Genomic DNA, 115,343 nt, shown 5'->3' with positions numbered 1-115,343 from the left:
AGGAAAACCAGCAGCTGCTGGCCGGCGCGCTGCACAGCGAGATGCTGCGCATGAGCGCGCTGGTCACCAATCTGCTGGACATGGCCAGGATCCAGAGCGGCGAGGTGAAGCTGAACCTGCAATGGCAACCGTTTGAAGAGGTGGTCGGCAGTGCGCTGCGCGCCAGCGGTTCGGTATTGCTGGGGCATCAGACAGAAATCCGGGTGTCGCATGAGCTGCCGCTGATCCGCTTCGACGCGGTCTTGATTGAGCGCGTGCTGTGCAACCTGCTGGAAAACGCCGCCAAGTACACGCCGCCCGGTTCGCATATCGTGTTGGCGGCGGTGGTGAATGGGCGCTTGCTGGCGGTCACGGTATCGGATGACGGCCCCGGGCTACCCAGCGGCATGGAAGACGCCATATTCGAGAAATTCACGCGCGGCGAGCGCGAATCGGCCAAGCCCGGCGTCGGTTTGGGACTGGCGATCTGCCGTGCGATCGTGGAAGCGCACGGCGGCACCATCCACGCCCGCGGCGCCCATGGCGTCGGCGCCGAGTTCATCTTTACCATCCCGCTCGGGACACCGCCCAGCATGCCCGATCTGGAAGAGCATGAGCTCAGGATGGATGTAGCAGGCAATGGCATCGGCAATACAGGCAATACGGAGAAAACATGACGACGCAACCAACCCCGATCGCATTACTGGTCGAAGACGAACCGCAGATACGGCGCTTTGTGCGCGCTGCGCTGGAAGATGAAGGCTGGCAGATCTTTGAGGCGCAGACCATGCAGCGGGGCCTGATAGATTGCGGCACCCGCAAGCCCAACCTGGTGATTCTCGACCTCGGCTTGCCGGATGGCGACGGCGTCGATTTCATCCTGGATGTCAGGAAATGGTCGCGCGTACCCATCATCGTGCTGTCGGCGCGGGGCAATGAAGCCGACAAGATCAAGGCGCTGGATGCAGGCGCCGACGATTACCTGAGCAAGCCGTTTGGCGTCGGCGAGCTGCTGGCGCGGGTGCGCGCCACGCTGCGCCGGCAGCACCAGCCGCTGGCCGGCGACGACGGCCTGATCCGCTTTGGCGACGTCACGCTGGATTTGCAGGCGCGGCTGGTCACCAAGGCGCAGCAGCCGGTGCACCTGACGCCGACCGAGTACCGCCTGCTGACGGTGCTGGTCGCCAATGCAGGACGGGTGGTGACCAACCCGCAATTGCTGAAAGAAGTATGGGGACCGTCGCATTCCGAGAGCGGCCACTACCTGCGGATTTATATGGGACACTTGCGGCAGAAACTGGAAGACGATCCGGCCCAGCCCAAGCATTTGCTGACCGAGACCGCGGTTGGCTACCGCATCCTGCTTTCCCAATGAAATCAATGTAAACGAGCGGAGACGAACATGGCGCGACCGGAGTGTATAAAGAACTGGCAAGAGATTAAAGGCGCGGACGATTCGCACTATCCCGACAGCGCTGAGCTGATGTCCATCGGTTCGCCGTTCGGCCGCAGCTTCGGCTTGAAAAGGATAGGGATCCACCATGAGGTGCTGCCGCCCGGCCGCCGTACTTCCTGGCCGCACGCAGAGAAGACCGAGGAAGAATTCGCCTATGTGATCGAAGGCACGCCAGACGTATGGCTGGACGGTCATCTGCACCGGCTGGCGCCGGGCGACGGCGTCGGTTTCGCTACCGGCACCGGCCTCGCGCATACCTTCATCAATAACACCGAAACCGATGTGCGGCTGCTGGTGGTGGGCGAGTGCTTCCGCGCCGACAACCAGGTAATCTATCCTTTGCATCCGGCGCGCAACGCCGCGATCGGCAGCCAGTACTGGAGCGATGCACCGCAGGATCCACTCGGTCCTCATGACGGCTTGCCCGACAAATTGCGGCAGTCAAACGGTCCTTTCTGAATTGTGTATAGTGCTTCAACCACACACCATCACAGGATCAATTCATGCCAAATCGAGAACGTGTTGAAAGTTTTATAAAACTGGTTGTGCAAGGCAAATACGTGGAAGCGATCGAGGAGTTTTATACCGAAGACGCCTCCATGCAGGAAAACCAGGAGCCGCCGCGCAAGGGAATGCAGTTGCTGATGGCGGGCGAACAAAAGGCAATGTCGGCGGTCAAGGAAATCCGCACGCTGGCGGTCAAATCCTTCCTGATCGACGGCGACCGCGTCGCCATCAACTGGCTGTTCGAGATCGAACTGCCGGACGGCCGCAGTTTCCGGCAAGATGAAATCGCCTACCAGGTCTGGCGCGGCGACAAGATTGCGGAAGAACAGTTTTACTACGATCCGGGCCAGCGCAAGCCGGCCTGACCCTGCTGTCCTGCCGGTTTTCCGAAATAGGTGTAAACTACCCGCCAGACAGATGCATCACTGCGTGCATCTGTCTTTTTGTTTACCCTACGGTTATCGGCAGTGCAACGTACTCTCCTCATCCCGCTGATTGTTGCTTGTGCGCTGTTCATGGAAAACATGGACGCGACGGTGATTGCCACCTCTTTGCCGGTGCTGGCGCACGACCTCGGACAAGATCCGCTTACCCTGAAACTTGCCTTGACCTCGTATGTGGTCGGCCTTGGCGTCTTCATTCCTATCAGCGGCTGGATCGCCGACCGCTTCGGCGCGCGCACCGTGTTCCGTTCGGCGATCCTGGTATTCCTGTGCGGTTCGCTGATGTGCGCCGCCTCCAGCTCGCTGGCGGCATTTGTCGCCGCCCGTTTCTTGCAGGGCATAGGCGGCGCCATGATGGTACCGGTCGGCCGCATCGTGATTTTCCGCGCGGTGCCGCGCACTGAGCTGGTCAAGGCCATCAGCTACCTGACCATTCCATCGCAGCTGGGACCGGTGATCGGGCCGCCGCTGGGCGGCTTCATCACTACCTATTTCCACTGGCGCTGGATCTTCCTGATCAACGTGCCGATCAGCATCCTGGGTATGTACCTGGCCAGCAAATACATAGAGAATTACCGTTCCGACGATTTGCAGCCGCTCGACATGAAGGGCTTCGTGCTGTCGGCGGTCGGTAGTACGCTGCTGATGCTGGGCCTGTCGATGATCGATGGCGAACTGCTGGCGTCGGAATGGGCGTTCGCCATGTGCGTAGCGGGTGGCCTGACCTTGTATGTGTATCTGCTGCACGCGCGGCGTGAGCCGTTTCCGCTGCTGGATTTGCGACTGCTGCGGATCCCGACTTTCCGCGCCAGCGTGCTGGGCGGCTCGCTGTTCCGCATCGGCCTTGGCGCGGTGCCGTTCCTGCTGCCGCTGGCCTTGCAGGTCGGTTTCGGCATGAATGCCTTCCATGCCGGCACCATTACCTGCGCTTCGGCCTTCGGCGCGATCTTCATGAAAGCCATCGGCACCTCGGTGCTGCGCCGGTACGGCTTCCGTTCGGTGCTGATCTGGAATGCGGTGCTGGCCGGGCTGGCGCTAGCCTCGTACGGCTTGTTTACGCCGACCACGCCGTACCTGGTGATGATGGCGGTGGTCTTGCTGGGCGGTTTTTTCCCTTCCATGCAATTCACCTGTCTCAACACCATGGCTTACGCCGACCTGGATAGCGCCGACGTCAGCCGGGCTACCAGCCTGGCCAGCGTGGTGCAGCAGATTTCCCTGGGATTGGGAGTAACGATAGGCGGCCTGGCGGTGCATTTTTCCAGCCGCCTGCAAGGCCATTCGACCATTGTTGCGGGCGATTTCTGGCCAGCCTTCATCGTCATCGGACTGTTCTCGATGGCCTCGATTCCGGTGACGCGGCGTTTGCCCCTCAACGCCGGTGCGGCATTGACGGGGCATAAGCCGGCGTAGGGCGACTTCTGATTAGTTGAGATAACGCGAGTCATCTGGGGTCAGAGTCGACTTTCGCGGCGCTTTATCGCGAAACTCGACTCTGACCCCACATGACGGATTCGGAGAAAGAACGAGCGCGTTGCTGGATTTTTTCTGACGACGAGAGGTATGTACTCCGTGGTCCGCTAAGTGAGGTCAGAGTGAAGTTTCTGCAAAAAACGCGCAGAAAATTCACTCTGACCCCAGTTAGCTACGTGTGCTACGCGCGATGAAAGGCCTTGATATTTAGACTTCCGCAATACGCTTGGCGATATGTTCCAGCGCTTCTTCCACCTGGTCGACCAGGATCAGGCACAAATCGCCTGGCGACAGATGCGACAACGCAGTATCGATGGCGATGAATTCGCCGTTGATTTCCTCGATGGCAGTGGTGCGTCGGGCATTCTTCAAGCCCTCGCGCAACAGGCCCAGCACTTCGCCGTCGGCGCGGCCGCGCTGGCACTGGTCCTGGTAAAGAATCACTTCATCGAAGGCCTCGCCCAGGATTTCAGTCTGGTGGCGGATATCGATATCGCGGCGGTCGCCGGCGCCGCTGATGACTACCGAGCGGCGTTTGGCCGGCATGCTGTCGATTGCCTTCACCAGCGCCTGGATGGCGTCCGGATTGTGGCCGTAGTCGGCGATCAGGGTGGCGCCGCGATACTCGAATACATTGAAACGGCCGGGCGCTGTGGCGGCATCGTTGACAAAGCTGGCCAGGCCGGCGCGTATCACATCCCAGTCCAGATTCAAGGCCCAGGCGGCGGCGATGGCGGCCATGGCGTTCTCGACCTGGAAGCCGATGCTGCCGTTGCGGGTCAACGGGATTTCCTGCAGCAGCAGGCGGTGTTCCTGCTTGCCCTTGGCGGCGACGATGGCGTTGCCGTCCTGATACACCACTCGATGGCCCTGGGCGCGATGGGTGGTCATCAGCGGGTGATGGAAATCATGGGCGAAGAAGGTGATCGAACCCGGGCAGGCTTTGGCCATGCTGGCCACCATCGGATCGGCGGCGTTCAGGACCGCATGACCAGCAGGCGCGACGTTTTCGACGATGACGCGTTTGACCACGCTCAAGTCTTCCACCGTGCTGATGAAGCTCAGGCCGAGATGGTCGCCCATGCCGATATTGGTGACTACGGCGACGTCGCAGCGGTCGAAACCCAGGCCTTCGCGCAGGATGCCGCCGCGCGCGGTTTCAAATACCGCGGCGTCGACGTCCGGATGCATCAGTACATTACGGGCGCTGCGCGGACCGCTGCAGTCGCCGGTGTCGATGCGTTGCTTTTCGATGTAGACGCCGTCCGAATTGGTCATGCCGACGCGCAGGCCTTTGCGGCCCAGCAGGTGGGCAATCAGGCGCACGGTGGTGGTCTTGCCGTTGGTGCCAGCTACCGCGACCAGCGGAATGCGGCCATTGTCGCCGTCTTCAAACATGGTTGACATGATGGCGGCGCCGACCGCGCGGCCCTTGCCGTACGAAGGACTGATATGCATGCGCAGGCCGGGCGCGGCGTTGACTTCGACCACGCCGCCTTCCTGTTCTTCCAGCGGCTGGTGGACGTTGTTGCAGACCACGTCGACGCCGCAGATATCGAGGCCGACCATCTGCGCGGCCGCAACGGCGCGCGCCGCCAGTTCCGGATGCACATCTTCGGTGACGTCGGTGGCAGTGCCGCCGGTGCTCAGGTTGGCATTGTTGCGCAACACCACGCGCGTGCCTTGCGGCGGCACCGAGTCGGCAGCGTAATTCTGTTTCGCCAGCGTCGCCAGGGCGATCGCATCGAAGCGGATCTTGGTCAGCGAGGTGGCATGGCCTTCGCCGCGCAGCGGATCGCTGTTGACATGGTCTACCAGCTGACGGATGGTGCGCACGCCGTCGCCGATCACTTGCGGAGGATCGCGGCGGGCCGCAGCTACCAGATGGTTGCCGACCACCAGCAGACGGAAGTCATGGCCGGGCAGGTAGCGTTCGACGATCACTTCCGAGCAGATTTCGGAAGCCACGGCGAAAGCCGCCATGACCTGCTCGCGCGCGGTGATGTTGACTGCCACGCCTTTGCCCTGGTTGCCGTCGCGCGGCTTGAGCACCACCGGGCTAGCGATTTCCTGGGCCGCGGCCCAGGCTTCTTCGGCAGTGGAAACGACGCGCCCCATAGGCACCGGCACGCCGGCGGCGTTCAGCAGCTTCTTGGTCAGGTCCTTGTCTTGCGCGATCGACTCGGCGATGGCGCTGGTGTGATTGGTTTCCGCAGCCTGGATGCGGCGCTGGCGGCTGCCCCAGCCGAACTGCACCATGCTGCCGCCGGTCAGGCGGCGGAATGGAATGCCGCGTGATACCGCGGCTTGCACGATGGAGCCGGTGCTAGGGCCGAGGCGGATGTCTTCATCCAGTTCCTGCAGGCGCGCCAATGCGCTTGCTAGGTCGAAAGGCTGGTCCGCCAGCGCCGCCAGGCACAGCTCCTGCGCCAGCTGGAAAGCCAGCCGGCCGACTTCTTCTTCGCTGTATTCGACGATCACCTGATAGACGCCGGCTTCCAGCGTCGGTACGGTGCGGCTGAAGGTGACCGGACAACCGGCTTCCGACTGCAACCCAAGCGCGGCGATTTCCAGGGCATGGGCCATGGACACCACTTCGTTCTTGCCGGTCGCCTCCAGGAAACCGATTTGTGGAAAGCGTTCACGCAGCTTGGCCTCGAAACCGGCGATGCCGGCAATGGCGCGCTCGGCTTCGGTGCAGGACACAATGGCTTCAATAGCGGTATGTCGACTCCACAGATTGGGGCCGCGAAGTACTCGGATACGTGATACGTCCATCGACAGGTTTTCCTAATTTTCTGATTATTCTGATTTCTGGTTTTTGCTTAAACAAGCAAGGTGCTAAGTCATCTCGAAAGTTTCAATCCCGGCGCGCATCAAGTCGTGCGAGATGTCCAGCGCCCATGCCGCGGCAACCGCCGCCAGCACGTTTTCTATCTGGAAGCGATCCTTGCTGCGGCTAATCAGCGGCACGGTGGTGATATCCGCCAGCAGTAGTTCATTCTTGCCGGTGGCCAGCATGATCTGGTCGTTGCGGATGAACACCGCGCGCTTGTTCTTTTCGAGATGCTCGGCAATCACCGGCAGGGCAGGATCGATGCCGAAGAAAATCACTTCGCCGTCGCACAGCGACGCCATGTCGGCCACCAGCGCATCGGCGGCGTTCAGCACCGCGACGCCGGTCGGCAGCACGACGTCGACCTGGGTGCGGGTGACTTTCACCATTTCCTCGGCGTCGCCGATGTAGTACTGCGGCAGGCTGTCGTTGGCGGCGATGTTGGTGACCACGCCAACCTGGCAGCGGTCATACACCAGGCCTTCCGACAAGATAGTGTCGTGGCTGTTTTCAAAGACAGCTGCTTGCACCGCGCGGTTGATCAGCACCCGTTGCGCCGATTCCCAGTTGGCGCAATCGCCTTTTTCCACCCGGCGCTGGGCGAAATAGAGGCCGTCGCCGCAAGCCAGGCCGACATGGTTGCCGCTCAGGTGCAGCTGCCACGCGATCAGGCGCGAGACGGTGGTTTTGCCGTGGGTGCCGGAGACGCCGACGATAGGGATGCGGCCATTGTCGGCAGCGGCGAACAGATGTTCGATAATGGCTCTGCCGACCGGGCGCGGCCGGCCTTCGGCCGGCTTCAGGTGCATCAGCAGGCCGGGGCCGGCGTTGACTTCGACGATGGCGCCGCGCTGTTCTTCCAGCGGACGGGAAATATCTTCCGCCACCAGGTCGACGCCGGCGATATCCAGGCCGACCACGCGCGCCGCCAGAGAGGCGGCAGCGGCGACGCTCGGATGCACCAGGTCGGTGACGTCGATCGAAACATTGCCGTTGCGTTGTATCAGTACTTGTTTGCCGGCCGGTGGAATCGAATCGCCGCTGTAACCCTGGCGTTCCAGTTCAACCCGCACCACTGGTTCCTGGTCCAGCAGCACCAGGCTGAGCGGGCATTCTTCCAGCTCGCCGCGGCGCGGATCGGAATTGATCTGGCTTTCTATCAGTTGCAAGATGGTGGAGCTGCCGTCGGCCGTTACCGACAAGGGCTCGCCGCGAGCAGCGGCTGCCAGGCGGCCGCCAACGATCAGCAGGCGGTGTTCGTTGCCGCGGATGAAGCGCTCGACGATCACGCTGCTGCCTTCTTCCAGCGCTAGCGTGTAGGCGGTTTCGATTTCTTCGCGGGTATTGAGGTCGATGAAGACGCCGCGGCCATGATTGGCGTCGGTGGGCTTGACCACCACCGGCAGGCCGATGTCTTCCGCCGCTTCCCAGGCTTCTTCCGGGCTTTCCACGACCTGGCCTTCCGGCACCGGTACGCCGCAGGCTTGCAGCAGGGTCTTGGTCAGGTCTTTGTCGCTGGAGATGCTTTCGGCGATGGCGCTGGTCTGGTCGGTTTCTGCGGTCCAGATGCGGCGCTGGCGGATGCCGTGGCCGAGCTGCACCAGGTTACCGTCAGTCAAGCGGAAAGAGGGGATGCGGCGTTCGTCCGCGGCTTCGACGATGCAGGCGGTGCTGGGGCCCAGGCAACGCGAGTCGACCATGGTGCGCAGCGAAGCGATAGTGGCGGGGACGTCGAACGGCTTGTCTTCAATCGCGGCCATCACCATGTCGCGCGCAGCGTGCAGGGCGGCGCGGGTGACTTCTTCGTGGCGCGCCCGCACTGCTACTTTATAGACGCCGCGCACTGAAGTGCTGCGGGCCTTGCCGAAACCACCCGGCATGCCGGCCAGGTTTTGCAGTTCCAGGGTGACGTGTTCGAGGATGTGGCCAGGCCAGGTGCCGTCTTGCAGGCGCTGTACAAAACCGCCGCGTTCGCCGTAGCTGCAGCGGTGTTCAATCAGGGATGGCAGCCAGCCGGTCAGGCGCTGGTTGAAGCCGGGCAGGGTATTGGAGGGGAAATCTTCCAGTTCGCCTATGTCGATCCACGCCTCAAGGGTTGATCTATACGTCCATATATTCGGTCCGCGCAGGGACATGATACGGAGAATTTCAATGTTTTTCATGAGTCAGCAATGAGGCTATAGGCGTGTGCCAAAAAGGGCTGGCCAAATGGCCATTCGTGGATCCGGAACGATTGCGCGTGCCGGTTTCAACACCCTGCAGTAACTTGTAACGCGCTAAAGCGCGGTTTGGTTTACATCGGATTACTAAATAATAATGTCCAAAAAGATAGTGTTATTTAGTAACGAAGCGTAACGTTTCCAGAAAACCCGATAGGATATAATACTTGCGGCAGACGATGTGCGCCATTTTTGGCCTGTTCTCAATATGTTGGCAGTGCGAGCGTGCGCTAAGCGACGCCTGCAGTAGCTCCCGCAGGAGCGTGTCAAATAATTGTCATCATGTTCCAAGGCGGTTTCACACAAAATTCCATCCGGTCCGTTAGCCATTATGCGCGCGGACACACCATGCCGTTTAGATGAAAAGCAACCCAATATCCCCAATATCCCGAGCCGGTAATTATTTATCACATAATTTACCCGCTGCAATACCTGCCGCTTTACGTGCCGAAGTGATAACTCAGCTTGCCCCGGCCGAGGAAATCCTTGCGTCCCTGGCAATCGATCTCAACGCCTCGCTGCATTTTGCGCAAGGGCTGGTGCTGGTCACCAATCAGCGCGTACTGGCCAAGATGGCCGACGACAGCAGCTGGCGCGACTGGAGCTACCGCTCCGGCCTCAAGCTTGGTCATCACGATCATGCCGGCGTCGGCAGCCTGGAGTTATATGACGAGCAACAGCAGCTGGCAAGCTGGCGCTATACGCTGGGCTTGAATCTCGATGCGCTGCGCCTGATCAAGGTCTTTGAGCAGCAGCGCGACGACCGGCTGGCGGGGCGTTCGGCCCTGCGCGAAGAGCAGGCCACTTGCCCTCAATGCGGTGCGCCGCTGCCCGCGGACAGCGAGGAATGCCTGATCTGTCCCGAAAAAAGCGCGGCGCCTTCGTCGACCTGGGCCTTGTTCCGCCTGGCGCGCTTCGCCACGCCTTACAAGGGCATGCTGCTGCTGGGTTTCGTGCTGATGCTGATTTCTACCGCCGCCACTCTGGTGCCGCCTTATTTGATGGGGCCCTTGATGGACAATGTGCTGATTCCTTATCAGAACGGCAAGCCCATCAATACCGATCTGGTCAAGCTGTATCTGTCCGGACTGCTGGCTTCCGCGCTGGTGGCCTGGAGCCTGGGCTGGGCCCGCACCTATATATTGGCGCTGGTCAGCGAGCGCATCGGCGCCAATCTGCGCACCACCACCTATGAACACCTGTTGCGCCTGTCGCAGGAATATTTCGGCGGTAAGCGCACCGGCGACCTGATGGCGCGCATCGGTTCGGAAAGCGACCGCATCTGCGTTTTCCTCTCCCTGCATCTGCTGGACTTCGCCATCGACGTCCTGATGATCATCATGACCGCGGTGATCCTGTTCTCGATCAACCCGTGGCTGGCGCTGGTGACCCTGGTGCCGTTGCCGTTCATCGCCTGGATGATCCACCTGGTGCGCGACCGCCTCAAGCACGGTTTTGAAAAGATCGACCGCATCTGGGCCGAAGTCACCAATGTGCTGGCCGACACTATCCCCGGCATCCGGGTGGTCAAGGCTTTCGCCCAGGAAAAGCGCGAAGCCACGCGTTTCCGCGACGCCAACCAGCACAACCTGCTGGTCAACGACCGTGTCAACAAGATCTGGTCGCTGTTTTCGCCGACGGTGACCTTGCTGACCGAAATCGGGCTGCTGGTGGTCTGGGTATTCGGTATCTGGCAGGTCTCGAAGAATGAAATCACGGTCGGTGTGCTGGCCTCGTTCCTGGCCTATATCAGCCGTTTCTATACCCGCCTCGATTCGATGAGCCGGATTGTCTCGGTGACGCAAAAGGCGGCGGTCGGCGCCAAGCGTATTTTCGAGATTCTCGATCACGTCTCCAGTGTTCCCGAGCCGGCCAATCCGGTCCATCTGGAAAACGTCAAGGGCGCCATCGAATTGCGCGACATCGGTTTCCGCTACGGCAACCGGGCCGTGATGCGCGGCGTCAATCTGGACATCAAGCCGGGCGAGATGATCGGCCTGGTCGGGCACAGCGGTTCCGGCAAGAGCACACTGGTGAACCTGATCTGCCGCTTCTACGACGTCTCGGAAGGATCGATACGCATCGATGGCGTCGATATCCGGGCTATGCCGATCTCGGAATACCGCCGCAATATCGGCCTGGTTCTGCAGGAACCGTTCCTGTTCTTCGGCACTATCGCCGAGAACATCTGCTACGGCAAGCCCGAGGCTACGCGCGAGGAAATCGTCGCCGCCGCCCGTGCCGCCCATGCCCATGAATTCATCCTGCGCCTGCCGCAAGGCTATGACTCGCTGGTCGGCGAGCGCGGCCAGGCGCTCTCGGGCGGCGAGCGCCAGCGTATTTCGATCGCGCGCGCGCTGCTGATCGATCCGCGCATCCTGATCATGGACGAGGCCACCTCGTCGGTGGATACAACAACCGAAAAAGAAATCCAGAAAGCGCTCGATAATCTGGTGCAGGGGCGCACCACGATTGCGATCGCGCACCGCCTGTCGACCTTGCGCAAGGCCGACCGCCTGGTGGTGCTGGACCGCGGCCAGATCGTCGAAGTCGGCAGCCATGACGAACTGATGCTGCGCGAAGGCGCCTACTACCGCCTGTACCAGGCGCAGTTGCGTAATCCCGAAGGCGAAGGCGAGCCGCAACTGGTCGATGAAGACAGCGAAGAGAACGTATGACGACACATGATTTCAAATTAAGCCGCAACGCTTTCGGCCGCCTGGTGTATACCGCCGCCGATGGCGCGGTGCATGAAGGGGTGGTGCCGGTGCGGGCCTTTCCGATTGGCGCGCCGGACGACGGCTTGTCGCTGGTCAGCGCCGACGGCCACGAACTGTCCTGGATCAGCCGCTTGTCGGATTTGCCGGATGAGACCCGGGCGATGGTCGAAAAAGAACTTGCCAGCCGCGAGTTCATGCCGGAAATCAAGCGCATCCAGAGGGTGTCCAGCTATACCGCGCCTAGCATCTGGTATGTGGAAACCAATCGCGGCGATGCCTCTTTCACGCTCAAGGGCGAAGAGGATATTCGCCGTATCGTGGCGACCAGCCTGCTGATCGCCGACAGCCACGGCGTGCAGTTCCTGATCCGCGATACGCAGGCGCTGGACAAGGCCAGCCGCAAGATACTGGATCGTTTCCTGTAATTGCTATCACGTGTGGGCACTTGTGCCCACGCGGCATTCCTGACTTCCTAGAACTGCTCGTCGGCGCCCAGGTAACGCCACTGCCCCTCAGGCAGATTCCCCAGCTTCACGCCGCCGATCCGCACCCGTTTCAAGCCCAGCACCTTCAAGCCGACCATATCGCACATGCGGCGGATCTGGCGCTTCTTGCCTTCGCGCAGGGTAAAGCTCAGCTGATCCTCGTTTTGCCATTTGACGATGGCTGGCTTGAGCCGTTTGCCGTCCAGCGTCAGGCCGTGGTTGAGGCGGCGCAGCTCGGCATCGGGCAGCTTGTCGCCCTTGGTGTAGCGCACCCGCACCAGGTATTCCTTGTCGACGCTGGTCTCTTCGCCGATCAGATGCTTGGCGATGCGGCCGTCCTGGGTCAGCACCAGCAGGCCGACCGAGTCGATGTCGAGGCGGCCGGCGGGCACCAGGCTGCGCAGCTGGGTAGGATGGAACAGGGTAGGCGAGCGGTCTTCGCTCCAGCGGTTGGCTTCCTTGATCAGAGCCACCGCGGGCTGGTAGCCGTCTTCGGCCTGGCCGCTGACAAAGCCGACCGGTTTGTTGATCAGGATGGTGACGCGTTTCGATTGCTCGGCGGCGGCCTGGCGCTCCACGCTGATGCGCTGGCTCGGCAGCACCTTGCTGCCGAGTTCCGAGACGACGATACCGTCGACCCGTACCCAGCCGCGCGCGATCCACTCGTCGGCCTCGCGGCGCGAGCATAGCCCGAGTTCTGACATGCGTTTGGAAAGGCGTAGTGGTTCAGTCATGGCGTGCTAAAAAAAGAAAATTAAAAAAATATCGTCGGCTATATCAATCAGCTACATCAGCCAGGTCAGATATGCAGGGCATCCAGCAGATCGGTCTCAAGCTGGATCTGCATGCGTGCATGGTTGAGCGCGTTGCCGTCCACCAGGAAGACGTCTTCGACGCGCTCGCCGAGGGTCATGATCTTGGCGGTATGCAGGTTGATCTTGTGCTTGGCCAGCACGCTGGCGACCGAGTACAGCAGGCCGGTGCGGTCGTTGGCGGTGATCGACAGCAGATAGTATTGGCCACGGTCGTCCGGCCGCAGGTCGACGGTTGGCGTCAGCGGGAAGGTGCGCGAGAGCCGCGACAGGCGCCCGCGCGACGCTGCCGGCAAGGCGCTGTCGGTTTGCAGCAAGGCGGTCAGTTCATGCTCGATCAGGTTGATGATGTCGCGGTAGTGCTTGGCGAACAGCGGCGCGCTGATCAGGAAGGAGTCGAGCGCATAGCCGTGGCGCGTGGTCTGGATCTTGGCATCCAGGATGCTGAAATTCTTGCTGTCGAAATAGCTGCAGATGCGGATGAACAGGTCGCTGCGGTCCTTGGTGTAGACCGCCACCTGCAAGCCTTCGCCGATCGGCGCCAGGCGGCATTTGACGATAGGCGCCGGGCTGTCGATCTGGTTATAGAAGGAGCGGGTTTGCCAGGCGATATCGGAGGCGTCATGGCGCAGGAAGTAAGCGACGTCGAGCTGCTGCCACAGCGCTTCATGGGCGTCCGGTGGCAAGCCGTACAGGCGCAGGGTCTTTAGTGCTTCTTCCTGGCGGTTCTTCAGTTCGCGGTCGGCCGACGGCGTCTCGCCGCCCAGCACGCGCAGGGTCATGCGGTACAGGTCTTCCAGCAGCTTGCCTTTCCAGGCGTTCCACACCTTCGGGCTGGTGCCGCGGATGTCGGCTACCGTCAGCAGGTACAGCGCGGTCAGGTGGCGTTCATCCTTGACCGTGCCGGCAAAGTGCAGGATCACCTCCGGGTCGGACAAGTCCTGCTTTTGCGCCACTTGCGACATGGTCAGGTGATGCTCCACCAGGAACACCACCAGCGCCGTATCTTGCGGCGCCAGGCCATGGTGCTGGCAGAAATGCAAGGCGTCGGTCATGCCCAGCTTGGAATGGTCGCCGCCGCGGCCCTTGGCGATATCGTGGAACAGGGCGGCGACATATAGCAGCCAGGGACGCGGAAAATTGGCGATCAGCTGGCTGCAGAACGGGTATTCGTGGGCGTGCTCGCTCATGGTGAAGCGGCGTACATTGCGCACCACCATCAGGATGTGCTGGTCGACGGTGTAGACGTGAAACAGGTCGTGCTGCATCTGGCCAACGATGCGCCGGAAGTTCGGCAGGTAGCGGCCCAGGATGCTGGTCTGGTTCATGCCGCGTAGGGCGTGGGTAATCCCTTGCGGCGCCTGGATGATCTGGATGAACAGCGAACGGTTGACCGGATCGCGGCGGAAGGCGTTGTCGATCTTGACGCGCGCATGCCATAGCGCACGCCGGGTGCGCGCCGTCATGTCGCGCAGCTCGCTGTGCTGGGCCAGCAGCAGGAACAGTTCCAGCATGGCCGACGGCGTGGTCTTGAACAGGTCGTCGTGGGCGATGTCGATCAGGCGGTTGAGGTGGTTGAAGCGGTCGTTGATACGCTGCGGCACCATCGGCTGCGGGAACAGCTGCACTTCAATGTTTTGCAGCAGGATGGTGTTGAGCTGGGTCACAGCCTTGGCGGCCCAGTAGTAGCGCTGCATCAGGTATTCGCTGGCGCGCCGCGTTTCGGTGGTCTGGAAGCCGAGCGCTTCGGCGATCGGCGTCTGCACGTCGAACACCAGGCGGTCTTCGCGCCGGTTGGTGTAGATGTGCAGGCGGATGCGGATATCCTTGAAGGCGCGCTCTTGGCGCGACAGCTGGCGCGCTTCCGCCGCCGTGATCAGGCCGTGCTTGGCCAGCTTGGGCCAGGACTCGCCCAGCCCGGCGGCTTTGGCCACCCATAGGATCACCTGCAAGTCGCGCAGGCCGCCCGGGCTTTCCTTGCAGTTCGGCTCCAGGCTGTAGGGCGTGTCTTCATACTTGACGTGGCGCTGGCGCATTTCCAGGATTTTTTCCTGGAAAAAGGCGCAAGGGTCCATCGCCGCGTTGCAGCGTTCCTGCAACTGGTGGAACAAAGCGTGATTGCCGGTCACCAGGCGCGCTTCCAGCAAGCTGGTCTGCACCGTGATGTCGGCGGCTGATTCGCTCAGGCACTCGTCGACGGTGCGGATGCTGTGGCCGATCTCCAGGCCGATGTCCCAGAACAGCTGGACCAGCTGTTCCAGGCGCGGTTTCAGTTCGGCGTCGGGCGCAGCGCCGAGCAGGATCAGCACGTCGACGTCGGAGTGCGGGAACAGTTCGCCGCGGCCGTAGCCGCCGACCGCCACCAGCGCTGCCGATGCCGGCAAGCCGAGCATTTTCCAGGCCTGGGTGAGGGCCAGGTCGACGCTGCGCCGCAGCGCCGTCAGCAGTTCGCCGGGTTTGCCCTCTGCCAGGAAGGCAGAGATGATGACTTGCCGCTCGGTTCTAAGCTGTTGTTTCAGGGTCGCGGCAAGTGTGGTCATGTACGGCGTTCGGTGCTTTGAATATAGATATGATCAGGCGGCAGCGGCCTGCTGGACGAATGCCGGCGGCGGCGGCGTGCCCGCCGAGACGGTCAGCACTTCGTAGCCGGTTTCGGTCACCAGCACGGTATGTTCCCATTGCGCGGAGAGGCTGCGATCCTTGGTCTTGATGGTCCAGCCGTCGCCCATTTCGCGGATGTCGCGGCGGCCGGCGTTGATCATCGGCTCGACCGTGAAGATCATGCCGGCTTCCAGCCGTTCCAGCGTGCCAGGGCGGCCATAATGCAAGACTTGCGGTTCTTCGTGGAATACCTTGCCGATGCCATGGCCGCAGAATTCGCGCACCACGCTGTAGCCGGCTTTCTCGGCGTGCTGCTGGATGACGTGGCCGATATCGCCCAGATGCGCGCCGGGTTTGATCTTGGCGATCCCCAGCCACATGCACTCATAGGTGATGTCGCCCAGGCGCTTGGCCATGATCGACGGCTCGCCGACATAGAACATGCGGCTGGTGTCGCCGTGGTAGCCGTGCTTGATGATGGTGATGTCGAGATTCACCACATCGCCGTTCTTCAAGACCTTGTCGCCTGGAATGCCGTGGCAGATGACATCGTTGACCGAGGTGCAGATGGCTTTCGGATACGGGGTATAGCCGGGCGGGCAGTAGTTGAGGGGGGCCGGGATCGAATCTTGCACGTTTGTCATGAACTCGTGGCACAAGCGGTCCAGCTCGCCGGTGGTCACGCCGGCTTTGACGAAGGGCGTGATGTAGTCGAGCACCTCGGAGGCCAGCTTGCCGGCGATGCGCATGCCGGCGATATCCTCGGCGGTTTTGATGGAAATAGTGGTCATAGGTATGGAATAATTCTGAGAAATAAGGGCAAATCCGCGTTTAAGTGCACAATAGCGCACAAAACAGCCGTAAAAACAGGCGAAAACGGCCGGGATTCATTCAGGTAACGATTATAGACGAGCATCACAAGATGCGCTGAAAGATATGCCTGCCGGGACTTGAAGAAGTCCTGGGTTTTAGGTTACAATCTTGGGTTAGCTCGAATTGCTATTGGGCTATACCGTAGTTCTTAGTCTTAATTGTAGGTAGGTTTTTTTAAATACGAAACGCGAATCCGCTCGAAAAGGGTGCTGTTTCCGCCGCTAGGCAAAACAGTGACTGAGCAGATTCCAGACCCAACCCTGGAGAAAATTATGTCCGTAACAATGCGTGAAATGCTGGAAGCCGGTGTCCACTTCGGTCACCAAACCCGTTTCTGGAACCCAAAGATGGCGCCGTTCATCTTCGGTCACCGCAACAAGATTCACATCGTCAACCTGGAAAAGACCCTGGGCATGTACCAAGAGGCGATGAAGTACATCCGCCAATTGTCGTCCAACCGCGGCAACATCCTGTTTGTCGGCACCAAGCGCCAAGCGCGCGAAATCGTTGCTGCTGAAGCAGCACGTTCGGGTTCGCCTTTCGTCGACCAACGCTGGTTGGGCGGCATGCTGACCAACTTCAAGACCATCAAGACATCGATCAAGCGCCTGAAAGAAATGGAAGCTTCGATTGAAGACGGTTCGGTTGAGAAACTGAGCAAAAAAGAAGGCCTGATGTTCCAACGCGAGCTGATCAAGCTGCAAAAAGCTATCGGCGGCATCAAGGACATGGGCGGCATTCCTGACGCAATTTTCGTGATCGACGTCGGCTACCACAAGGGCGCCATCACCGAAGCCGCTAAACTGGGTATCCCGGTTATCGGCGTGGTTGACACCAACCATTCGCCAGACGGCGTGACTTACGTCATCCCTGGCAACGACGACTCGTCCAAGGCAATCGCTTTGTACGCTCGCGGTGTTGCCGATGCCATCCTGGAAGGCCGCGCCAATGCAGTGAACGACGTAGTTGAAGCCATCAAGGGCGCAGCTGGCGACGAATTCGTTGAAGTTAACGACCAGGCTTAAGCCCTGCATCTGAGGTTTTACACTTCAGAATAAAAAAGGGGGCGTGGTTGCCCCTTTTTTTGTATCACTTGCTGGTGTTACATTTGCGTTACATCAGAGTTACACCGAAACTACCTGAATATATTTTGAATGACGGCGCACCGGTTGTTGGCCGCACTGCATGGCAGTAGCGGATCGCCGGTACAGCGTCAACTGAGCTAGGAGAATAGTATGGCGGCAATTACAGCAGCACTGGTAGGCGAACTGCGCGCAAAGACTGATGCGCCAATGATGGAATGCAAAAAGGCGTTGACCGAAGCTGGCGGCGACATGGACAAGGCAGAAGAAATCCTGCGCGTCAAACTGGGCGGCAAGGCTTCCAAGGCTGCTTCCCGCGTGACAGCGGAAGGCGTTGTGGCAGCATACATCGCCGGCGGCGTCGGCGCCCTGGTCGAAGTCAACTGCGAAACCGACTTCGTGACCAAGAACGACGACTTCCTGGCCCTGGCGAATGCCTGCGCTAAGCTGGTTGCAGAAAAAAATCCGGCCGACGTGGCTGCCTTGTCGGCCCTGCCTCTCGACGGCAGCACCGTTGAAGAGACACGCGCTGCCCTGATCGGCCGTATCGGCGAAAACATGTCGATACGCCGTTTCACCCGTTTCGACACTGCCGCCAAGCTGGTTTCCTACCTGCACGGCACACGCATCGGCGTGATGGTTGAATTCGACGGCGCTGACGAACAAGTCGGTAAAGACGTAGCCATGCACATTGCTGCGATGAAGCCGGTTTCGCTGTCGTCCGAGCAAGTGCCGGCCGATCTGATCGAAAAAGAGCGTTCGGTGGCAACCCTGAAGGCAGCCGAATCCGGCAAGCCTGCAGATATCGCCGCCAAGATGATCGAAGGCTCGGTGCAGAAATTCCTGAAGGAAGTTTCCCTGCTGAACCAGACTTTCGTCAAAAACGACAAGCAAACTGTTGAACAAATGCTGAAGGCTACCAACACCAGCATTAAAGCGTTCACCATGTTTGTGGTCGGTGAAGGCATCGAGAAGAAACAAGATGACTTCGCTGCAGAAGTTGCAGCGACAGTTGCTGCGGCCAAGCAGGCGTAAGCAAGAATACGGGCCGAAAGGCCCGTTTTTTTGGCTCTGCGGAATTTTCTTCCCAAGCCACGGACTAAGGAATGCCTTGCCGGATCGCTGCTCTCTGAAGAGGGCTGGGAAATGGCAGGAACCGGCTCCGATTATCCAAAAAAGAGCCTGATAGTAGATTTTGCTGCAGTTTGGCCTGACAATGGCGCTGCAGTGCTTCAGCTAGGCGTGAATAAAACACAATATCAATCGGAAAGCCACAAGGGGCCCAGACCATGACAAAACCAGCTTACAAGCGTGTTCTCCTGAAACTCTCCGGTGAAGCCCTGATGGGCGATGACGCCTACGGCATCAATCGTGCAACGATTGAGCGCATGGTGGCCGACGTCGCCGAAGTCGCCAAGCTTGGCGTCGAACTGGCGATCGTGATCGGCGGCGGCAATATTTTCCGCGGCGTCGCGCCTGGCGCCCAGGGCATGGACCGCGCTACCGCAGACTACATGGGCATGCTGGCGACGGTGATGAATTCCCTGGCGCTGGCGGACGCCATGCGCCAGATCGGCCTCACCGCACGCGTCATGTCGGCCATCAGCATCGAACAGGTAGTAGAACCATACGTGCGCCCTAAGGCGTTGCAATATCTGGAAGAAGACAAGGTTGTCATTTTTGCAGCAGGCACTGGCAATCCTTTTTTCACCACCGACACCGCAGCGGCGTTGCGCGGTTCGGAAATCGGCGCCGAAATCGTGCTGAAGGCGACCAAGGTCGACGGCGTCTACAGCGCGGATCCAAACAAGGATCCGACCGCAACCCGTTATTCGCACATCACGTTTGACGAAGCGATCACCAAGCATCTGCAAGTCATGGACGCCACCGCCTTTGCGCTGTGCCGCGACCAGAAGCTGCCGATCAAGGTGTTTTCCATCATCAAGCCGGGCGCGCTGAAGCGCGTCATCCTGGGCGAAGATGAAGGCACCTTGGTACACGTATAAAATATTTAGCCGATTTGTAAGAATTGCGCACATCTGTTGCGCAATTCCCTTACGTGGATAAGATTTAGCCAACTTAATACAATTTGTTTTAGTAGAGGAGAGCAGCATGAGCATTGCTGACGTGAAAAAGAATACCGATCAAAGAATGCAAAAGTCGCTGGAGACTTTGCGAGCCGACCTGGCCAAGGTACGTACCGGCCGCGCCCACACCGGCATTCTCGATCACATCATGGTCGATTACTACGGTAGCCCCGCCAATTTGAGCCAGGTCGCCAACGTGACCCTGATCGATGCGCGCACCATCGGTGTGCAGCCGTTTGAAAAGAAAATGATTGCGGTGGTAGAGAAAGCCATCCGCGAATCGGACCTGGGCCTGAATCCATCGACCCAGGGTGAACTGGTGCGGGTGCCGACGCCGGCGCTGACGGAAGAGCGCCGCAAGGAGATGGTCAAGCTGGTCAAGGGCGAAGCGGAAGATGCTAAAATTGCAATCCGCAATATCCGCCGCGACGCCAACGAAGGCTTAAAGAAGCTGGTCAAGGACAAGGAGTGTTCGGAAGACGACGAGCGCCGCGCGCAGGATGAAATCCAGAAGCTGACTGACAAATTCGTTGCCGAAATTGACAAGCAAGTGGTCGATAAAGAAAAAGAGATCCTGACGGTTTAACTCTAGCGCGGTGTTTCGCCCATAATGACACTTAATAAACGGCGTCTTTTCGTGCCATGCGTCGTTGCAAATCCTGGCGATAGTCCACTATCGCTCCGGTTTGCGTCTAGCCTGGCGCGAAAACACACCATTTCTTAAGCGCCATTATGGGCGAAACACCGCACTAGGTCCGACAGCACTATCTGCGCAGGGTGGGCATCTCATGTCCACCCTGCGCATTCTTTCTTACTGATTATTTATGGCCCATTCAAGTTCCACGCAAACGCTGCCTGCCAGCCCGACAGTGCCAAAGCACGTAGCCATCATCATGGACGGCAACGGCCGCTGGGCCACCAGCCGCTTTCTGCCGCGCGTCGCCGGCCACGGCAAAGGCGTCGAAGCAGTGCGCGCCGCGGTAGAAGCCTGTGCCGCGCGTGGCGTTGAATACCTGACGCTGTTTGCTTTCAGTTCCGAGAACTGGCGTCGGCCGGCCGATGAAGTATCGCTGCTGATGCGTCTGTTCATGGTGGCGCTGGAACGTGAAGTCGGCAAGATGCACGCCAACGGCATACGCCTGAAAGTGGTGGGCGACCTCAGCCGTTTCGACGACAAGCTGCAGCAGATGATCGATAACGCCGAGCGCAAGACCGCCGGCAATACCACCATGACGGTCACCATCTGCGCCAACTATGGCGGCCGCTGGGATGTCATGCAGGCGGTGCAAAAGATGTTGGCTGCCCGCGCCGCCAGCGGTGCGCCGGTGCTCGCGGGGGCGGATGCGTTTTCCGAGGACGAGCTGGCGCAGCACCTGGCGATGGCCTATGCGCCCGAGCCGGACCTGTTCATCCGCACCGGCGGCGAGCAGCGCATTTCCAATTTCCTGTTGTGGCAACTGGCCTACAGCGAACTCTACTTTACCGATACCTACTGGCCGGATTTCGGCGCCGACGAGCTGGACAAGGCGATTGCCTCTTACCAGCAGCGCGAGCGGCGCTTCGGGCGCACCAGCGCGCAACTGGTTGAACAGGCTTCCTGATGCTAAGAACACGTGTCATCACGGCGTTACTGTTATTGGCGCTACTGCTGCCAATCTTGTATTTCAATTATTACCCTGCATTTGCCGTCGTCTCGACGCTGTTTTTCGGCGCCGCGATCTGGGAGAGCGCCCGCATTTTCGGCGCCTCGGCTAAAGCCGCGCTGGCATGGGGGCTGGCTGCCCTGATCCTGTTCGGCGCTGTGCTGTATGCCGGCAGCGGCCCTAATATACGTCTGCTGTTCACGCTGTGCGTGGCAATCTGGTGCTTCCGTTTCGTGCCGTCCCTGGCGTTTGGCTTGCCGGCATTGCCTAGCCTGGGCAACCGGCTGATTGCGGCGACTTACGCCATCGCCATATTTGGCTGTTTCCTCGCAATTGTCGTATTGTTCCATCATTCGCCCATGTATTTGCTGTCGGTGCTGGTGATCGTCTGGGCTGCCGATATCGGCGCTTATTTTTCCGGCAAGGCTTTCGGCCGCCATAAGCTGGCGCCGTCGATTTCCCCCGGCAAGTCCTGGGAAGGCGCCGTCGGCGGCTGGATCCTGGTGCTGCTGATGGCGGTGGGCTTCAGTTTCACGCCGGCGCTGGCCGATACTTTCCCGATGCGCCTGCTGGCGACCTGGGGCTGGGCAGGATTGCTGGCAGCCATGACTGTACTGGTGGCCGCCAGTGTCGCCGGCGATTTGTTCGAGTCCATGCTCAAGCGCCGCGCCGGCATCAAGGACAGCAGCAACCTGCTGCCGGGCCATGGCGGCGTGCTGGACCGGGTCGATGCCCTGATCCCGGTGTTGCCGCTGGCGGCTTTGTTGAGTTTCTGGTTCTAGGTCGGGTATGCAAAATATTACTATTCTCGGCTCCACCGGTTCGATCGGCATGTCGACGCTGGATGTGCTGGCGCGCCATCCGGAGCGCTATTCAGTGTATGCACTGACGGCCCACAGCAGGGTGGAACAGCTGGCGCAGCAATGCCTGCAGTTCAAGCCCCAGGTGGCGGTGGTCGGCAGCGCCGCTGCGGCACAGCAGCTGAGCCGCCTGCTGCAGGCGCAGGCCCCCCAGATCGAAGTACTGCACGGCGCCGCGGCTTTATGCCAGGTTGCCAGCGCCCCGGCTTGCGATGCCGTGATGGCTGCAATTGTCGGCGCCGCCGGCCTGGAGCCGACCCTGGCTGCCGCCAAGGCTGGCAAGAAGGTCCTGCTGGCGAACAAGGAAGCCCTGGTCATGTCGGGCCAGCTGTTCATCGACACCGTCAAGCAGAGCGGGGCAGTGCTGCTGCCTATCGACAGCGAGCACAATGCGATTTTCCAGTGCCTGCCGCATAACTATCAGCGTTCGCCGGCGGCGCTCGGGGTCGAAAAGATCCTGCTGACGGCATCCGGCGGTCCGTTCCTGACGCGGCCGCTGGATACCATGGAGACGGTGACGCCGGCAGAAGCGATTGCCCATCCCAAATGGGTCATGGGCCGCAAGATCTCGGTCGATTCCGCCACCATGATGAACAAGGGCCTGGAAGTGATCGAGGCGCACTGGCTGTTCGGCGCCGCCGCCAGCCAGATCGAAGTGGTGATCCATCCGCAAAGCGTGATCCATTCCATGGTGTCGTATATCGACGGTTCGGTGCTGGCGCAGCTCGGCAACCCCGACATGCGCACGCCGATCGCCCATGCGCTGGCCTATCCCGAGCGCATCGCCTCCGGCGTCAGCCCGCTCGACCTGACGGTGATCGGGCAATTGCAGTTCAGCCGGCCTGACCTGCAGCGTTTTCCCTGCCTGAAACTCGCGTATGATGCATTGTTGGCCGGCGGTTCGGCCGCAACCATATTGAACGCCGCGAATGAAGTCGCGGTCCAAGCTTTTCTGGATGAGAAAATCGGATTCGGCATGATCGCTCAATTAATCGCTCGCACCATGGACAGCTTGCCGCTATGCGCGGTGACCGATATAGATATGTTGCTTGAGCAAGACCGCCTGGCGCGCCAGACCGTCAATGCCCTGATATCCTGACCATACCTATCGCACACTTATATACGGCAATGGCCTTTCTGCAAACTATCCTCGCATTTGTTGTCGCTCTTGGTTCGCTGGTGATCATCCACGAGCTTGGCCACTATTGGGTCGCGCGTTTGTGCGGCGTCAAAGTGCTGCGCTTTTCGGTTGGCATGGGCAAGATTGTCTGGTCGCGCCGTTTCGGCCCCGACCAGACCGAGTGGGCGCTTTCCATCCTGCCATTGGGCGGCTACGTCAAGATGCTGGATGCCCGTGAGCAAGATGTGTCGGGCATTTCACCGCAAGACATGAAGCGGGAGTTCACCAGCCAGTCGGTCTGGCGGCGCATCGCGATTGTCGCCGCCGGCCCTCTGGCGAATTTCATTCTTGCCATTTTATTATTTGCCGGCCTGTACAGCTATGGCGAAATGGAGCCGACGCCAAAGGTGCGGACGGTAGCGGAGCAAACCGCGGCCTACCAGGCCGGCTTGCGCGGCGATGAACTGATTACCGCCGTGAACGGCGAGCCGGTCCAGACCTGGAATGAATTGCGCTGGAAAGTGATGCAGGCGGTGGTCGACAAGGCGCCGGTCAAGCTTGACGTACGGCGCTCAAATCCAGGCGCCTCGGGCGGCAGTCTGCTGGACACGGTCAGCCTGTCGACCGCCGGCCTGGTGACCAAGGACCTGGAAGGCGATTACCTCGGCAAGCTGGGCATCAAGCTGGCGGTCGGTAAGCCGATCCTGAACAAAGTTGATCCCGGCGGACCTGCCATGAAAGCTGGTTTGCGGGAAGGTGACCAGATCACGGCAATCAATGGCGTGCCAATGGTTGATAGCGTGGATTTTATTGCCAAGGTGAGTGCCTCGCCGGGCAAGACTTTGACGTTGACAGGTTTGCGAAATGGCAATATTTTTACCCTGGATGTGACGCCGGAGGCGCAGCCGTCCAAAGACGGGACTATAGGCAGGATCAAGGTCGAATTATCGTCCACGATGCCGGAGATGGTGCTGTCCAGCAGCCCGCCGCTGCAAGCACTTGCCAAAGGAGCAAAACGGACCTGGGACAGCAGTATCCTGACCCTCAAAATGCTGGGTAAAATGATTGTCGGCGAGGTTTCCTGGAAGAATATTACCGGCCCGATCACGATTGCCGACTATGCCGGCCAGACCGCACGGATCGGCGCATTCAGCTATTTGAGCTTTATTGCCTTTATCAGCATCAGCCTTGGCGTCATGAATTTGCTCCCCATTCCGGTTCTAGATGGTGGTCTTTTGCTGTATTATTCGCTGGAAGTTTTGACCGGACGCCCCATTCCTGAACGGGTTGGTGCAATTGCACAGCGCGCAGGCATCGGCATTTTGATGACGTTGATGATGGTCGCCATGTTTAACGACATCGTTCGGCTCCTATTTTAAACTCCTTTAAGTTCGGCTCTCTTGTCTGACAATCGTGGCGGACAAGGACATTGATAAAAAACGATCGCTAATGAAATTACATTCCGAGCACTTCCCTTTGTCGATTCTTCCCCGTCGTTTGATTGCTGCCGCTGCCTTTGCCCTGTGTTCGGGCCAGGTCATGGCGGTGCAGCCATTTGTGGTCAAGGATATCCGCATTGAAGGTATCCAGCGCACGGAGGCCGGTACTGTATTCAGCTACTTGCCGGTACGCGTCGGCGAGCAGTTCACCGACGAAAAAGGGACCGCGGCGATCAAGGCCCTGTATGCGACCGGCTTCTTCAAGGATGTGCGGATCGAATCCGAGGGCGACGTGCTGGTGGTGATGGTGGAGGAGCGGCCGTCGATTGCCGCCGTCGACTTCTCCGGTATCAAGGAATTCGATAAAGACCAGCTGACCAAAGCGCTGAAGGAAATCGGCGTCGGCGAATCGCGTATTTTCGACAAGGCCCAGGTCGACCGCGCTGAACAGGAACTGAAGAAACAGTACCTGTCGCGTGGCCTGTACGGCATGAAAGTGACGACCACCGTCACGCCTATCGAACGCAACCGCGTCAATGTCACGTTTGCCGTCGACGAAGGCGAAGTATCGCGCATCAAGGAAATCCGCTTCGTCGGCAACAAGGCATTCTCCGACGGCGACCTGCGCGACCAGATCAAGCTGCGCTCGCCGGGCTGGTTCACCTGGTATACCAAGGCCGACCAGTACGCCAAGGAAAAGCTGTCAGGCGATATCGAAACCCTGCGTTCCTATTACCTGAACCGCGGCTATATCGAGATGCAGGTTGAATCGACCCAGGTGTCGATCACGCCGGACAAGAAGGATATCTACATCACCATCAATATCAACGAAGGTGAAAAGTACAAGGTTTCCGACATCAAGATGGAAGGCGAGATGTTCGGCCGCGAAGACGAACTCAAGTCATTGCTGGAATTGAAAAAAGGCGATGTCTTCAACGGTGAAAAGCTCAACAGCAGCACCAAGAAGATGTCCGAGCGCCTGGGTAACTTCGGTTACGCTTTCGCCAACGTCAACGCCAATCCGGACCTGAACCGCGAAACCAAGGAAGTAGCGTTTACCATCCTGGTCGATCCGGGCAAGCGCGTCTACGTGCGCCACGTCAACGTCACCGGCAATACCAAGACGCGCGACGAAGTGGTGCGCCGCGAATTCCGCCAGTTCGAAGACTCGTGGTACGACGGTTCCAAGATCAAGCTGTCGCGCGACCGCGTCGACCGCCTCGGCTATTTCAAGGATGTCGGCATCGAAACGCCGGAAGTGCCGAACACCTCCGACCAGGTCGATATCAATATGGCGGTCACCGAGAAGCCTACCGGTAACATCCAGGTCGGCGCCGGTTTCTCGCAGACCGACAAGCTGAGCCTGTCCGGTTCGATCCAGCAGCAGAATGCTTTCGGCAGCGGCAACACCATCGGCCTCGATGTGAACACCAGCAGCTATTCGCGGGTGATCGCGCTGTCCCAGACTAATCCTTACTTTACCGATGACGGCATCAGCCGCACCTACAACGTGTATCTGCGTACCGTGCGGCCGTCGCCATACACCACCGGTGACTACCGTGTCCGCACCATCGGCAGCGATATCAAGTTCGGCGTGCCGTTCTCGGAACTGGATACGGTGTTCTTCGGCGTCGGTATTGAAAACACCAACGTCAAGGCCGATAATTCCAGCCCGTTGCTGTACCAGCAGTATGTCCATGATTTCGGCAACGGCGTCCTGGTGCCTAGCGGCCAGACCTTGCCTAACGGCCAGAGCTATGACGTTTTGCAAAATCCTGCCGCCGCCACCACCAACAGCTTCCCGCTGACGGCTGCCTGGCAGCGCGACAGCCGCGACAGTGCACTGGTGCCGACCAAGGGACGCTACCAGCGCGCCACGCTTGAAGTGTCGGCGGTCGGTACCCTGCGCTATTACCGCGCCAGCTATCAGCATCAGTACTTCCAGCCATTCTGGGGCAATGCGGCAACGCTGGCCTTGAACGGTGAAATCGATTACGGCCGCGGCATCGGCGGCAAGCCGTATCCGGTGTTCAAGAACTACTATGCCGGCGGTATCGGCACCGTGCGCGGTTTTGAAGGTTCGACACTGGGCGTCGGCACCAACGTCGACCAGTACGGCGATTCGATGGGTGGCGCCTCGCGCGTGTTCGGCAACATGGAATTGCAATTCCCGTTCCCGGGTTCCGGCAGCGACCGCACCCTGCGCTGGTTTACCTTCCTCGACAGCGGCCAGGTCTATGCGGACAGGAAGCCGATGCAGTTGAGCGAGTTGCGGTATTCTACCGGTCTCGGTTTGAGCTGGGTTTCGCCTATCGGTCCATTGAAGATCAGCTACGGCAAGCCGCTGAATGCCAAGCCGACCGACAAGACGCAATCCTTCCAGTTTCAGTTGGGTACGGGCTTCTAAATCCGCCGGGGTCTGCGCCGTGCAGATTCTGGCAAGAATGGCATAATGCACAAGTTGCATCATTTGAATTGCGGAGAATAGTGTTGAAATCTCTAATTAAATCATTTACATCCTTACCATCGGCTGCTGTCCTGGCTGTGTGCGCCTTGTCGGCGGCCGCGCCAGTGCATGCGGATGAAGGCTCGAAAATCGCCTTCGTCAGTAGCGAGCGCATTTTGCGCGAGGCCAACCCGGCCAAGGTGGCGCAAACCAAGATCGAAAGCGAGTTTTCCAAGCGCGACAAGGAATTGCAGGACCAGGCAGCTACCTTGAAAGCCAAGGCGGACAAGCTGGACAAGGATTCAGCCGTGATTTCGGATTCCGAGCGCAACAAGCGCCAGCGCGAACTGAGCGATCTGGACAAGGATTTCCAGCGCAAGCAGCGTGAATTCCGCGAAGACTTGAACCAGCGCCGCAACGAAGAGCTGGCAATCGTCCTGGAGCGTTCGACCAAGGCGATCAAGCAGATCGCCGAAGCAGAAAAGTACGATATGGTGTTTCAGGAAGGCGGCGTGTATGTGAGCCCGCGTATTGATATCACCGATAAAGTGCTGAAGATCCTCAATAAATAAGTACATTCTGTTAAGGCCAATCAGTATGAGCATTCGGCTAAAAGAATTGGTCGAAAGCTTAGGTGGCCAATTGACCGGTGATGCGGATACCCAGGTATCCGGCATCGCTCCCCTGAGCGATGCCACCGCATCACAGATCACCTTCCTCTCGAATCCAAAATTCCGCCCCCAGGTGTCGCAAACGCAAGCGGCTGCTGTCATCCTGTCTGCCGCGGATGATGCGGCGGTCGGCGCCGACTATCATGGCGCGCGCATTGTCGCCGCCAATCCCTATGCGTACTTTGCCCGGGCGGCGCAGTTTTTTGCTGCCAGAAATGCAATTCCGGTGATTCCCGGAATTGATCCGGCCGCCAGCGTCGATCCTGCCGCCCAGGTCGCGGCCAGTGCCTGCATCGGCCCCAATGTGGTCATCGGCAGCGGCGCGGTCATCGGCGAGAATGTCCGCATCGATGCCGGTTGCGTGATTGGCGCGGGCGTCAGGATAGGCGCGGCTAGTTATCTTTATCCCAATGTTACCGTCTATCACGCCTGTGAGATCGGCCAGCGCGCCATCATTCATTCCGGCGTGGTGATCGGCGCCGACGGTTTCGGTTTTGCCAACGATGGCGGAGCCTGGGTCAAGATCCCGCAAACCGGGCGCGTGCTGATCGGCGACGACGTCGAAATCGGCGCGAATACCACGATTGACCGCGGCGCCCTGGCCGATACCGTGATTGAAGAGGGCGTCAAGCTGGACAACCAGATCCAGATCGCCCATAACTGCCATATCGGCGCCCATACCGCGATTGCGGCGTGCGCGGGGATCGCCGGCAGCGCCCGGATCGGCAAATACTGCTCTATAGGCGGCGCCGCCATGATCCATGGCCACATCACCATTGCCGATCACGTGCATGTGTCGGCCGGAACGCTGGCTTTGCGCTCGATTTCCGAACCGGGGCAATATACCGGGTTTTATCCGATTGCCAAGCATGGCGACTGGGAAAAATCTGCCGCCCTGGTACGCAATCTGAATACAATGCGTGAGAAAATCCGGTCTCTGGAAAAATCCATTAAACAGTTATCACAACAGCTTACCCAAGAAGATAATGAATAGTCCAAACCAAACGCTAGATATCAATCAGATCAAAACCTACCTGCCGCACCGTTATCCGCTGTTGCTGGTTGATCGCGTATTGAATTGGGAAAGCGGCAAGTCGATCACTGCGATCAAGAATGTCACGATCAATGAAGAATTCTTCAACGGACATTTTCCTAACAAGCCGGTGATGCCAGGCGTATTGACGATTGAAGCGCTGGCGCAGACCGCCGCGCTGTTGTCATTTTTGACTGAAGGCCGCAAGCCGGATGAAAATACCGTGGTGTATTTCCTCGGCATCGACAAGGCGCGTTTCCGCCGCCCGGTCGAGCCAGGCGACCAGATCAAGCTGCAAGTCGAGATCGTGCGCGTAGTGCGCGGCATCTGGAAATACAAGGCCATCGCCAGCGTCGACGGCGAACTGGCGGTAGAAGCCGAATTCATGTGCACCATGCGCACCGCGGTCAGCCCTGGCGCAGCGTCCACTCCTGCGGCGACCGTCGCCGACGCCAGCCCATCAGCGTGATCCGATGACGCGCATTCATCCTACCGCCGTCATCGATCCCAAGGCGAGTCTTGATAGTTCAGTAGAAGTCGGCGCTTACACAGTCATCGGACCGGACGTCGTGATCGGCGCCGGCAGCAAGATCGGCCCGCACGCTGTGATCGAAGGCCACACCACCATCGGCCGCGATAATTCGATTTTCCAGTTCGGCTCGATCGGCGCCGTGCCGCAGGATAAGAAATACGCCGGCGAACCGACCCGCCTGGAGATCGGCGACCGCAACACTATCCGCGAGTTCGTGACCCTGAACCTGGGCACCGTGCAGGACGGTGGCGTCACCCGTATCGGCAACGACAACTGGGTCATGGCCTATGTGCACGTGGCGCATGATTGCCGGATCGGCAGCAACACCACGATCGCCAACAATGCCACCTTGGCCGGCCATGTGCATATCGGCGACTGGGTGCTGCTCGGCGGTTTCACTACCGTGCATCAGTTCTGCCGCATCGGCGCGCATGCGATGACTGCATTTACCGCGGCGGTCAGCCAGGACATTCCGCCCTTCGTGACCGCGGCCGGCAACCGCGCCGAACCTGCCGGCATCAACAGCGAAGGCTTGCGTCGCCGCGGTTTCAGCAGCGAGCAGATCATGGCCATCAAGCGCGCCTACCGCACCATCTATCGCGCCGGCCTGCCGCTCGAAGAAGCCATGGCTGCGCTGGCGCTGGAAGAGGCCAAGACGCCGGACTCTGCTGCCTACCTGAAGCAGATGCGTGAATTCATCGCATCCTCGACGCGCGGCATCATCCGCTGACATGGCGGACAGCAACGCCAATGTAACCATCGCCATGGTCGCCGGCGAAACTTCCGGCGACCTGCTGGCCGCGCGCCTGCTGTCGGGGTTGCGGCCGCATTTGCCTGATGCGCGCATGCATGGCATCGGCGGCGCCAGGATGGCCGAATACGGTTTTGTCAGCGACTGGCCGATGGAAAAGCTGTCGGTCAACGGCCTGTTCGAAGTACTTGCTCACTATCGCGAGCTGAAGGGCATCCAGAACACGCTGCGCGACCGGCTGCTGGCGGAAAAGCCGAATGTCTTCATCGGCGTCGATGCGCCGGATTTTAATTTCGGCCTGGAAGCGCAGCTGCGCCAGGGCGGTATTCCCACAGTGCATTTTATCGGACCATCGATCTGGGCATGGCGCGGCGGCCGCATCAAGAAGATCGCGAAGGCGGCGTCGCACATGCTGGTCATCTTTCCGTTTGAAGCAGAGATTTATCGCAAGGCCGGCATCTCCGTCACCTATGTCGGCCATCCGCTGGCGCAGGTGATCCCGATGGAACCGGATGTGGCGGCGGCGCGCAGCGCGCTCGGCCTGCCGGCTGCAGGCCGCGTTGTGGCGATCATGCCGGGCAGCCGCATGGGCGAATTGAAGCACAACACCATTGCTTTTGTGGAAGCCGCCAGGATACTGGCGCAGCGCGATCCTGGCATGCGCTTCATCGCGCCCATGGCGGGCGAGAAGCAGCGCAAGTTCTTTAGCGAGCTGCTCAGCCAGGCCGGTTTGCAGGACCTGCCGCTGCAGATCCTGGATGGCCAGTCGCACACCGCCATGGCCGCCGCCGACGGCGTGCTGGTAGCTTCGGGCACGGCTTCGCTGGAAGTCGCCCTGTACAAGAAGCCGATGGTGATCGCCTACAAGATGATGCGCGCCAGCTGGGAAATCATGCGCCACATGAGCTACCAGCCGTGGATAGGCTTGCCGAACATCCTGGCGCGCGAATTCCTGGTGCCGGAGCTGCTGCAGCACAACGCCACGCCGCAGGCGCTGGCCGATGCGCTCTGGCAGCAGCTGGAAGATCCGGCCCGCCAGGCGATGCTGAGACAGCGCTTTACCGACATGCATCACTCTTTGTTGCGCGATACCGCCAGCGAGAGTGCGCAAGCGGTGCTGCAAGTCATCGAACAGCATCAGCGTTCATCTTGATCCATGCCGGTCTGACAGACCGCTCACTTTTGTACTGAATGCCGTGACCCTATCCGATCCCAATCTCTCTCTCTTCACCTACGACGGCGAAATCATTTGCGGCGTCGATGAAGCAGGCCGCGGCCCCTTGGCAGGCCCGGTGTTTGCTGCCGCCGTCATCCTTGATCCGGCAAAACCGGTCAACGGCCTGCGCGATTCCAAGAAGCTGACTGCCGAACGTCGCGAAGCCCTAGCCGAGCAAATCAAGACCAACGCACTGGCTTGGGCCATCGCCGAATGCTCGGAAGAGGAAATCGATAAGCTCAATATTTTGCAAGCGACCATGCTGGCGATGCGCCGCGCGGTAGAGGGATTGGCGATGCTGCCGACACTGGCGCTGATCGACGGCAACCGCTGTCCGCAGCTCAGTATCCGCTCCGAGGCCATCATCAAGGGCGACGACAAGGTGCAAGCGATTTCGGCTGCATCGATTCTCGCCAAGACCGCGCGCGACGCTGCGCTGCAAGTACTGCATGAACGATATCCGCACTACGCTTTCGACCAGCACAAAGGGTATCCGACCGCGCTGCACATGGAGCGGCTGCGCCTGCACGGCGTCTCGCCGGTGCATCGCAAATCCTATGCGCCGGTGCGGGCCTTGCTGGCGATCATTCCCGGCGGAGCAGCCTAATGAAAAGCATCACTTCATCCGCCAATCCTTTGTACAAGGAACTGAAGCTGCTGGCGACCAGCGCCCAGGCGCGGCGCAAGGCCGGCCGCACTTTGCTGGACGGGATCCACCTGAGCGAAGCGTACCTCCAGCACGGGGGCAAGCCGGTCTTATGCGTCGCCAGCGAAACCGCGCTGACGCATGCCGAAGCCGCCGCGCTGATCCGCCAGTGCCAGGCCGACGCGGTGCAATGCGTGGTGCTGCCGGATGGGCAGTACCAGGCGTTGAGCCAGGTCGAGCACGGCGTCGGTTTGCTGCTCGTGATCGAAACGCCGAAAACGACGCCGCCGGCAGCCTTGACCCAATCCGCCGTACTGCTCGACAACCTGCAGGATCCCGGCAATCTCGGCTCCATCCTGCGCAGCGCCGCCGCCGCCGGCATCAGGCAGATCTATTGTTCGGAAGGCAGCGCATCGGCTTGGTCGCCTAAAGTCTTGCGCGCCGGGATGGGCGCCCATTTCATCCTGGATGTTTTTGAAAACGTCGACCTGGCGGCGCTGATGTCAAGCGCGCAGGTTCCGGTGTTTGCCACCAGCTCCTATGCTAGCCAAAGCATCTATCAAGCTGATCTTAGCGTACCGCTGGCATGGTTGTTCGGCCACGAGGGCCAAGGCGTTGCAGAAGACCTACTGCAGCTGGCCGGTCAGCAGGTCGTGATTCCGCATCGCGGCCAGATGGAATCTCTGAACGTTGCCGCTGCGGCAGCAGTATGTTTTTTTGAGCAGTTGCGCCAAATCAGCAATTGATGTTCCCTTAAACCCCGAGAAATCACTCGTAGGGTGGGCACTCCGTGCCCACGCGGACGGGGCGGGGCGCGCAGCCCGGGGCGCGTAGCCGGGGCGCGTATCCGGGGCACGCAGCCTGGGGCGTGAATGCCTGGGACACGCATATCAGGGATATCGATGCCTGCGGCACTGCGTGGGCACGGAGTGCCCACCCTACGATTTTAATAAAATTCTCAATAGACCAGCTGTCTTCCCCATTTTCTTTCGCCAGTTTTTAGGACATTTCTGTCCTGTGGGCTTTCGCGCCAGGTTTATCACGTAGCGCGTGATGCACTGCATTCTGTGGCTGGCCTTACTCCTATCGACCATTTCCTGACTTGGTTTCGTTGCTAAATGTTCGCACGTCGTTTTCTCAAGTTACATTCCAATTCGATTATTAAATGCGTCGGTTTGTCGGATTCTTGATTGTGTCAATGTGAATAAATGTTATGAATTTTTGTTACAAAATTGACTATATTTTTTGTAATTATTTTTCCTTCGGCGCGACTATATTGCGAACGTGGCAATCGCATGATTTTATGGTTGCAAAAGAAAACGGCCGGACAATTTCGCAATGCAAGCCTGCATTCGAAGACTCTGCATCGTCTATTTGCCATTGCATGGTTTGCCTTGCGTCAACACAAGTTCCTTTGGATAAATTTGATAGGCGAAGAGATATTATGGATTCCAATAAAAGAAATTTAGGCGCGTCGGGCTTGTCCGGTGAATTTGCCAATGCAGCTTCTCTGGCTGAGGCCGTAGCGCCCGGCGCCCAGGCTATGCTGCGCGCTGCAGTCGATAGCCGTCTTGCGCAAGACGCTGAAGCCTCGCCGCGGGCCGCAGCAGCCCCTTCGATTAACAGCGCTTCTGATCGGGCCGGCGGCCAGACCGGCAACGTCGGCAGCGGCGCCACGATCGACGATGCCCGTCCTACCCTGAGCGGCCACGCTCAACCCAGTACCATTGATAACAGCTCCTTTGTCAATATCTATGATAACGGCAAATTATTGGGTTCCGCCTTCGTCCGCCAGGATGGCGGCTGGACGTTCAACCTGCCAGCCACCGACCCGCTCGATACCGGCGAACACGTATTCACGGTGGTCGACGCCTCAGGTGCGATATCCGAGCCATTCGTACTGAACATAGAAATTCCCGAATCATCCAAGCCAGTCATCGATGCGGTGCTCGACAATATCGGCGTGACGGGTGAAATTTTCAGCGGCGGCACGACGGACGATGCCAGGCCAATACTGCGCGGCCATGGTGAAGCCGGCACGCAGGTTTTTCTTTACGATAACGGCGTTGCAGTCGGCGATGCAATAATCGAACCGGACGGCAGTTGGAGCCTTGGACCTTACAAATCGCTTGCACCTGGCGAGCACGTGCTGACGGTGGTCAAGGACCGCATTGCCTCCGATCCGTTCGTACTGACGGTGGGCGACACCGAGCCAGTCGTCAAGCCCGCAATCGATGGTGCGTTTGACGATTTCGGCAAGACAGGCGAAATTGCCAACGGCGGCATCACTGACGATGCCACACCGACGCTGCGTGGCCACGGCGAGCCGTTTTCGCAATACACCGTATACGACAACAATGTGCGTGTCGGTTATGCGTACAGCAATCAGGACGGTAGCTGGTCGTATACTGTGGGCAAAGAGCTGACGCAAGGCGAGCATGTGTTTACAGCAACCGGTACTAGCCCGGCCGGCGTTATCCTGTCTTCCGAGCCATTCACGCTGACCGTGGGCGCTCCGGATTCGCCCAAGCCGGTGATCGATTCGGCGTTTGACGATTTCGGCAAGACTGGCGATATCGCCAACGGCGGCACGACGGACGATGCGACCCCGATTTTGCGTGGCCACGGTGAGCCGCTGTCGCAGTACACCGTGTACGACAACAATGTGCGTGTCGGTTATGCGTTCAGCGGTCCTGACGGCAACTGGTCGTTCACCGTGAGCAACAAGCTGGCGCTGGGCGAACACAGCTTCACTGTGTCTGGCGCTGGCGTCACTTCCGAGCCATTCACACTGACCGTGGGCGCGCCGGATTCGCCCAAGCCGGTGATCGACTCGGCGTTTGACGATTTCGGCAAGACTGGCGATATCGCCAACGGCGGCACGACGGACGATGCGACCCCGATTTTGCGTGGCCACGGTGAGCCGTTTTCGCAATACGCTGTATACGACAACAATGTGCGTGTCGGTTATGCATACAGCAATCAGGATGGTAGCTGGTCGTATGCAGTGAGCAAAGAACTGTCGCAAGGCGAGCACAGCTTCACCGTGTCTGGCGCTGGCGTCACTTCCGAGCCATTCACACTGACCGTGGGCGCGCCGGATTCGCCCAAGCCGGTGATCGATTCGGCGCTTGACGATTTCGGCAAGACTGGCGATATCGCCAACGGCGGTACGACGGATGATGCGACACCAACGCTGCGCGGCCAGGGTGAACCACTGTCGCAGTACACCGTGTACGACAACAATGTGCGCGTCGGATATGCGTTCAGCGGCCCTGACGGCAACTGGTCGTTCACCGTGAGCAACAAGCTGGCGCTGGGCGAGCACAGTTTCACCGTGGCTGGCGCTGGCGTCACTTCCGAGCCATTCACGCTGACCGTGGGCGCACCGGATTCGCCCAAGCCGGTGATCGCTGCGGCGTTTGATGATTTTGGCAAATATGGCGATATCGTCAATGGCGGCACGACGGATGATGCGACCCCGACTCTGCGCGGCCAAGGCGAGCCGCTGTTGCAGTACACCGTGTATGACAACAATGTGCGTGTCGGTTATGCGTTCAGCGGTCCTGACGGCAACTGGTCGTTCACCGTGAGCAACAAGCTGGCGCTGGGCGAGCACAGTTTCACCGTGTCTGGTGCCGGCGTCACTTCCGAGCCGTTCACGCTGACGGTGGATGCGACTGCACCAGAAGTACCGGTTGTGCCAGAAGTACCGGTTGTACCAGAATTGCCGGTTGTACCAGAGGTACCGGAACCGGTGATCGATCCGACCTTGCCGCCAACGACCATCCGTCAGGTCATCGATAATTTCGGTTCCCAAGTGGGCAATGTCCGGCCCGGTTCAAGTACCGATGACGCCACGCCGAAGCTTACCGGTCAGGCTGCGGCCAATACCTTGGTGACGATCTATGACGGCGCCGACAATCCTATCGGTTCGGTCCAGGCCAACGGGTTTGGCCAATGGACATTCACGGTTCCTGCAGAGCAGTCGCTGAACGATGGCCGCCATATCTTCACTGCGGTGGCCGCCAACGGCCAAGTTAGTGCCGGCTATGAAATCAACATCGACACCTCGGCAGTGGCGACGACTCCGCGGATCTATGCTATCCACGACGATGTCGGTCCTGAGCAGGGCGATCTGTACGCCCCCGGCAAGCCAGGCAGCGGCTTGTTGACTACTGACGACACCCGTCCGAAGCTGTATGGTGAAGCTGGCGCCAACCGGTTGGTGACGATCTATGATGGTGTCAACAATCCGATCGGTTCGGCACGGGCTGACGGCGCTGGCCGCTGGACTTTCACGCCTGAAGAGGCGTTGAGCAATGGCACTCACAATCTCACCGCGGTGGCCGACGGCCGCACCAGCGCTGATTTCCCGATCACCATTAGCGGCGCCGTTGCGCCGGCCAAGTTGGTGATCGAGTCTGCCCATGACGATGCGTCGCCGGCGTTTCATGGTCAAGGCGGTGTGCCGGGTACGCAGATTTTACTGTATGAGAACGGTATTCGCATTGGTGCTGGCTGGGTTGATGCTGACGGTAGCTGGACGCTCAGAGACTTTAGTCCGCTCTCATCGGGCGAGCACACGCTGACGGTGGTCAATGCCGGCGTGACGTCCGAGCCATTCACGCTAACTGTGGGCGCGCCTGACTCGACGAAGCTGGTGATCGATTCGGCATTCGACAACTTCGGCGCGACTGGTGTGATCGGCAATGGCGGCACGACGGATGACGTTGCTCCAAGGATCAGCGGTCATGGTCAGCCGGGCGGGCAGGTCAGCCTGTTTGACGGCAATGTGTTCCTGGGGCAGGCCACAATAAGGCAGGATGGCAGCTGGAGCTTGTATCCGAACATCGTGCTGACGCAGGGTGAGCACGTACTGACGGTGGTCGATGCTGGCAATGCGAGATCGGAGCCATTCGTGCTGAATGTGGTTGCTGCGGATTCGGCCAAGCCGGTGATCGATTCGGTAATCGATAACGTCGGAACAGTGGAAGAACTCGCCAATGGCGCCACTACCGATGATGCGCGGCCATCATTCCATGGTCATGGCGAACCCAATAGCTATATATACTTGCTCGACCATGGCCAACGCGTGGGAGAGGCTCAAGTGGCTGAGGATGGCAGCTGGGTTCTGAATGTCGAGAAACGGCTGGCTCCAGGTGAGCATGAATTCATGGTGGCTAGTGATGGCGTCATGTCCGAGCCGTTCACACTGACGGTGGAGAATGCGCCGGAGGCGCCAAGGCCGGTGATCGATTCGGCGACGGACGATGTCGGCGTAACTGGCGTGATCTCCAATGGCGGCACTACCGATGATTACACTCCGGTATTTCACGGTCATGCCGAAGCGGATACTCCGGTTATCTATTTCTACGACAAGACCACCTACATCGGCAGCAGTACCGTGCAAGCGGATGGCAGCTGGACATTCGAGCTGATCGACGCAAACCAGAGCACTACGCTGCTCCCTGGGGATCATTCGATTACGGCAACCACCGATGGCGTCACGTTCTCCGAGCCGTTTGTGCTGCATGTTGTGGAGCCTGCGTCTGCAGAAGGGCAGGCTGAAGCCGTAGATGCCATTATTCCTGAATCGTCCAAACCGGTGATCGAATTGGCGATGGACGATATGGGGGCGGTAACGGGCCCGGTATTCAATGGCGGTAGCACGGACGACGTCCGGCCGGAATTCAGTGGCCGTGGCGAGGCAAATGCTATAGTGATCCTGTATGACAATGGCAGGATCGTGGGCCGAGGTTCGGTGACGCCGGATGGCAGCTGGACGGTTCGTACCGACGGTCCGGTTGGGTACGGCGAGCATGTGTACACGGCGCGTATAGGCGGGTTGGATTCGGAACCGTTCACCTTGAACGTCGTTGCGTCCGAAGCAGTGGACAAGCCGGGAATTGATCCGGCGATCGATTCGGCCAACGACGATGTCAGCCACAGCGAACTGGCCAACGGCAACGCCACAGGTGATGCGACGCCAACCTTGCGTGGCCATGGCGAGCCGAATAGCGTTGTTTTTGTCTACGACAACGGTCTCAGGATCGGTAATGCTTGGGCGGGTGCCGATGGCAGCTGGAGCTACGATTCCAGCAAGCTGGCGAAGGGCGAGCATGCCTTCACGGTGGATGCCGGCGATGGCGCGATGTCTGCTCCGTTCACCTTGAGCGTGACTGTTGAGCCGGTGATAGGGAAGCCGGTGATTGATTCGGTATATGACACCTATGCGCCTGGCGGCTCGGTGGAGCTCGTCAGCGGTGACGTCATGGGATACAACTTGCTGATCCTGCGTGGCCATGGCGAGCCTAACACGCCGGTGTTGATTTACGATAACGGTGTGTATGTCGGTTACGCGGATACGGGTACTGATGGCAAGTGGACCTATGGGACTGACCCGCTGAGCCTCGGTGAACACGCATTCACGACGGAAATTACCACTCCCGAGGGTGCGGTCTTGACCTCGGATCCGTTTGTGGCGTATTACGGTGTCTCTGCCCCTGTTGCAGCTTCCATGCAAGTCGAGGCCATGGAAGTGACGGGCAATGAGGACATTGCCCTGAGCGCGCTGAATGCTACATCGGTGCAGTCGGTTGATAAGCCGGTCGCTAGTAGTGCCGGTTCGCAGCAAGGTGAGTTGGGTGTGGCTTGGGAGGTCAAGAGTGATGGCGGTGTCTTGCACCTGGACTCGCTTGCCGAAACGTCTGCAGTGCATGCCAGCGATGTGCCGAACAATGGTTTATCGTCGTTGTCGATAGATGCCTTGCTGCAGCCGGTTGGCGAGTTCTTTGCCGAGGCGTCTGATATCTCTCCGGCCGGTGATGTCAATTATCCGGTCGATCTGACGACGTTTGCCAGCGAGCAGGGTGTATCGCAATCCATCGAGGTCATCGAAGGTTCTATCGTTGTGTTCCCGCTCATACAGCAGCCTGAACTGCTGGAATTACACGCGGCATAAGCTGTCATGATTGAAGGATACGGCCGCTTGCTTTTGCAATGAAAGCAGCGGCTGGGTTCTGGCGCACAGCTGGCCGGACTGCCATCGGCCTTCTTGTCTGTCTATTGATATTTTCTTAAATTACGACAAATCATCCGTAGGGTGGGCACTCCGTGCCCACGCGGACACGCAACCCGGGACGTAAATGTCCGCAGCGCTGCGTGGGCACGGAGTGCCCACCCTACGACATCGATTTTTAAGATGATGGCTTGTCCTGTTTTATGAAATTCTGAATAGTTTATTTTCTCTTTAAATGCTGTTCAGTTGAGACTGAACAGCATTTTTTTATTTGCGGCCGTTGGCGGGTATTTGTGCCGGCACGGAATCGTAGTTATTGCGATAAAACAAGTCGCGCTTGTCGCACCTCGGCCTGTAACGATTACTGGCAATTCGCACTGCCAACCGATCGTTATCCGCTCTCAAGATAATTGCAATAAAAGCAATGGTGCATTAATATCATAGGCATTCATCTTCCCACAATCTCTTGCGCATTCGCCGTAGCCGATATTGTGGCTGCTTACTCCCTATGAATGGAGCGATCCTATGAATTTCACTAAAAAAAAATCATTTGCGCGGACTCAAGTAAATGAGTTCGGCGCCACTACCGCCCTGGTTGAGGCGGCAAAGTCCGATGTCCAAGCGTCGGTGACTGAAATACATCTGGTGGCTGACAGCGTGGATATCGCATCAATCCGTTCAGCAGCGGGGCTGGCGATAGACGGCGCCCATGCCCAACCCGAATTGACCATAGTTCCGCTAAGCCCGGGCCTTGCCATTGATAAGGGCGCACCATTGCAGGCGAATTCCCCTGGCAGCGGTTTCGACAGCGGCAAATTGCTGAGTTCCGTTTATGTTGACCAGTCTGGCGGCTGGGGGCTGCAGCTAGCTCCGGATAACGTACCTGATGCGAGTGAGCAGGCAGTATCCGGCGCCGACGAGAAAGTGCTGGAGGCAGAGGTTCTCGAGCTGGAGAAGCCGGTGATCAAGGCCGCCATGAATGATGCCGGTGCAGCGGGAGAGATTGATGACGGCGGCACGACTGCGGATGCCACGCCGACGTTCTCCGGCTATGGCGAGCCGTTCGCCCGGCTGACAATCTACGACAACGGACTGCCGATTGGCGATACTGCGATTGGATCGGACGGCATATGGTCGTTTACTGTTCGTGAACGACTGGATCCGGGTGAGCATCAGTTCATAGTGGATGTGGCAGGGGTCATGTCCGATCCGTTCATGCTGACAGTAAGCGCTCCGGAAGCGGACAGGCCGGCAATCGACGCCGTGCCGGATGATGCGGGGGCGGTGGCTGAGCTTATAAGCGGTGATACGGCCAGCGATTCCTGTCCCGCGCTCAGCGGCTTGGTGCTGGCTGACCTGCTGCAGCCGGCGACTGCGGAGTTGTTGGCTGGCGGCCAGGCCGGAATTTTGCCCGGGGGCGGCAGCGCACAGGTTCTCGATCTGTCGAATAAGATATTCGACAGCGGCTTGCCTGCGGACGTGCAGTCGCCTGCCGCCGCCCATGCCGCGTTGCCGGTGCAAATGATGACACCGGCGGAATTGTGGCAATCGGAGGCGGCTACGTAAGCAGTCATGCGGCGTCTTGCCCGGCTGACTATTCCATCACGACGCAGCCGGGATTTTCCGTCACTCCGTTTGCCTGCCCTTGGCTGTTGCCGGCGCTTTGCCTTAGCCTTGCATTCGCCTAGAACGTCCGTATGTCCGGCTTGATATCCTGCAGAATCGTCGCTGCGATTTCCTCAATCGACTTGGTGGTCGACGACATCCAGCGTATCCCTTCGCGCCGCATGATCTTTTCCGCCTCATTCACTTCGTAACGGCAGTTCGCCAGCGCCGCATATTTGCTGCCCGGACGGCGCTCGTTGCGGATTTCCGACAAGCGGTCGGCGGCGATGGTCAGGCCGAAAATCTTTTGCTTGAACGGCAACAGGCCGCTGGGCAGTCTGTCGCGCTCGAAATCTTCTGGGATCAAAGGATAGTTGGCGGCCTTGACGCCGAATTGCATGGCCAGGTAAAGGCTGGTCGGGGTTTTACCGGAACGCGAGACGCCGACCAGGATGACATCGGCATCGGCCAGGTTCTTGTGCGACTGGCCGTCGTCATGCGCTAACGAGAAGTTGATGGCTTCGATGCGGTTTTTGTATTCGTCGGTATTGGCGGTGTTGTGGCTGCGGCCTATGGTGTGGGTGGACTTGACGCCCAGCTCTTTTTCCAGCGGCTCGACAAAAGTCTGGATCAAGTCCATGTGCATGGCCTTGGCTTGCTGGATCACTTTTGACAGGTCGGCCTTCACCAACGTCGAAAAAACGATAGGCAGTTTGCCATCCAGGGTAAACGCTTCGTTGATCCTGCGGGTCGCCTCGTAAGCCTTGTCCAGGGTATCGATGAAGGGCAGGCGCACCTGCTTGAAGCGCAGCTCGAACTGGGTCAGCACCGAATGGCCGAAAGTCTCGGCGGTGATGCCGGTGCCATCGGAGACAAAGAACACGGTGCGGTTGGCGGGGACCAGCGGGGTAGGAGCGGCATCAAGCATGATATTGTCAAAAAAAGAATAAATAAAACTGATGAGAAAACCAAGGCTAGCCCAGCGGCCAGGCCGGCGCGGAAACTTTTAACCGAGCCTGGGCTCTAGCTTACTGTGAAGCACCTGCCGCCTTGTACGCCTTTAGACGTTAAATTGGCATAAAATGGCAGCCAACTGAATATTTAAAGCTGTCCGACGAAGAATAACAAAAAGCCAAGGATGGCGAAGGCAATTGTGAAGATTTCTTATCTTCTACATAACACAATAAAATCAATAGCTTAACTTAAAATCCGTTCCGCAAATGAGTAAACTTTGCGCAGCTACAACCCAATGCTGGCGCGGCCCTCACTTTTTTTGCGGAACCGATTTATTTGGTCGGATCGATCAATTTCCCGCGCCGATGCCTGACATATCGGGCCGTCATTGTAGCGGTTGAATGCCCTAGTTGATCTTGCGCAGCTGCAATTCCGCTCGCTTCTTCTTTGTCCGTCCCAGCCTTGGCGCGCAAGTCTCGGAACTGGAATGCTGCAATTTGATCGGCGATTTCTGGATTGGCGGCGATTGCAGCCTCGCGCGCTGTCTGGAACGCGCTACGAAGCGTCGATGACGGCAACCCTTGCCCTGCTGCGTCTTGGACGAGATGTCCGCCTGTAGGGCTTCTATCGTTGATCCGTTGAATGACCTTGGCGAGTTCCCCATTGACCTTTATACGTAGTCGCTTACCGCGCTTGTTTTGCTGGATATTGAGTTCATCGTCGACGATGTGAGAATGCAGGAATTTCAAAACGTCCGCAGGTCGCTGACCGGTTAAATATGCAAGATCCATGGCATCTCGCAGTGGATTATCGCCTGCGTTCCAGACAGCGGAAAAGACTGCATTGTCGATGTACACGTCGCGTCCCTTTTCCTTATTACCTTTGATCCCTGCGCACGGGTTCGGATTACTTGTAAGTCCTTTTTCCCTGGCAAAGTTAAAAATGTGGCTGAACAGAGCCTTCTCTCGATTTGCTGAAACGGGGCTGCCTTTGCGCAAGTCCATATACATGCGGATGTTCTTTGGCTCAATCGTATTGATCGGTGCCGGCGGAGTATCGAAATACACGTATAGGCGCTTTAATTCAGAGAGGTTGATTCGTTGCGTCGCAGGTGCTTTAGTTGGCAGTACCTCCCTGATATATCGCTCCGCAACGTATCGGAACGTGATTAGATCAGGCTGTGCAGCTTTGCTGACAGTCAGCTCAGCCCATTTTTGTACTGCCAGCGCATAGTCAGCCCCCAACGGAATTTCCTTACGAGGTTTCGCGCCGCTGTCTAGATAGAAATATGTTTTGACTCCGCGGTGTCTGGCACGCATTCCGGAGGGTAAATTTTTGTTTCTCGTTGGAGTGCGCCCCATATCAAAATGCCTTCACTATGCTGGAGGTCCATGATGTGCGCTGTGGCTTAGATTCCTTTCGCCCATCAATGGCTGATCGAGCAACTACAGCGTGGCCAGTTGCATTGACGAAAAATGGCAATCCCATTTTTCGTAGCGTATCGATTTGCTGCCCTTTCATTTTTCGGCCCGTCAGCTTGATTACTTCGTCATCGTCCAGAAAAGTGCTCATCATTTAGTTTTATCCGTATATCTTTGAGATTTCACTATCTTCACCTGCCTTGCTCCGCTTGACTTTGCATGGCCGCATCGATGGCATGGCGCAGCGATATTCCCTCTGCAATCAGCACATAATTTCTATCGTAGAAGCTAGTCCTTATTGGAGTACCTCGCGGACCATGCTGCCATTGATGCGCGTGGATATGCTCCTGCGCATCAAGCCAATCTATGCGTAGGGTGTCATCGCTACCTAGTCCAGTTGCCGGATAATTTCCGTGTTGCACGACGGCTCGTCCGAATTCAGTAAATTCATAGTGTTGCGCATGTGTTTTGCGGATGAGGCCTATGCATGCCAAGCGTTCCACCATTGAGTCGGCAACATCGTAGCCCTCACCATCTTCAAAACAATCCTTCATGCGGCGCAGCGCTGTGAATTCGTCAGGCAAAATAGTAATCATCGTATTTTTACTTTCCCCACTTGGGATTTCTGTCACGTTCGTCCTTGAGGGGCAGGTCATTCGGACGCAATGCCGGCCAGTGTCTTGATTTCCTTGGTGGACATACCGGTGAACTCGTGCAGTTTCACCAGTAGCATGAAACCGAGTGGTTGGACGCCATTACGAATTTTGCTAATGGTGGGTGGGGTGATCTCAATGGCGCGGCACAGAGCGGCATCGTTCTTCAAATTGTGCTTTTGCAGCACGACATCCAGCATATAAGCGACTGTATATTTCTGCGATTGGGTTTCCATGGCGTTCCTTTTTATTTGGGATGATTGCGAGAATGGGATAGAGCGTTATGCTTCTTGCTTTAACAGGGTGCGAGTACCGTCGCTGTGCATGGGGCTGACGATGGCGTCAAATTCCATTTGCTCAAGAAGGCGCGCGGCACGGTTATAGCCGATGCGGAGGACGCGTTGGACCAGAGAGATAGAAGGGCGCCGCTGTTCGCGCACAATGGCAACAGCTTGGGCATACAGTGGGTCCACGCCCTCGCCGAAGCGTATGAATTCGGTTCCAGAGTGACTAATCGTCGCTGTTGCGCCATGCGCACGGAGGTGACTCTCGAACTTAGCGACGGCGGCAAGCACCTGGCCGTCAATGTTTGGTGCGGGGCTGAATTCATCGGGTGTTTCACCGCCGAGCGCAAACACCAGATCACTTAGCATCTTGTTGAGCTCGCCGGTCATCAGCATCATGTCGGAATCGAAACGTTCGTCGTCGTTCTTGCTGCTGGTGTCGTTGCTTTCCTTCAGCACGTCCAGCGGTGTGATGCGCTTGATTGCCAGCGATTCGGTCAGCACGAACGAGATATGGTCAGCCCAGGTCATCGCCAGTCGAGTGCATTGTTTACCGGCAGCGATGTGGCGGCCTGTGTCATCTGCCTCCAGGGTGTGACGGATATAACGGACGGTGGCTTTCCCTTCGCCTGCGGCGCGCAGTTCGGTGTCCTGGTCGACGGTGAAGCCGTGCGGTGCTTCGTCCGAGGCCAGCCAGTTGGTCATCGAGGTCAGCGGTGAGTGGGCCGTGCGCAGGCCGGAAATCTGTAGCTTGTCGACCGAAGCCAGCAACAGCTTCAAGATTTCTTCCGCTTTAGTTGAGCTGGCGGCATCAATCACTAACCAGCCGTTGACCGGATCGATCCAGACCCAGGTATTTCGCTGGATGCTGAAAGCGCGCGGCAGCAGCTCATCGGTGATCTGTTCCTTGATGTCTTTCAGCTGCTTGCGACCCGGCGCATAGCCTTGCTGTTCTTCGATCTCGGCGGCGCGCGCCTCGGTGACCTGGTTGACGACGGTGGCCGGCAGCAGCTTTTTTTCGGTGCCGAGCAAGATCAACATCTGGCGGTTCACGCTGTGCACCAGCATGCCATTGTCGCGTGGCGACAGCCAGCCCTGGCTTTGCAATTCCAGGCTGCTGCACTTGGCGAAGGCCTGCGGCGCCAGGAAGGCTTCCAGCTGTCCGGCCGAAACGGCCCACGGTGCGGGAATTCGGTATATCTGAAGGTTCTTAAACCACATACTGTTAATGTCCGTTTTGAGGTGAGGATATTTGTCGGTTATTGCATCTTCAGCAGGCCGCGATGATTCGCCTGGTGCGTCCGCCATGCTTCAATCGTTGCCTGCGCCGCAACCAGCTTCCAGCGGTGAACTTCATCCAGTTCAATCGCGGCGCGCATGGCTTCTAGGTGGGCGATATATTCAGGGCTGGCGTAGGCGTCGCGCTCCTGCGCTGCCAGCGCCTTTTCTTGGCTAGCGGCCATACAATTGGCCTTGACCGTCTTCCGAAACTCTTCCATATAGATGCGGTTTGCTCGGGAGATCGCAGCTTCGCCGGCTTGGAAGCGCAAAAAATTCAGAGCTTGTTGAGCTGCCTCATCACTGAAGTGGTCTATCCGTGTGTCTGTCATAATGTTTTCCTGTGATCTGTGGGGTTACTTGCGACGTGAGTTAAGGCGCTCTTCCTGAAATACGCGCACACCTTCAATCTTGCAGTTGGCCTGCAGCGATTTCGCCTGTTGCTTGATCGGCACGAGGTTGGGGGTCAAGAAATTGACGTACTGCGGGTTGGCCGCAACAAATTTGATTAAGTCGATGAGACTTGTTACCTCGGCAGTCCATGGCGCGGACGTTGAAATGCCGGCGACTTTGGGTGTCGCGCTGGCGACGGTCGGCGCAGTCATGACTTGAGCGATGGATTGCGTAACGGACACGCGCGCGGCAGCGGCCTCTCGCTCGGCTTCTGCTGCGGCCTTCGTCTGATTGGCTGCCAGCACTTCGGCGTTGGCGCGCTCTTCAGCATCGCGATCGCCGGAGGCCGCAGCATCCTGAGCCGCTTGTTCTGCTTTGGCCACAGCTTGTGCCGCAGCAGCAGCTTCCCGAGCTTGACGGTCCACTTCTGCTTGTTGTTCGCGCGCCTGCTGCTCAAGTTTCAAACGTTCTTGACGAGCTTGTTCGTCAGCTAATTTTTGTGCTTCTTGTGCCTTCCGTTTTTCTTCCTTGCTAAAGGTAAGAATGGCATTTTTGAGCAATGCGATGGCGTCCTCGCATTTTTTGACTGGCGCCCGAAACAGTTCCATAACATTATTTTTGGCCTGATCCATCGGGCGGGTTATCGCAAACCGTGTAGTGTTCAATTGATCAAGCTTCTCCTGAAGCGCTTGCATCTCTTCTACAGCGATCATGTACATCACTGGCGAGTTGATGGTGATTGCGTGAGCGACAGCGTGAACGCTGTCGGCAACCTTGTTTAATTCGGCCGCCGAAGGCAGAGGTGGAATGGCGGCTACAGCCACGTTGTCTCGATCAAGCAATTCCATTTTTCAATCTCCAATTTCGTAAAGTAAGCAATGACAAAAATGCGGGAAAATCCAGCGGATCCTTATAGGGCACCATGCGATAAGTTCCATCGGGCCGCAACCCAAGTGCATAGCGGTCAAGAATTTGCGGGCCGTGAAGGCTGTGAAGAGCCTGATATGCGGAAAGCTGCATCCCGATCACCGGGCCGAGCGTCGCCATTTTTTTAATATCCAGAACGGCCATCCGACCTCGCACTGGTCCGGTTCTGTCCGAAGTTCCTGAGAAACCGTGTATGGGGTGATACAACTGGCTCTCTATCGTTGCTGGCTCAAAGCCGCAGTCGTCCTTGAAGCGGATCCAGGCAGTGAGATACGGTTTCAGCTCATCCGATAAGGAATCAGTATCTAGGTCGTCTTTGTCATACAGTTCTGTCATGCGGTGAACGGCAGTGCCGAGCTTCTGCGCGCGCTGCAAGACTTCCGGATTGAGCATTGAGAAGTTCATCATCGGGCTCAGTATTTGCGTCACACTGGGAACGACATTGCCGTTCCAGCGATATTCGTGCTTGCTGGTATCGAATGTCAGCATGATCAAACCGCCGGATTCTTGGTCCAGGCAATCACAGCGTCAAAGTTGGCGCGCGTGATTTCGTTTAGCTTGATGCCGAATTTTTTCAATACGTCAGCTGAGCCAAGCGCGGCCGCTTCCATCTTTGCGCTCAGATACTCAAATTCCGCCGTGGTTAGAGGCGTTGTATCCGCTTCACCAAGTATCGACTCATATTTCGGCGAGGCTGTCGCCGTCGTCCCGCCAGTGTTTTCTGCTGCCTGAAGTTGCTGCTCAGCGGCGGCTTTTTCTGTTTTCGACTGCGGTTGGGCTACTTGGGCTGTACGCTCGATGTTCTGCGGTTGTTCGTTAGCTGATTCGTCGTCTTCGGGATCGTTGATGACCACCACTTCGCCGTCGAAGGTAAAGTTTTTCCCGCTGTCGACTGCGTTGGCGACATCCATGGCACGCATGACCTCGATGGACTTTGGCATGTACTTCAGCACCTGCAGCAGCACCACTTTGCGGGCGTACATTTCCATGTTGCTACCATCGTCTTTTATTGCGTAATGTTTCGGACCAACCTTGTTGTATTTGTTCAAGTGGCGAACGACGCGATTCATCGACCAGACTTCGATAACCGGATACTGGCTGCCGTTGACTCGACCAATCGCATAGACGTGCGTGATCTGCTTCCAATGATCGGCGTCGCTCTCGGGCTGATGTTTTACAAATGGATTGTCACCGAGCGCCCAGTCAAATTTATCGCCTTCATAGACAGCACCGGTCCAGACAGTTGCGCGGCCAGCCCGTGAAACCAAGTCGACAAGTCCCTGCCAGCCGGGTATGAACTGGGCCTTATATCCAGTTTTTTTCCAATACGGAACCAGATAGCCTTGACCACCGACGCCGATCTCAAGGCCCAGCTGTGCGGCGATGACAACAGATGCATAGATGCTGTGCATGTCGCATTTTTGTAGATCTGAACTTTGGCTGAAGGCCGTCAGGGCCAAGCGGATCATGCGGTCGGCACTAATATGCTTTGGCAGGGCAAGGGAAAGCTGCCCCTTGTACTTATCCATGAAGTCGTTCAGTGTTTTTGCTGGACTTACTGCTAATTGATTGCTCATGTATTTCTCGACTTAATTAAAATTCGTGATTTCTGATTTGCATGTACGCTGAAACGCTAATTTGCTATTGCTGTCGTCGGGCCAGCCCTGTGCCAGGCATAGATCTCGCAGCGTGGGAGCGGCATAGCTGTCATCGTCGTTACAGATTGCGTAGGCGGAAAAGACAAGTAGAAAGAAGCAGCTAGCGAGTAGCCAGGCGGCTAATGTGGCGCGCGTCATTGCTGCACCATCACAGTTACGCCAAGTGCGCCGGCGTCGTAGGCCGCGTCCATCAGCGCATTGCGGTCACCGATACCGGAGTAGGTCTCTGTGCCGCCGTCCAGTGTTTTGATTGTGATTTGGTAGCTCATGCCGGCTCCTTGTGCGCATCGCGCATGTGATCTGGCAATCCTGTCGGCTTGACCTTGCGTCCGCATACAGCGCATTTGGCTTTCGGCTTTGGCGGTTGATAGGCTGCTGCTTTGGCCTTCTTTTCGTCGATTCTGCAACCGCGACAGCTGCATGGATAACCAGGCGCGTCTTCGTTAAGAAACACGCCGCAGCCTTGGCAAAGCGTCCCATCCAACATCATGTCTGCTACGTCACCCATCACAATTTCCCTTGATTAAGTTGTACCGATCTCGATCAGAATCCGCCGTCGAGTCATTGGCTAAAACTTCTCGGATGCAACAATATTAAAGTTTAACTTGTATTAAATCAAGTTAAACTTGTAATTAAATTTGAGCTTATTACAGAGTTTCAAAAAAATGAAGGCTATGGCGGAGGGGGAAACTTGTAACGTTGATAGGCCGCTTTACAATCGCAAATGCCGCAAGTGTTTCCAACGGGCGATGCGATGACACAATTTAGGCGACGAACTACACCAAGGATGACTATGGGCGTGAGAGCTCAATAGCGCCTCTGCGGCAGGCTAATGCTTCTAAATTGAGGAGGGAGATGCCCCAGCCGGAGGTGGGGGCTTATTGAAAACTACAACTGCGGATTGTGGATTTGATTTTGTTTGGATGTCGGGAATTAGAAGTCGGTGCTACACCAAACCTTAAGAATGCGGGCGAAAACTTCGAAGTCCATATCAGGCTTGATCGTCCATTCTTTGTAGGCTTTGTTTTCCGATATTGCGACAATTCCTTCGCCAGGAATTCGCTGGAGTCGCTTGATAAAACCTTCGTCGCCAACTCTAAAAAAATAGACAGAGTCGAATTCGACCGATTTAACCCCTCTATCTACAAGGAGCGGGTCGCCTGGATTAAACATGCCACGCATCGAGTCACCAAAGCCAGTGACGATTGCTAAGTTATCAATTCCTGTATGGTGCTTTACATTTTTTTGAATCCACTCAGGGCTTACGTGCCAGCTCTGAATTACCCCTGGTTGGTCGCGCAATATGACGCCATGGCCCATTGCTCCACCTGTGTTGTATTGCCGAATTTCTATTTCCTCCGATTTTTCTTTGTAGTCGCGAATCGAGATCACGACAGGTTCTCGCATATCTGCAGGTATGTCTCCCCCATACACTAGAGCAGATTCGGTAATGCCGAAATATTGAGCAATTAACTCCAATCGCCCTTTTCGCGGCATTAGACCTTTCGTGATCCATTGTTGGACTGCTTGAGGCGAGACCCCGCAATGCGCAGCCAGCGCGGTCATATTGCCGCTGTCTTTTGCGTCCAACAATTGTTTGAGCCGATATTTGAATTCCATAGTTTGGGAGTGTACAAGCGTACCTTGTAAATAGCATCTAAAGAAATACTTGTAACAATACAAGTTAAACTTTAAAATAATGCTATGAAAACTTCAATTGAGAAAGCTTGCCACATCGCTGGCGGACAAACATCGCTGGCACGAACTCTTGGTGTAAGTCCCCAAGCGGTACAGCAGTGGGTTACACGCGGAAGACCGCCATCAGGGCGCTGTATTCCAATCGAGAATGCCGTCGCTACGGAAGTAACTCGCTTTGATCTTCGGCCAGACGTATTCGGCAATTCTCTTTAGGGGGATTTGCTTTTTTAACGCGCATATCCCTCCCCATATAACCAAGCTTTTCTGCGTCAATTTTAAGTTTGGCAAACAACATTTGCCGGCCGTCTGAAATTTTATTTTATTTCCCATAGTTGAACTGTAACTTCAATTGAACCAAACAAAAACCACCGAAAAAAGGAAAACGTTGTGAGTAGAAGGCAATCTTATTTAAAAATGATCAAAGCATTTCCCGGCGGTTGGGATGCGATGGCAGCTGCCATGGGTATCACTCGTAACGCGTTGGAGAACCGTACCTATGAGCGCCAGGGGCAAACAATGAGCGTCGACAAGGCGATGCAGATGCAAGTTTTTTCAGACACTGCGCTTTTTGCACAATGCATCGCCATAGAAAGTGGTGGCGTGTTTGTCATGCTGCCGGCGCCACATGAAATCGACAACGAAGCGCTGCTGAGCAAGTTCAACAAGCTGTATGCCCACATAGGTTTGTTGTCGCGCCGCTTCAACGAGGCGACGGAAGATGGCGAGATTGATAAGCGTGAGCGAGCTGACTTGGCTGCGATAGGCGATGAGATCAGCCGCCATACCCAGGAGCTGCTGGCGCTGACATTTCGCATTTACTGCCGTAGTGACGATGAGAAGGTGGAAGCGTGAGCGAACCCATTATTTCCATCGCCGGCATCATCCAGCACGCGCATGCGGCGGCAGAGCAGGGCAATGCTGTGACCGCTTGTCGGTATCCGGTCCATTCTGAGGCAGCTGAACGCTGGCATGCTGCTTATCACGCGCGCCGGAAAGAACTACTTGAAATGGCCGCCGCATGATTCCTGTGTCTGTAGGAGATCCACGGCACGCGGCTGATCGCTATGCCGAACGCACGGCGAAGATAGTTGTTTTCAATCATGCCCAGCGAGTCTGCAAAGGGGCATGCCGCAAGCGAAAGAGTGTCGGGCAGTTCGCGCGCGGGGACAATTTGTGCAGGACATGCAGGTTGCGTACATGAAGCGAAGCCCCATGAAGCGTTCGACGAAGCCAATGCGCCGGACGGCAATGTCTCATGGCCTGACCGGCGTTCTGTCCTCCTCATCCTTCCATCGATCAAAGAAGCCGAAGTGCATCAAGACCCGTCATAAGCCGTTGACCAAGATACGCGCCTCCGCGCGCGACCAGGAATGCACGCTGCGATTTCCTGGCGTTTGTAACTACCGCACCGACACGACTGTGCTTTGTCACTCCAATCTACTGGAGGACGGTAAGGGCTACGGCATCAAGGCGCCAGATGAGAAGGGCGCCTACGGATGCTGCCGCTGTCATGACGTCCTAGATGGTCGCGCACGGCGTCCGGAGGGCTTCTCCTATGACTCGATGATTTCCCTATTTAAAGAAGCGGTGGCCTTGACGCACGCTGAGTTGCGGCGTCTAGGCTTGTTGATGGATGACTAATGAGTATTAATTTAATGTCTCTTGCATGGAAGACTGATTTGCCGTCTGGTCGGAAAATGGTGTTGCTTGCGCTGTGCGACAACGCGAACGACCAGGGTGAATGCTATCCATCTGTCGGCGCAATTGCGCAGAAGTGCAGCATGGGTGAGCGTACGGTACAGCAGCACATCACTGATATGGAAGCGGCCGGCATTGTGAGGCGTGGCCTGCGTAACGGGCGCAGCACCGTGTATAAAATAGACCCCCGCAGTTTTAGCACCCCCGCAGAATTCGCACCCCCGCAGATTCGGCACCCCGCGATATCTGCACCCACCCCCGCAGAATCTGCACCCGTACCCCCGCAGATTTTGCACCCCACCCCCGCAGATCTCGCACCCAGAACCATCAAGGAACCATCAATAGAACCATCAAGTAAACGTCAGAGGGCACGCGGTTCCCGCTTGCTCGAAGACTGGACGCTTACGAAGTCGTGGGGAGACTGGGCTCTGGAGATGCACCCGACCTGGACGCCTGAGCATGTCCGTTTGGTAGCCGACAAGTTTCGAGATCACTGGATTTCGCAACCGGGGCAGCGCGGATGCAAAACCGATTGGCTGGCGACTTGGCGCAATTGGTGCCGCAACGAGAAGCCTCTGGTTGCCAGTAGGGGCGGCGGGCAGGGCGCATGGTGGGCAACGGATGCTTCCATTGTCGCCAAAGGGGCTGAGGTTGGCTTGATGCCCATTGCCGGCGAGTCGATGCCGACGTTCAAGGGGCGGGTACAGGCTGCCATCGATAACGGCGGGCAAGCGCCACCCCCGCCACGAAGCAGGATAACCAGGTCTGACCGCGCCGAGGAGGTGCGGGGCAAGAAGCCAGAGGGGTTGAATTTGAAAGCGTTGATTAAATCGAAAGGAATGTTGGATGACTTGCCTTGAGCGCGTGGAAGTGAAATTGGGGGTGTCGAGCCCTCCGGCGGCTGTAATTAATTTCGTCGTGGATGGTCAACCAGTGGCGAAAGGCCGCCCGCGCTTTGCTCGCGTAGGGAAGGGCGTCAAGGCATACACACCGGTCAAGACTGCGACTTACGAGCAGCAGGTGAGCTGGGCGGCGAAGGCGGCGATGCGTGGCAGCAGTCCGCTGGCTGGCCCCGTTGAGCTGTACGTCATCCTGTACATGCAGATTCCCGCCAGCTATTCCAAGACGAAGCGCGCCAACGCGATTTCTGGCGACTTGCGGCCAACGGGCAAGCCTGACCTGGACAACGTGGTCAAGGGCATCAAGGATGCATGCAGCAACATCGTTTGGGGTGATGACTCGCAGGTGGTGCGGATAGTCGCCAGTAAACATTATGCCGCACGGGCGTCTGCCACTGTTATCGCCGCTCCTGTGGAAGGGAATCCGTAATGGCTGGCACTAAGCGACCCCGCAAGGCATACAAGCTGAGAGGAGCATTCGTTCCGATGATGCGATGCACCCGCAACGACCTGGCGCTGGAGCTGCGGCTGGCAATCGAGTTGCTGATTGCCGAACCCAGTCCCGATGCGTACAACCAGCTATCGAAGATGCTCCACGCAATGGGTAACTCCGGCGCCAGCGGCGAGTCGCTGGCAAGAGCTAACGACACTATGCTGGCAATCTGTGACCGCTTCGATAGGGTAGGCAAGGTTGGTGTGTCGGCGGATGAAGCTGCATCGCTTCGTCGTGCCGCCGGCGGATTGGACGAAATGCTCAGTCACATTCCTATCAACGTATTTAGCGCTGCAGTCGCCGTAGTGAGTGCGCAGTGCCTGGAGCTGGGCGTATGAACAATTTGGAAAAGCGGAGGGCATGATGGGATACGTTAATGACATTGCGGCGTTTTCGGCGTCGGCGGACCGGCGCTCTGGTGGAGAGCACCATGATAGAGGCGAAGAGATTTGCCGCCGCTTGATTCTGGCGAGAAAGCTCAACCACCTCGATCAGCGCGAGGCGGCAAAGACTTTAGGGTATAGCAATTCATCGCAGCTATCCAAGATTGAAGCCGGCCACGCTAGCGTATCGAGAGAGTTCATCGTGCGTGCTGCCGTCGCCTACGGCGTGAGCGCCGATTATCTCCTGGGACTGTCGAATGAGCCCGAGCGGGATCCGCGTACCGCTGAGCAGGTGGCAGTGTTGCGGTCGGTACAAGGGACGGTAGAGCAGAACGTTGCGGCAATGGTCACTGTCTTGCTGAAGAACGCGGGAGAGGTGGCGCCATTGCGTTCGCACCTGGAGAGCTTGACCCAGCGAATCAGCCAGCTACAGGAAGCGTACGACAAGGTGTGCCGCAAGAACGAGGCATTCCAGAATGATGTCCTGGCTGGTTCGATCCTGGAGAGTGCGGTGGACGCCGCCGGCGACGCCTCGTGTAAGGCAAAACAGTTTGTGGAGCGTCGGTCGATGATTGCCGATTTCCGCACGAAAGCGGCAACAGACGATGGCAGCTATCCATTATTTGCGAAAGAAAGTGATGTATCTGAGGGGCGGGTGGACAGATGATTGCAAGCAGATGTTCATGGCGCGATTGGGAAGCCCGTAGCGTTCGTCAATTTTCCGGAAAAAAGCAACGCTTTGCACGCGTGTGGCCACAACGCCGTTCAGAACACCCGTCCCAATTGCAGATACATATTCCAGACGCCGCGCGGGGCAACAGCTGCACCAAAATACAGCGGACCGAGGAAACTATTTCCCCCGAAAAACAAACTTGCGTTTTTTTTGTAAGGACCGCGGCCAAACTCTGTCCGTGTGTACCAGACATCACCAATCTCAAGGCTGCTGCCCAGTACCACATTGCGTAAGCCAGGCAAATTCAACCCCGGCATGTCCCGCAGATAACTGGCACGACCATACAACAAGTAACTCCCGTTAAATTGGTCCGTGCTGTAAGCCGACAGGTGCTGGAAACCTCCCAAGGTAAACCCGAGGCCACCATTGCCCACGGCATCACCCGCATTCGCATAGGTGCCGGCGGCCTCCACCGCCAGGTTGAGTGTATGGGGGCCCTTGCTGATCGCCCACAGTGCCTTGCCTTGCACATCGTTGTAACGATTTCCGGTAGCGCCAAACGCGATGTTATTGACGGCAGAAAGGTAATAGCCTTTGCGCGGAAACAAAGGATCGTCGAGCTGATCGATGGTTAATTGCGAGCGAATGATGGGTTGGTTTTGTCGAGTTCTCTCAAACTGAAAAATTGTGCCGTCCGGGTTGATAACGATCGGTGTCGAGTAGGACGGCGCAATCGTCTGCCACTGATAATTGGCACCGACGCGCAACTCCCCGATCCGCCACAGTGGGATGCCGATGTCTATACCGACCTTGGTCGTGTCACTCTGAATGCCTGTGATTGGAAGGGTTTTTGAGCTGGCATCGTCGCCACCGCCATAAAAATCAGCATGACGGCGCTGGTATTCGGCATAGGGCGCCGCATACAGACCGACGGTATTCCATAACGGCTGCCGCAATTCGGTACGCAGGCTGGTTTGTGCGCTGCCCAGCGCGATGTCGTTGCGCCACTCCAAACCGCCTGCGGTCAACCATGGCAAACGGTGCCCCAACTGCAAATTGAAATTTCCGCGACCATTGAATGTATTCGATACGCCCAGGCCGAACAACAGAAAATTCGGGCCCCAGGATTTTTCATCGGCATCCACCTTCAGCACATTGTGCCCGTTCTCCGTCATCAGCTCCTGCGTCACGCTCTTGAAATCACCGTTGGTCGCCAGCCGCGCCACATCCTTGTTCAATGCTACTGGGTTGTAGAAATCGCCTTCCTTGACGTCCAACGCGCGGCGCACCACCGCAGCCGGCACCTGGCCGTTGCTGTTGATCTGGATCTCATCGATATGGGCATCCTGCGCAAGCATAGGGCCGCCGCTGCGCGCCGCAAGATATTCTTTCCATTGCTGCTGCGGCAGCACCAGCGCCGCCAATTTGGAGCGCTGGCGCTCGGTCGCCTCGTAACCGGCCTTGACACCGTCCTTGCCGCGCGAAAAATCGGCAAAGCCCAGATCGCCCATGTCCGGCTCGATCAATATATCCTCCTTCATGAGCGAATCGAGCTGCCTCTTAACGTTCTGCTGAATCAGGATGGTCACCATCTGTTGCGCCACCGCAGTCGGTGAATCGAGGGTGGACGGATCCTGCAGATCGGTGGCAATATTGACCGCGATAATGATATCTGCACCCATGCTGCGCGCCAGCGATACCGGCAGGTTCTGCACCAGGCCGCCGTCCACCAGTGTGCGGCCATTCAGCTTGAGTGGCGCGAATAGTCCAGGCACAGCCATGCTGGCGCGAATTGCGCGCGGCAATGAGCCTTGACTCAATATGACTTCCGCACCGCTGCCGAGATCGGTTGCCACCGCGCGGAAAGGCGTCGGCAGCTTATCGAAGGAGATGCTCGCCGGCAGTTGCGGAGTCCAGTTCTGTAGCAACGCCAGCAGGTTATTCCCTTGCACCAGGCCCTTTGGCAGTTTCAGCTTGCCGTCGCCGTAACCAGCGGACAAGCCGATAGGATATTGATAATCATCTTCGCGCTGGGACTGGGGCAATTCTGCCCGATCATTGCGGTCGAAGGCGATATCGCTCAGATTGGTCTCCGTCAGAATACGGTCCAGCTCATCGACCGACAGCCCGCTCGCATACAGCCCACCGACAACTGCCCCCATGCTGGTGGCCGCGACATAATCGATGGGGATATGCATTTTCTCGAGCGCTTGCAACACTCCCAAATGCGCATAACCGCGAGCCCCGCCGCCCGACAATACCAGGCCGATACGGGGGCGGACCGGTATACTTGTCCTTGTATTGCTGACTTCGATTGTGGCATTGGGTGTTGCCGGCACGGCATGTACTTGCGCCAGCCCCAGCAATGCATACATGCTTGCACCGAGAAATAACCTGAGTGGGACGTGAGGAAACATCGACTTATTCAATTTATTCTGCCCTTTTTATGCGCGGAAGAATGCTAGAGGATATTGACATTCGCTTGAGCTTTAACGGCAGCATCGACGCAGCGATCACGATGAACGAATCGAAGCGTGAGAGCGGATTGTTATTCTGTGGGGGTGGGGAAAAGTATAGCGATGTGAGCAGTGTGGAGAACACTGATCGTGTCGCCGCGTGGCAGTAAATTACGGCAAAAAAGGCCGAGGTCGCACTGCTTCTGCAGAAGATGTGTAGGCAAGGAAAATGAACGGGAGGCGCTCTCCATTCCGGCTCACTTAATGATCACAAAAGGCATATTGTGTTGAAAAGCAGGACCCGGATCCCTTACAGTCGAAGTCATTATGTCGCATCTTTGCTCGGGGCTTAACGGAGGATAAAATTTTCCGGTGAGCAATCCAATGCCGATGCTTGTCGCATAGGTGGTCAAGCCGCTTGGGGCCGGGGGACAGGCCTTACTTCCCTCGGGCGGCTTCGTGTTTTTCCTTGCTATATTCGAGCTTGCCACGTCTGGTGATATGTTGTTACTGCCATCTTTTACTACGTTACTTTTCAACGATTCGCTGTAATCACGCGATACCGCTTTAATTGCGGCATCTATATCTGTATCGTTACTGACAGCCGTTGCTGGCGCGACGACAAATGCACATATAACAATTAGCGGGACATGCAGGCGGAATGAATGCTTCATCAGATCTTTCGTGGCAAATTACGAACTACAGAGCAACGGTTAATAGCTACCGAGTGATAGTGCAAATAGCGTTATTTAGTCAGGTGCAAAAGTAAAAAAACATTCAGCGATCAAGGTCACACAAAAGGGTCGGCATATCACTGTCCGGCTCGGCCTCTACTTGGTTTCAGTGTGACCGATCAAGCATCGATTAATGATTCTCTGCTGCGATATTTAATTCTTCGGTGGACGTGAATCGAATATCGACGACTCTAGTCGGTCGACATCCTGCAGCCACTTGATGTAACGCTCTTTGGCGAGTTGAGCATATCTGCGGACTGTTGTGGGGACGGATCTTGCCCTCCACGATACTGATTATTGTAATTATTCCTAGGGAAGCACTGATCAATTCATAATTTCTGCCGCGCGGTCGAATTTTTGGCGACGATTTTTGTCGTCACGGGAATTGCGGCCGAAAGCTGCTCGAAAATTGCATTTTGGGGCGAAATTGCCCCTGTATTTCACGCCTTTCGGCGTTCAGGACGCACTTCGGGTTTCAGTGATCGTAAATCGCCTGCCGGCCAGCACCAAATTTGCAAAGCCGAACAACGTGAACAACTGGGCGGTGTTCTTCGCCAAGCCACGGTAACGGGTCTTCTGATGACGGAACAGGTTCTTGATGACATGAAATGGATGCTCGACTTTGGCGCGTACGCTCGCCTTGAGATGCTCAAGTTTTTCAGTCATGCGACCCAGCTTGTTCTTCGGCAGGGCTTTGCGTTTGGCGCGCTTCATCGCCACGTGCCACGTCACGGCTTTGCCAATATTCTCAATGCGCTTTTCCACACCCTGATAGCCCGCATCGCCGAACGCCGCCACTTCATCGCCGTGCAGCAGCGCGTGCGCCTGCGTGACATCGGAGACATTGCCAGCAGTGCCCACAACGGTATGGACCAAGCCGGAAGCAGCGTCCACGCCGATATGCGCCTTCATGCCGAAATGCCAGTCATTACCCTTCTTCGATTGGTGCATTTCCGGATCGCGCTCACCGTCCTTATTCTTGGTCGATGGTGGTGCAGCGATCAAGGTTGCATCGACGATGGTCCCTTCGCGCATCATCAAGCCCTTGGCAGCGAGGTGCGCATTGATCGCCTCGAAAATCTTTTGTGTCAGGCCTTTCGCCTCAAGCAGGTGACGGAACTTGAGCAGCGTCGTCGCATCCGGCGCCGACTCGCGGCTCAAGTCAATGCCGACAAAAGCCCGAATGGCCTGGCTGTCGTAGATCGCATCTTCAATACCTTCGTCAGACAGGCCAAAGCACTGCTGGGCTACGTACATTCGCAACATACGCGCCAATCCAATCGGCGGACGCCCGGCGCCGGCGACCTTCGGGTAGTGTGGCTCGATCAGCTTATGCAGCTTGCCCCACGGCGTCGCCACATCAATCGCCGCAAGGAAGCGGTCACGCCGCGTCAGTTTCTTTTTGGCAGCGTACTCAAGGTCAGAAAAACTCTTTTGCATGATCGATTCCAGCGCCGGTGAAAGTGCCAATATTGTCTCAGGTATGAGCATGCTCGGAAACGGTCGCGATGGAATAAATCAGTGCTTCCCTAGCAGTGTTCGACTCTTCATGCGTTCCGCATTTAAAACGCTCCCTCGCCAATGAGAGTGATTTCCCAGCACCCTTATTCAGCGCGTTGTCCTCGTTGATATTCGGGATTTTTTTTTCAGTGTCTGTTAAGAGAATTCTCTTTCGCTCCGCAGGGAGCAAGCGATTGAAATACTGTGTTGCAGAAGATTGATTTTCTTCATCTTTATTGTGTGAGATCGTTTGAGCGTGCAGCGTGGCATTCCCCAAACTCCCCGCTACAACAAGCCATGAAGCGATGTGAGAAAACCGATATAAGTAGTTTTTCATAACAGTCCGAAAAAAAGAATGTCAACAATACATGATAAATTGTTATTTTATATGACTAGTCTGAATATTTGATGAAGGGTATCTTGCCGATGATGCGTTCGGTGCGGGGAACGGTGGAATAGAACGTCGCCGCGATGGTCACTGTCTTGCTGAAGAGTGCGGGAGAGGCGGCGCCATTGCGTTCGCACCTGGAGAGCTTGGCCTTCCGCATTGCACAGTTGCAGGAAGCATATGACAAGGTATGCCGCAAGAACGAGGCATTCCAGAACGATGTTCTGGCCGGCTCCATCCTGGAGAGTGCGGTAGATGCCGCCGGCGACGCCGCGTGCAAGGCAAAGCAGTTTGTAGAGCGCCGATTAATGATTGCCGATTTCCGCGCGAAAGCGGCAACGGACGAAGGCAGCTATCCATTATTTACGTAGATGTTGTAGTACCTACTTAATCTGATATCAAATGTCAGGTCACTCATTAAACGACCGATTTCCTGAATTGACCTTAGGCGTACGCAAACGGTATAAAAGGGCTGCGGGTTCGATTCCCGCCGCCTCCACCATTACAAACCAGCCCAGACCCCGTCAGACCGCGTAAACACTAGGGAAGCACTGATTTATTCCATCGCGACCGTTTCCGAGCATGCTCATACCTGAGACAATATTGGCACTTTCACCGGCGCTGGAATCGATCATGCAAAAGAGTTTTTCTGACCTTGAGTACGCTGCCAAAAAGAAACTGACGCGGCGTGACCGCTTCCTTGCGGCGATTGATGTGGCGACGCCGTGGGGCAAGCTGCATAAGCTGATCGAGCCACACTACCCGAAGGTCGCCGGCGCCGGGCGTCCGCCGATTGGATTGGCGCGTATGTTGCGAATGTACGTAGCCCAGCAGTGCTTTGGCCTGTCTGACGAAGGTATTGAAGATGCGATCTACGACAGCCAGGCCATTCGGGCTTTTGTCGGCATTGACTTGAGCCGCGAGTCGGCGCCGGATGCGACGACGCTGCTCAAGTTCCGTCACCTGCTTGAGGCGAAAGGCCTGACACAAAAGATTTTCGAGGCGATCAATGCGCACCTCGCTGCCAAGGGCTTGATGATGCGCGAAGGGACCATCGTCGATGCAACCTTGATCGCTGCACCACCATCGACCAAGAATAAGGACGGTGAGCGCGATCCGGAAATGCACCAATCGAAGAAGGGTAATGACTGGCATTTCGGCATGAAGGCGCATATCGGCGTGGACGCTGCTTCCGGCTTGGTCCATACCGTTGTGGGCACTGCTGGCAATGTCTCCGATGTCACGCAGGCGCACGCGCTGCTGCACGGCGATGAAGTGGCGGCGTTCGGCGATGCGGGCTATCAGGGTGTGGAAAAGCGCATTGAGAATATTGGCAAAGCCGTGACGTGGCACGTGGCGATGAAGCGCGCCAAACGCAAAGCCCTGCCGAAGAACAAGCTGGGTCGCATGACTGAAAAACTTGAGCATCTCAAGGCGAGCGTACGCGCCAAAGTCGAGCATCCATTTCATGTCATCAAGAACCTGTTCCGTCATCAGAAGACCCGTTACCGTGGCTTGGCGAAGAACACCGCCCAGTTGTTCACGTTGTTCGGCTTTGCAAATTTGGTGCTGGCCGGCAGGCGATTTACGATCACTGAAACCCGAAGTGCGTCCTGAACGCCGAAAGGCGTGAAATACAGGGGCAATTTCGCCCCAAAATGCAATTTTCGAGCAGCTTTCGGCCGCAATTCCCGTGACGACAAAAATCGTCGCCAAAAATTCGACCGCGCGGCAGAAATTATGAATTGATCAGTGCTTCCCTAGAGGTTATAAAATCTAGTCGGTCTGGCGAGGGTTGGAAAGGTCTCCATTTTCGCCCAAATTTCGCCGACGTTTTGCATGGGCGATGCCAAAGATTTGAATGTTAAATATTGTTATAAAAATAATTGTTTCAATCTAGATAAATTTGGAATATTATTCACTCAAATATGGATGATATATGGATGATTCTAGTGTAAAAATAAATCACGTCAAGAAATAATAAGTTCAAAAATGTATTCCAATTTTTTGGTATCAATTGAAATATGAGAGGCTGTATTTCTCTACGGATTAATACGGTTATTGCATTTGTAGTTTATCAACTGTGACCTAGTATAAATTTAGCATGGAACAAATATAGTAAGCATAAAGTAAGTAAATTCAACGATGCTATAGAAATAAAAAAATCCAAGCACACTTGCATAAAACATCAGAAGCGCTATTCACCGGAGGAGACATGTCATGATGCCATTATTTAATAGAATCAGATGCTATCTAGCAGTCATATTATTTTTTACACTACAACCTGTATTTGCAGTTACATCTCCATATCGGTCAACTGATGCACCGATACTAATTGTATTTGGACAGTCTAATGCACAGGGATTTAATGATCCTCTGCCAGCATCAGATCCAAGGATTGGGAAAGATTTTTCAAATGTTTATGGATTAAACATCGCTAATAATAGAAAGCTCAATCTCAAAGATGTTACCTGGAGCAAATATAATTTAAATGGATTCAATCTCGGTGATGGCGGAGGTAACAATACCTATAATCTCGCTGGAGAATTTGCTACGCTATGGGATAATAATACCGCAACTTTAAATCTTCCACCGTTGTATATTGTATATATTTCAGTAAGTGGAAATGGGATAATGCAATCAGACGCCGGGTATGATAAGTGGTGGCCTGGCAGATCTGCAACTGATATTGATAGTGCCTATCCATTAGCCAAAAATATATTAAATTTGGTAGTGAGTAATTTGAAAAGTAAAAAATTAAATCCAACGATAATTGGCGTACATTTCAATCAATGGGAAGCCGAGGATTCGCTGAAATCTATGAGTGATCAAAATGCGGTAGTAGCTAATTATACCAATCTTCTTAATGGATTTAGAACTTCATTAGGGATGCCCAATGCACCTGTGTATTTTTACAGGCCACGCTCCACTGTATATACAAGATATAGCAACGTTCCAGTGAGCTATTTCAATGATCTTGTAAATGGATTCAATCAAATAGTTGCATCTACAACCAATGTAGCCCTGATTGATGCCGCAAATTCTAATGATGTTAATACGGGAAGAAGTTTATATAACGAATGTGGCGACGATTTTGGTATATTTAACACTGATATGGTGCATTACTTGGGATCTGTTCATAACTGGTTTGCAAGAAACCAATGGGACATAGTATTTAAGGATACAAAAAGCCAACCCATAGACAGTACAAAATCAAGCTGCGGTGTATCATTTTTAAAACAAGCAAATAAAGTAAATTTCAACTCAGATGGTAAGTCAGATCTCTTGTTAAAAAATACTACACTAGGATCCACGTCTTACGCAGTATGGCTGATGAATGGATTAAGCACCACAAGCCAACCTCCGTCCGTGATTAACACCAATTCTTCTGACTGGCAGATCAAGCTCAAGGGCGACTTTGACGGCGATGGAATAGCAGATATATTGTGGTATAACGCGAAGACTGACCAATATGTTATTTGGTTTATGAATGGGCAGAATTATAAAAGATCAGCTGTTTTAGCGCCTCATGCTGCAGGTTGGACTGTGGTAGGTTCGGGGGATTTCGACGGTGATGGTAAAGCTGATTTACTTTGGCACTCTCCATCAACGAATTATTATGTTATTTGGTTTATGGACGGGACGGGTAATTATACATCTAATTCTGGACCTATAGATAGCCCAAGCGCAGGTTTTGTATTTGAAGCTCTTGGTGACTTTGACGGTGATGGAAAAACTGACATTATTTGGAAAAATCCTACGTCAAATGTATTTTCCATGTGGTTAATGAATGGAAAACTAAAAACAGAAACCGCTATGAATCAGCCTACCCCTCAGTTGTCATGGTCTATAAAAGCTATAGGTGATTTTAACGGAGATTCAAAATCAGATATTCTTTGGTATAACGCATCCAATCCATCGAATGCTCAGTACGTCATATGGAATATGAATGCTGGAAAGTATATGAGCAGCAGCGGCATGATGACAGCGCCTGCCGCTGGATGGAGTATATATGGGGTTGGTGATTATGATGGTGACGGAAAATCGGATATTTTATGGGTTGACGGTACCGGAAAGAATTATGTAATGTGGTTTATGAATGGACTTACATATAAAACTTCTGGTCCGCTTACACCCGAACCACCAGCTAATTGGCAAATTACTCCCTAATCTATAACTTCTATGAGTATTTTCCAGATTGCTCTAATGCAGATATTTTTTCGGAAGATTCAATACACCGCATACAGTGTTAGGCAAGGGGAATTTTGCCAATATGTTGTATCAGTAATTTTTACATAATTAAATTTGCATAAGAGCACTGGATTTTTCGGTGGTCATCAGGAGTTGAGATGTGCCAGTCATTTTGAAACATCAGGCTAGAAGTGATCGGGAATGAGATCCGCCATCGTTTTTTGATTTTTTTCATTGCTCCAGCGGTCGAGATGCTGGATTGGTGATCTATAGGCATGCGTTGAATGCTACCGTTTGCGATTATAAAAGACTTCGATTTATTCGAAGCAGGCATCTTTGATTGTAATGGTGGGGCCGTGGGAATCGAATCCGCGCCTGGTATTAACCGATGTTCACTCCAAAAATGCATTATTTTGCGTCAAATCGTTGCAGTCGATTTTCCCGCGAACCCTGCGCGGCCTGTGGGCTTGGCGTTTTTACGAACTACATTAAAAGCAGTGCATTTAACGGGGGCAGCCCTGGGGGGGCTGCGATTGAAAGGCCGCGATCGACGGTCTTTTTCATGCCAAGGTAACAATGCCGGGACGTAAAAAAGCCGCGTAAAGCGGCCTGAGACGTCGCAGGCACTGCCGTAACAACATGGCAGCGGGGCAGGGTGTGCCGTCGTCCGGCGCGCCTGAGCGCCTCCTGTTCCTTCTGATAGTCGTCGCGCAAAGCGGCGGGATCATCAGCTGCTATGCCTGGTGCGCCCGGTGACACGTTTGGCTGGTTTGAATTGGACAGGTTTGATTGACATGCCGGCAGCGTAGAGGGCGATGTCTGTAAAAGCCCCTGTCAGGAAGTCGGAAGCTACATCAGAAAATGGAAAACCTGCAAAGAGAGGCGGTTTTTTATGCATTCTAATAGTGGTCCGCCTAACTCTTATTACGCTTCCCAATGTCTCATTCTCAAATTGCGCCAGTTAAGTCATCGATTGAACGTTTGCCTGTCGTCATGGCAAGAACAGGAAGAAGTCGTCCTTCTATTTATCTCGATATGAAGAAGGGAGCATTTCCGCAATGCTTTAAAGTTGGCGTCCGGGCTGTTGGCTGGTTATCTAGCGACATTGATGCGTGGATAGAAAGCCGTGTTCAGGCTGGCCAAACCGGCCGTGCGGGCGTAGAAAAAGCGAATGACAAAGGTAATTAAGTCCAGGCCTCCGGCAGGCAAGGCAACGAAGAAAGCGGGAAAGGATCCGGTGAAAAGTGCGGCACCCGACGTTGCTGGTCAGCTTCCGGCGGCTGAGAGTGCTGAGCAGGCTCGGCTCCGTCGTGCGCAGGAGATTGTGAACGGCTTTGATCTGCCTCCCAGGACAAAGCAGTTCGTCGTCGAGTACACCAAGGACATGAATGGCACGCAGGCTGCGATCCGGGCTGGTTATTCGGCAAAGACGGCTAATGAGCAAGCCGCACAGCACTTAGCAAAACTTAGTATCAAACAGGCTATCGACGCGGTGATGAACGATCGTATCGAGCAGGGCATCTTCGACGGCGATATGGTAATTTCCCGGTGGGTGGAGATCTCGCAAGCGAATCCGAACAGCCTAACGCAGTATCGTCGCGTGAATTGCCGTTATTGCTGGGGTGAAGGGCATCGCTATCAGTTCACACCGGCAGAAATGGAGGATGCCAAGCAGGCGCTCGCTGATGCCAACACCAAGCGCGCGCTGGACGAGCTCCCTGAGCTGGTATGGGGCGATAAGGGCGGCCTGGGCTTCGTTGGCAACCGAGATCCGCACCCGGAGTGCCCGGAATGCTGGGGCGAGGGTGTCGGGCGACCATTCTTTACTGATACCCGCAAGCTTGGCCGTGAGAGCCTGCCGCTCTATGCCGGTGTGAAGCAGACCAAGGACGGCCTGGAGATTCAGATGCATAACCAGACCGATGCCCTGGATAAGCTGGCCCGCCACTTCGGCCTATATAAAGACAAGCTGGCCGACGCAGTAGAGAAGAGCTATACCCGGGAAGCGCTGGAAGAGAGATTCGCCGGCGCCATGCAGCGCGCCCAGGAGCGTCAGCGCCAGGTAGATGCGGAGCGTGGATTAGGCGAGAATGGCTAAGAAGCGCCTGCTGGACGATCCGCAGTATCCAGAATTCGTAGAGCGGTATCAGTTTGACCCGTTGCGCTTCGCTGTGGAGGTATGCGGCGTATCGCCCAGCGCGGACCAGATTGACCTATACCAAGCGATGGAGCCCATGGACGCCAAGGTCAGCGTGGTTTCCGGCACGTCCACCGGCAAGACCAATTCGTTTGGCCGTATCGCGCTCTGGCACCTGCTGTGCTATCCCTATGCGGTCTACGACGGCAAGCTTGAGATCGGCTCCAATACCTACATCGGCGCGCCGAACCTGCAGCAGGTGGCCGATGGCGTCTGGAAGGAAATGCAGGACTCGAAGATTGCGATGGCGAACGGGCCGCATGCCTGGCTATGCGACTATTTCGTGATCACCAAGACCCGCGTGTATGTGACGGGCTTCGAGGAACAATGGTTTGTGGGCCGTGTCGCGCTCGCTAAGGGCCAGTCGGTTGGTATCGCCGGTAAGCACCGCTGGGCGCAGCTGATCATTGTCGATGAAGCCGCCGGCGTGAGCGACGACCACTTCGATGTGATCGATGGTACGCAGACGCAGCCTTGCAACCGGACGCTGATTGCCTCCCAGGGCGTTCGCAGCAGTGGCCGGCACCACGCCTCCCATCACAAGCTGTCGGGGCGCAATGGGGGCTCATGGCATGCGTTGCGCTTCAATTCCGAGCGCTCGCCATTTGCCACCACCAAATGGCTCAAGGAGCGGGAGAAGGAGAGCGGCGGCCGGGATTCGGTCGAATACCAAATCCGCGTGCTGGGCCTGTTCCCTGAGCAGTCAGAGCGCTTCCTGCTAGGTCGCAGCCAGGTAGAGAAGCTAGTTGGCGCCGAGCGCACGATCAGCGCTGGTGAACCCTACGGCAACCTGTTCGTCATCGACGTCGCCGCCGGCGTCTTCCGCGACAAGACTGTCGGCACCTACGCCCGGGTGATCGGTAATGGCGACCGCATTGATGCGGATCCGCGCCGCGTAGACATCATGGACGTGCCGATTTTCTCGAACGCTCTAGACTGGCAGCACATCGCCGGCGAGGTCTTCCACTACACGCAGCGCCTGTCCAACTGCACCATCCTGGTCGACGTCGGCGGGCAGGGGATCCAGTTCGCCAAGATGCTCGAAAACCTCGGTTGCCCCAATGTGGTCAAGATCAACTGGGGTAATCCATGCTTCAAGAAGAAAAACAAGGATCGCTTCTTCAACCTCCGCGCGCAGTGTTCAGTGCTGGCCGCCGAGGCCGTGAAGGACGCCCGCATCACGTTCTCTAATCAGCATGTCCAAGACCTGCTCGACCAGGCGTCAAAAATCCCATATTTTTTCGACGAAAAGGCCAGGTATCACATCGAGCCGAAGGACAAGATGAAGGAAGAGGGCATTCCGTCACCGGACCTATGGGACACCGTGTGTATGGCCTTCCTGGAGAGCGCGCATTACATAGTATCTGCCGATTATGATTCTCGCTATTGTGGCCTGGATGCGGCGCGACGGGCAGCCGAGGATGCCTTTGCTAGGGCTTAAGGTGCAATTTTCTCGGTACAACTAAGTTATTGATGAAGGTCGCGAAACCTCGCTCGCTTCCTCTGCAGGTGCAACATGCGCTTTCGAAGTTACAAACAGACTGAGCGTTGTTATCCCACCACCTCGATCAGTGAATTGTTTAGCTGAAAAGAAAACAATTGCAAAATCCATCCCTTTTTTTTGACATGACAATCATTAACATTCCGTTTTTGGCTAGAGTCGGGCTGCCATAGAGCGCATAAAAATGGGACAAGAAGGTTTCCCGGATTTCTGGCATTTCCGTCTAATGAATATGTGTAGTCCATGCGACAGTCTTCAGGTAGCTACCCCCCCAATTAAGAAAATTGTCTTTCTTAAAAAAATAATTTACTTACCAGATTATGAAAACAAAATTTGCTTTGACAATGACATTGTTCACGCTAGTAGCATGCGGTGGCGGGGGAGGAAGTGACAATGCTACGACAAGTACGCCGCCTGCGACGAATACGCCGCCAGTGACTGTCGCGCCGCCTGTCACCTCACCACCACCTGCAACTACACCACCGCCGACAGCTGTTATCGGAGAAGTGCTACCTAGTCTCACGAATCCCGAGCCAGGATCAACTGCAGCGACGGGGAATGGTGTTGAGGGCATCTGGAAAAATACCAGTAGCTTCTTCGCTGCAATTAGTTTTATTGATTCGCAGAACAATCTTTCTGCGATAAACGTGAACGCGTCAGCAGTACCTAAACATTTGTTTGGAGTGATTTCGACGACTTCGTCCGGGTGGTCTCTTATATCTGGTTTAGAGACATCAGATTTTTTTTTCAATCCCACAACTTCGGGCAGTGGCACCTACGTCGCTAAGCAAAGCTTTGCGGGTAGTTATATGACGTCGTCCGCCAATCCTACCAATTTCTCGTGGGTCTACGATCCTGCCAACGCACTTGCCGTAACTCAAAATAGTGTGGCGGGTACCTGGTCGCAGTCAAGAGATTCGCTGGTGATTGCGAGCGACGGGACATTTACTGGTACGTTCATAAGCTGCAATGTCAGCGGCACTTTGTCACTCGCGTCGCCAGGTACTAGCAAAAATCTCTATCAAATGACTTTGACTGCCGCCGCGGGCAATACCAGTGCATGTCAGATCCCCGTTGGACTTAGGTTTACTGGGAATACTGGAATTACGTTTGTACCGCTGATTGGGAATAATGGTTTTTTACGTTCAATTCCGTTCTTACTTAAATCAGACAGCAATACAAAGACGTTAGTGGGGCAGCTAACTAAGCAATAGTGCTTCTTAATTTTGCAAAATTATTGAATATTTTTTGACGAAAATTTTTTGTTTTTGGGATTAACTCATGAAAAAAACTAGAACAATTCCAATGTTGAGTATGGCTGCACTGTTTTGTGCCTTGGGAGGTTGTGCGACCGAAACGTCAAACTCTCTACCAGTACAAAAAGTTGAAAGTGCTGGCAAACCATACACTGGCGCGCGCACCCAAATTGCGGTTGGTAAGTTCGACAATCGTTCCAGCTATATGCGCGGTATCTTTTCTGATGGCGTAGATCGTCTTGGTGGACAAGCCAAGACTATTCTGATCAGCCATCTTCAACAAACTAACCGTTTCAATGTTCTGGATCGGGACAATTTGGAGGAGATGAAACAGGAAGCGGCAATCCAAAAACAAGCTCAGACCCTTAAGGGCGCTGATTATGTTGTGACCGGAGATGTTACCGAATTCGGTCGCAAGGAAGTCGGCGACCAACAGCTGTTTGGCATTCTGGGGCGTGGAAAGGTTCAGACCGCCTATGCGAAGGTGAGTTTGAATATTGTGAATATCAAGACTTCCGAAGTAGTGTTTTCTACTCAAGGGGCCGGCGAATATAACCTGTCCAACCGGGAAATAGTTGGTTTTGGTGGTACTGCCAATTACGATTCCACGTTGAACGGAAAGGTGCTTGATTTGGCGATGCGGGAAGCAATCAATAATCTGGTATCTGCTATCGATTCAGGCGCTTGGCAACCTGGGAAATAAGAACGACTAAAAGAGAGTGCTAGAGAAGATGAAGACACTAGGAATAGGGAATATTGGAGCATTGACGCTATTGAGTTGCATTGCGCTTACCGGCTGTCATACAGCACCAAAGCAGCTCTATCAATGGGAGGGCTATCAGCCGCAAGTATACGAATACTTCAAAGGTCAAAAAGGTGTGGAGGAACAAATCAGTACGCTTGAACAAGATTTGCAGAAAATTCGGGCGACTGGAAACATGCCGCCTCCTGGCTATCATGCTCACCTTGGCATGCTATATGCGAGCATGGGGAAGAACGATCAAGTAATAAAGGAATTCGAGACTGAGAAAACTTTATTCCCAGAATCATCTGCTTACATGGATTTTTTGATGAAAAAATCAAAAAAACAAGAGAAATAATATGCTAAAGAAAATTTCTAGATCGCTCCTTTGTTTGTCTTTGATCTTCCTTGCTGCAGGTTGTGCGACGCGTGCTAAACATGTTGTTGACTATACGGCGTTTAAACAAAGCCGACCTAAATCAATTTTGATTTTGCCACCCGTGAATACGTCTCCCGACGTTAATGCGACCTATGGTATGTTGTCGCAAATGACGTACCCGTTGGGTGAAGCTGGTTATTACGTATTGCCGGTAGCGTTAGTCGACGAGACGCTCAAACAAAATGGCATGACTAATGCCACAGACATACAAACTATAGCCCCAGCTAAGTTAAACGAGATCTTCGGAGCCGATGCGGCGTTGTATGTCACGGTTAGCAAGTACGGCTCAATTTATGCGGTTCTCAGCAGTGCGGTGGTCGTGACTGCCGATGCCAAGCTTATTGACTTGAAAACAGGCGGGACGTTATGGTCTGGGACGGCTAGCGCGTCGAGCAGTGAAGGAGGAAACAGTGGTGGCGGTTTGATAGCGATGCTGGTTACTGCGGCAGTAAATCAGATTGCAAATAATCTTTCCGATAAAAGTCATGTTATTGCCGGAGTAACTAGTCAACGCTTGCTGTCTGCCCATCAACCAAATGGCATATTGTATGGTCCGCACTCACCGAAATACGGTACCGATTGATCTAACCTAACTGGCAATGTGGAAGTTTAATTAGATAGTCAATGCCCGCTCCGAAAGGTTAGCGGGCTTTTTATTTCTGAATAGGAAAATCCTCGCATAGGGCAGTTCCGCTCCGTGAACTCTCTAAACGAAAACAATTGCAAAATCCTTCCATTTCCAATTGAGATGACAATCATTAACATTTTTTTTAAGGCTAGACTTGGACTGTCATAGAGCGCATAAAAATGGAACAAAAGGGGGCTTTGGATTTTTGGCACTTTCGTCTGCTTGGCAGTAACTAATTTGAAAGGAAATTTTATGGGATTTATAGCTTGGTTAATTGTTGGCGCAATTGCTGGTTGGTTGGCGGGAGTTGTGGTGAAGGGCGGCGGCTTTGGTGTGTTGGTTGACATCATCGTCGGCATTGTTGGCGCCTTCATCGGCGGTTGGTTGGCAGGAATACTTGGTATTCATATCGGTAGCGGTATTATCGGGTCGATTGTGACTGCCACTGTTGGCGCCGTGATCTTGCTATTCATTCTGCGACTGATCAAACGCACTTGATATTTTTCGGCATGAAGAGTGAATCTTAAAATCCCGCTTAAATGCGGGGTTTTTTCATCAGCGAAATATTATGACAATCCTTAACGATTGTAACGGTATTTGACTCGCAGCTTCGGCGTTTGTTGGAGGTGGCGGTCTATAAAATTTTCTCTGAGTTGATCGCCGCTTCATACTCAACCAATATTCATAACTCACTACACAAAGAAAGACGATGATGAATCCAAACAAAATTAGCCAAGCAATTTGTATCTTGTTCGCCGCCTCGGCGTTCAACGCGTCTGCGCAAACTGCTTCCGCCACTTCCTATAATCCATCCTGGTATGTTGCGCCGAGTATTAATCTGCTTGACCCCGATGCTCGTTTTCTGAGTGGCAATGACAAAAATGGTCCAGGTGTAGGTTTGCGGTTTGGTCGTGCTGTTTCGCAGGATTGGGATGTCCAATTGGGGGGGAGCTACGGACGCGCTAAAGACAAAGACGCGGGAATCACCTATCGGCAAAGTACGTTAGGTGTCGATGCCCTCTATATGTTTTCACGTAGTGCATTTCAGCCATTCTTGTTGGCCGGTGCCGGCGTTGAATACGACAAAGTCACTAACGCTGGCGCTAACGCCTCCAAGACAGCTCCTTACATTAATCTTGGTGCCGGCTTGCGCTATGCCTTCAACGATCAGTGGAGTATGCAGGCAGATGTGCGGCGTTCCGTCGGTTTCCTGGGAAACAACAGCGATTTCGGTTTCAAGCGGGACAACAACACGACATTCGGCATCGGCTTGATCTATACCTTCGACAAGGCTCCAACGCCAATAGTGGCGGCACAACTGGCACCAGAACCGATTCCTGTCTCCCCACAAGTGGCGCCTCCGCGCTTCGAGAAAATAACACTGTCGTCTACCCAGCTATTTGATTTTGACAGTGCGACACTGCGCATGCCGCAGCCGAAGCTAGACGAAATCGCGAGCGTACTAGCGGCAAATACGCAAGTGAATAATATTGTCATCAGCGGCTATACAGACCGTCTCGGCTCAGATCAGTACAACCAAAAACTGTCGCAGCGCAGAGCAGAAGCCGTCAAGAGCTATCTGGTAAGCAAAGGTGTTGGGGCGAATCGCCTGACTTCGGTAGGCAAAGGAAAAGCCAACCCGGTAGTTGAATGTAATCAGAAAAAGAAAATTGAGCTGATCAAATGCCTGGAACCGAATCGCCGCGTCGAGTTGGAACAAGTCACTTTTGAGAAGTCGGTACGTTAGATCGGGCAGTAAGTGCCAGAGGCGAGTATAGACGGCTTGTCCGTCGGCGTTGTCAATCAACTATCGGCGCCCGAGTCATTTTATCTTTTTGAGGGAGAAAACATATGAGTATTAATCTTTTGCAACTCGCGCAAACGACCCTTAGCGGACAGGTCGTTCAACTCGCGACTACTCACCTTGGCATTGAGGAAAGTAAGGCCAAGGTGGTTTTTGACACCTTGACGCCAAGTTTAATTACTTCCTTGATCAAAAAGGCAGATACGCCTGACGGGGCTCGTGCGTTATATACATCTATCATGTCCCCTCAAGTTGACTCGAATATCGGTACGAATCTAGTTAGTCTGCTTGACAATCCGGTGTCGGCGGGAAATTTGATCAAAGCCGGCGGCGAGCAGACCGTGGCCTTGCTCGGTGATAAAACGAAAGACCAGTTAACGAATGCAGTGGCTCAGCACACTGATACCGCGGTTGGCGCTGTCACGGCTATGACCAGTGTGGTGACGGCCACCCTGTTTGGATTGATCAAAAATCATCTGCAAGCCGGCAAGGGACAACAGCACACGTTGATTTCGACATTGGCGCATCAAGTGTCGTTCATTCATGGAAAATTGCCTGAGAGCGTGTGGGCTGCTTTGGGAGTGGGGACGGCGTGGGATTTTTTTGACGGCATTGGCAACAAGCTCAAAACAACGCTGTCGGCCTTTCATATGAATACGCGGTCAGCCGCACCCACCGATGGTATTCCTGTGTCCAAGGAAAAGACTGGTATTGCAAAATGGTGGTGGCTCTTGGCGCTGTTAGCGTTGGCCGCGTTGTTGTTTTTTATGCGTGGTTGCAATAAGGAATCGGTATCTTCTCCAACATCGGTTGTTACGCCGCCGGTGGCTGCTGAGCCCGCAGCGCCTAGTAAAGCATCTACGTTGTCGTTGACGACGGACAAAGACGGCAAGGCTACCGTCGTTGCCACCGTAGGAAGTGAAACGGATAAGGAAGCCATTCTGGCAGATTTGAAAAAAAACTATGGTGACAGAGTTAACGCCGACATCAAAGTTGATGGTGCGACCAAATCTGCCGGCTGGATTGGTGAACTGCCGGACTTGTTAACAAATTTCAAGCTGCCGAATACTGAATTGACGATCAAGGGCAACAGTATAGAAATAGGTGGAGCGGCCACGGATCCTAAACTGCAGTTATTGGATAAGACGAAAGCACTTTTTGGCGCCGGATATGTTGTATCGTTGTTCGATCTGTCAGAAGCTTTGGCCGACAACAAGAAAAAATTTGAAGATGCGTTAGCCGTCCTTAAACCCGGCTCATGCACTACAGCCGATGTGGTGGGTGCTATGAATACCTATTCGTTTAATTTTTCTTCTGGCTCCTTTGATATTCCGAAGGAAGATTTACTGGAGTTCGGCAAGGCAGTTACCGCGATCAGGGATTGTGCCAAGGACGCAAAACTTGAAATCGGCGGACATACCGATAACCAGGGATCGTCTGTCTCCAATATGGAATTGTCGAAAAAACGTGCCGATGCGGTGCGCGACTTCTTTGTGTTAAAAGGTATTGCTGCAGCCACGTTCACAACTAAAGCATACGGGGATATTCAACCTGTAGGGGACAACGATACTCCGAGCGGTCGTTTCCAAAATCGTCGCATTGCATTTAGCGAGCAGAAGTAGTTATTGGGATATAAATTTAACCCGCGCCGAAAGGTTAGCGGGTTTTTTGTCGATGGGATGGAAAACCCCCTTATCTCACCCTCGGCGATGGCCCTATCATCATCGCCATGAAACCGACTATCACCGCCCAAGACATTCAAGCCATGGTCAGCCATTGGCTGAGTACGCCGCCGAACGGCTATCTCGGTTCGGACTATGGTGCTGATCCCCAGTCGCTGTTGCAAAATCCCATGGCCGCCGGCATCGGCGATGCTTTCATCGGAAAAATGCGCGAGGACGTGCCGGCGCTGGATGCGATGCCGGCTGGCACCGTCAATGTTTTCTACGTGGACGGGCTGCCGGATCGCCGTGAGCTAATTGTCGATGTGGCCGGCTGGCAGGAACGGGTGAGATGACATGGCCTATTCCAAAGAAGACTTTGATCGGGTAATTGTCAATTCGGTCTCGCAGTTTCCCGAGCTGGCGGCGCTGTACCAGGTGGGCGATCCGCGGCTGCTGCAGGCGCAGTCGGCCATTGCGCAGATGATGGCGATGATGTCGCAGCAGATTGAGCTTGGCGCGATGGAGCCCTTTGACAAGGTACGGGATTCGACGGTGCTGGCCGATGCATCGTTGAAGGGGCTGATGCCGATGGCTACGCCTGCGCGTGTGAAGGTGAAAGTCGAGAATCCTACCAATGCTGCGTTTGCCATTGGCGCCGGTCGCGGCCTGCTGGATTCGAGCGGCCGCATGTACGTTACCGATTCGCCGGTAACGGTTCCCGCCGGCGGCGTGGGACATGCCGAGCTGCTGCAAAAGCAGGTACGCGCCATTGAGCACACCGTGACCGTCTCGCAGCCGTTCTATAAGATTGAGGTGCCGCAGCCCAGCGACGGGCGCTTTATCAGTGGAATCTCGGTAGCTGACGCGGCGGGCACACCGTATACATATAGTGTGGAATTCACGAATGTTGCCAATGGCGACAAGGTATTCCATGTGGAATGCGACGAATACCGGCGCTTGTTTGTCGTGTTTGGCTATGCCGGCTATGTTGGTTATCAGCCCAACGTCGGTGAGGTGCTGACCCTGACCGTGTATGAGACGACAGGTGATGTGCGCCCGGACGCTGGCAGTCCCTTCGCCCTGGATTATGCGGTAGCGCCGCAAGACGGCCTAATCAAGATCACGATGGACTCGCTATTGATTCCTGGCGCCGCGCCTATCGATATCGCGACGCTGCGAGAGCTCTGCAAATACCCGTCAGCTTATGACCAGACGGCGGTGTACCTGGGCGAGTTTGATTTCCTGGTTCGCCGTAATATCGCCGGGCTGAAATTTCTCTCGATCTGGAATGAAACGATTGAAGAGTTAGTGCGCGGGCCGAGCCTGGACAATATCAACCGGCTGTTCGTCTCCTTCGTTCCACCCGATGGCGCCACGCGCGAATCGATCGAACGGGAGATTGTGCGCGTAATCAAAGCCGCTGATGACTCCTATCGCATCGTGTTCATCACTCCGGCCATTCTTGCCATCGGCATGACCATCCTCGCCGAGGTGGCGCGTATTCACGACGCCGTTGCCGTAAAAAGGCAGATTCTGGATGTTTTGCTGAAGGAATATGGCGAGAAGGCTGTGCCAATCCGCGCCGGCATGTTGGTGATGAAATACAAGGCGATCTACGCGCTATTGAAGAACAACGTCCAGGCGCTGCAGGATTCGGGGAGCGATTTTTCAGTGACGATCACGCCGATGCAAGGTAAGCAGCTGCCTGAGCATTTCCGCTACATGACCCCGGATAGTTTGAACGTCTCTGTGACCCTGGCCAATTACAACCTTGGTTCCTGGGGGCAGTAATGGGCGCCGACAGCAGAATTCCATCACTTGCGCCACTCCAGCACAGCCATGACGCCAACGCACTAGAAGTGGAACTGAAGCAGCTGGTGTTGTTCCTGTTCGAGACTCATTTACGGGACGCCGAGCGCGAATTGAACGTCTATGGCGTGCCGCACCTGGGTTCCTTGCCCTTGATCGAGCGCCACGTAAAACGGGAAGGGTTGGCGCTGATCCGCACCGAAGAGCCGGCTATGCGCTATCTCTATAAAGCCTGGCGCGCGCGTAATCCCAAGCGGGGATTGCATTTTTTGCGCATGTATCTGCAACTGCTATGGCCGAACGGCTGGATTGTCGAGCAGCTTTGGCAGGACAAGAGCAAGCCCTATCCGACGGCCTTGAGCAGCGCCAGCAGCATAGGTAGCGCAGATCCTAGCGCCACGCATTATCTGACCAGCCGGATTCGGGTGTCGATCGATGATGAGGGAGAAATGGGAATGAACATTCCGATGGTAGCGCCTGCATTGCGCGCGGTGATCGCCGCCAAGTATGTGCTGCAGCTATCGTTGCTGAAGCGCTTTGAGAATGAGATAGGTATTTTTAACGGCGCCATGGCGCAGCAATTTTATCGGGCTGAAGGCGAAGCGATGCTGCCTTCACCGCACTAGACAGGGGAGAGTAGGATGCGAACAGGTGTGATTCAGTACAACCTCAATGATCGCGGTCGCGAACTGACGGGGAAGCCGCGGCATTTTAATATCGATAAGGTCGCTGCCTTTATCAATGGCGCCAGGACACAGGAGCGTATTCAAAAGCGCGACATGTTTGGCTATTACGGCCATTGGCCGCGCGTCAAATTCGGCATGATGCCGCCGGAGGGCGGGATTTACCAGGGCAAGTTGGTCAAGCTGGAGCCTGCGATCTCGACCATTCATTTAAAGGCCTTCCCGGACGGCACCATCGAGCATGAGGAAGAGTTCCTGGAGACGGATGCCGGCCGTACTGCGCAAAAGATGTTCGAGAGCAAAAAGGGCGGGTTCTCGTCGGCGCTGAGCGAGGTCGAAGGGCGTTTCTTCGGTTTCGATTACGTGAATGAGCCCAACTTCGATGACAACCGCGGCTACGTGTTGGATACGGCAAGCGCAGATGACGGCGGTGCGATTCTGGACGATGCTGTGATTGCCGACTACAACCAGAATCTGCACGGCATGCTGGCGTTGCTGGACAGCGCTCAGACTAGCCTCGGGGATGCACGGGCGGATCATGAGCGCGCGCTGATGGTGATTGCCAGGTTGGAGGAAGAAAACGAGCAATACCTTGCCATGTTGGCCGGCAGACAGGCCGCGCTGGATTCGGCTGGATCGCTCCCCATGATGGTCAGCAAGGCCGGATTGAATGCGATGCGCGCAGATGCTGCTGAATTCAAACGGGCGATCTTGCCTGGCATCGTTGTGCCGGATCAGCCAGAGGGTCGCTGTGTTGACAACCTGGTCAATCGCCTGCTGCGCCGCTGAGGATCCCATGCTTGAATTGAAAGAAGCTTTTGGCCGGTACATGGGACGCTATTACGCCTCGCTCACGCCAACCACCCGAGCGATGAAGTCATTTGCTGAGCGGGGGATCAGTAAGAGCATCGTCTGGGCGCCAGATCGGATGATTGACCAGGTGCAGGACATGCTGGCCGCCTGGCGCAAGAATGACAATGACGGCGGCCCGGGCAGTAGCGCGCATCTGCCGGTCATGATTGTGGCAACCGGTAAGGATTATTCGCCGGTGCTGGGGGACTTTTCTCGTCAAGTGCCGGAGCCGGAATGGGTGACGCTGCCAGGCGATCCGCTGAATCGGCTTTTTCAGCTACGGCAGATGCAGGGAGAGCGCCGCGCTCAGATTGTCATTTGCGCCGCCGAGGATGAGACCGCGCGCAGCATGGCGGCTCAATTCACCCTGTTTATCGCGGCGGTCGTCAATCGCCGGTTTGATGCGACATACCGCTTTGCTGGCATCAACCATCAATGGCCGGTGATGCTGGAGGCCACAGACGTGCCGGCGATGAATATCGACTCTGGACAGAAGAACCTGACGATCTTGGCGATCGATCTGACGCTGAAAGAGACGATTCCTTTGTTCTCAGGACCGAAGTCGGGGGAACAGAACGACGGGAAGGGCGATGGGAGCGCCGATAATCCGCATGGCTATCCGGCGGTGGGGAAAGTGATTTCGCACGACCTGGTGCAGAACGTCCATAGCCATGTCGCTGATGGCGCGCCAGATGTGCCATGGCATCAGGGAGTACCCGAACTGTGAAAATCCAAGCCTCGATCTCCGGCTACGGCATGGCGCCAGCCACGGTGTATTCCTTCTACGAGGCGGAATCCGACATTCTGCTGGTCAGCAAAGAGGCGGCCTATCGCACCGACCGCTTCAGCGACGCGATCCTGATCGGTGGCGTCAGCCTGACCGAACGAGACTGCTTGTTTACCGATGTCGACTTCATGGATGCGATTGAAGAGTTTTTCATTCGCTCTAACGGCAAAACGCTGATGATTGACGATAAGGCCGCGCGCTGTGATCCGCGTCAGAAGCTGGAACCGGATGGCATGAGCGATTTTGGCAAGCGTCTGTACCGCGTGTCGCCGGACATTACTTGCGGGCAGGTAGCGGTGCTGGCGACGGCGCTGTATGTCAAGAAGGCATTGGGCATCGACAGTGCGATGGAAATGCAGGACTGGTTTCTTGACGCCGGCCAGGGCGGGTTCGTCACGATCTGAATGGAAAACCCCGCCAGCCGCGGGGGATGGCGTGGCAGAAAATAGCATCGTTATTTTCAGCTAAGGCGGTCAGCATGACCGCTCTCAATTCGATGAGCTCCCAAATCAAGACGCAACCTAGAACGATCAGTCCGACCCTCACTGAGGCCGGCGTGATGGCCGCGATCAATGTCCCTAAAACCGGGATTGAGGTGGCCGTCACCCACATTGCTTTCGGTACGGGTAAATACAGGCCGAATGGCGCCGAAACTGGCTTGCAGCATGAAATAATGCGGGTAGCGATTGCCGGCGGCGGCAAGGTGTCCCCGACGCAGATTCAGGTGCATGCTGAAGCGATCGCGCCCGTTGGATCGCCATTCTGGTGTGGTGAAATTGGCTTTTACGCTGACGACACCCTGTTCGCGGTCTACAGCAAGCCGGATCAGCCTATCCTGTATTTCGCGGATGACAGCGTGACCACCGTCTCTTACACGCTGGGTTTAACCGCACTGCCGGCTGATACAGTGACAGTGTTGGTGGATCCCAACGTCAATACGGCGATCCAGCTGATTGGCGCGCATGAGACCGCCAAAAATCCACATCCGCAATATCAATACAAATTGGGATTTATCCCAGTTCAGCAAGGTACCGGCCATGGTCAGAAATCTAATACTGTGAAAATGGGCTGGTCGGGCGACAGCCTCAAAGTCACAGTCGATGATACTGACCATGGCGCGGTGATATTTCAGTCGAATCTGGAAGTGGCGCTAAACAATTATCTGCCGCTGACAGGTGGCAAGGTGACTGGACAGTTGCTGGTCCAAGGATCTACCGGTGCGATTGGCGCGCCTGGCGCGTCCGGCCCAGGCAGGCCCTGCATCGAGGTTAGTTCCGCTGGCGGTGAGGAGAACGAAGCCTACATGACGTTTCATCGTCCTGGCGTATTTGCGATGCACTTCGGACTGGATGCTCAAAACGATCTTTCGATTGGCGGTTATTCGCTGGGCGCGAATGCCTACAAGCTATGGCACGCCGGTAATTTTATCCCGGGGTCTAAGCAGGATGCGCTGGGCTATAAACCTTCCCAGGCAGTCGGGAGCTGGTTGAACAGCGTGATCGTTGATGATTCTCGCGCCAAGTACTATGCGCCGAAAGATCGTGACATGGGCATCTATTTTGATTTTAGAAATAATGATGCGGGCAACCTTGATGACGGTGGCGTCCAGCATGGCGCCATCACCTTCCGGCAATGGGGCGCTGGCGACGATTTTTCGGGCGGTCCGGCTCACCAGTTGGGCTTTACTGCGAATGGCAACTTGTTTCACCGTACCGGCAAAGGGTCTGCCTGGGAGAAATATCAGCGTCTTCTCCATGCGGGGCAGAACGGTACGTTGCCCGATGGCGGTATACCCATTATTAAAGACTGTAATGCCGCGCCACTCGGTTGGGCGACTTATACGCAAGAAGCCACGGCCAACCGGCCTAGCGCCTATGGACAAATCTTTACATCGTCACTGAACGGCACCGCGACGCCAGGAAACGGCAACTGGCTGATGCAACGCGGATTTTCAACGGAAGGGCACATATTTACGCGCGTTAATATTGGTGATTCCGGATGGGGGACATGGCTGCAGGCATGGACTAATGCCAACTTCGATCCGGGCAGTAAAGCCAACGGGGCAGGATTTTCTTTGCATTGGTCGGGGCAAGATGGACAGCCGACCTGGCTGCTGGGCGGTAACACCCCCGAGGGGATCTATGTATACAACCCGTCCAGTTTCAGAGTGGCCTATGCGGCCAGTGCTGGCGGTGCAACGAACGCTGAAAACATCAGTAATGGCAATAGCTATATGCGGATGAGCTGGTCCGATCCTGGCGGGCAAACAACCTATCTCTGGGGTAGTGACGGCCCAACCGGCGCACGGCTTTGCGCGACCGGCAATCTCAGTGTGGGCGATTCACGTAAATGGAACGGCTTCCCGTTGCGCTATGCGGAGAACCCGCCAGCCAACCAACCCTATTACGTGCTTGGCATAGAGGCCGGTGCCAGCGTGTTTTCTATCTACAACCGCGCTGCGATGGCCGTGTCATCTAGTGTGACGTCGGTGTATGCCCATCAGCTGACCGGTCAAGGCTTAGGTTATGGCGGCATCGGCGGCTACATATTAAACAAAAGAAAAGATGGTACGGGCCTTGCTGGCATTTGGGAGCAACGCGGTCAGGTGTACGACTACGGGTCGGGTGCGGTGGAAGGTAACGAATCGAGTTCAGTTTTATGGCAAAGGGTAGCGTAATGGCAATGAAGAAAAACACACAAACGACGGACGTGGATGTTGGGGATATTGAAGAACAAGTGGCCGCGCCTGTATTTGATCTGCCGGAGCTACCGCCCCCGGTCTTGACGGCACTGCAGCCTGCGCCGACCTGGATGCCGTCCGAGCTGCCTGACCCGGTAGACCCGTTTTCCTATTCCGACATCAAAAATGTTGTTCGCATGCCTAACGGATTTCAATGTTCGGTCAAATTTGACGCTTGGGACGACTATCGGATCTTCCTTGCATGTGCTGATGATGTAGAGGCGCACGGTCGCGCGATACATGCTGAATGCAAGTCAGGTAAGCGGGGACCAACGCCGGATTACTTGCCTACCCATGCCGAGCTGCTGGATGCGGCGCAAGCGCGTATAGCGCGCGAACTGCGCCGCGCCAATAGCGAGGTGACGAAATATCAGGATCGCGTCGACGTGGATGAGGCAAGTGATGTGGATGTCGCACAGGTCAAAGCCTGGAAGAAGTATCGGGTGAATTTGAATCGCATCCCCGAGCAAGCGCATTTCCCGCATCCCATCGTCTGGCCGGTTGCACCTGATGACGTCAGTACAGCATTGGTTTCGGCATGAGCGCCAACAAGAACACGGCATCGACCGCGATATTTTATCGCCAGGTGCGGGATTTTGTGGAAAAGACGCCGGTGTGGGGAATGGCGATTCGCTACCAGTCGAAGCCGGACGAGCGCTTTGATATGACCTTGATCTCCCGGCGCGTCTATGGGCGCCCGGATGAGTTCCTGGTGGTGATGGCGGCGGCCGGCTTGGATTCCGTCGAACAGGAATTGCCGGAACAATTGCTGGTGCTGCCGACGGAATCTCAGCTGCTGACACTGAAGACCAGCGCACGCTTTGGGAGTTTTGGCTAATGGCGACAATCAACAGTGCAAAACTAGCTGCAGTGCTGGGCATTCGCGGTTCAGCGAAGGCTGCGGATCAACTCCGGAAGGCCGACGCGGAGCGCCGTGCCAAGGCTGTCAATCTGTTACGGCCGCATGAGGTCAAGGGAGAATACAGCGCTGAACGCTTGCTGCTGACCTCCTTGGGCGGCGAGGTTCGCCTGATTACCAGCGATGACTTGGTGGTGTTCAGGAAGAACGCCAAGACGCTGGGCAGCAAGCTCAAGCCAGGTTTAACGGCGCAGCAAATTATCAACCTGTCGTTACCGGAGGATCGCGAGCGCGCTAATGAGCAGATCAGGATGGCTGTGCCGGCGGGAACGAACCGGGGAGACATCAGGTTTGTGACCGACGCGTCGGCTGACTCGGATGTGACCCGGCACTATGTGTCGGTGGAGATCATGAATTTCGATGCGGCGGTGGCGTCGCCGACAGATCCCAAGGCACTGGCTAAATGGCTAGTCAAGGATAGCCCCTTGAAATTCGAATGTGACTGCGGCCGCTTCACGTTCTGGTATCGCTATATCGCCACCGTGGGCGGCTTCGTCAAAGGCCGGCAGGAAGCCGCGTATCCCAAGTTACGCAACCCCAGGCTCAGCGGTGTGGCCTGCAAACATGCGCTGCGGGTAATGAAGGAATTTAGCAGCAGCCTGGCCGTGCGTGGCATTGTGGCTGGGATGGTCGAACGTGGGCAAAAGGGCGCCATCAAACAGTCCGCGGTGATTGCGCAGACCAAGGCACGCGAAATCGCAGCAGCACAAGCACGTAAAAATCGCGCTATCAACGTCAAACAGCCGAGCAAATCTGCCGAAAATCTGAAGAGCGCCGTGATAGCTGCGGCCAAGAGGGCGGATAAGGCAGCGGGCATGGCTGTCATTGAGGCTCAAAAGACACTGCAAAAGCTCAAGGATGCCGGCCAGATCTCTCAGGCTGACTTTGATGTGATCACGATGAAACTGAAGGGTTAATGATGCTGCACTCTGTACCAATGCAAATCAACAAGGCAGCGCGTAGTGTCACGTTGCGCCATCCGAATGGCATTCCATGTCACGCTTTCCGGCAGCGGGTATTGCGCCAGGCCGACGGCGGTATGGGCGGCATGCCAACGCTGGGCGGCCTCGGTGTGTTGGATTCGTCGGATGAGCCGGATGTCGAATGGGAACTGCTGGGGGACGCCAAGCTGTTGATCGTAGAGAATTTTCAGGTATCCACGGTAGTTGACCGCGGGGACGCGTTGGACAACGCCGAGCCGCAAATCGTCGCGTTGATCGAGGCATTGAGGCCGGCGGGGGATTTCGCGCACTTTACGGCGAAGACCAAGGATGTGCTGTACATGCTGCTGCATGCCGATGTGAAGATCGCCTATGAAGTTGTGGCGATCGATGGCGACATCAATATCGCACCGTATAGCAGAAAGTACATTCTGCACAAACGCGATGATTTGACGTATATCGACGGATTTAAAGCTGAATAATTCGACACGTTAGGCGGATTGGAGAAAATCTTCTTGGGAATTCAATTGCTCCAAGCGATAGCCATAGCTATACACCGGAGAGAGCCGATAACCGTTTTCTGGTCGTAAGTGTAATTTACTTCGTATGCGGGAGATGTGAGTGTCTATGGTCCGTGAAGGAATGTCGTCATCGTGCGACCATATTTTTTCGACTATATATGCACGCGAAAGTGGGCGACCAAGGTTACAGAAAAATAGTAACGCGATGTCAAACTCCTTTTGATATATTTCAATTGGCTTACCGGCCAAGGTGATGCGACCATAATCCGTCTCGAACAGGTAATCATTAAATGTGATTTTTTTGCTCGAATTTGGAATCGGATATGCGCGTCGCAGTAATGCTTGGGTACGAGCTATCAGTTCGCTGCGCCGAATCGGTTTCGTCATGTAGTCGTCGGCCCCGGCAGTCAGACCCTCAACAATGTCTTCTTCACTGGTGCGGCTCGTCATGAATAATACTGGGAGTGTTTTGGAAAACTTATCTCTTACCCAATGCAGCACTTCCATGCCACTCAAATCTGGGACTTGCCAATCCAAAATCAGCAAATCATAGCTCTCTCGATGCAGTTTTTTTAATATTTCTTTTCCGCTTTGAAATGGATGGCAAATATGCCCATTGCTGGTCAGTATTTGACAAACAAAGTCGAGTTGAGAGGGGTCGTCATCAAGAATGGCAATTCTCATGTGATTTATCCCAAATACGATGTACTACTATATTAGTTCAAAATGGCAACATTGCGAGTGTTTTGGAAAATTAGAAATTTAAAACAACGACAGTAAGTTGATTCAATAAAATTCTGCATTTTTCCGTGTCGTCTCTGTAGGAAAACACCCCTAAAATTGCTCTCTCATTACCCCTATCATTTGCTTCAATGAAGGGGGTATATGGACGAATTCACACGCATCGAAGCCGATGTCCATCTTGGCGCAATGGGGCATAACAATCTGTCAGAGCCCACTCAGGCGCAGAAACTGGCAGGTAACTACAAAGTAGGTAGAACGACCCTTCACGGCATGGCAATCGCCATCGAGCAGCCACGCGGATCGTTCCGTTGCGGTGTCGATGCTACTGGCCGGCCATGGCAAAACAGGATGTCGTCACATTACGGCTATTTCGCTGGCACGACGGGCAATGATGGCGACGAGCTTGATGTGTTCATTGGCTATTACCCAGAATCCAGAGTCGCTTTTGTGATTAACCAGGTCGATCAGCAGACCGGTGCATTTGACGAACACAAAATCATGCTGGGATTTCCGGATGCGCAATCCGCATCCCGGGCTTACCTGGAGAGCTACCACCGAGGCTGGCAGGGGCTTGACGGCATCGTTCCGATTTCAATTCCTCAACTCAAATGGTGGGCCAAGCATGGCAATCACACCAAGCCGATCAACGCGACGACGCTTCCAATTTTAGGGTACGACAATATGCACAAAGTAATGTGGGACGGTGATTCTCCCATTGGCAAGACCTATGACGGGCTGCTGTACGACATTCGGCGCCACGATGAAGACGGGTTGATGTACGACCCGTTGAGCGTGATGGATATTCTGGATGACGCGGAGGGCGTCTATACCTTCGATGCTTTGGTGACGCCATTTGCGAAGCTTGAACGCAAAATGCAGATCATGCAGAACGTCATGGAGCGCACCGGTGGCACCGTCAAGCCGGTCGCCATGCAAATCACGGAACCGTTCAAGCAGCGCGGAACGGCCAATGTGGCGGTGGTCTATGAGTTGTCGGACGGGCAGACGCTCAGCATCTTTTTCCATAATCCCGATGTTACGCCGCAAAAAATCACGTCAACGGACGATCTGATTTCGTGGAAATGGATGCTCAATAAGAAGGACGTGACGATTGTTGCTGCGCCTGAGCGCGGCGTCGATCTCAATGTGCGCGAGGTGGCAAATCGCCTGTTGCGCCTGGCCGAGAGAAATTCGGCCACGTTCCAGCGTGCCAATGCAAAGCGCTCGGCGCGCATGCAGGCGATTGAAGCATTGAAGACAGCGATCACGGAAAAGGAGGCAACCTTGGCACGGTTGCAGCGCGAGCTGGCAGTCAGGCGCGTCGAGAAGGAGTCTACACCCAGTGTTCCGGATAGTATCGGCACCGCGCCGGCGGCACCTATCTCTGATCCTGTCGCCGCGCCGGTCACTGAGCCAGCTCCGGAACCCGCCTCAGAACCAATCGCAACAGTCACGACACCACCTGAGCCTATCGCGGATCCTGTTTCCATCGAGCCGGGTGAAATTGTGCCGGACGAGATCGCGACACCGGAGATCATTGAAGTATTGGACGATAATAATCCAATTTCCGAAGAAAAATTGCCGCCGGCGGCCGCGGACATTGTTCCTGTCGCTCCTACTGTCGCAGCAGTTGATTCAGTTGTCGAAATTTTGTCAGTGAGCACGGAACCGGCAGCAGCGGCAGGCGTAGACCAGCTAGGGGCAGTTCCGGATTCCCATCCCGAGGCTGATTTGCAAATAATTGCCGAAGCTGAAGCCGAACAGGTTTCTGTATCGACGGAGGTTGCTCAGGACATTGCTGCTGAACCTGCTACGATGAGTGAGCCGATTCCTGTTGAATATTTCTCGCCTTCTATTCCCGAATCATCGCCTGAAATGACGGAAAGCGAATTGTTCCCGCAGTCTGCTAACGTTGAGTAGTTGGCCCCACATTTAATTCATTGCAACTTGATATTGACCACTACTAATGAATGTCATCATTGTGACGTGAAATGTCCTGCAGTTTTGATTCGCTGCCACCTAGCTGCGCGAGAAGACGAGCACTTTCACGTTGAATTAACGCGTTTAGCGCTTCCTGCAAGAGGGCGTTGTGTTCTTCCAGACCGCACAATGCTTTTGCACGAGCAAGAAGCGCGTCATCCAAATCAACGGTTGTAAGCATGATGTCGTCCTAGATAATTGACAGATTGATTGTGCCATTAAATGATGATTCCCATGATTTCTTGTAATGGAAACCGCCTAATAGTGGAGCAGTTTTTTTGCTCGACAATGCTGAATACAGACGATTCAGAGCGGATATGGCAAAAGACACTGAGAAGAATGCGCCCGGCCTCTTCGGCAAAATGGGCACGTCGGCAAAAAAATGGTTTTCCGGGAACGTCGAGAAGGTGGATGACCTGGGCAAAGATGATCCCTATGCCTTTGATTTTGGGGCAGCATCGCAGTCTCTTCTGGGTACTGGCCGCCGCGCCGCCCGCATGCGCGCGCAGATTTATCAGAAATGGTCGTTTATGGAGGGCGACCCGATTGTGTCCGGTGCGCTGTCGCTGATCGTCACGTCCGCGCTCGGCGGCCATGAGACAACGGGCAACACGGTCTTCATCGAGAAAAAAGCCGAGACGATCAAAAATATCAAACTCGCCAAGATGGTCGATGAGATCGACGCCGCCCTGACACCGAAACTCAACCAAATGGCGCATTGCATGGCCTATAACGGCGCGACCTTTGGCGATAGCTACGCGCGCCCCTACGTCGATAGCGGCGGTATCCGTGAATTGTATTTCGGTGAAATTGTCCGGCCACCCATGGTCCAGGCCTACGAGAAGGGCAATCGTACCGTGGGATATATGGTCTATTCCGGCGCCAAGGCGATTGAGCGGCTAGATACAACGCAGCTACTGCGCCTCAAAATGCCGAGGCTGGTGTGGGTGCCGCAGTTTGCGGTGCAGGACAAGGTCATTAAAATGGCCTTGTCGGAGGACGATCTGGATGAACTGCCGATCCTGCCGTCGATGGTGGGCGGCTCCTTTCTGCACCAGGCCGAAGAAGCCTACGATCATCTCTACGCCTCATTGCTTGGCTTGATCGGCCAGCGTTTTGCTGATTCCATTGATGAGCGCGTCCTGGGATTCAATGGTGACGGCATGACGGCGGACCAGAAGAAGAAATTCGGCGAGGGCGTCATGACCATGCTGAAGCAGGCCAAGCAGCGTGCGCAGTGGGCGATTGAGCATGGGCAGCCGATACTGGAGAAATTCACCACCGTGCTGCCGTACCACGGTGACAAACAGCTCACGAATTTATCCCAGCTGGTCGGCGACTCCGGCCGCAACGGCGAACTGTCGATCGAGGACGTAATGATGCATGCGCGCTTGCTGGGTGGCGCGCTGGGCGTGGATCTGTCGATGTTGGGCTTTGCCGATCAGCTATCCGGCGGCTTGGGCGATGGCGGCTTCTTCCGTGTCAGCGCCCAGGTGGCGGAAAAATCCCGCATCATCCGTGGCGCGCTGTCCGATTTCTTCAATTCCGTCATCGATCTGCATACGATGCACCGCTACGGGATCGTGTTTTCAGAAGAAGAGCGTCCCTGGAACATCAATTTCTACGGTTCGATTTCGGCCATGGAAGCCGAGAAGCAGCGAACACGCCTGGAGTCGGCGAATTCGGCGGCCATGCTGGCACAAGTCATGTCCCAGATCAAAGAGATGGGTCTGGATGAGAAGACGACCGCCATGTTCCTGGCGAAGCAGATGTTGCTAGACGAAGATGAGGCCGCCGCCTATGCCAAGGCTATGGTCGCTAAAGCTGCCGAGGAGAGCGACATTGGGGCTGTTTGACAACGTGGCCAATAGCATTGCCTTGCCGAAGAGCGCGGGCGCCATTGCCGCCATCGGCCAGGCCAAGAAATATCTGCCGCCGCGCTTGGGCGCGCTAGTCAATACGGGCTTGGGTGTCGGCAATAAACTGCTGAGTGGCGATCTCGGCGGCGCTGCGCTCTCTGTCCTGGATTCGGGGCTACTTGCGAATTATTTCCCGCGGGTGGACGGCCTGGCCGCATTGGCGGCCTATTGGGCCACGCCGACACCGCTCTTGGGCGGTATCACGCCGGCGGAAGCCAAGGCGATATTTGATGAATGCTCAGCAACCCGGTATGCCAAGAAAAACCTGTTTCTGATCGAAGTCACGGATCTGATGCCGTCCAGCATGGAATCGCTGGTGTCTAAACTGATGGCCGGCGATGGCGCCAGCATGTTTAACTTGTTTGCGACTGAAGTAAATTATTCACCCTGGACGATTACTGGTGACAAGGTGCGGGTGGGATCGGGCTCAATCGACTCAGTACATAGCTTGGAATCTGTCGATCTGCGACTCACGACCATGGACGATTCGGTGGGTACGCTCAAAAAATGGTTTGAATCGAAGGCGGCCGCGGCGACCAAGCGGGACGGCTGTGTCGGCGTACCCATCGAATACCTGGTCAAGATCCGCATCTTGCATTCGTTCATTACCGACGCTAGCAATCGCGGAGGCTACGAAAGCATTTTGTATATGCGTCCGGCCAGCATTGAATTTGACCTGTCGCGGCGAGACGATACGGTGCAAGAAATTCAAATGACGTTCTCGCAGTTCGATTCCTTTTTTCCGGTAGCTTGATATGGCAATACAATCCGATCGTTTTGGCTTTCTGGTGGGCGATCCCGCCGACTGGAGCGAAGCGCTTAAATTATGGGCGGCTATTCAGGATGACGTGCGTGGCATCCGCCAGGCGTTCACCTCAAGCGCTGCTGCCGCTAAACGGGCTACCCAGAGCAGTACAGCCCCAGCTCTTGCATTCCCACGCCGTCAAAGCGCCGCGGCTGCGAAGGTGGTACAGATTACCTCCAGGGCGGCTGTGCAGCCTATGTCATCGCTGAAGACGGCGGTTGTCAGCAAGGATGTGCTACGGGCCGCATTTCCAGCAACTGTGCGCCGCGATGCCAATGGCCGCTTCGTCCGCGCGGATCGCGCGAACGCACCTGGTACACCGCACGGAAGCCTTAGTCGGCCGCACGACGGTAATGGAAAAGGTGGCGGTATTGCGGGGCCTTCGGTCACTCCCAGAAAAATTGGCACGATGGGTGCCATGGCGTCGAATGCCATCGACCGTGCGCCCGATGTGGATCCGGTCATCGCTGCCGCCAAGGAGCTCAGTGCGATCGTGACGCCGGTCGGACGCGGTTTCGGCAAGATGCTTGGCCGCGATGGGGAGGAAAAGAAGAAGGTCATTTGGTTCAAGCGACTCTGGGCAGAGTTACGGGGATTGCGTCGGGACGAAACTGAATTCAGTAAGGCACAACTGCGCAAGCTTGCCGCGATTGAGAAGAAGCCCGCTGCCGGCGCTAGCTCAGGAGGATTGTTGAGCCGTTTGGCGCCAAAAATTCCAGGATTCGGGATGTTGGGGAATTTGCTAGGCAAGGGTGGTAAGGGGCTATTCGGGCTCGGTAAAGGGTTGTTCCGAGGCTTGCCATTGCTGGGTGCGCTGCTGGCGGGCGGTTCCGCGCTGGCCAGCATGTTCGGTAACGATGATCCCGACAAAGCGCCGGCAAAAAATAGGAAAGGGCGCTTTGCCGGTGCCGGCAGCGGTATCGGTGCGCTGTTGGGCGGGGGTTTGGGGATGCTGCTTGGCGGTCCCGTCGGTGCGGTCATTGGCGGCATGATTGGCGACAAACTGGGTGAAGTTACAGGGGAATGGCTATCCACCTTTGACTGGAAAGAGATTGGCGACAAAATCGCAGCGACATGGGACGCCGGCGTTCAAAAATTCAGTGACGAGTGGGATGCGATTACGGGATTCTTTAGAGACAAATTTGAGATTGCCAGGAATACCGCGAATGCGGTGAAGGATCTCGCTGTTCAGGTGGGAAACGCGGCGAACGATGTCGTCAAAGAAAAAACCGGGATCGACGTCAAGGCGAAGGTTACCAATGCGGCTACGGCAGTCAAGAATACGGCTGTCTCTGCTGTAGAGGCTGTCGACCAGCATGTCGTCAAACCAATGACGATCGCCGCTGGTGCTGCTGCCAATTATGGGCAAGAGCGTGTTGCCAAGATGGCGGCACCGATTGGCCGTGTGGTCAATGAGCGCTGGCACGCTGCAAAGGACTATTTAGTCAGCGGAGCGAGTTCTGCTGGCGTTGATCCTGGGGTGGTGGCGCAGATCGCACATTTCGAGAGTGGTTTCAATAAGGATGCCGCGCCGACCCAGAAAAACGGTAAGAAGTTGTCGAGCGCTCATGGCTACGGTCAATTTCTCGATCGTACATGGACCGATATGATCAATAAGTATGGTGGCAAGTATGGCGTCGATGGCGCCGGGAAATTGTCGAAGCAGGATGCGGAGAAATACCGGAGTTATCCGAAAATTCAGGCAGGCATGCTGGCTGAGTTTACCCGGGAGAATATCGATAAGGGACGAAAGCTAGGCGGGAATGACGACGCAGCGAATGTCTACGCGTATCACAATCTCGGCGATGGTGACGCTGGCCGGATCCTGAAAGCCGTGAAAAATAGTCCAGAAACGTCTGTTCGCGATGCGCTGATAGCTGGTCGGGAGGTGAGTGATAGTGAACGCTTGCGGATTGAGACCGTAATCAAGAACAACAAAAGCCTGTATGGTGACGGGACGATCTCTGCAGGTGCCGCTTATCAAAATATGGGCAACAAGATGCGCATGGGAGAATTTTTTGCACAGGATGCGCGAGCGATGCAAGCGAAGAGCGTCATTCCTTCGCTGGCGGTGACGTCGCAAGTGCCGGCTGTGCCGAATATCTCTGCCGTCCCGAATATACGGACCGCGCCTGCTGTTGCGAAGATGCCAGATATTCCCGAGATCGCATCAATATCGCCTGCGACGCAACTCAATGCCGGGCCGTCGAGTACGTCGGTGACGGTCGTGACGCCTAAGTATGATGTTGGTCAAGATTTGCGTGACAGAAAAATCGCCCACGTGGTGACTGGAGGAATGTCTGCAGGAGGCTAAAAAATAAGCTCAGTAGCTCGTGTGATGGTATTTATTAAGAGGTGAAGGCGATGCAATACGAGATGCATCAATCTGGCTCTTATTTTTATAATCTGCGTAGAATCATCGATAGATATTTTTGATTTTTTGACCTGATTATTTAATAGTAATTTAACTAAAACTTCCTGCAAATTGATAGCGATGTCCGGGGTGCCACATAATAGCTACTGAGGCAATGCCTCCGACGGAGATAGTTTTACGTTTGAGAACAAGGCAGGGGTCTTTAGGTTTGATGGCCAGCATCTCGGCGATTTCCTTTGGCGCAATACATGCTTCAATGCGGTAATCAGCTCCTTGCAACGGCGCTGCGGTCATTAAGTATTCGTTAGGTGTTGTTGTAGAGAAATCCAATCCCATGTAATCCGGCGCAAGATCAGGGTTGACCCAGCGATCTTCAACCTGAATTGGAGTGTCGTTTTCGAAATGCACGATGATTGAATGGAACAACGGGTGACCATAGCGAAGTTCAAACTGATTGGCTAATGACTCGTTCGCCTTACTGCGTTCAAGACAATAGAGTTTGCTGCTATGGACGTGACCGCGGCCCCTGATTTCTTCGGCAATATTTTTAACCTGCAGCAGCGCAGCCTGATATTTTTGTTGTGCGACATACGTACCTGAACCCTGAACGCGGTTCAATATTTGTTCGGATGTCAGTTCCCGCAATGCACGGTTGACCGTCATGCGCGACACCTCGAATTGTTTGGACAGAGCATATTCCGTCGGAATTACATCTCCCTCCCGCCAGTGACCCAAGTGAATCTCATTCAGGATGTATTCCTTGATACGTTGAAAAATCGGTATATCTGTTCGCTCACCTTGTATTGCCAAAGTACTCTCCTTTTTGCTCTCTTCCTAGAGCGATTAATGTCATTGCAACTAGATATTTTATCACCGGCAACAAATGCATCATCAAATAAAATAATTATTGACTTAGTTGTATATACAAATTAGGATTTGCTGGCTGCTCCGCTTATGTCCTTTTGCGCCGCTTATTCTCAGTCCGTTTTTATCTTGAAAGAAGAAACTTGCTATGAACACCTCATCGGAAAATCTACAGTTGGATCATGATCCTCGTTACGACGCCAGTCGCATCATTCGCGCACCGCGTGGTGTCGAAAAGGTGTGTAAAAGTTGGCAGGCGGAAGCGGCCTATCGGATGCTACAAAACAATCTTGACCCAGAAGTGGCAGAAAATCCTAAACATTTAGTGGTATATGGCGGCATTGGTCGCGCTGCCCGTAATTGGGAATGCTTCGACAAAATTCTGAATGTGCTGAAAGACTTGAATGACGACGAAACTCTGCTGGTGCAATCAGGTAAGCCGGTTGGTGTGTTTAAGACTCATGCCGATGCACCGCGAGTGCTGATCGCCAATTCGAATCTGGTGCCTAAATGGGCAAATTGGGAACACTTCAATGAGCTCGATCGTAAAGGCCTGTTCATGTACGGCCAAATGACGGCCGGTAGCTGGATCTACATAGGTAGCCAAGGGATTGTGCAGGGAACATATGAAACCTTCGTTGAAGCCGGCAAACAGCATTTCAACGATGATTGGCGTGGTCGCTGGATTCTGACAGCAGGCTTGGGTGGCATGGGAGGGGCACAGCCATTGGCTGCTACCTTGGCAGGAGCAGTGTCGCTGAACATCGAATGCCAGCAAAGCAGTATCGATTTTCGTCTGCGCACTCGTTATGTCGATAAACAGGCCAAAGATATCGATGACGCCATTGCACTGATTCAACATCATTGTGAGCGCAAGGAGGCGATATCGATTGGTTTGTTGGGCAATGCTGCAGACATCTTGCCGGAACTGGTTAAACGCGCCAAGGCGGGAGGCATTCGGCCGGATCTCGTGACCGATCAAACTTCGGCACATGATCTGATCAATGGTTATTTGCCATCCGGCTGGAGCGTCACCGAATGGAAAGCAGCGCAACAGGACACTAGTCAACATGCTCGTTTGACGTGGGACGCAGCCGCTTCTTGTGCGAAACATGTGCAAGCGATGCTCGATTTTCATGCAATGGGTATTCCAACTGTTGACTATGGCAACAACATTCGCCAAGTTGCCTTTGATCAGGGCGTGCAGGATTCGTTCGCTTTCCCTGGTTTTGTACCTGCCTATATTCGTCCAATGTTTTGTGAAGGCAAAGGGCCGTTCAGGTGGGTGGCACTGTCGGGTGATCCGGAAGATATCTACAAGACAGATGCCAAGATCAAGGAGCTGTTTCCAGGCAATAAGCACGTTCATAATTGGCTGGACATGGCGCATGACCGCATTGCATTTCAAGGTTTACCCGCACGAATTTGCTGGCTTGGTCTAGGCGAACGTCATATAGCCGGCCTGGCATTCAACGAGATGGTGCGTACAGGTGAACTGAAAGCACCGATCGTCATTGGCCGCGATCATCTGGATACTGGATCCGTCGCTAGTCCCAATCGTGAAACAGAAGGTATGAAGGATGGCACCGACGCGGTTTCCGATTGGCCACTCCTGAATGCGCTGCTAAATACCGCGGGGGGTGCCAGCTGGGTATCGCTGCACCATGGTGGCGGTGTTGGTATGGGCTACTCACAGCATTCGGGCATGGTGATCGTCGCCGATGGGACTGATGCCGCCGCTAAACGGCTCGAGCGTGTATTGATCAACGACTGTGGTTCCGGCGTGATGCGTCATGCAGATGCCGGATACGAGACCGCTGTTGATTGTGCGAAGCGCAATCATTTGCATCTGCCGATGATTGATTGAACATCACTACCATTCCAGCCAACCGAACTTAGCGAAGACTTTCATGACACAACCAACATTGATATTAGAGCCGGGCCAATTTTCACTGGCAAATCTACGCAACATCTGGGAGCAGCCCCTGCAAGTGAAGTTGGTGGCTTCAGCTTATCCTGGCATTCATGCGTCGGCAGATGCGGTACAGCGTATCGTCGCGCGCGGCGATGCAGCTTATGGCATTAATACCGGCTTCGGCATTCTTGCAAAAACCCGTATTCCGGATGCACAGCTGGAGCAATTGCAGCGCAACTTGATTCTGTCGCATTCGGTAGGAACCGGCGAGTTATTGAGCGATTCTGTGGTACGTCTGATCATGCTGATGAAGATCGGTAGCCTGGCGCGTGGCTTTTCCGGTATCCGGGCGCTGGTTATCGATAGCCTTATTGCTTTGGTGAATGCGGGAATCATGCCTGCCATTCCTGCGAAAGGATCAGTGGGCGCCTCGGGCGATTTGGCGCCATTGTCCCATATGACGCTGGCCTTGCTTGGCGAGGGTGATGTGCGCGTCAATGGGGAAATCGTGGCGGCGCGAGACGCATTGAAACAGGCCGGCATAGCGCCCGTGGTGCTGGCTGCGAAAGAAGGTCTGGCACTGATCAACGGTACTCAGGTGTCGACAGCCTTGGCGCTGCACGGCTTGTTCATGGCGGAGCGCATGTTGGAAGCTGGTACGGTGGTTGGTGCATTGTCGGTTGATGCGGCTAAAGGCAGCGACGCGCCGTTCGATCCGCGCGTGCATGAAGTGCGAGGACAACTTGGCCAAATTGCGTCAGCAAAGATCTATCGTAAGCTGCTGACAGGTAGCGCTATCCGAGAATCGCATTTTGTGGAAGATGAACGCGTACAGGATCCATACAGTCTGCGTTGCCAGCCGCAAGTCATGGGCGCTTGTATCGATATCATCAACAATGCTGCGCGCACCTTGCTCATAGAAGCTAATGCGGTTACCGACAATCCTTTGATTTTTGCCGATGCTGAACACAGCACCGTTATTTCCGGCGGTAATTTTCATGCGGAGCCGGTTGCGTTTGCGGCAGACACGCTGGCACTGGCGATCGCTGAAATAGGTGCTTTGTCAGAACGTCGGATTGCTTTGCTGATCGATGCCTCGCTATCAGGATTGCCACCGTTCCTGGTCAGGGACCCCGGCGTCAATTCTGGGTTCATGATCGCCCATGTGACCGCCGCTGCTCTAGCTTCGGAGAACAAATCAATGGCGCATCCAGCCAGCGTCGACAGTTTGCCGACGTCAGCCAATCAGGAGGATCATGTAAGTATGGCAACTTTCGCTGCGAGGCGTTTGCACGAGATGGCTCACAACACCGCGGTAATTGTTGGCATCGAATTGCTGGCTGCTGCACAAGGGCTTGATTTTCATCGTCCATTGACAAGTTCTTCAGCATTGGAGCAAGTGCATAAGGTAGTGCGTGCGCACGTCCCGTACTATGCCTCAGATCGGTTCTTTGCCCCGGATATCGAGGCGGCGAAACGGCTGGTACTTAACGGCACGTTAAGTGCGTCCTGCAAGGAATTGTTCGTGCCTTTGTTTGCGTAAAAAAAAGCCGTAAAAAATTGGGGGTGTGTTGCACATTAATGCGGTCGCGTTAGAAGTGATCTGCTTGGCACGCCTTGAATTTTTACGATTTACAAGTAATTCCTAACAATCGACATCGGAGAAGTGGATGAACGTGGCGCCCGACATGACGCGTTGGCGAGGGCGGATTGATGCACTCGAAGGTCAGCAAGGTCAACGCTGGCATCAAATCGTCGTACCAATTACAAGCGCATCTCCAGCCGGAGCCATAGCCTTGTTAGGATTTGCCTGCGATGCAGGGGTGGCGCGCAATCATGGCCGGGTTGGCGCCAAGGAAGGGCCGGATGCAATTCGCAGTGCGCTAGGTAATATGCCTGTACATCAATGCAAGACAATAGTTGATGCCGGCGATGTCATTTGCATCGGCTCTAGCGCGAATGTTATAGAGGATGGCTTGGAAGCAGCGCAGATGGCATTCTCTGCCGTACTGGCTGAATTGCTGGCACACGGCCTGTTTCCGATTGGGTTGGGTGGAGGACATGAAATTGCCTATGGCAGTTTTAATGGCTTGGCGACGCATCTTACTCAACGGGAAGCAGGAAAAGAAAAGACGCCTCGCGTTGGCATCATCAATCTAGATGCCCATTTTGATTTGCGGCTGGGTGAACGCGCCAGTTCAGGTACGCCATTTCGCCAGATTGCCGAAGATTGCGTTGCCCGAGGCTGGCCATTCCGTTACTGTTGTCTAGGTGTGAGCGCGTTCGCTAATACCGCAGCCTTGTTCGAACGAGCGGAACAATTGGGTGTGGTCTGGCGGCTTGATGAAGACATGGGGGCGAGCAATATATCGGAAACCGCAGTAACGCTGCAACAGTTTTTGGATGAGGTCGATGACGTTTATTTTACTATCTGCCTGGACGTTCTTCCCGCCTCGGTGATGCCCGGCGTTAGCGCACCCGCCGTGTATGGCGTCGCCTTGGAGACGGTCGAATCTTTGCTGGATATCGTGACCATGTCCGGTAAATTGCGGCTCGCAGATGTCGCCGAGTTGAATCCAGTACATGATATTGACAACCGCAGTGCGCGTATCGCGGCCCGTCTGGTGGCGCGGATAGCCAACAACATGGCAGCTTGAGTAGTGTCGTTGGTTAGGGAAATTCTCGGTTGATCCGATTAAGGCCTAGCGTGCGCTAAAAATAGCGGGCGCGACGATTGAATCAACGGCTGGTCAGGAAATTTCAATTAGCACATCTGCAGCACCTGTGTTGCGATGTCGGCTTTCTTATCAGGCCTTATCGGCCGCTCTCAAAAACATTCAATGCGCGTGGGACTTCTATGCAATCAAATCAGCGTGTAACGGCATTTCGTGTGTTGCTTTCTCGTTGGCGTTTTGCCAAATTCCCCAATGATTTTTATTTTCGATAATTGCTTCAATTCGTTGCCTGAAGCCAATCTCGCCGTTCTTCGTATCAATCGAATGTAGGTTGACGGCCACTATTTTCGTTTTTAATTTAATTTTAGTTGTATATACTTTTATTTTGATTTAATCTCATATTGGTATATTCAACTTATGAGAATTTACGGTAAAAATATAGACAATATAACTAAGACATCAAGGCAATGCCGCAGCGTTTCATTGGTGAGGCGGCAAATCGGGGTTGCGTAAAAGAAATCAAAAAGGGCGACTAAATAAATTTCCTTTATGATAATTATTATTTGATAAGAGACGGATCTTAGTCCGCGTACGTTTGAAGTACAAAAAAGGTATTCATCAGTAAAACATCCAATTGGAGGACACATGAAGACGATCAAATTCTTAGTAACAGCGATGGCAAGTCTGGTGGTGTGTGCGGCTGTGCAGGCGCGCTCATTCGAGGAAATTAAAAAGGACGGGAAGATTGTCATTGCCACAGAAGGCACTTATCCGCCATTTAGTTATTTTCAAGGTTCAAAACTAACCGGCTTAGACATCGAACTTGGCGAGGCGATTGCAAAAAAAATGGGCGTGCCCGTGGAATGGAAAGCTTTGTCATTCGACGCGCTGCTGTCGGGTCTGCGTCAAGATCGTTGGGACATGGTGATGGATTCGATCGGCATTACGGAGGAGCGCGCCAAGGCAGTCTCTTTCAGTAATCCGATTTATTGCAGTGGCGGTGTCATTGTCTCCAAGGACGCTGCCATACATACGGTCGAGTCCTTAAACGGCAAAACGGTCGCAGTGCTAACCGGCACGACCTACATGGATAGCCTCAGAAAGCTGCCTGCCATTAAAGAAGTAAAAAATTTCCCGCAGGATCCGGATGCACGTTCTGCCTTGATGAATGGTCGAGTTGATGCGTGGGTGAGCGATCGGTTTGCTGTCAAGGCCGCACTGGAAGCTAGCCCAAATTCTGGACTGAAAAAAGGAGATTACCTTTTTGTCGAAAAAATTGCGGCCGCCATTAAAAAGGGAAATAGCTCTCTTGATACAGCTATCAATAAGGCACTGGCAGAAATCATGCTCGATGGCACATATCACGCCATCACTGAAAAATATATGCATGAAGATATTCAATGTCATTAATCAATTTTACAGCCCAGTAATACTGCCTTGTCGCACAGTTCAGTTATAGAGGAGAGCTAATTGAGAGCTGCAATCACACTTTTTCCTGTCGCCTGGTCGCGCGAACGGCGTAGCGCTATTGCCATTGCATTGGTGACCGCGGGTCTGGTCGCATTTTTATGGCTAATGACCATTCCGCTCAGCTGGATGCCAGAGCCTATCAAATCGGCGGCAATTCAATTCGCTGAAGGTGCGCGAGTCACGATGGCGCTTACCGTCGTCTCCGGCACAATCGGTATCCTGCTCGGCATACTTGCTGCGCTGGCCAAACTATCCAAATTCCCACCATTTCGGTGGATGGCCAATTTTTATGTTTGGGCCATCCGCGGCACACCATTACTCGTACAGGTGTTGTTTGTCTTCCTAGCCTTGCCAGGTTTGGTACCGGGGCTAGAGTTATCTGACTTCAATTCAGCAGTGGTAGCACTGGCTTTAAACGCCGGCGCCTACAACGCGGAAGCTATTCGTGCAGGCATCCTGGCGATCAACAAGGGCCAGACTGAAGCGGCACGCTCATTGGGATTGAGCCCGTTTCAAACCTTTCGTGATGTGATTTTTCCGCAAAGCTTCCGGATTGCGTTGCCGCCTTTGGTCAATAATTTCGTGTCGTTGCTGAAAGACTCCAGTCTGGCATACGTGATTGGCGTCGTGGAATTGTCGAATATTGGCAATCGCATCCAGTCCGTCACGTTCCAACCGATTCCGGTTTTCATCACGACTGCTTCCATTTACTTGATCTTGACTACGGCGCTTACCCAGATTTCGGGAGCTATTGAGCGGCAATTAGATGTGGAGCGTCATCAATGATCGAGGAAAAAATAATGAACTCCGTAGACCGCACGCTACAGTCTAGCGAAAAAACGCCATTGATTACGGCAGATAAGGTGAACAAGCACTTTGGCAGTTTCCATGTCATCAAGGATGTGTCCACCGCATTTTATCAAGGAGAGGTGACGGTCATTATCGGCGCATCAGGGTCGGGAAAGTCCACATTTCTGCGGATGTTGAATCGACTAGAAACTCACGACACCGGCAACATCGTGATCGATGGTATTGAACTCAATGCTGATCTCAAGCATATCGATGCTGTACGACGTGAAGTGGGTATGGTGTTCCAGAGTTTTAATCTTTTTCCACATTTGACAGTACTGGACAACGTGACCCTGGCACCACGTCGCTTGCGTGATGTCACGCGTGCCCAGGCTGAAGTAGCTGCCCAGGAGCTACTGGCGAAAGTGGGGTTGGCGGATCATGCGCACAAGTATCCACACCAGATTTCTGGTGGACAAGCACAGCGTGTGGCGATTGCCCGGGCGCTGGCGATGCAGCCAAAAGTGATGCTATTTGACGAGCCGACCAGTGCACTCGATCCTGAGATGATCAAAGAGGTGCTCGACGTGATGAAAGATTTGGCACGTTCCGGTATGACCATGATCGTCGTCACTCACGAAATGGGCTTTGCTCGCGAAGTGGCGGATCGTGTCATTTTTTTCGAAAAAGGCGAAATTCTCGAAGAGGCACCGCCCGCGGAATTTTTTAGCAATGCACGCAATGAACGGATTCGTGCATTCGTCGGAAAAATTAGTTAGTAACGAAAAAGATAAAACAATTAATCAGGAGACAGAAATGAAATTGAAGTACACATGCCTGAGTACGTCTATCGTATTCATTTTCTCTGGCATCATTATTCCATCCTACGCGCAGACAGCACAAGACTTTGAACAAATGCGCGCGGAAATCAAACGCCTGAGCGAACAATTGAATCAGCTCACAAAGGCCAAATCGGTAGCGCCACAGCAGGATTTAGTTGATCGGATAGCGCAGGTCGAGTTGAGCAGCAAGGATGCAGTGGTAGCTGGCGATATTCCGGGTTCTTTCCGTCTACCCAATTCCGAAACCTCTGTGCATCTTTATGGATTTGGCGAGCTCAATTGGGCGCATGAAATGCGCGGCGACAATTCCAGCAATGACTATTCCACTTTTTTGGCGTATGCGCCGCTACGCGGTGTCGCGGCAGGGCCGAACGACCCGTCGATTTCAGCCAATAAAACCGGCCGCGATTATTTGACGGCACGCACATCGCGTTTCGGCATTGAGACTAGCACGCCAAGTTCTTATGGCCCGATCAGTATCAAGGTCGAAGGTGATTTCAACAACGACCCACGCACCGGCAATTCTGCGGTATCAGGCACTGCGGCGAATATTTATACACAGCAGTCAACCAATAGCTACAATTTCCGTCTGCGCGAGGCTTATGGCCAATTCAATGGTTTCCTGATCGGTCAGACCTGGTCAACTTTCATGGACGTTGATAATGCCCCTGAAACTGTCGATTTCAACGGACCTATTGGTTCAACATTTATCCGTCAGCCGCAAATCCGTTACTCCTATCCGACCAAGGATTTTGGCAAGTTCAGTGTAGCTCTGGAAAATTCGGTGAGTTACGTGCTCGACAGAACCGGGGCAGTCGATACCAATGGTTTTTCGCATGTTCCGGATCTGGTCGGGCGTTGGGATAAGACGTTCGACTGGGGCGCAGTGAGCTTGCGTGGGGTGACGCAAGAGAATCGCCTCAATGACGGTGCTAGTATCTCTTTGTCGCGTCGTGGCTATGGCGTAGCCGCGAGCGGCACTTACAAAACCTGGGGGGACGATTCCATGAACTGGGCGATTACTGGCGGTACCGGTATCGGCCGCTACTTCAACTATGTTGAAGGTGCCTTCTTCGACGATGTCAATCACAAATTATTGCTTGAAAAAATAGTCGGCGTAGTACTCGGTTATCAGCATAAGCCGTCTGCTACCTTGCGCTTTAATGGATCGATTGGATTTCAGCGCAATTTCAACAACGACTACACTGCTTTCGCCATGGCCAACGGTTTAGGCAGCGGTAACGGCGCTTTAGGTAATTTTGCGATTAATCGTGAGCTTCTGCAGTCGCATCTGGGCTTAATCTGGAATCCAGTTACGAATATTGATATTGGTGCCGAGTACATCTTTGGTCGGCGTAAGACCTTGGCCGATGAGACGGCTTATATGAGTCGTGTTGATCTGTCGGCCAAATACCATTTCTAGCAGATTAAAAACAAAAAGGCTTCGGACGCGGAGCTTTTTTGTGGCCCCTATTCACTCACCAATGACTTTAATGCGATTGGAGAGTATTTCAACGGCAAGTTGCTATTTTTGGTGTTTGTTGCCATTCACCTTAGTAGATGGCTCCGGCGGGTACGAGCGGACTATATGAAAATTGCTGTGCTTTATGACGATTCCAGTCAAACCGGGTTAAGTTGCCAAGTACTCGCGTCCGTCGGACATGTTTGTCATTCGTATCAAAGCGGTAAAGAAATATTGGAGCAGCTGCGTAGAGAGAGCTACGATATGTTGATTCTAGATTGGCTAGGACCAGATTTCAGTGGAATCGAGGTATTACTCTGGATAAGAGAAAAATTTCCCAAGATTCTGCCAGTCTTGTTTATCACCAGTCGTGCGAGTGAGGATGACATCGTTGCAGCCCTGGCGGCGGGGGCCGACGACTACATAATCAAACCGATCCGCCATGGTGAACTGATTGCGCGCGTACAAGCCTTGTTACGACGCGCCTATCCAATTCAAAATTTGAGTAATAAACTCGCATTTGGCGATTATCTATTCGAAACACGCGCCGGTCGCTTGATCTTGGCGGGCAAATTCATCGAGATTACGCAAAAGGAATTTGAACTTGCATTGTTGTTTTTTAGAAATCTGGATCATGCGCTTTCACGTACCTATATCCTTGAGACGGTATGGTCGCGCGGCATAGCCATTTCATCCCGTACCATTGATACACATGTTTCCCGCTTACGGACTAAACTACAACTACGACCAGAAAATGGCTATCGACTCGCTACTGTCTATTGCTATGGTTACCGACTAGAGAAAATAAACCCTATAGGAATTAGCGAAGAGAATTCCTAACATCTTTATATACCGAAGATGGAAAACCTCCTCGTTCTTGGCCTTTATGAGCCGGTAAAGTTAGGCGCATTATCTAACTTACCCGCTTGAGGGCACCATGACCGTATCCAATCCAGCTTACCTGCAGAGCCTCTACAACACCACCCGGGCGATGGGCGACAAAGCTATCTCCAGCGATGCCGCCTTTGAAATCGAGGGCTTTGAGCAGATGTGGCTGTTGACCAAGCAGTTTCCGTGGCCTGAGCTCTCCAGCGCCGGCGAAATTGAAATCCCCATGCCGCTCGGCGCGGCGAAGTGGGAGGCGCAGCAGGTCAAAATCAATCAGCAAGGCCAAATCACCTTGATGGAGACCAAGGCCGGTCATGTCTCCAAAATGATGCTGAACCTGATCCGTACCGGCGGCAAGTTCAATGCCAAGGTGTACGAAGGCACGCCGTCCAAGTTCTCCGTCGCTAAACCGATCTACGACTGCTTCATCCAGCTGGATAACCCAGACCGCGATTGGGAAAACCGTTCGCAGGTGCTCAATATCTCGGGAACGCTGTTTTTCCATTACTTCAACGAAGAAATTCCGGGCAATACTTAAGCGCCATGGGGGAGTTTTCTAAAACGCTGAAGGCGCTGGCATTGCTCTTTTGCGGAGCAGAGCGCCCGGTAGGCATCGTGCTAGAAGAAGAAACGGTGCTTGCACAGGCGCTGGCCGCCGCCAGATACTGCGGCGGCTACGGGCCGTTTGATGCTTTACTGCCGGCGGTTCCCGTCGCAGTAATGCCGTCTGAGGCGCGTGACCCCTGGGAGTCTTCATCGTCGTATCCGCGCTTTCCCGTTCCGGACAACCTGTATCCCTCGAGCGATTTCGTAGAGCTAGATACGCCGTTGACGCAGAGCGAATGGGCGATTGTGCGTTCATTGTTCATCCTCTACGTCGAGCGAGAAAACGCCGTCTACCTGGAAGCGTCCCGCTCACTGGGTGTGGACGTCTATGGCCGCTCGGCATCCGAGATTGCCCAGGACATCGTCCAAAAAGAGACGGACGTGCAGCGCTTGATGTTCTGCATGCCTATCGTGACGGTATAGCGCATGCAACTGATTTTGTCCTCCGGTACGGTGCTGCGCGGCGATCTGCTGCTGAGCGCCTGCTTGCATTCCGATCTGGCGCCGGTGCCGATGACGCTGGAAGCGATCGTCAGAGCGACCGACGCAACGGTCGCGGGGCTCAAGCAAGGTGAAACCATCCGCATAGCTAGTGAGGGCTACGAATTTCGTATCGTTCAGGTTCAACGCAGCAAGGTGTCGGCCAACGTCCAGGGAAGCGACCAGATGGCTGCTTTGCACATTGTGGCGCTGTTTGATCCATGTCATCAAATAGCCTTCCGTCGTAAGACGGCAGTGATCAAGGAGAGCGCGACGCTGGGCAGTATTTACGGCGCATGCGGCGCGCGCGTCAAAATTAATGCGGACTATCCGATTGCCCGCTTTGCCTGTTACGCCGGCGGCGTGCCGAGCTACGAAGTCGCCAAGGTGCTGCAGGAAGAGGGCGGAGCGATTTATACCGATGGTCGTGAAGTCACGTTCATTCGCCTGCAGGACATTTTCAAGCAAGAGCCGATATTGCGCTTGGAGCAAGATACGACTGAGAATATCGATAGCGGCTTCATGGAGCGCCACGAGGTGCCGTCTTTCTTTTCGATTGATGCCTCCGGCGCATTTGTCTATGGCAATCGTTCCAAAGTGCGTGCTATCGGTTATCAGCCAAGGACCGATACCCGCATTCTGTGGAACATGACGCGCGCCTTGATTCAGAAAAAAATCTTGAAATCTGACTATCTGCCGACCGTCAATGCCGGCAAGGTCATCCAGATAGAACGTGTCAACTACGCCATCATCACCGCTGCTCATGCCTTCGAGAGTGGATCGGACGGCGGTGATTGCCGCCTGTATTCCAAGTTCTGGCTTGGCACTTTGGAAGAGTAAGTCATGCTGCCTTCCCGTGTTCCCGGCATCGTCCGGTCCTACTTGGCGGCCTCGCGCGAGTGCCGTGTCGAGATTCCCGGCCTGACGGATGGCGCCGATGTGCTGCCGTTGGCGGAGATTGAATATCCGATTGGCGACAAGAGCCGTGCGGCCAGCCATGCGACCGAAATTGAGATCCTACCAGGCGATCTGGTGTGGCTGGCATTCGAGGGTGGCGACCCGCGCTACCCGATCATTACCGGCTTTCGCAATGCTAGGGCCGGCAACGCGATTGACTGGCGGCGCTGGCATCACGCGAATATCGAGCTGACCGCGGACGGGATATTTCGCGTTAACTGCGCGCGCTACGAGATCAATGCCAGTGAAATGGTCGACGTTAAAACGCCGCAGGCAACGTTTTCCGAAAAGGTTACTTCCATTGGACTGCTCACGTATCAAGGCGGGTTGGCAGGTTCCGGCAGCGGCGGGGCATCGGCCAAGATACAAGGCGGTATTGAGAATACTGGTGGCGAGATTATCAGCAATGGCATCGGGGTCGAATCGCACCGTCACGAAGAACACGACGGCCCACCTACTGGCCCGGCAAAAGCATAATCAAATTCACTTAGGAAAGAAATGGCAAAGAACCTCATTTTCAGTTTTGACGACATGGGCAGCAAGAAAGATGCAGCAACTCGCGCGGTAGTGCGCTACTTCGCGCGTGCGGGCTCGCACATTGTCCAGGGCGACATCTCTCCCAATATCAAACGCTCATCCGGCGTGTCCTACCGGGAAATGGTACTGACGTTCGCCGATAGCCAGGTGGTGACGTTTTCCATTAAACAATCGGGGGATATTTTTCAAGTGAAACTGAATGGGAAGGTCGTGCCGCTCAAGCATCAGGACGACCAGGTGGCCGCCATTGGCGAGATGGTCGGCATGATGGATGCCGGCCGTTCCAAGTTCCAGGCCGCCATGGCGAAGGTGCGTATCCAGTTGCCGGACAGCATACGCACGGCGGCGCCCAAAATGGAGATCGCCCTGCAGGAAAAATCGGCTGCACTGGATGTCGCCATTGCTGCCATCACGGAGGATATTGCGGCATTGGCCTAAATCCCGCGAAGATGGAAAACCTTCAAAAGTAGCACTACGTCACCGCGTAATAATGGAATTGCACATACCGCGTGGGTACTTCACCTGCGCCGACATTGGGGCAAATCTTAATTACGACAAGGGTGATCTATGCCAAAGCAACATGCGGAATATAACAACGCAAAAACAGAAAAAGTCAGTACGTTTTACACGAAGTTGAAGGAAACGGCGGTCAGCAGCACCGGCGTGTTTGATTCTGCCAGCGCCGGCGCATTCATTGCCGATGCACAGAGCCTGTCCGCATCGATTACTGGTGTCGAGGTTCCAGAGGACCTGCAGATCCTCTTCGATGAGTCGGGCGATGGCCGTGCCGGCATCGCGGGAGCAATTCTGGATGGCGCAGCCTTCTACGAAGCGGAACATGGCGTCGAGCCAACCGCAGACGTGTTGCAATGGGCTATTCATCAAGCCTATGCAACCTCAGAAAATGCCCGATCCAGGTATAAGCTCGACTCGGCGTCTAACTTGGCGCACGATCCGATGTCGCTGCAGCAAAATCGCGCCGTAATCTCGATCACGGCAGCAATGGCCGAAGCCATTCCGGTTGCCAATTACCTACCTGCCGATATCGGCTCCAATGAAGCGCCGCTGGTGATCGTCTCGCATGAAGCTGGTAGCACCTTCGGCCATTATGGTGCCGGTGACCTGATGGATGGTGTCTTGAGCGGTCGAGCCTATACCTCGGCACAGCGCACCCACTTGCTGAAACGCACCGGTGACGACTTCGGCGGTAAGGTGACGCCGATTCAACTGACCGCGGATACCTGCGACCAGGATGCGCCGTCGGCCAAGTTGCTCAAGGGCCGTACCATCATCTACATCAACGGTTTGCCAGTGGCGAAGGAAACCAGCGCGGACGCGCCGGCGTCTGCCTCGCCGATCAGTGGCTATGTGCGTCTGGGCAGTACGCTCTTTACCGTGTCCGGTTCGATGAATTCGGATACCGGCGCGGTGAAAGTGACGACTGTACCGGCCTTGCCAGCGAACACCCCAGTGATTGCTGAAGCGGTGATCGACTTCGAGAACAACAAAGGCATTATCCCGATCGTCAATACCATTGCGACGCGCTTTATCTTGCGCGCCTCGCCATGGAAGGCCAACGCCTTTGTATCGACAGATAGCCAAACGCAGATGGCCAATGAAATCGGCTTGAATCCCATGGGCGAGTCCATGCTGGCCATTCGTAACCAGTTCGCCAATGAGCGTCACTACCAGGTGTTGGAGAAGGCCGCGCGGATTGGCGCCAACAATGCCATGGTCTGGGATTTCAAGTGGGATACCCAAGGTCTGGAAAAGACCCGCGCACAGATCTGGCAGGACGGCTCTTGCATCCTCGGTGCAGCCAGCCAGCAGATGGCCGAAGACACGATGGATCACGGCATTACCCATTTGTACGTGTCGAAGAAGATGGCGGCGATGCTCCTGGGCCTGCCTAGCACGTTGTTTACGCCATCGGGCGTCACTGCGCGGCCTGGCATCTATCGCGTCGGTCGCCTGTTTGGCCTGTACGAGGTGTACTACTCGCCGCGTATTGTGGATGTGGACCATAAAACATCGCGGATCATTTGTATCGGCCGTTCGACCCAGGTGGCGCGCAACCCGTTCGTCCTCGGCGACGCCGTGGCGCCGATGTTGATCAACATGAACGCCGACGAAGACCAACGCTACAAGCAGGGCTTCTATGCGCGCAATTTCACGGCAGTCAATCCACATCTCCCGTCCGCGATGGGATGTGCTGTCATCGAAGTGATCAATCTCGACTAATCCACCCACATTGAAGGAGCAGCACAAATGGCAAACACATTACATTTGGGCGCTTCTTCCCTGACGGGGAAGAGCGTCAATGCATTGGTCGAAGAGGCATTCGGAAAATCCGAATTTCCTCTCGCTTTGCGACTTACGAATAACACACCGCGCAACCTGGTGTTTCCCGATGTCCGGGCCGAGCTAAATCCGAATTTCAGCGCGCCAGACAACCAGATCGAGATCAGCTTCAAGGATCACGCCCAGTTAACGCGCTTTGCGTCGGATGTGGATTCGCTGTCGGAACTGAACCAATGGGGCGATGCGATGGCATTGGATGCGTTGGACGACGGCCAGCCTGATGAGGTAATCGCCAAGGTTTCTGCTGGCGGTAAAGGTCAGAAAAAGGCTGGTGCTGAATCGAAGTCGCTGGCAGACACAGCAGCGGACGACGCGGCCAATACCGACAAAAAATAAGGATTTTCTATGTCTACTGCATTTAACCGGCAGCTTGGCTCCCAGTCGGGTGTGCAACTGAACCCATTGCGGGATATGACTGATGGCTTTGCACCGGATAATTCCGATCAGGTGTTTGGCATCATCATGCGCGCGACGCGCGGGCGCATCGATAAGCCGTTTCGCGTGAATCGCGGCAATTTTCAGAAGAAACTGGGTCGTGGCGAGTCCTTGCGTGCGTCAGCGCTGAACGAGGCGCATATCCACGTCTATGAAGCCTTGCAAAAGGGCGCGGCTTCAGCGGTAGTACAGCGTCTGACGACCAGCACCGCCGTGCTGTCGACCATCATCGTGGCCCAGCCGGAAGCACCGGCGACGGACCTGCAATTTACGATTGCTCCTGATGTGCCGACCGATAAGCCATTTTTGTTGTCTGTAAAGCATCTTGAGTGCTACAACGACGGTGTGGTGATCGAGCTACATGCCGATGCAATCGCGGAAAATGGCGCACCTGTCGCCAATCGCCAGGTGACACTGCGTCTGCGCGACAAGGATCGGAATACGCTCTACGAATTTGTCGGATCGCTCAATCCGGAGGCGCTGGACGACTATCAGCAAAGCGCCTATTTGCCTGACGTGGTGGAGCGCACGACAGAAAACGTTGAAGTGCTGGTGGGCAGTGGTGCCAAGATTGCGCCGACATCGAATGCCTACGGACGGGATGCCAATGGCCGGCCCAAGTTCGCCATCTCTCCTGTGATGACCTATTTTACCGAGGGCAGCACCGCCTACGGGGTGTCGGACTTTGCACGCGCGCGGGATTTGCTGCAGAAAACGGAGCACGACTACGCCTATATTGTCAGCGGCGGTTCGCATGCGTCGGCGCTGCTGTCGGCGTTGGCCCAGCTGGCCTATGATACCAACCGGCAATTTGCCTGGGACGTGCCAGGCACACTGTCGCCGGAAGCGGCGATGGCCTTCATTGCGCAACTGAACTTCGATTCTCACTACTGCCAGGCATTCTGGGCGCCGTTGAAGTCAGACGACCCGCTAGGTCTGAATGGCAAAGTGGTGCTCGGCACCTCGGCTTACAACGTGGCCCGTCGTTGTTTGCGCAATGCCCAGACGGACGCCAATGGCTTTGCGCCTAAAAACTACCCCATTGCCGGTAAAAACTGGCCGCTGGATAGAACGGGCATTGTTCAGATCTGCTCGCCTGACGACGATTTGAGCGATCTGGCCGATGCCAAAATTAATCCGGTGATCTACGTCAAATACAACGGCGGCGGCAAATACGTGTTCAGCGATTCGCTGACCTGCGCTAAGACGGCGGTGTCGATGAAGAAACTGATCTCGGTGGCGGATATGTCCAGCTCGATCGATGATTGGGTCACGCGCTTTGCCAAAGAGGCTTTACAGCTCCCCATGGAAGTGTCCGTCAAAAAGACCGATGCCTTTCTTAAAAAGCTGTTTAAGGATGCCAAGACCGCTAAATGGATCGTGCCCAGCACTGAGATGGACGGGGAAGCGTTTCAGTATGTGGTGCAGCCCAATGCGCTGCGGCCGGCAGATCGTATGGACGTGTCCTATTCATTGAAATACGACGGCACCAATCGCCAAACCTTTGTTACCCAAACACTATCCCGCTAATCGGGCTTTACAAAATGAAAGGAAAAAGATGAGTCATTTAGCTGCAACAGCGATTCGCAATACCTTGCATAGCAAGGATGTTGCGCATAAAGGCCGGCAGGCGGTGCTGGATTCCGCGTCTGATGCTGAAGACAGCAATGCCGCGGCGGACTATGCCGCTACGCATATCGCACTGGGTACGGCATCAACCATCCAGGAGTGGATCGAAACCGATGATCTGGATGAAGATGAAACTCTGGCTGATCGCCTCCTGGCGAATATGGTCGGTCTGGTCGATGCGAACAAAGACGGTGAGCTGAGCGACGACGAAGCCGACGTGCTGGAAACAGCGCTCGAATTCGCCTGGGACTACCTGGCCGAGAAGGGTGTCTCGGATGAGGATTGTAGCAAGCTCCTGAACGATTGGGACGAAGCAGCCGCAGACCGGATCCGGGATCTTCTGGCCGCTAGCTTGCCGGATGGCGACGATGCGTCGAGCGCCGATATCGACAATTTTGTTTTTGGCGACGAGGGCAGCGATGCAGTGCTGGACGCCACCTACAAGAAGCGCATGGTGATCCGCAAGGGCAAGAAGGTGCGGATCAATAAGCGGATCTCGGGCCGGGTTCGCCTGACTGCCAAGCAGAAAGTCAGTATTCGCAAGGCGCAGATGAAGGCGCACACGGCCAGCGCCACCATGCGCCGCATGAAGTCGATGCGGCTGAATCGGAAGATGGGCTTGAGCAAGTAATCGTTCTCAACTTGAATTAACACTTCAATACAGCGGGCAGCCAGGTGAATCGGCTGCCCGCAATTTTATGTAAGGTGGAAATATGGCAGCACCTGGGCAGGGCACGACGGCAGACCAGCAGATCCTCGGTTCCCAGTGGTCAGGACTCTCGGATCATTTGATTGCCAAGATTTATCCAGTTGACAATAAGGGGCTGCGCGCGGGGCAAGAGCAGATAGAGGTGCATGCACCGGTGACTGCCGGCGGCAATATGGAAGCAACCCTGAATTGGCAGTCGCCATTCGAGCAAAGCAGCCCGGATAGCAAAGCGCCGGCCTTGATTGCCATGCTGCAGTCGGGCGCGCTCGTACCAGGGATGAACGATTTTTACTCGTTCTTCGGTTGGAAGTCGAAGTCGACGTCGGGAAATGCCGATGTTGGCACCATAGAACGCAATATCAAGAAATTTGAGGGACGCACCGGCATCACCAAGTTGAACTCGACGCAGATTTTTACTGGGATGCCACCCATCAAAATCAATGTATCACTGGTGTTCCGCGCGTTTAGCGACCCAAAAAGGGAGGTTGCGGCACCGTTGCAGCAACTATGGGCCTGGGCGTTGCCGCAGAAACTCAGTGGCGATAGCCTGGTTGCGCGCGCCGCCGGAGGTGGCGAGGGCATCGACGGGGCCATCAACAGCATGTTCCCGTCCGTCGCGCCGCAGTTGATCGGTTTTCAGTATAAGCAGCGGACCTTGGCGCCCATGGTGATTGAGACGATAGGCGAGCCCATCGACGCGCCTATCGATCAGGATGGCTATTACACCGAAATTACTATTCCTCTGACGCTGGCGACCCTCACCGCGCTGGACCGCGACGATCTGAAGAAGATCATGGGGCCAGGTTCCTATTCGTCCAATTAACTAAGGATTCTCGAATCATATGATTGCTTTTTCACCTCTCAGAACACGCCGCCTCGCCGTCAAGCTGCGCGAGCTTTCCATCGTGAATGCCGGCGCACTGGCTGCGGTGCCGCCCGAGCGTTTCGAAGAATCGACAACGACTTTCTTGCAGATGGTCATCGAGTCAGCCGATGCGCCGACGGAACGCCATGTCACCGATCCGAAAAACTGGACGGTGCAGGAGCGCATGCTGATCGTCGGCCACTACCTGGCCCACACCACAGGAGAAGAGGGCGGTGGCGCCAATTTCATGCTGGGCGACGGCCATTACATGGATTATCTAAATGCCAGCCGTGACACACCAAACTTTCCAATCCCACTCGGCAGCCATGGTGGTGACGAATGGCAGATTTCCCCGGTGACAGGGGCGATGGCAGAAGCCATTGAACAATTGCACGGCCATATTCCGAAGGTGGCTGGTCAGTTGCATTGGATGCTGGGCGCCATGGCAGCGCAGCTATTGCGTGTGGGCGAGCTGGCGCCGGATCCGGCGTTAGATTCGTTGAGCTATCTAGAGTGGCTGAAGAACCGCATGCTGGTGATCAGCGAATACCCGGAATCGGAATTCTTGGGGCTGTACGCCATGCGTCACCGCGGTAACAAGATGCTGATGCACTTCTTCGAGACGGTCGAAATTGATGAGGGATTCGTGGCGTTACCACATGAGGGATCGGAGGCAGAGTCGATGCCTCCGGCGCGATTTCCAGTTTCAGCCTGCGTCAGTGAGTTCGCGAAGAGAGTTACTGGAAAACCTGCGCAATATGGCGGTTAGCTTGAGTTTATATTCAAGCACCTCGTATCCGGAGGCGATGCGCATGGGGATCTCTGATGCACGGGATTTCCTGGAGTCGAAAGCGTTTGATACCTGGGTGAAGAATCGGGAGCTGGAGCAGAAAGTGCAGCTTGCCTTGGTTGGCCGCCTGGACGGAGTCATCAAGGCGATAGGGGGGCTGGGCAAGGCAATCAGTCGATAGGGGCAATGTGGTGTTCCTGCGGGCGCAAATCATTGATGGGAAGAAGAATGGCAGAACCAACAAGCACGCTAGCTGCAGTATGGCTGGGGATCACGAAATACCTGTTGCCGCTGCTGCCGGGGGCGGTGGGGTCGGCGGTTGCACTGAAATTTCTGGGTGACGGCCTGAACTGGTGGCAGAAGCTATCCAGTTTCACCGCCGGTCTGGCATGTGCCGTCTACATTGCGCCGGTGCTGATCGACTGGTTCGCCATTACCGGCGCGCGGACCCATTCCGGTATCGAGTTCCTGGTTGGTTTGTTTGCGCTGGCCACTGCGCGCGAAGTGTTTAAGGAAATTAACGAAGCGGACATTGTCGGCACGTTGAAGCGCCGTTATCTGGGAGGGAAAAATGATCCAACTAATTAATACGGTAGCTAACCTGGTGCTGCTGGTGTTTTGCTTATGGGCGGTGCTGAACAAACATCTGGAAACGCAGGTGCTGGGTACTTCCGCGCTGTCCCTGGTGGCGCTCACGTCCTTCGTGAACATCATGCGGCCGGATGCCTTTGGCTTCTGGAGTGAGCAATCTGAGGTGGTGTCGAATGTGGCTGTCGCGATTCTGGCCGTATGGTTCTGGCGCCGGTGGCATTGCCTGGGGAAACGATGAATCTGTCCGCCTCCCAGCTCTCAACGGCTTTGCTGATTCCTACCGCGCGTGCAACGGACTGGGCTGCACCGATCAATGCGGCGATGGCCGAGTTCGGCATTAGCACGCCGGCAAGGTGTGCGGCATTCATTGCACAGATTGGCCACGAAAGTGCCGGGCTGTCCCGATTGTCCGAGTCGTTTGATTATTCGGTGCAGGGGCTGAATGCCACCTTTGGTAAGCGTATTGCCATGCACGCCGCCCTCCTTGGTCGCCAACCGGGAGAAAAGATGGTGCCGCTGGATCGCCAGATCCGGATCGCCAACATCGTCTACGCCAATCGCTACGGTAATGGCGATGTCGCTTCCGGCGATGGCTGGCGCTATCGCGGCGGTGGCCTGAAGCAAATTACGTTTCACGATAATTACGGCGCATGTTCGACGGCGCTGGGTGTTGACTGCGTCGCTGCCCCGCAACGGCTTTCTACGGACAAGGAACTGGCGGCTCGCTCGGCGGGATGGTTCTGGTGCGCGATAGGTGGCAATGTCTATGCCGATAGCAGGAATTTTGACGGACTGTCGACACGGATTAATGGCGCTGGCATCACCGCCGAAAGCCTGGCTGCGCGGCGTATGCGCTGGGTGGCGTGTAAAAGTGCTTTGGGGGTCGCATGAATCTATTGGAAGAGGTATTGCCGTGGTGGGCGCGCTGGCTGGCCCTAGTCTCGGGCGCTGCTGTGTTCGGGACGATCTGCTACAACAAAGGCAAACAGGAGGAGGGTGAAAAGCACATCGCTTACGTCAATCAACAGGCCGGACAGACGATCAAGATCGCTGAAGCACAGCAGGTTGTCGTCACGCAGACGCAGATCAAGTATGTCGACCGGATCCGTACCATTTACGTAAAAGGAGAAACCATTGAAAAGCAAGTACCGATCTACATCACAAAAGCGGACAGTGCTCGCTTTGCTGTTAATGCTGGCTTTGTGCGCTTGTACGACGCCGCCTGGTCAGGTGAGGATCCCGGACCTGCCGCCGATTCTGATCGAGAACCCGCCGGCGTTTCGCTTGCTCAGGTCGCTGCCGTTGACGCCGGCAACGCAGCCAGTTGTCGCGCCTGGCGAGAACTAGCGTTGGGATTGCGTGAAAATTACATTAATTTACAGTCAGTGACAAATAGAGCTAGGCGGTAAAGATGAGTAGACCCGGACGTATTAGTGCGCCTCATTTGCTATTTTATTTTCCACGTTCTATATTGAAAATGCTTCAGATGTATTTTCCCTGTAACGCATTGGGCTCGCTCTCGTAATGGTGGCGGGCTCTTTTTTTGGTGAGGCGCTTGGTCGAGAATTTGTGTTTGAACGATCAAATGTCAAATGTTGCAAACTCCATTCTTACTTTATAAATGCAGGCGAATTATCCGTTATATCTATGTAGAATTTTCTCACGCGGAGAAGCAATTGACGACCCCCAATGATGCAACCTCGGATACTCCCGATTATGCAACTTTGAAGAACTGGCGATGCATGACCCAGATCGTCTGTTGGACATTTTAAATCGTATGCTAATATTAAGATATGACGCAGAGTTAGCCCGCGCTCTCGATTAGTTTATGGTTGGGGGCATCGGGCTTAGGTTGGACTGCCGGTATATGAACGACGTCAACGAGAAACCCAAAGGCGCTATGCCATTTGCATAATGCGCTCGCGGGACTTCAAATGTTATGACACTTGATTTAACCCAGAAAGGTCAGTGTCTGAAAATCTTCTGTCAAAGTGATTCTGGTTTTAAGTTCGAATATCATTCCGGACTATTGGAATCGAGTAACGGCAATCCGATTAAGAAAGTTGCTCCTACGCCAGGAGTACTATACGCATCAAACCAGCCCCGATGCCGATTGACCACTGCCTGCACAACCGACAGTCCGAGGCCACGATTGCGGGCCGGTTGCTGAACATCTCCTCGAACTGCTTCAAGTCCCGAATACGAACTCGACATCAGCTGCGCCAGTTTCGAGGCACTGATTCCCTCGCCTTCGTCGCGCACCGTGAGCACCACTTCAGAAGCCTCGGCAACAATGTTGACGCACAGGCTGACCGTACTTCCCGGAGGGCTATGGCGGATCGCATTGTTCAGCAGATTGAGCAAGGCGCGCGTCAGCATCGCCGGATCCACCCGGATCGGACAATCGTCGTCGCCAAGCGTCGGCACCAGCGATATGTTTCGTACTTTCGCGTAGGGCCATGCCTGGTCAATCGCATCAAGCATGATGGCGCCGGCATTGGTCTCCGTGAAATGATAGTCGCCGGATTCAGCTTCGGTCAGGTCCATGAAGCTTTCCGCCAGCCCCAGTGTGCGCTGGGCTTCGCGCCGGATGTCGTGCACCAGGCGACTCACATCGATACCGGAACCCGGCTGTTCGTACAAGTTCAGCAGGCTCAGGATGGACACCTGCGGGCTGCGCAAGTCGTGCGAGACAAAGCTGAGCCACTGCTCGCGCTTGCGCTGCGTCAGACGCTCGATGGTGAAATCTTGTAGTACTGCCAGCCAGGTGCTGCTGCGGGTGCGACTGCTACCTTCAAGCCGTGCCGTTCGCAGCCTGAACACCTTGCCCTGCGATGTTGTGTATTCCTCCGTGAAGGCTTGCGACCAGTGCACTGCCTGCTGCGGATTGCTGCCGGCGATCCGATGCAGCAACGATGGCAGGTTATGTCCGTGCAGCGGATCCTGCTCCATGTCCGACGGTATCTGCGCAGGTGCCTGCAGCAGCTGTTGTGCCGCGGCGTTGCTCTGGCTGATGTCGCCATCGTCCTGGCAGATCAGCACTGCCACCGGCATCTGCCACAGGCCTTCGCTGAGCAAGGCCTGCATTTGAGACAGCCGATCAATCGCGCGATCCAAGGCCTGCGTCTGGTTTTCGACGAGATGGGGCGCCAGTGGCATGTTTTCAGGCGCGGGCTCAAATGCGCCGGCCGGGATGGCGTTGAGGGCACTGACGCGGTCGCCGAAAAACAGCAGCAGGGAATTGAGCTGGCGCCAGCTCCAAAGTATATAGGCCAGTGCTACGCCCAAGATAGGTGCTGTCGGCGGCAGCCAGCAATGCTCCAAGAACAGGCTCAGCACACACAGCAGCAGCCATCCCAGCGCGGTGCCGCAGGCAAAGGACAAGGCGTTGCGCGCGGTATGCAGGAACAGCAGCAGTACTAGCCAGATCGGAAAGGCCGTCCATGCGAACAGCAGCCAGCCCTGCGCAAAAGTGATGGCGCGACCTTGCTGCAGGACGTCGATCGCGTTCGCATGTAATTCCAGGCCGGACATGTGCACTTGCGGCCCCGCGCCCGCAACCGGCACCTCATCGCCTAAGCCTGAGTCACTCACTGCGCCGATCAGCAGGATTTTCCCTTGCAGGAATTCCGGCGGGACTTCGCCACGCAAGACGCTGACATAGGGTACGCTGGGATACGTTCTGGGGGCACCGGCAAGCGTGAAACCGAATGACTCGGGCCGTTGCCAGCCGTCGGCACCCACGGCTTCCAGTTGGCCAGGAGGGAGGGGATGGGCCGATGCCATCAGTTGGCCGACATAGGGCTGCAAATTGCCGGCGGTGCCTTCCTGGCGGAATAGGCGGCGGGCGATACCGTCGGCGTCGGGCGTCAGCTTGGCATGACCGATACCTTTGGCGTTGCGCGCAAACTGCGGCAGCGGCGGGCTGAAGCTAGC

111 protein-coding genes and 1 pseudogene (2 of these 112 cut by a window edge) are annotated in these 115,343 nt (G+C 55.2%); 85 read left to right on the top strand and 27 right to left on the bottom strand.

Annotated features, from left to right (window positions below; genetic code table 11):
* The 5 genes from kdpD to BCF11_RS02610 form a co-directional block, all read left to right on the top strand.
* Positions 1-656, top strand: the final stretch of a protein-coding gene (gene kdpD / locus BCF11_RS02630) for a two-component system sensor histidine kinase KdpD (RefSeq protein WP_098493363.1). The gene continues 2,137 nt to the left of window position 1, outside the view; the window shows 656 of its 2,793 coding nt (coding positions 2,138-2,793); its start codon lies beyond the left edge, outside the window; the stop codon is at positions 654-656.
* Complete coding sequence (kdpE, locus tag BCF11_RS02625; protein ID WP_098493362.1) at positions 653-1,354, top strand: two-component system response regulator KdpE; 702 nt, start codon at positions 653-655, stop codon at positions 1,352-1,354. The genes kdpD and kdpE overlap by 4 nt, the downstream gene beginning before the upstream one ends.
* Before the next feature lie 27 nt (positions 1,355-1,381).
* Complete coding sequence (locus BCF11_RS02620) at positions 1,382-1,894, top strand: cupin domain-containing protein (protein ID WP_098493361.1); 513 nt, start codon at positions 1,382-1,384, stop codon at positions 1,892-1,894.
* A gap of 44 nt (positions 1,895-1,938) precedes the next feature.
* Positions 1,939-2,307 carry a nuclear transport factor 2 family protein gene (locus BCF11_RS02615; protein ID WP_098493360.1) on the top strand — a complete coding sequence of 123 codons (369 nt, stop codon included), beginning with the start codon at positions 1,939-1,941 and terminating at the stop codon, positions 2,305-2,307.
* Positions 2,308-2,409: 102 nt separating this feature from the next.
* Positions 2,410-3,798: an MFS transporter gene (locus tag BCF11_RS02610; protein WP_255407770.1), complete on the top strand. Its 1,389-nt coding sequence runs from the start codon at positions 2,410-2,412 to the stop codon at positions 3,796-3,798.
* A 267-nt stretch (positions 3,799-4,065) separates the two neighbouring features.
* Here BCF11_RS02610 and cphA (BCF11_RS02605) read toward each other — a convergent pair whose 3' ends face one another.
* Positions 4,066-6,636 carry a cyanophycin synthetase gene (cphA, locus tag BCF11_RS02605; protein WP_098493358.1) on the bottom strand — a complete coding sequence of 857 codons (2,571 nt, stop codon included), beginning with the start codon at positions 6,634-6,636 and terminating at the stop codon, positions 4,066-4,068.
* A gap of 63 nt (positions 6,637-6,699) precedes the next feature.
* Positions 6,700-8,856 carry a cyanophycin synthetase gene (cphA, locus tag BCF11_RS02600; protein ID WP_098493357.1) on the bottom strand — a complete coding sequence of 719 codons (2,157 nt, stop codon included), beginning with the start codon at positions 8,854-8,856 and terminating at the stop codon, positions 6,700-6,702.
* Positions 8,857-9,272: 416 nt separating this feature from the next.
* On the opposite strand from cphA (BCF11_RS02600), the gene BCF11_RS02595 reads away from it, so the two are divergent.
* Together BCF11_RS02595 and BCF11_RS02590 are read left to right on the top strand one after the other, a co-directional pair.
* Entirely contained in the window at positions 9,273-11,591 is a 2,319-nt protein-coding gene (locus tag BCF11_RS02595; protein ID WP_233212342.1) for an ABC transporter ATP-binding protein, read from the top strand.
* On the top strand, positions 11,588-12,058 hold the full coding sequence (locus BCF11_RS02590) for a DUF1854 domain-containing protein (RefSeq protein ID WP_098493356.1): 471 nt from the start codon (positions 11,588-11,590) through the stop codon (positions 12,056-12,058). The genes BCF11_RS02595 and BCF11_RS02590 overlap by 4 nt, the downstream gene beginning before the upstream one ends.
* Positions 12,059-12,105: 47 nt before the next feature.
* Here the strand turns inward: BCF11_RS02590 and BCF11_RS02585 are convergent, their stop codons facing one another.
* The 3 genes from BCF11_RS02585 to map all read right to left on the bottom strand — a co-directional run bounded on the left by BCF11_RS02585 (position 12,106) and on the right by map (position 16,322).
* Positions 12,106-12,852 (bottom strand): pseudouridine synthase, encoded by a 747-nt coding sequence (locus BCF11_RS02585; protein ID WP_062117539.1) that lies wholly within the window; start codon positions 12,850-12,852, stop codon positions 12,106-12,108.
* Positions 12,853-12,917: 65 nt separating this feature from the next.
* Entirely contained in the window at positions 12,918-15,470 is a 2,553-nt protein-coding gene (locus BCF11_RS02580) for a [protein-PII] uridylyltransferase (protein ID WP_098493355.1), read from the bottom strand.
* Between the two features lie 33 nt (positions 15,471-15,503).
* Positions 15,504-16,322, bottom strand: coding sequence for a type I methionyl aminopeptidase (map, locus tag BCF11_RS02575; protein WP_061942280.1), 819 nt, complete (start codon positions 16,320-16,322; stop codon positions 15,504-15,506).
* Positions 16,323-16,676: 354 nt separating this feature from the next.
* Here map and rpsB point away from each other — a divergent pair, with 354 nt between their 5' ends.
* The 18 genes from rpsB to BCF11_RS02485 all read left to right on the top strand — a co-directional run bounded on the left by rpsB (position 16,677) and on the right by BCF11_RS02485 (position 40,517).
* A complete protein-coding gene (gene rpsB / locus BCF11_RS02570) occupies positions 16,677-17,429 on the top strand; it encodes a 30S ribosomal protein S2 (RefSeq protein WP_014005317.1) in 753 nt (250 codons plus the stop codon).
* A 210-nt stretch (positions 17,430-17,639) separates the two neighbouring features.
* Positions 17,640-18,521 (top strand): translation elongation factor Ts, encoded by an 882-nt coding sequence (tsf, locus tag BCF11_RS02565; protein WP_098493354.1) that lies wholly within the window; start codon positions 17,640-17,642, stop codon positions 18,519-18,521.
* A gap of 254 nt (positions 18,522-18,775) precedes the next feature.
* Positions 18,776-19,492, top strand: coding sequence for a UMP kinase (gene pyrH / locus BCF11_RS02560; protein ID WP_038491057.1), 717 nt, complete (start codon positions 18,776-18,778; stop codon positions 19,490-19,492).
* 106 nt (positions 19,493-19,598) lie between these two features.
* The gene (gene frr, locus BCF11_RS02555) at positions 19,599-20,159 is read left to right on the top strand and encodes a ribosome recycling factor (RefSeq protein WP_098493353.1); all 561 of its coding nucleotides are present in this window, start codon (positions 19,599-19,601) and stop codon (positions 20,157-20,159) included.
* A gap of 238 nt (positions 20,160-20,397) precedes the next feature.
* Positions 20,398-21,174, top strand: coding sequence for a polyprenyl diphosphate synthase (gene uppS / locus BCF11_RS02550; RefSeq protein ID WP_098493352.1), 777 nt, complete (start codon positions 20,398-20,400; stop codon positions 21,172-21,174).
* Entirely contained in the window at positions 21,174-21,998 is an 825-nt protein-coding gene (locus BCF11_RS02545; RefSeq protein ID WP_098493351.1) for a phosphatidate cytidylyltransferase, read from the top strand. Before uppS ends, BCF11_RS02545 begins: the two co-directional genes overlap by 1 nt.
* Positions 21,999-22,005: 7 nt before the next feature.
* The gene (gene ispC / locus BCF11_RS02540; protein ID WP_098493350.1) at positions 22,006-23,175 is read left to right on the top strand and encodes a 1-deoxy-D-xylulose-5-phosphate reductoisomerase; all 1,170 of its coding nucleotides are present in this window, start codon (positions 22,006-22,008) and stop codon (positions 23,173-23,175) included.
* 29 nt (positions 23,176-23,204) lie between these two features.
* Complete coding sequence (gene rseP / locus BCF11_RS02535; protein WP_098493349.1) at positions 23,205-24,575, top strand: RIP metalloprotease RseP; 1,371 nt, start codon at positions 23,205-23,207, stop codon at positions 24,573-24,575.
* Between the two features lie 70 nt (positions 24,576-24,645).
* Positions 24,646-27,042, top strand: coding sequence for an outer membrane protein assembly factor BamA (bamA, locus tag BCF11_RS02530; protein WP_098493348.1), 2,397 nt, complete (start codon positions 24,646-24,648; stop codon positions 27,040-27,042).
* An 83-nt stretch (positions 27,043-27,125) separates the two neighbouring features.
* Positions 27,126-27,653 carry an OmpH family outer membrane protein gene (locus BCF11_RS02525; protein WP_098493347.1) on the top strand — a complete coding sequence of 176 codons (528 nt, stop codon included), beginning with the start codon at positions 27,126-27,128 and terminating at the stop codon, positions 27,651-27,653.
* 25 nt (positions 27,654-27,678) lie between these two features.
* Positions 27,679-28,746, top strand: a complete 1,068-nt coding sequence (gene lpxD, locus BCF11_RS02520) for a UDP-3-O-(3-hydroxymyristoyl)glucosamine N-acyltransferase (protein WP_098493346.1) — start codon at positions 27,679-27,681, stop codon at positions 28,744-28,746.
* Positions 28,739-29,254 (top strand): 3-hydroxyacyl-ACP dehydratase FabZ, encoded by a 516-nt coding sequence (fabZ, locus tag BCF11_RS02515; RefSeq protein WP_233212341.1) that lies wholly within the window; start codon positions 28,739-28,741, stop codon positions 29,252-29,254. The genes lpxD and fabZ overlap by 8 nt, the downstream gene beginning before the upstream one ends.
* Before the next feature lie 4 nt (positions 29,255-29,258).
* On the top strand, positions 29,259-30,047 hold the full coding sequence (gene lpxA, locus BCF11_RS02510) for an acyl-ACP--UDP-N-acetylglucosamine O-acyltransferase (RefSeq protein WP_098493344.1): 789 nt from the start codon (positions 29,259-29,261) through the stop codon (positions 30,045-30,047).
* 1 nt (position 30,048) lies between these two features.
* Entirely contained in the window at positions 30,049-31,221 is a 1,173-nt protein-coding gene (lpxB, locus tag BCF11_RS02505) for a lipid-A-disaccharide synthase (RefSeq protein ID WP_098493343.1), read from the top strand.
* 43 nt (positions 31,222-31,264) lie between these two features.
* Positions 31,265-31,891, top strand: a complete 627-nt coding sequence (gene rnhB / locus BCF11_RS02500; protein ID WP_098493342.1) for a ribonuclease HII — start codon at positions 31,265-31,267, stop codon at positions 31,889-31,891.
* The gene (locus tag BCF11_RS02495) at positions 31,891-32,676 is read left to right on the top strand and encodes an RNA methyltransferase (protein ID WP_098493341.1); all 786 of its coding nucleotides are present in this window, start codon (positions 31,891-31,893) and stop codon (positions 32,674-32,676) included. Before rnhB ends, BCF11_RS02495 begins: the two co-directional genes overlap by 1 nt.
* Before the next feature lie 698 nt (positions 32,677-33,374).
* Positions 33,375-38,894, top strand: a complete 5,520-nt coding sequence (locus tag BCF11_RS02490) for an Ig-like domain-containing protein (RefSeq protein ID WP_098493340.1) — start codon at positions 33,375-33,377, stop codon at positions 38,892-38,894.
* 582 nt (positions 38,895-39,476) lie between these two features.
* Positions 39,477-40,517: an Ig-like domain-containing protein gene (locus tag BCF11_RS02485; RefSeq protein WP_098493339.1), complete on the top strand. Its 1,041-nt coding sequence runs from the start codon at positions 39,477-39,479 to the stop codon at positions 40,515-40,517.
* A 118-nt stretch (positions 40,518-40,635) separates the two neighbouring features.
* On the opposite strand, the gene BCF11_RS02480 is transcribed toward BCF11_RS02485, so the two are convergent.
* From BCF11_RS02480 to BCF11_RS02425, 14 genes and pseudogenes are all read right to left on the bottom strand, one after another.
* On the bottom strand, positions 40,636-41,484 hold the full coding sequence (locus BCF11_RS02480) for a pyruvate, water dikinase regulatory protein (RefSeq protein WP_098493338.1): 849 nt from the start codon (positions 41,482-41,484) through the stop codon (positions 40,636-40,638).
* 358 nt (positions 41,485-41,842) lie between these two features.
* Positions 41,843-42,871 carry a tyrosine-type recombinase/integrase gene (locus BCF11_RS02475; protein WP_098493337.1) on the bottom strand — a complete coding sequence of 343 codons (1,029 nt, stop codon included), beginning with the start codon at positions 42,869-42,871 and terminating at the stop codon, positions 41,843-41,845.
* A 1-nt stretch (position 42,872) separates the two neighbouring features.
* Positions 42,873-43,085, bottom strand: a complete 213-nt coding sequence (locus BCF11_RS02470) for a DUF4224 domain-containing protein (protein ID WP_233212340.1) — start codon at positions 43,083-43,085, stop codon at positions 42,873-42,875.
* A gap of 37 nt (positions 43,086-43,122) precedes the next feature.
* Complete coding sequence (locus BCF11_RS02465; protein ID WP_143751242.1) at positions 43,123-43,563, bottom strand: hypothetical protein; 441 nt, start codon at positions 43,561-43,563, stop codon at positions 43,123-43,125.
* Between the two features lie 20 nt (positions 43,564-43,583).
* A complete protein-coding gene (locus BCF11_RS02460) occupies positions 43,584-43,820 on the bottom strand; it encodes a helix-turn-helix domain-containing protein (RefSeq protein WP_098493335.1) in 237 nt (78 codons plus the stop codon).
* A gap of 45 nt (positions 43,821-43,865) precedes the next feature.
* On the bottom strand, positions 43,866-44,057 hold the full coding sequence (locus BCF11_RS28260; protein ID WP_255407838.1) for a DNA translocase FtsK: 192 nt from the start codon (positions 44,055-44,057) through the stop codon (positions 43,866-43,868).
* Between the two features lie 144 nt (positions 44,058-44,201).
* Positions 44,202-45,089 (bottom strand): annotated as a pseudogene (locus tag BCF11_RS02455) (recombination-associated protein RdgC); the annotation flags it as partial.
* Positions 45,090-45,127: 38 nt separating this feature from the next.
* On the bottom strand, positions 45,128-45,478 hold the full coding sequence (locus BCF11_RS02450) for a hypothetical protein (protein WP_233212339.1): 351 nt from the start codon (positions 45,476-45,478) through the stop codon (positions 45,128-45,130).
* Between the two features lie 24 nt (positions 45,479-45,502).
* Positions 45,503-46,387 (bottom strand): hypothetical protein, encoded by an 885-nt coding sequence (locus BCF11_RS02445; protein WP_098493334.1) that lies wholly within the window; start codon positions 46,385-46,387, stop codon positions 45,503-45,505.
* Complete coding sequence (locus BCF11_RS02440; RefSeq protein ID WP_098493333.1) at positions 46,374-46,955, bottom strand: hypothetical protein; 582 nt, start codon at positions 46,953-46,955, stop codon at positions 46,374-46,376. The genes BCF11_RS02445 and BCF11_RS02440 overlap by 14 nt, the downstream gene beginning before the upstream one ends.
* 2 nt (positions 46,956-46,957) lie before the next feature.
* Positions 46,958-48,043, bottom strand: a complete 1,086-nt coding sequence (locus BCF11_RS02435) for a recombinase RecT (RefSeq protein WP_098493332.1) — start codon at positions 48,041-48,043, stop codon at positions 46,958-46,960.
* A 215-nt stretch (positions 48,044-48,258) separates the two neighbouring features.
* Positions 48,259-48,393, bottom strand: a complete 135-nt coding sequence (locus tag BCF11_RS28490) for a hypothetical protein (protein ID WP_255407769.1) — start codon at positions 48,391-48,393, stop codon at positions 48,259-48,261.
* Positions 48,390-48,632 carry a hypothetical protein gene (locus BCF11_RS02430; protein ID WP_098493331.1) on the bottom strand — a complete coding sequence of 81 codons (243 nt, stop codon included), beginning with the start codon at positions 48,630-48,632 and terminating at the stop codon, positions 48,390-48,392. The genes BCF11_RS28490 and BCF11_RS02430 overlap by 4 nt, the downstream gene beginning before the upstream one ends.
* 425 nt (positions 48,633-49,057) lie before the next feature.
* Positions 49,058-49,744 carry a LexA family transcriptional regulator gene (locus BCF11_RS02425; RefSeq protein ID WP_098493330.1) on the bottom strand — a complete coding sequence of 229 codons (687 nt, stop codon included), beginning with the start codon at positions 49,742-49,744 and terminating at the stop codon, positions 49,058-49,060.
* Between the two features lie 84 nt (positions 49,745-49,828).
* Here BCF11_RS02425 and BCF11_RS02420 point away from each other — a divergent pair, with 84 nt between their 5' ends.
* From BCF11_RS02420 to BCF11_RS02390, 8 genes are all read left to right on the top strand, one after another.
* Positions 49,829-50,035 carry a YdaS family helix-turn-helix protein gene (locus BCF11_RS02420; protein ID WP_098493329.1) on the top strand — a complete coding sequence of 69 codons (207 nt, stop codon included), beginning with the start codon at positions 49,829-49,831 and terminating at the stop codon, positions 50,033-50,035.
* Positions 50,036-50,209: 174 nt separating this feature from the next.
* Positions 50,210-50,674 carry a YmfL family putative regulatory protein gene (locus BCF11_RS02415; protein WP_098493328.1) on the top strand — a complete coding sequence of 155 codons (465 nt, stop codon included), beginning with the start codon at positions 50,210-50,212 and terminating at the stop codon, positions 50,672-50,674.
* Complete coding sequence (locus tag BCF11_RS27885) at positions 50,671-50,844, top strand: hypothetical protein (protein WP_158229133.1); 174 nt, start codon at positions 50,671-50,673, stop codon at positions 50,842-50,844. Before BCF11_RS02415 ends, BCF11_RS27885 begins: the two co-directional genes overlap by 4 nt.
* Positions 50,845-51,034: 190 nt before the next feature.
* Positions 51,035-51,463 carry a nuclease domain-containing protein gene (locus BCF11_RS02410; protein ID WP_233212338.1) on the top strand — a complete coding sequence of 143 codons (429 nt, stop codon included), beginning with the start codon at positions 51,035-51,037 and terminating at the stop codon, positions 51,461-51,463.
* Positions 51,463-52,380: a helix-turn-helix domain-containing protein gene (locus BCF11_RS02405; protein ID WP_098493327.1), complete on the top strand. Its 918-nt coding sequence runs from the start codon at positions 51,463-51,465 to the stop codon at positions 52,378-52,380. Before BCF11_RS02410 ends, BCF11_RS02405 begins: the two co-directional genes overlap by 1 nt.
* 73 nt (positions 52,381-52,453) lie before the next feature.
* A complete protein-coding gene (locus BCF11_RS02400) occupies positions 52,454-52,849 on the top strand; it encodes a RusA family crossover junction endodeoxyribonuclease (RefSeq protein WP_233212337.1) in 396 nt (131 codons plus the stop codon).
* Between the two features lie 56 nt (positions 52,850-52,905).
* Complete coding sequence (locus tag BCF11_RS02395) at positions 52,906-53,250, top strand: hypothetical protein (RefSeq protein WP_143751241.1); 345 nt, start codon at positions 52,906-52,908, stop codon at positions 53,248-53,250.
* Positions 53,251-53,272: 22 nt separating this feature from the next.
* A complete protein-coding gene (locus BCF11_RS02390; RefSeq protein ID WP_098493324.1) occupies positions 53,273-53,962 on the top strand; it encodes a helix-turn-helix domain-containing protein in 690 nt (229 codons plus the stop codon).
* Positions 53,963-54,060: 98 nt separating this feature from the next.
* Here BCF11_RS02390 and BCF11_RS02385 read toward each other — a convergent pair whose 3' ends face one another.
* From BCF11_RS02385 to BCF11_RS27390, 4 genes are all read right to left on the bottom strand, one after another.
* Entirely contained in the window at positions 54,061-56,343 is a 2,283-nt protein-coding gene (locus BCF11_RS02385; RefSeq protein ID WP_098493323.1) for a patatin-like phospholipase family protein, read from the bottom strand.
* Between the two features lie 338 nt (positions 56,344-56,681).
* Positions 56,682-57,098 (bottom strand): hypothetical protein, encoded by a 417-nt coding sequence (locus BCF11_RS27395; RefSeq protein ID WP_143751240.1) that lies wholly within the window; start codon positions 57,096-57,098, stop codon positions 56,682-56,684.
* Between the two features lie 516 nt (positions 57,099-57,614).
* Entirely contained in the window at positions 57,615-58,598 is a 984-nt protein-coding gene (locus tag BCF11_RS02380; protein WP_098493072.1) for an IS5 family transposase, read from the bottom strand.
* A gap of 37 nt (positions 58,599-58,635) precedes the next feature.
* Entirely contained in the window at positions 58,636-58,995 is a 360-nt protein-coding gene (locus BCF11_RS27390) for a hypothetical protein (RefSeq protein WP_143751239.1), read from the bottom strand.
* 197 nt (positions 58,996-59,192) lie between these two features.
* Between BCF11_RS27390 and BCF11_RS02375 the strand changes: the two genes are divergently transcribed.
* The 24 genes from BCF11_RS02375 to BCF11_RS02265 all read left to right on the top strand — a co-directional run bounded on the left by BCF11_RS02375 (position 59,193) and on the right by BCF11_RS02265 (position 82,681).
* Entirely contained in the window at positions 59,193-59,417 is a 225-nt protein-coding gene (locus BCF11_RS02375) for a hypothetical protein (protein ID WP_143751238.1), read from the top strand.
* A gap of 262 nt (positions 59,418-59,679) precedes the next feature.
* A complete protein-coding gene (locus BCF11_RS02370) occupies positions 59,680-60,663 on the top strand; it encodes an IS5 family transposase (protein WP_098493072.1) in 984 nt (327 codons plus the stop codon).
* Between the two features lie 603 nt (positions 60,664-61,266).
* Entirely contained in the window at positions 61,267-63,216 is a 1,950-nt protein-coding gene (locus BCF11_RS02365) for a VCBS repeat-containing protein (protein WP_098493321.1), read from the top strand.
* A gap of 957 nt (positions 63,217-64,173) precedes the next feature.
* On the top strand, positions 64,174-64,425 hold the full coding sequence (locus BCF11_RS02360) for an AlpA family transcriptional regulator (protein ID WP_098493320.1): 252 nt from the start codon (positions 64,174-64,176) through the stop codon (positions 64,423-64,425).
* Positions 64,409-65,335: a terminase small subunit gene (locus BCF11_RS02355; protein WP_098493319.1), complete on the top strand. Its 927-nt coding sequence runs from the start codon at positions 64,409-64,411 to the stop codon at positions 65,333-65,335. The genes BCF11_RS02360 and BCF11_RS02355 overlap by 17 nt, the downstream gene beginning before the upstream one ends.
* Positions 65,328-66,875 (top strand): hypothetical protein, encoded by a 1,548-nt coding sequence (locus BCF11_RS02350; protein ID WP_098493318.1) that lies wholly within the window; start codon positions 65,328-65,330, stop codon positions 66,873-66,875. The genes BCF11_RS02355 and BCF11_RS02350 overlap by 8 nt, the downstream gene beginning before the upstream one ends.
* A 380-nt stretch (positions 66,876-67,255) precedes the next feature.
* Complete coding sequence (locus BCF11_RS27385; RefSeq protein ID WP_143751237.1) at positions 67,256-68,149, top strand: hypothetical protein; 894 nt, start codon at positions 67,256-67,258, stop codon at positions 68,147-68,149.
* 67 nt (positions 68,150-68,216) lie between these two features.
* The gene (locus BCF11_RS02345; RefSeq protein WP_098493317.1) at positions 68,217-68,894 is read left to right on the top strand and encodes a CsgG/HfaB family protein; all 678 of its coding nucleotides are present in this window, start codon (positions 68,217-68,219) and stop codon (positions 68,892-68,894) included.
* 28 nt (positions 68,895-68,922) lie between these two features.
* Positions 68,923-69,291 carry a DUF4810 domain-containing protein gene (locus BCF11_RS02340; protein ID WP_098497281.1) on the top strand — a complete coding sequence of 123 codons (369 nt, stop codon included), beginning with the start codon at positions 68,923-68,925 and terminating at the stop codon, positions 69,289-69,291.
* A 1-nt stretch (position 69,292) separates the two neighbouring features.
* Entirely contained in the window at positions 69,293-69,955 is a 663-nt protein-coding gene (locus BCF11_RS02335; protein WP_098493316.1) for a DUF799 domain-containing protein, read from the top strand.
* A 297-nt stretch (positions 69,956-70,252) separates the two neighbouring features.
* Positions 70,253-70,498 (top strand): GlsB/YeaQ/YmgE family stress response membrane protein, encoded by a 246-nt coding sequence (locus tag BCF11_RS02330; RefSeq protein ID WP_098493315.1) that lies wholly within the window; start codon positions 70,253-70,255, stop codon positions 70,496-70,498.
* A 211-nt stretch (positions 70,499-70,709) separates the two neighbouring features.
* Positions 70,710-71,747, top strand: coding sequence for an OmpA family protein (locus BCF11_RS02325; RefSeq protein ID WP_098493314.1), 1,038 nt, complete (start codon positions 70,710-70,712; stop codon positions 71,745-71,747).
* 104 nt (positions 71,748-71,851) lie between these two features.
* A complete protein-coding gene (locus BCF11_RS02320; RefSeq protein WP_098493313.1) occupies positions 71,852-73,426 on the top strand; it encodes an OmpA family protein in 1,575 nt (524 codons plus the stop codon).
* 107 nt (positions 73,427-73,533) lie between these two features.
* Positions 73,534-73,821, top strand: coding sequence for a hypothetical protein (locus BCF11_RS02315; RefSeq protein WP_098493312.1), 288 nt, complete (start codon positions 73,534-73,536; stop codon positions 73,819-73,821).
* Position 73,822: 1 nt separating this feature from the next.
* Positions 73,823-75,259: a hypothetical protein gene (locus BCF11_RS02310; RefSeq protein WP_098493311.1), complete on the top strand. Its 1,437-nt coding sequence runs from the start codon at positions 73,823-73,825 to the stop codon at positions 75,257-75,259.
* The gene (locus BCF11_RS02305; protein WP_098493310.1) at positions 75,259-75,903 is read left to right on the top strand and encodes a hypothetical protein; all 645 of its coding nucleotides are present in this window, start codon (positions 75,259-75,261) and stop codon (positions 75,901-75,903) included. Before BCF11_RS02310 ends, BCF11_RS02305 begins: the two co-directional genes overlap by 1 nt.
* 15 nt (positions 75,904-75,918) lie before the next feature.
* A complete protein-coding gene (locus BCF11_RS02300) occupies positions 75,919-76,749 on the top strand; it encodes a hypothetical protein (RefSeq protein WP_143751236.1) in 831 nt (276 codons plus the stop codon).
* Between the two features lie 7 nt (positions 76,750-76,756).
* Positions 76,757-77,539 (top strand): hypothetical protein, encoded by a 783-nt coding sequence (locus BCF11_RS02295; RefSeq protein ID WP_199110722.1) that lies wholly within the window; start codon positions 76,757-76,759, stop codon positions 77,537-77,539.
* On the top strand, positions 77,536-78,003 hold the full coding sequence (locus tag BCF11_RS02290) for a hypothetical protein (protein ID WP_098493308.1): 468 nt from the start codon (positions 77,536-77,538) through the stop codon (positions 78,001-78,003). Before BCF11_RS02295 ends, BCF11_RS02290 begins: the two co-directional genes overlap by 4 nt.
* Positions 78,004-78,077: 74 nt before the next feature.
* Positions 78,078-80,276 (top strand): phage tail protein, encoded by a 2,199-nt coding sequence (locus BCF11_RS02285; RefSeq protein ID WP_158229132.1) that lies wholly within the window; start codon positions 78,078-78,080, stop codon positions 80,274-80,276.
* Entirely contained in the window at positions 80,276-80,881 is a 606-nt protein-coding gene (locus BCF11_RS02280; RefSeq protein ID WP_199110720.1) for a tail fiber assembly protein, read from the top strand. Before BCF11_RS02285 ends, BCF11_RS02280 begins: the two co-directional genes overlap by 1 nt.
* Positions 80,878-81,177, top strand: a complete 300-nt coding sequence (locus tag BCF11_RS02275) for a hypothetical protein (RefSeq protein ID WP_098493306.1) — start codon at positions 80,878-80,880, stop codon at positions 81,175-81,177. Before BCF11_RS02280 ends, BCF11_RS02275 begins: the two co-directional genes overlap by 4 nt.
* The gene (locus BCF11_RS02270; protein WP_098493305.1) at positions 81,177-82,175 is read left to right on the top strand and encodes a hypothetical protein; all 999 of its coding nucleotides are present in this window, start codon (positions 81,177-81,179) and stop codon (positions 82,173-82,175) included. Before BCF11_RS02275 ends, BCF11_RS02270 begins: the two co-directional genes overlap by 1 nt.
* A complete protein-coding gene (locus tag BCF11_RS02265) occupies positions 82,175-82,681 on the top strand; it encodes a hypothetical protein (protein ID WP_098493304.1) in 507 nt (168 codons plus the stop codon). Before BCF11_RS02270 ends, BCF11_RS02265 begins: the two co-directional genes overlap by 1 nt.
* Before the next feature lie 9 nt (positions 82,682-82,690).
* Here BCF11_RS02265 and BCF11_RS02260 read toward each other — a convergent pair whose 3' ends face one another.
* The gene (locus tag BCF11_RS02260) at positions 82,691-83,404 is read right to left on the bottom strand and encodes a response regulator transcription factor (protein WP_098493303.1); all 714 of its coding nucleotides are present in this window, start codon (positions 83,402-83,404) and stop codon (positions 82,691-82,693) included.
* 201 nt (positions 83,405-83,605) lie between these two features.
* On the opposite strand from BCF11_RS02260, the gene BCF11_RS02255 reads away from it, so the two are divergent.
* Positions 83,606-85,384 carry a hypothetical protein gene (locus tag BCF11_RS02255; protein WP_098493302.1) on the top strand — a complete coding sequence of 593 codons (1,779 nt, stop codon included), beginning with the start codon at positions 83,606-83,608 and terminating at the stop codon, positions 85,382-85,384.
* 43 nt (positions 85,385-85,427) lie between these two features.
* On the opposite strand, the gene BCF11_RS02250 is transcribed toward BCF11_RS02255, so the two are convergent.
* Positions 85,428-85,625: a type II toxin-antitoxin system VapB family antitoxin gene (locus BCF11_RS02250; protein WP_098493301.1), complete on the bottom strand. Its 198-nt coding sequence runs from the start codon at positions 85,623-85,625 to the stop codon at positions 85,428-85,430.
* A 136-nt stretch (positions 85,626-85,761) separates the two neighbouring features.
* Between BCF11_RS02250 and BCF11_RS02245 the strand changes: the two genes are divergently transcribed.
* Genes BCF11_RS02245 through BCF11_RS02235 form a run of 3 tightly spaced genes read left to right on the top strand, consistent with a single transcriptional unit; the run spans position 85,762 to position 90,482 of the window.
* Positions 85,762-87,300, top strand: a complete 1,539-nt coding sequence (locus BCF11_RS02245) for a hypothetical protein (RefSeq protein ID WP_098493300.1) — start codon at positions 85,762-85,764, stop codon at positions 87,298-87,300.
* Positions 87,287-88,117, top strand: a complete 831-nt coding sequence (locus tag BCF11_RS02240) for a hypothetical protein (RefSeq protein WP_098493299.1) — start codon at positions 87,287-87,289, stop codon at positions 88,115-88,117. Before BCF11_RS02245 ends, BCF11_RS02240 begins: the two co-directional genes overlap by 14 nt.
* Position 88,118: 1 nt before the next feature.
* Entirely contained in the window at positions 88,119-90,482 is a 2,364-nt protein-coding gene (locus tag BCF11_RS02235; RefSeq protein WP_098493298.1) for a hypothetical protein, read from the top strand.
* A gap of 150 nt (positions 90,483-90,632) precedes the next feature.
* Here the strand turns inward: BCF11_RS02235 and hutC are convergent, their stop codons facing one another.
* Entirely contained in the window at positions 90,633-91,346 is a 714-nt protein-coding gene (gene hutC, locus BCF11_RS02230) for a histidine utilization repressor (protein ID WP_098497279.1), read from the bottom strand.
* A gap of 208 nt (positions 91,347-91,554) precedes the next feature.
* Between hutC and hutU the strand changes: the two genes are divergently transcribed.
* The 24 genes from hutU (at position 91,555) to BCF11_RS02110 (ending at position 112,816) form a co-directional block, all read left to right on the top strand.
* Positions 91,555-93,273: a urocanate hydratase gene (hutU, locus tag BCF11_RS02225; RefSeq protein ID WP_098493297.1), complete on the top strand. Its 1,719-nt coding sequence runs from the start codon at positions 91,555-91,557 to the stop codon at positions 93,271-93,273.
* A 43-nt stretch (positions 93,274-93,316) separates the two neighbouring features.
* Positions 93,317-94,864 carry a histidine ammonia-lyase gene (gene hutH, locus BCF11_RS02220; protein ID WP_098493296.1) on the top strand — a complete coding sequence of 516 codons (1,548 nt, stop codon included), beginning with the start codon at positions 93,317-93,319 and terminating at the stop codon, positions 94,862-94,864.
* A gap of 127 nt (positions 94,865-94,991) precedes the next feature.
* On the top strand, positions 94,992-95,978 hold the full coding sequence (gene hutG / locus BCF11_RS02215) for a formimidoylglutamase (protein WP_098493295.1): 987 nt from the start codon (positions 94,992-94,994) through the stop codon (positions 95,976-95,978).
* A gap of 663 nt (positions 95,979-96,641) precedes the next feature.
* Positions 96,642-97,406, top strand: coding sequence for an ABC transporter substrate-binding protein (locus BCF11_RS02210; RefSeq protein ID WP_098493294.1), 765 nt, complete (start codon positions 96,642-96,644; stop codon positions 97,404-97,406).
* Between the two features lie 60 nt (positions 97,407-97,466).
* Positions 97,467-98,252, top strand: coding sequence for an amino acid ABC transporter permease (locus tag BCF11_RS02205; protein WP_098493293.1), 786 nt, complete (start codon positions 97,467-97,469; stop codon positions 98,250-98,252).
* A complete protein-coding gene (locus BCF11_RS02200) occupies positions 98,249-99,034 on the top strand; it encodes an amino acid ABC transporter ATP-binding protein (RefSeq protein WP_304441857.1) in 786 nt (261 codons plus the stop codon). Before BCF11_RS02205 ends, BCF11_RS02200 begins: the two co-directional genes overlap by 4 nt.
* A 37-nt stretch (positions 99,035-99,071) precedes the next feature.
* Positions 99,072-100,520, top strand: a complete 1,449-nt coding sequence (locus tag BCF11_RS02195) for a DcaP family trimeric outer membrane transporter (RefSeq protein ID WP_143751235.1) — start codon at positions 99,072-99,074, stop codon at positions 100,518-100,520.
* 165 nt (positions 100,521-100,685) lie between these two features.
* Positions 100,686-101,399, top strand: a complete 714-nt coding sequence (locus tag BCF11_RS02190) for a response regulator transcription factor (protein WP_098497276.1) — start codon at positions 100,686-100,688, stop codon at positions 101,397-101,399.
* Between the two features lie 97 nt (positions 101,400-101,496).
* Entirely contained in the window at positions 101,497-101,985 is a 489-nt protein-coding gene (locus tag BCF11_RS02185; RefSeq protein ID WP_098493292.1) for a hypothetical protein, read from the top strand.
* A gap of 5 nt (positions 101,986-101,990) precedes the next feature.
* Positions 101,991-102,476 (top strand): hypothetical protein, encoded by a 486-nt coding sequence (locus BCF11_RS02180; RefSeq protein WP_098493291.1) that lies wholly within the window; start codon positions 101,991-101,993, stop codon positions 102,474-102,476.
* Positions 102,477-102,479: 3 nt separating this feature from the next.
* Positions 102,480-103,373: a hypothetical protein gene (locus BCF11_RS02175; protein ID WP_098493290.1), complete on the top strand. Its 894-nt coding sequence runs from the start codon at positions 102,480-102,482 to the stop codon at positions 103,371-103,373.
* A 3-nt stretch (positions 103,374-103,376) separates the two neighbouring features.
* The gene (locus BCF11_RS02170; RefSeq protein WP_098493289.1) at positions 103,377-103,967 is read left to right on the top strand and encodes a hypothetical protein; all 591 of its coding nucleotides are present in this window, start codon (positions 103,377-103,379) and stop codon (positions 103,965-103,967) included.
* 21 nt (positions 103,968-103,988) lie between these two features.
* Positions 103,989-104,465, top strand: coding sequence for a hypothetical protein (locus BCF11_RS02165; RefSeq protein WP_098493288.1), 477 nt, complete (start codon positions 103,989-103,991; stop codon positions 104,463-104,465).
* A gap of 129 nt (positions 104,466-104,594) precedes the next feature.
* The gene (locus tag BCF11_RS02160; RefSeq protein WP_143751234.1) at positions 104,595-106,268 is read left to right on the top strand and encodes a hypothetical protein; all 1,674 of its coding nucleotides are present in this window, start codon (positions 104,595-104,597) and stop codon (positions 106,266-106,268) included.
* A 27-nt stretch (positions 106,269-106,295) separates the two neighbouring features.
* Positions 106,296-106,724, top strand: coding sequence for a hypothetical protein (locus BCF11_RS02155; RefSeq protein ID WP_098493286.1), 429 nt, complete (start codon positions 106,296-106,298; stop codon positions 106,722-106,724).
* A gap of 9 nt (positions 106,725-106,733) precedes the next feature.
* Entirely contained in the window at positions 106,734-108,353 is a 1,620-nt protein-coding gene (locus BCF11_RS02150; RefSeq protein ID WP_143751233.1) for a hypothetical protein, read from the top strand.
* A 28-nt stretch (positions 108,354-108,381) separates the two neighbouring features.
* Positions 108,382-109,083 (top strand): hypothetical protein, encoded by a 702-nt coding sequence (locus BCF11_RS02145; protein ID WP_233212327.1) that lies wholly within the window; start codon positions 108,382-108,384, stop codon positions 109,081-109,083.
* Positions 109,084-109,165: 82 nt separating this feature from the next.
* The gene (locus BCF11_RS02140; protein ID WP_098493284.1) at positions 109,166-109,984 is read left to right on the top strand and encodes a hypothetical protein; all 819 of its coding nucleotides are present in this window, start codon (positions 109,166-109,168) and stop codon (positions 109,982-109,984) included.
* A 19-nt stretch (positions 109,985-110,003) separates the two neighbouring features.
* The gene (locus tag BCF11_RS02135; RefSeq protein ID WP_098493283.1) at positions 110,004-110,795 is read left to right on the top strand and encodes a hypothetical protein; all 792 of its coding nucleotides are present in this window, start codon (positions 110,004-110,006) and stop codon (positions 110,793-110,795) included.
* A gap of 1 nt (position 110,796) precedes the next feature.
* On the top strand, positions 110,797-110,997 hold the full coding sequence (locus BCF11_RS02130; RefSeq protein ID WP_199110697.1) for a hypothetical protein: 201 nt from the start codon (positions 110,797-110,799) through the stop codon (positions 110,995-110,997).
* A 47-nt stretch (positions 110,998-111,044) separates the two neighbouring features.
* Positions 111,045-111,404: a holin gene (locus BCF11_RS02125; protein ID WP_098493282.1), complete on the top strand. Its 360-nt coding sequence runs from the start codon at positions 111,045-111,047 to the stop codon at positions 111,402-111,404.
* Positions 111,388-111,645, top strand: a complete 258-nt coding sequence (locus BCF11_RS02120; RefSeq protein WP_143751232.1) for a hypothetical protein — start codon at positions 111,388-111,390, stop codon at positions 111,643-111,645. The genes BCF11_RS02125 and BCF11_RS02120 overlap by 17 nt, the downstream gene beginning before the upstream one ends.
* Positions 111,642-112,298, top strand: coding sequence for a glycoside hydrolase family 19 protein (locus tag BCF11_RS02115; RefSeq protein ID WP_098493280.1), 657 nt, complete (start codon positions 111,642-111,644; stop codon positions 112,296-112,298). The genes BCF11_RS02120 and BCF11_RS02115 overlap by 4 nt, the downstream gene beginning before the upstream one ends.
* Positions 112,295-112,816: a hypothetical protein gene (locus BCF11_RS02110; RefSeq protein ID WP_098493279.1), complete on the top strand. Its 522-nt coding sequence runs from the start codon at positions 112,295-112,297 to the stop codon at positions 112,814-112,816. Before BCF11_RS02115 ends, BCF11_RS02110 begins: the two co-directional genes overlap by 4 nt.
* Before the next feature lie 607 nt (positions 112,817-113,423).
* Here the strand turns inward: BCF11_RS02110 and BCF11_RS02105 are convergent.
* A protein-coding gene (locus BCF11_RS02105; RefSeq protein ID WP_098493278.1) for a CHASE2 domain-containing protein crosses the window boundary here: on the bottom strand, positions 113,424-115,343 show its 3' portion. Its footprint extends 402 nt past the window's final position; 1,920 of the gene's 2,322 nt are visible here — the last part of the coding sequence; its start codon lies off the right edge, out of view; its stop codon occupies positions 113,424-113,426.

It is taken from the genome of Collimonas sp. PA-H2 (genome assembly GCF_002564105.1).
In the GTDB taxonomy this organism is placed as follows: Bacteria; Pseudomonadota; Gammaproteobacteria; order Burkholderiales; family Burkholderiaceae_D; genus Collimonas.
The sequence above is the reverse complement of the archived record's forward strand: the minus strand, read 5'-3'. Positions and strand labels throughout refer to the sequence as shown.

Coding starts and splice junctions, on each gene's coding strand:
- kdpE (WP_098493362.1), top strand. CDS start 653: ATGACGACGCAACCAACCCCGATCGCATTACTGGTCGAAGACGAACCG.
- BCF11_RS02620 (WP_098493361.1), top strand. CDS start 1,382: ATGGCGCGACCGGAGTGTATAAAGAACTGGCAAGAGATTAAAGGCGCG.
- BCF11_RS02615 (WP_098493360.1), top strand. CDS start 1,939: ATGCCAAATCGAGAACGTGTTGAAAGTTTTATAAAACTGGTTGTGCAA.
- cphA (WP_098493358.1), bottom strand. CDS start 6,636: ATGGACGTATCACGTATCCGAGTACTTCGCGGCCCCAATCTGTGGAGT.
- cphA (WP_098493357.1), bottom strand. CDS start 8,856: ATGAAAAACATTGAAATTCTCCGTATCATGTCCCTGCGCGGACCGAAT.
- BCF11_RS02595 (WP_233212342.1), top strand. CDS start 9,273: ATGAAAAGCAACCCAATATCCCCAATATCCCGAGCCGGTAATTATTTA.
- BCF11_RS02590 (WP_098493356.1), top strand. CDS start 11,588: ATGACGACACATGATTTCAAATTAAGCCGCAACGCTTTCGGCCGCCTG.
- BCF11_RS02585 (WP_062117539.1), bottom strand. CDS start 12,852: ATGACTGAACCACTACGCCTTTCCAAACGCATGTCAGAACTCGGGCTA.
- BCF11_RS02580 (WP_098493355.1), bottom strand. CDS start 15,470: ATGACCACACTTGCCGCGACCCTGAAACAACAGCTTAGAACCGAGCGG.
- map (WP_061942280.1), bottom strand. CDS start 16,322: ATGACCACTATTTCCATCAAAACCGCCGAGGATATCGCCGGCATGCGC.
- rpsB (WP_014005317.1), top strand. CDS start 16,677: ATGTCCGTAACAATGCGTGAAATGCTGGAAGCCGGTGTCCACTTCGGT.
- tsf (WP_098493354.1), top strand. CDS start 17,640: ATGGCGGCAATTACAGCAGCACTGGTAGGCGAACTGCGCGCAAAGACT.
- pyrH (WP_038491057.1), top strand. CDS start 18,776: ATGACAAAACCAGCTTACAAGCGTGTTCTCCTGAAACTCTCCGGTGAA.
- frr (WP_098493353.1), top strand. CDS start 19,599: ATGAGCATTGCTGACGTGAAAAAGAATACCGATCAAAGAATGCAAAAG.
- uppS (WP_098493352.1), top strand. CDS start 20,398: ATGGCCCATTCAAGTTCCACGCAAACGCTGCCTGCCAGCCCGACAGTG.
- BCF11_RS02545 (WP_098493351.1), top strand. CDS start 21,174: ATGCTAAGAACACGTGTCATCACGGCGTTACTGTTATTGGCGCTACTG.
- ispC (WP_098493350.1), top strand. CDS start 22,006: ATGCAAAATATTACTATTCTCGGCTCCACCGGTTCGATCGGCATGTCG.
- rseP (WP_098493349.1), top strand. CDS start 23,205: ATGGCCTTTCTGCAAACTATCCTCGCATTTGTTGTCGCTCTTGGTTCG.
- bamA (WP_098493348.1), top strand. CDS start 24,646: ATGAAATTACATTCCGAGCACTTCCCTTTGTCGATTCTTCCCCGTCGT.
- lpxD (WP_098493346.1), top strand. CDS start 27,679: ATGAGCATTCGGCTAAAAGAATTGGTCGAAAGCTTAGGTGGCCAATTG.
- fabZ (WP_233212341.1), top strand. CDS start 28,739: ATGAATAGTCCAAACCAAACGCTAGATATCAATCAGATCAAAACCTAC.
- lpxA (WP_098493344.1), top strand. CDS start 29,259: ATGACGCGCATTCATCCTACCGCCGTCATCGATCCCAAGGCGAGTCTT.
- lpxB (WP_098493343.1), top strand. CDS start 30,049: ATGGCGGACAGCAACGCCAATGTAACCATCGCCATGGTCGCCGGCGAA.
- BCF11_RS02495 (WP_098493341.1), top strand. CDS start 31,891: ATGAAAAGCATCACTTCATCCGCCAATCCTTTGTACAAGGAACTGAAG.
- BCF11_RS02490 (WP_098493340.1), top strand. CDS start 33,375: ATGGATTCCAATAAAAGAAATTTAGGCGCGTCGGGCTTGTCCGGTGAA.
- BCF11_RS02485 (WP_098493339.1), top strand. CDS start 39,477: ATGAATTTCACTAAAAAAAAATCATTTGCGCGGACTCAAGTAAATGAG.
- BCF11_RS02480 (WP_098493338.1), bottom strand. CDS start 41,484: ATGCTTGATGCCGCTCCTACCCCGCTGGTCCCCGCCAACCGCACCGTG.
- BCF11_RS02475 (WP_098493337.1), bottom strand. CDS start 42,871: ATGGGGCGCACTCCAACGAGAAACAAAAATTTACCCTCCGGAATGCGT.
- BCF11_RS02470 (WP_233212340.1), bottom strand. CDS start 43,085: ATGATGAGCACTTTTCTGGACGATGACGAAGTAATCAAGCTGACGGGC.
- BCF11_RS02460 (WP_098493335.1), bottom strand. CDS start 43,820: ATGGAAACCCAATCGCAGAAATATACAGTCGCTTATATGCTGGATGTC.
- BCF11_RS02450 (WP_233212339.1), bottom strand. CDS start 45,478: ATGACAGACACACGGATAGACCACTTCAGTGATGAGGCAGCTCAACAA.
- BCF11_RS02445 (WP_098493334.1), bottom strand. CDS start 46,387: ATGGAATTGCTTGATCGAGACAACGTGGCTGTAGCCGCCATTCCACCT.
- BCF11_RS02440 (WP_098493333.1), bottom strand. CDS start 46,955: ATGCTGACATTCGATACCAGCAAGCACGAATATCGCTGGAACGGCAAT.
- BCF11_RS02435 (WP_098493332.1), bottom strand. CDS start 48,043: ATGAGCAATCAATTAGCAGTAAGTCCAGCAAAAACACTGAACGACTTC.
- BCF11_RS28490 (WP_255407769.1), bottom strand. CDS start 48,393: ATGAGCTACCAAATCACAATCAAAACACTGGACGGCGGCACAGAGACC.
- BCF11_RS02430 (WP_098493331.1), bottom strand. CDS start 48,632: ATGGGTGACGTAGCAGACATGATGTTGGATGGGACGCTTTGCCAAGGC.
- BCF11_RS02425 (WP_098493330.1), bottom strand. CDS start 49,744: ATGGAATTCAAATATCGGCTCAAACAATTGTTGGACGCAAAAGACAGC.
- BCF11_RS02420 (WP_098493329.1), top strand. CDS start 49,829: ATGAAAACTTCAATTGAGAAAGCTTGCCACATCGCTGGCGGACAAACA.
- BCF11_RS02410 (WP_233212338.1), top strand. CDS start 51,035: ATGAAGCGTTCGACGAAGCCAATGCGCCGGACGGCAATGTCTCATGGC.
- BCF11_RS02405 (WP_098493327.1), top strand. CDS start 51,463: ATGAGTATTAATTTAATGTCTCTTGCATGGAAGACTGATTTGCCGTCT.
- BCF11_RS02395 (WP_143751241.1), top strand. CDS start 52,906: ATGATGCGATGCACCCGCAACGACCTGGCGCTGGAGCTGCGGCTGGCA.
- BCF11_RS02390 (WP_098493324.1), top strand. CDS start 53,273: ATGATGGGATACGTTAATGACATTGCGGCGTTTTCGGCGTCGGCGGAC.
- BCF11_RS02385 (WP_098493323.1), bottom strand. CDS start 56,343: ATGTATGCATTGCTGGGGCTGGCGCAAGTACATGCCGTGCCGGCAACA.
- BCF11_RS27395 (WP_143751240.1), bottom strand. CDS start 57,098: ATGAAGCATTCATTCCGCCTGCATGTCCCGCTAATTGTTATATGTGCA.
- BCF11_RS02380 (WP_098493072.1), bottom strand. CDS start 58,598: ATGCAAAAGAGTTTTTCTGACCTTGAGTACGCTGCCAAAAAGAAACTG.
- BCF11_RS27390 (WP_143751239.1), bottom strand. CDS start 58,995: ATGAAAAACTACTTATATCGGTTTTCTCACATCGCTTCATGGCTTGTT.
- BCF11_RS02370 (WP_098493072.1), top strand. CDS start 59,680: ATGCAAAAGAGTTTTTCTGACCTTGAGTACGCTGCCAAAAAGAAACTG.
- BCF11_RS02365 (WP_098493321.1), top strand. CDS start 61,267: ATGATGCCATTATTTAATAGAATCAGATGCTATCTAGCAGTCATATTA.
- BCF11_RS02360 (WP_098493320.1), top strand. CDS start 64,174: ATGTCTCATTCTCAAATTGCGCCAGTTAAGTCATCGATTGAACGTTTG.
- BCF11_RS02355 (WP_098493319.1), top strand. CDS start 64,409: ATGACAAAGGTAATTAAGTCCAGGCCTCCGGCAGGCAAGGCAACGAAG.
- BCF11_RS02350 (WP_098493318.1), top strand. CDS start 65,328: ATGGCTAAGAAGCGCCTGCTGGACGATCCGCAGTATCCAGAATTCGTA.
- BCF11_RS27385 (WP_143751237.1), top strand. CDS start 67,256: ATGAAAACAAAATTTGCTTTGACAATGACATTGTTCACGCTAGTAGCA.
- BCF11_RS02345 (WP_098493317.1), top strand. CDS start 68,217: ATGAAAAAAACTAGAACAATTCCAATGTTGAGTATGGCTGCACTGTTT.
- BCF11_RS02340 (WP_098497281.1), top strand. CDS start 68,923: ATGAAGACACTAGGAATAGGGAATATTGGAGCATTGACGCTATTGAGT.
- BCF11_RS02335 (WP_098493316.1), top strand. CDS start 69,293: ATGCTAAAGAAAATTTCTAGATCGCTCCTTTGTTTGTCTTTGATCTTC.
- BCF11_RS02330 (WP_098493315.1), top strand. CDS start 70,253: ATGGGATTTATAGCTTGGTTAATTGTTGGCGCAATTGCTGGTTGGTTG.
- BCF11_RS02325 (WP_098493314.1), top strand. CDS start 70,710: ATGATGAATCCAAACAAAATTAGCCAAGCAATTTGTATCTTGTTCGCC.
- BCF11_RS02320 (WP_098493313.1), top strand. CDS start 71,852: ATGAGTATTAATCTTTTGCAACTCGCGCAAACGACCCTTAGCGGACAG.
- BCF11_RS02315 (WP_098493312.1), top strand. CDS start 73,534: ATGAAACCGACTATCACCGCCCAAGACATTCAAGCCATGGTCAGCCAT.
- BCF11_RS02310 (WP_098493311.1), top strand. CDS start 73,823: ATGGCCTATTCCAAAGAAGACTTTGATCGGGTAATTGTCAATTCGGTC.
- BCF11_RS02305 (WP_098493310.1), top strand. CDS start 75,259: ATGGGCGCCGACAGCAGAATTCCATCACTTGCGCCACTCCAGCACAGC.
- BCF11_RS02300 (WP_143751236.1), top strand. CDS start 75,919: ATGCGAACAGGTGTGATTCAGTACAACCTCAATGATCGCGGTCGCGAA.
- BCF11_RS02295 (WP_199110722.1), top strand. CDS start 76,757: ATGCTTGAATTGAAAGAAGCTTTTGGCCGGTACATGGGACGCTATTAC.
- BCF11_RS02285 (WP_158229132.1), top strand. CDS start 78,078: ATGACCGCTCTCAATTCGATGAGCTCCCAAATCAAGACGCAACCTAGA.
- BCF11_RS02280 (WP_199110720.1), top strand. CDS start 80,276: ATGGCAATGAAGAAAAACACACAAACGACGGACGTGGATGTTGGGGAT.
- BCF11_RS02275 (WP_098493306.1), top strand. CDS start 80,878: ATGAGCGCCAACAAGAACACGGCATCGACCGCGATATTTTATCGCCAG.
- BCF11_RS02270 (WP_098493305.1), top strand. CDS start 81,177: ATGGCGACAATCAACAGTGCAAAACTAGCTGCAGTGCTGGGCATTCGC.
- BCF11_RS02265 (WP_098493304.1), top strand. CDS start 82,175: ATGATGCTGCACTCTGTACCAATGCAAATCAACAAGGCAGCGCGTAGT.
- BCF11_RS02260 (WP_098493303.1), bottom strand. CDS start 83,404: ATGAGAATTGCCATTCTTGATGACGACCCCTCTCAACTCGACTTTGTT.
- BCF11_RS02255 (WP_098493302.1), top strand. CDS start 83,606: ATGGACGAATTCACACGCATCGAAGCCGATGTCCATCTTGGCGCAATG.
- BCF11_RS02250 (WP_098493301.1), bottom strand. CDS start 85,625: ATGCTTACAACCGTTGATTTGGATGACGCGCTTCTTGCTCGTGCAAAA.
- BCF11_RS02245 (WP_098493300.1), top strand. CDS start 85,762: ATGGCAAAAGACACTGAGAAGAATGCGCCCGGCCTCTTCGGCAAAATG.
- BCF11_RS02235 (WP_098493298.1), top strand. CDS start 88,119: ATGGCAATACAATCCGATCGTTTTGGCTTTCTGGTGGGCGATCCCGCC.
- hutU (WP_098493297.1), top strand. CDS start 91,555: ATGAACACCTCATCGGAAAATCTACAGTTGGATCATGATCCTCGTTAC.
- hutH (WP_098493296.1), top strand. CDS start 93,317: ATGACACAACCAACATTGATATTAGAGCCGGGCCAATTTTCACTGGCA.
- hutG (WP_098493295.1), top strand. CDS start 94,992: ATGAACGTGGCGCCCGACATGACGCGTTGGCGAGGGCGGATTGATGCA.
- BCF11_RS02210 (WP_098493294.1), top strand. CDS start 96,642: ATGAAGACGATCAAATTCTTAGTAACAGCGATGGCAAGTCTGGTGGTG.
- BCF11_RS02200 (WP_304441857.1), top strand. CDS start 98,249: ATGATCGAGGAAAAAATAATGAACTCCGTAGACCGCACGCTACAGTCT.
- BCF11_RS02195 (WP_143751235.1), top strand. CDS start 99,072: ATGAAATTGAAGTACACATGCCTGAGTACGTCTATCGTATTCATTTTC.
- BCF11_RS02190 (WP_098497276.1), top strand. CDS start 100,686: ATGAAAATTGCTGTGCTTTATGACGATTCCAGTCAAACCGGGTTAAGT.
- BCF11_RS02185 (WP_098493292.1), top strand. CDS start 101,497: ATGACCGTATCCAATCCAGCTTACCTGCAGAGCCTCTACAACACCACC.
- BCF11_RS02180 (WP_098493291.1), top strand. CDS start 101,991: ATGGGGGAGTTTTCTAAAACGCTGAAGGCGCTGGCATTGCTCTTTTGC.
- BCF11_RS02175 (WP_098493290.1), top strand. CDS start 102,480: ATGCAACTGATTTTGTCCTCCGGTACGGTGCTGCGCGGCGATCTGCTG.
- BCF11_RS02170 (WP_098493289.1), top strand. CDS start 103,377: ATGCTGCCTTCCCGTGTTCCCGGCATCGTCCGGTCCTACTTGGCGGCC.
- BCF11_RS02165 (WP_098493288.1), top strand. CDS start 103,989: ATGGCAAAGAACCTCATTTTCAGTTTTGACGACATGGGCAGCAAGAAA.
- BCF11_RS02160 (WP_143751234.1), top strand. CDS start 104,595: ATGCCAAAGCAACATGCGGAATATAACAACGCAAAAACAGAAAAAGTC.
- BCF11_RS02155 (WP_098493286.1), top strand. CDS start 106,296: ATGGCAAACACATTACATTTGGGCGCTTCTTCCCTGACGGGGAAGAGC.
- BCF11_RS02150 (WP_143751233.1), top strand. CDS start 106,734: ATGTCTACTGCATTTAACCGGCAGCTTGGCTCCCAGTCGGGTGTGCAA.
- BCF11_RS02145 (WP_233212327.1), top strand. CDS start 108,382: ATGAGTCATTTAGCTGCAACAGCGATTCGCAATACCTTGCATAGCAAG.
- BCF11_RS02140 (WP_098493284.1), top strand. CDS start 109,166: ATGGCAGCACCTGGGCAGGGCACGACGGCAGACCAGCAGATCCTCGGT.
- BCF11_RS02135 (WP_098493283.1), top strand. CDS start 110,004: ATGATTGCTTTTTCACCTCTCAGAACACGCCGCCTCGCCGTCAAGCTG.
- BCF11_RS02125 (WP_098493282.1), top strand. CDS start 111,045: ATGGCAGAACCAACAAGCACGCTAGCTGCAGTATGGCTGGGGATCACG.
- BCF11_RS02120 (WP_143751232.1), top strand. CDS start 111,388: ATGATCCAACTAATTAATACGGTAGCTAACCTGGTGCTGCTGGTGTTT.
- BCF11_RS02115 (WP_098493280.1), top strand. CDS start 111,642: ATGAATCTGTCCGCCTCCCAGCTCTCAACGGCTTTGCTGATTCCTACC.
- BCF11_RS02110 (WP_098493279.1), top strand. CDS start 112,295: ATGAATCTATTGGAAGAGGTATTGCCGTGGTGGGCGCGCTGGCTGGCC.